Below are 111,737 nucleotides of genomic sequence, written 5' to 3' on the forward strand. Positions count from 1 at the left end.
GGTCTTCCGGATGTCGAAGGCCGTCATCCCCTATCTGAAGGAGCAGGGCTCTGGCCGGATCATCAACGCGGCGAGCTTCGCGGCGATCATCCCGAGTGTCGGCAGCGCGGCGTACGCGGCGTCGAAGTCGGCGGTGGTGCAGCTGACGAAGGTCCTCGCCAGCGAACTCGGCCCGTGGGGGATCACGGTGAACGCCTACGCGCCCGGCATGGTCCCGACCGCGATGAACGGCTTCGCCGAGCTGCCCGCCGATCGTCAGGACGCCTTGCTCGACACCCTGTCGCTGCGCCGGTGGGAGGAGCCGGAGGACGTGGCGAACGTCGTCCGCTTCCTCGCGAGCGACCAGGCCGGCTACGTCACCGGAGCGTTGATCGACGTCAGCGGCGGGAAGTTCGCGACCCAGTTCCCGGCTCGCGCCCGCGGCTGATCCACACGGATCCGGTGGTCATCGCCGGTCGATCGGCACGGCCGATTTCGCCGCGCCGAAAGCGACAGTCGTCGGGTCGACGCGCCCGGGGAACGGTTCCTGCGCGAGGATTCGCAGCCAGCCCGAAGGACGCTTACGATACCGTGGACGGCACATCCGGAGGCCCGCTGAGCGGGTCGTCGGACGGCAGTCGAGTGGGCTGACCGGGGCAGGTCCACACCCCGCATCATCGTCGGGATCACCATCTGGAGCAGAGGAGTTCGGTCAGCCGTGGCTTCACGAGTGCAAGTGTCCGAGCGTCGCCGATCGCGCGATGCGCGTCGAGGGCGCCACCGGGCCGCAGCACCGATCGAACCGTTCACCAGAGGGTTCAGCGCCCTCGGCGAGCTCGCCGCCTCGGGTGCGCAGGTCAGCCTCCGGATCAACGACATCACGACCGGCGAGATGCTCATGTCGGCCGACGACCACGTGGTCGTCCCCACCGCCTCGATCGGCAAGGTCCTGCTCCTCATCGAGGTCGCAGCACGACTCGGCGACACCGACTTCAGCGGTCTCACCATCCTCGACCGCGAGCCGCTCGACGCGGTCGCCGACTCCGGAATCTGGCAGCACCTGCAGGCGCCGTCCCTGCCCGTCGCAGACCTGGCGGCGCTCGTGGGTGCCACGAGTGACAACCTCGCCACGAACGTCCTCCTGCGTCACATCGGCCTCGAGGCCGTCCGGCACCGCGCCGAGGAGATCGGACTCAAGCGGACGGCGCTGCTCGACATCGTGCGCGACCACCGGGGTCCCGACCACGCACCCCAGCTCTCCGTCGGGTCCGCCCGCGAGCTCGCCTGGCTGTTCCAAGCCCTCGCGACGGGCGAGATCGTCGATGCGACCACGAGCCGTCGGGTGCTCGCGTGGCTGTCGCTCAACACCGACCTCTCCCTCGTCGCCTCCGGGTTCGGCCTCGACCCGCTGGCCCATCGCGAACCCGACCACGGCATCCAGCTCTTCAACAAGACCGGTTCCGGCGTGGGTGTGCGCGCCGAGGCGGGCATCCTGCGCGGCCCGAACGGCGCCGTGAGCTACGCGGTGTGCACGAGCTACGACGACACCGAGCTCGGAACGCGACTCGGCGTCGTCGACGCCGTCCGCACCCTCGGCCAGGACCTCCTCGAATACGTGCACTGAGCCCGCCGGGTCCCTGAGCCCACCCGGTCCCTGAGCTTGTCGAAGGGCTCAGTCGATGCGCCCCAAGGCCGCCAGGCGCTCGAGCACCTCACGTCCGGCGGGCGGGCAGCGGTGGAGCGAATCCATCCCCACCCAGTGCACCGCGCTCACCTCGGCCGAGGGCTGTGGGACCGCATCCGTCTCCGCCGCGAAGACGTGCATCCGGACGAGTCGGCCGTCCGGTTCACCGTGGGCTTGCGTGAGGACGGTGAACAGCGGCGTCACGCCTGCCGGGTCGAGGTCGACCGCGATCTCCTCGCGGGCTTCGCGCACGGCGGCCTCGGCAGGCGTCTCGCCCGCGTCGATCTTCCCGCCCGGCATGTAGAGGACGTCGCGCCCCCGGGCCGTGACCATGAGCACCCGTCGGTTCCGGATGATCGCGACGGCGGACACGAGGATGTCGGCGAGCGGTCCGCGCCCGCCTCCGGTCAGGTCGCTCATCGGGTCACCTCGCCGTCCGAGTCGGCGCGTAGGCGTCGCCGTTCGGCGAACCCGTCGACCGCCAGCTCCACCGCCTCCCGGAGCTCCTTCGTGCTCAGGATGACGAAGTGGCCGGGGACGGGCAGGAGCACGTTCGTCGCCCCGGGCAGCACGCTGCTCGACGGGACGTGCGGGTCGAAGGTGCTGTAGATCGAGACGATGTCGGCGTTCACGTCGTGGGGTGCACCGAGGGCCACGATGGTCTCGTCGGTCGGCAGGAACGCGCGGAGGCTCGGATCGACGACGTACTTGGCGAGCACCGACCCGGAGAAGGGCGAGCAGATCGCGACGACGCCGAGCAGCCCGAGACGTTCGCGATCGGTCAGCAGGAGTTCCTTCCCGACGAGGCCCCCTTTGCTGTGCGCGACGATGACGCAGCCCGCGTTCGGCTTCGGCAGCCTGCCGAGCGCCCGGGCGAAGCGGGCCGCGGTGTCCCGGATGGGCTTGCGGTTGTAGCCGAGACCGCGCGCGATGCGGATGCGGTACCCGGCGGCGTTGAGATGGTCGGCGACCGGCTTGAGGAACGCCCACGTCTCGTAGACGCCCGGGATCAGGACGACGACCGGGCGGCTGGTGTCGCCACGACCGTACTCCCGCGGGATCCGGCCGCTGAAGAAGGCCCTGGTGTGCCACACCACCGAGTGGATCCAGTCGACGGCGACGATCCCGGCGATCCTCAGTGCTCCTGGACGTTCCGCCACGGGTGGGGCGTCTGCGAGCGCGACATCGTCGGCATCCGCCACCGATTCCTCGTCCATCCGCACCCCCTCGTCCATCTTGCCACCGGCCGGCGCTGCCGCCGTCGTGCGCCGTGGTCGCTGCGCTCGGCCAGGGCGGCGCGAGCCCAGTGATCCTGCGGGAACGCGGGGTACGCTGTGTTGACAAGGCGACGGCGCGCTGCAAGCATGAGTCCGTTCGTCGAACCCCTATGCGCGAGGTGCACCCACATGACTGATCCGAACTCCGGCCAGCCGAACGACCCGTACGGTCAGGGCCAGGCTCCCCAGCAGCCGCCCTACGGCGAGTCGCAGGTCCCGCCGGCTCCGCAGTACGGGGAGCAGGCGCCGCAGTACGGTCAGCCCTCGCCCTACGGCGAGCAGCAGACGCAGCAGTACGGCGAGCAGCCGAAGTACGGGCAGCAGCAGTCGCCCTACGGTGAGCAGCAGCAGAACCCCTACGGCCAGCCGCAGGCTCCGTATGGTCAGCAGCAGAACCCCTACGGTCAGCCCGCCGCTCCCTACGGTCAGCCACAGGCGCCGTACGGCTACGCGCAGCCCGCCGGCCAGAAGACGAACGTCATGGCGATCATCTCGCTCATCGCGCCCTTCGTCGGGTTCGGCGTCGTCGGCCTCGTCCTCGGCATCATCGCCCTGGGTCAGATCAAGCGCACCGGTGAGCAGGGCCGTGGCCTCGCGCTCGCCGGCACGATCGTGAGCGGTGTGTCGGTCCTCGCCGGCGTCATCCTCATCATCTTCTACATCCTCATCTTCGCCGGCATCATGGGCACGGCGGCCACCTACGACTACGACAGCTACTGATCCACGGCCTGCTCGGCAGGCGGATCATGACGGGCATCGGCATCGCGCCGGTGCCCGTTCGTCGTTGTCGCGGTCCGCGCCTCGGCGAGCCCAGGCGTCGTGCGTCGACGGGCTAGGAGGCTGAGGCGGCCGAGTCGGCGTCGGTGACCGGCACGACGACCACAGGAGCCTGCGGGACCTCGATACCGAAGAGCGTCTGCAGTGCCGTGGTGTACGCGGCCTGATCGCCGTTGCGGGCGAGGTTGCGTGCTCGGACCGTCGGTTCGTGGAGGAGGACTCCGGCGAGGTGACGCAGGGCGCGGGCGGTCGATCCGTCGTCGTCGCCGCGGGCCGTCGCGCGGGCGACCTCGGCTTCGACGAGGGCGTGCACGTGGCTCCGCAGGGCGACGACCGCGGGTTCGAGGCTGCGTTCCTCGCCCACCGCGGCGAACTTCTGGGCCGCACGGCTGACGATGGAGCGGGCGACCTCGGTGGCCTGCAGCTCTTCCAGCGGCGCGTGGATCCGGATGGTCTCGAGGTCGAGGAGGACGACACCGGCGACCGTGGCGACGTCGGGGTCGACGTTGCGCGGCAGGCCGAGGTCGATGACGAGCTGGGCCGAGGCGTGCGGCACGGGGCACTCCGCTGCGGCTTCGGTGATGACGTCGTGGACGAGCTCCGAGACCCCGGTGGGCTCCACCTCGGCGGCCGGCGTGGCGGCACCCGACACCAGGGAGAGGACCGGTGCGTCCTGCGCGGCGCCGGCGCGGGCACGGTGGTCGGCTGCGACCGCTGCGCGACCGGCGCGGAGCAGCGCGGCGTCGACGACGTGGCCGTCGGCGGTGGTGCAGGTGACGATGATGTCGACCTCGCCGGTGGTGCGAGCGAGCTCGTCCTGGCCGATCCAACCGATCTCGTGGGACCGGGCGAACTTCTCGGCCCGGCCGGAGGGCGAGTGCACGAGCACGTCGGTGACGCCGCGGTCGCGGAGGGCCGCGAGGCTCGCTCCGGCGTAGGCTCCGGTGCCCACGAGCAGGACGCGCTGCGTGGCCCAGTCGTCGATCCGGCTCTCGGCGAGGTCGAGGGCGAGTCGCACGATGGAGCGGCCCGCGCGCCCGAGCGGCGTGCGGTTCTTGATGCCACGGGAGGTCTGCGAGGCGCGCTGGAAGAGGCGCTCGAGTTCGGAGCTGGTGGTGCCGCCGGCCCGAGCGGACTCGAGCGAGCGCCTGACCTGCCCGGCGATCTCGCCCTCACCGACGACGACGGACTCGAGCCCGGCCGACACGGCGAAGAGGTGCTCGGCGGCCGCGGTGCCGACGCTGAGGTCGAACACCTCGCGCAGCTGCTCGGCGGGGATGCCGGTGGTCTCGCTGACGGCCTCTGCGGCGGCCTCGAAGGCGACGGAGGCGGCTGCGGTGACGGGCTCGTCGAGGTCGATGTACGCCTCGAAGCGGTTGCAGGTGGCCACGACGACGGCCCCGGAGACGCATTCGTGGTGGGCGACCAGGCGCGCGGCAACGCCCTCCGCGCCGACTGAGAGTCGTTCGAGGAGGTCGAAGGTGGCGTTCTTATGGCTCGCCGTCACACACATGAGCACCCGTCGAGTGTACCCGAGCGGGCACGTCGGCCTCTCCGGGAAGCCACCCAGGTGACCCTCACCGAGCGGCCGGCTCGCCGCACTCGTGCAGGAGGGAGATGGGAGGATGGAGGGGTGAGTCTTCCACCCGAACATCCCCTGGTCACCGGCACCACCGAGGCGTCGCCCCTCATCACCGCGTACCGCGGCACCCGTCCCGAGCGGACGCCCGTCTGGTTCATGCGGCAGGCCGGTCGGTCGTTGCCCGAGTACCGCGAGCTGCGGATCGGTACGGCCATGCTCGACGCGTGCCTCGACCCCGAGATGGCGAGTGAGATCACCCTGCAGCCGATCCGTCGCCACGGCACGGACGCGGCCATCTTCTTCAGCGACATCGTCGTGCCCCTGAAGCAGGCCGGGGTCGCCGTGGAGATCGTGCCGGGCCGCGGACCGGTCATGGGCTCGTCCGTGCGGACGGCCGCCGAGGTCGACGCGCTCGTCGCCCTCGACCCCGCGGTCCTCGACGACACCCTGGAACCCATCCGAGCCGGCGTCGCGCGCACGGTGGCGGGGCTCGCCGGCATCGCCGACGGCACCACGCCGCTCATCGGGTTCGCCGGCGCACCGTTCACCCTCGCCGCCTACCTCGTCGAGGGCGGCCCGTCGAAGGACCACCTCGCCGCCCGCACCCTCATGCACGCCGACCCCGAGTCCTGGGCTCGGCTCATGGCGTGGTGCGCCGACGTCACGGGCCGCTTCCTCCGGGCGCAGGTGCTCGCCGGTGCGTCAGCCGCGCAGCTGTTCGACTCCTGGGCCGGCGCCCTGTCGCTCGACGACTACGAGCGGCATGTCGCCCCGGCCTCGCGCGCGGCCCTCGCCCACGTCGCCGACCTGCCGGTGCCGAAGGTGCACTTCGGTGTCGGCACGGGTGAGCTGCTCGGGGCCATGCACCGGGTCGGCGCCGACGTCGTCGGGATCGACTACCGGCTCGCGCTCGACGAGGGCATCCGCCGCCTCGGCGGGACCGTGCCCGTGCAGGGCAACATCGACCCGGCGCTCCTCGCCGCACCCTGGCCGGTGCTCGAGGCCCATGTCCTCGAGATCCTGCAGCGCGGTACGGCGGCGCCGTCCCACGTCCTCAACCTCGGCCACGGTGTCCCACCCGAGACGGACCCGGACGTCCTGACCCGCATCGTCGCGCTCGCCCACGATTGGCAGCCGGCATGAGCCTCGAACCGAAGCGTCTCGTCGTCATCGGTGGTGGCGCGGCGGGCCTCGTCGGCGCGGTCGACTGCGCCAGGGTCGGGATCGCGGTGACGGTCGTCGAGGCGCAGGAGTCGTTCGGGGGAGCGCTCGCGGCCGCCGATGTCGCCGGTCTCCGGGTCGACGTCGGGGCGGAGAGCTTCGCCACCCGTGGCGGCTCGGTCGCCGAACTCATCGAGCAGCTCGGCCTGACCGACCGCGTCGTCCGACCCAACCGGGCCGGCGCATGGTTGCACGTCGCCAAGCCGGGTCAGGCCCAGCGGAGCGTGCCGCTCCCCAAGGCCGGTCTCCTCGGGATCCCGACGAACCCCCTGGCGGACGACGTCCGGCGGGTCATCGGCTGGAAGGGCGCGCTGCGCGCGTACCTCGACCGCATCCGTCCGCCGCTCACGATCGGAGCCGAGCACAACCTCGGCGCGCTGGTCCGGAAGCGGATGGGGACCGCCGTCCACGACCTCCTCGTCGCCCCCGTCACCTCGGGCGTCTACTCCGCGGCTCCCGACGACCTCGACGTCGACCGAGCGGCTCCTGGGCTGAACCAGGCCCTCACGCGCACGGGTGCGCTGTCCCTCGCGGTCGCTGCGCTCCGGGAGAACGCTCCTGCGGGTGCTGCGGTCGGCGGGCTCGACGGCGGCATGACGGTGCTCATCGACGGGCTCGTCGCCGAACTCGAACGGTGGGCGTCCACACTCATCACGGGCGTCGCCGTCACGGCGATCTCGCGGCACCCGTTCGACATCGACGTCGACGGTCCAGGCGTCGGGCTCGGCGACGCCGGACTCCCTCGCATGAGCGAGCGTGCGGCAGACCCCGGAGCCAGGCCCGCGCCCTGGTACGTCGCGTTGACGGACGGGCGGGTCCTCGAAGCCGACCTCATCCTCATCGCGGCACCTGAACCGTCCGCTCGTGCCCTGCTCGCAGACGTCGGTCCGTCCCTGCGCGAGCTGCCGGCGGCCGGCGACGACGCGGGCGACCCGCTGCTCCCCGCCCCGATCGAACTCGTGACGATCGTGCTCGACGAGCCGGCTCTGGACGCGGCGCCCCGTGGCTCCGGGCTGCTCGTCGCCCCCGGTTCGACCCTCCACGCGAAGGCGCTCACGCACTCGACCGCCAAGTGGGCCTGGCTCGCCGGACGCGCGAAGGAACAGGGGGAACACCGACACGTGATCCGCCTGTCGTTCGGTCGTCAGGGGGAGGCCGACGCGACCAGTGCGTTGTCCGACGACGAGTTGCGCTCGGTCGCGCTCGCCGACGCGTCGGCCATGCTCGGTGTCCCGCTCGCCCCGGAGACCGTCCGTGGCTTCCACCGCATCTCCTGGACGGGGACGCAGCCGACCGCAGCGCGTGGGCAGCGCGAGCGGTCGAACGCGATCCGCGAGGCGGTCGCGGAGGTCCCGGATCTCGCGGTCACCGGCGCCTGGTTGTCCGGTACCGGACTGGCGTCGGTCGTCCCGGACGCCCACGAGGCGGCAGCGCGGCTCCGTCACCAGGCACTGCAGCGGTAGACGGCCGGGCGTCGGCCATATGCCGGACCCGGCATCTTTTCCTGTCAACCCCCGACCCGATGGTGGCGCCGGACTGACACCCGACTACGCTGGTCCCGTTGGATGCAGCAACCCAGCACCACTCGAACAGACGGAGGCGCCATGAAGGGCAAGGTCATGTTCGTCGTCGGTGGGCTCACGGGCTACGTGCTCGGGACCCGCGCCGGACGCGAACGCTACGAGCAGATCAAGACCCAGTGGGTCAAGCTGTGGAACGCGAAGCCGGTGCGCGCACAGCGCGGCAAGGTCGAGGACTTCGCCAAGGCCCGCATCAGCGAGGTCCCCGCAGCCCTGTGGAGCGGCGTCAGCGCCGTCGCCAAGGTCGTCAGCCAGCAGGGCTCGACGCCCGGCCAGAAGCTCGACCGCGCGATCTCGAAGACCGAGGACACCGTTCAGGATGTCGCCGACACCGTCTCCGACGCCCGCACGGCCTCCGGTACCTCCACGTCGACGGCCTCGAAGCCCGCAGCACGGAAGCCCGCGGCTCCGAAGCCCAAGAGCGGCGAGTAGCGCCGACGATGGGCTTCATGAGTGACCGGAACCGGTCGGAACCCCGGTACGACAAACGCGACGAGTCCCTGCTGACCCTCGTCGGTCAGCTGCCTGGCGTCGTCTCGAACCTGGTCAAGGCCGAGATCGCGAACGTCAAGACGCAGCTCGCCCACAAGGGCAAGTACGCGGGCATCGGCGCGGCGTTCGTCGCCGGCGCGGCCGTGTTCCTCTTCTTCGCGATCGGGGTGCTCATCGCGGTCCTGATCCTCGCGCTCGCGCTCGTCATGCCGTCGTGGCTCGCCGCGCTCTGCGTGTTCGTCCTGTTCGTCCTGGTCGCGGCCGTCCTCGTGCTCATCGCGTTGCGGTACTTCAAGAAGATCAACGAGGACCCGAGCCCGATGGACAACGTGAAGGAAGACATCAAGGCAGTGAAGGGACTCGGCGAGTATGACCGTTGACCAGTTCCCGGGGGCCACGCCCTCGCCCGAGCAGGCTCGCGCCGAGCTCGTCGCCACGCTGAACGCCATCGAGGACAAGCTCAACGTCCCGAAGCAGATGCACCGCGCCAAGCGTCGTGCCATCGTGCGGGTCGCGACCGTCAAGGTCGAACGCCCCGCGGTGTTCTACGCCGGTGTCGCCGGTCTCGCCGGCGCGGCCGGCCTGGCCGTGTGGGGCATCGTCCGCGCGATCGCCCGCTAGGGCGTTCTGTCGCGGGTCGCTGCGCCTCAGGACACGGGCGGGGTCACCGCCCGGGTCATCGGCACGTGCACGATGTCGTCCTCGACGTAGTCCGGGCCGCTGATCACGAACCCGAACCGTCCGTACCAGTCGGCGAGTCGCTTCTGCGCCCCCATGCGGAGCTCACGGTGTCCGTGTTCGGCGATCGCGCGGCGGATGAGTTCCGCGGCCAGTCCCCGACCGCGTGCGGTGAACGCGGTGGCGACGCGCCCGATCTCCGAGTGCTCCGCCTCCGTGAGGATGCGGATCGTGGCGAGCACCTCTGTGCCCTCCTGAGCCCACGCGATGAGGGTGCCGTCCTCGAGGTCTCGCCCGTCGAGGTCGGCGAAGAGGGCCGTCTGCTCCACGACGAACACGTCGACACGGATCTTCAGCACTTGGTAGAGCGTCACGGGATCCATCTCCGCCAGGTGGGCGACGTGGTACTCGACGGGGGCGTGCAAGCTGGTCATCAGCTGACTGTATCGACTGTGAGGGCAACCTCAGTGTCAATCGTGACCTGCCACTTTTGCCCATTCGACCGAACTGGGTGAGGATAGGACTATGACTCACCCGGCCTCTGCCGAGGCATCGCACCACCCGACCGACTCAGCCACCCCGACTGGCCCCTCAGGATTCACCCTTTGGGCTGTCCTGCGCCGCGAGCCGGCGAGTGCGCTGCCGCTCGGCGAAGAGCATGTCTCCGAACTCGAAGCATCCATCGCGCTCATCGAAGCCCAGGGGGTGACGCTGCGCGGCATCTACGACGTCTCCGGTCTCCGCGCCGACGCCGACCTCATGCTGTGGCTCCACGGCGACACCGCCGAAGGCCTGCAGGCGGGGCTCCGCGAGCTGCGCCGCACGGCCATCCTCGCCTCGCTCGCCCCGACGTGGAACGCCATGGGCGTCCACCGCGACGCGGAGTTCAACCGTCAGCACGTCCCCGGCTTCCTCCGTGGCATCGAGCCGAAGGGGTGGCTCTGCCTGTACCCCTTCGTCCGCAGCTACGAGTGGTACCTGCTGCCCGAGGAGGAGCGTCGCAAGATGCTCGCCGAGCACGGCCGCCAGGGCGCCGCCTTCACCGGCGTGCTCGCCAACACGGTGGCCTCCTTCGCCCTCGGCGACTACGAGTGGCTCCTGCCGCTCGAGGCCGACGACGTGGTCGAGCTCGTCGACCTCATGCGCGACCTCCGCAACACCGAGGCGCGTCGCCACGTGCGTGAAGAGGTGCCCTTCTTCACGGGACGCCGCATCACGCCCGCCGAGGCACTGGAGGTGGTTCGCTGATGGCCGCGATGAACCTGGGCAGCTCAGGGGCGGACGCTCCGGAGCGCATCGTCCGCGGAGCGACCGACGCCGCGGCAGCCGGTCCCGAGCACGTCTCCGAGCCGACGAAGTACGACGCCATCCTCCTCGCCGGATTCGGTGGGCCGGAAGGGCAGGACGACGTCATCCCGTTCCTGCGCAACGTCACGCGTGGTCGCGGCATCCCGGAGGAGCGCCTCGAAGAGGTCGCCCACCACTACCGCCACTTCGGCGGGGTGAGCCCGATCAACGATCAGAACCGTGCGCTGAAGGCCGCGATGGAGCTCGAACTCGCCTCGCGCGGGATCGACCTGCCCGTGCTCTGGGGCAACCGCAACTGGGACCCCTACCTCCGGGACGCGCTGACGGAGGCGCACGAGCGTGGCTTCACCAAGCTCATCGCCGTCGCCACGAGCGCCTACTCGTCCTACTCCAGCTGTCGTCAGTACCGCGAGGACTTCGCGATGGCGGTCGACGAGACGAACCTGCAGGGCGAGATCCAGATCGACAAGGTGCGTCAGTTCTTCGACCACCCGGGCTTCGTGACGCCGTTCATCGACGGTGTCCGCGACGCGATCGCCGACTACCTGCGGGAGCAGCCCGAGCTCGTCGCCGAGACCCAGATCGAGGTGCTCTTCGCGACCCACTCGATCCCGACCGGCGACGCGGCCCGCTCCGGCCCCGACTTCCGGAACTTCGGCGATCACGGTGCCTACGAGGCCCAGCACCTCGCGGTGGCCGAGGTCGTCATGGCCAATGCGATCGACCAGCTGCGTGAGAACGGTGTCCTCGGTGGCGCCGTCGGCAGCGGCATCTCCGTGCCGTGGCAGCTCGTCTACCAGTCCCGCTCCGGCCCGCCGAGCATGCCGTGGCTCGAGCCCGACATCAACGACGCCATCGCCGAGCTCCCCGCCGCAGGTCGCAAGGCCATCGTCATCGTGCCGCTCGGATTCGTGAGCGACCACATGGAGGTCATGTGGGACCTCGACAACGAGGCCATCGAGACCGCCGGTGAGCACGACCTCGCGGCCGTCCGCGTGCCGACCCCCGGCACGTCCGCCGCCTACGTGAAGGGGCTCATCGACCTCGTCCTGGAGCGTCGCGACGGGACCCCGGTCGAGGCGCGCCCGCACATGACCGACCTCGGTCCGTGGTACGACGTCTGCCGTCCCGGGTGCTGCGAGAACGCCCGCCTGGGCTTCAAGCCGGCGTTCTCCGGGATCGCCCCATGACCCTTCGCATCGGAACCCGCGGCAGCGCTCTCGCGCTGGCGCAGACCGGTCATGTGGCGGACGCCCTCACGGCGGCCACCGGCGAGGACGTGGAGATCGTTACCATCACCACGCAGGGCGACACCAGCCGTGAGTCGCTCGCGACCATCGGGGGCACCGGCGTGTTCGTCAACGCCCTGCGCGACGCCCTGCTCGACGGCGCCTGCGACCTCGTCGTGCACTCGCTGAAGGACCTCCCGACGGCGCAGGCGGAGGAGTTCACGATCGCCGCGATGCCGATGCGTGAGGACCCGCGCGACGCCCTGTGCGCCTCCGGCGACCGTTCGCTCGACGATCTGCCGCAGGGTGCCCGCATCGGGACCGGCTCCCCACGCCGCATCGCCCAGCTGAAGCGCATCCGTCCCGATCTCGACGTCGTCGACATCCGCGGCAACATCGACACCCGTCTCCGACGCATCGATGACGACCTCGACGCGGTCGTCCTGGCCGCCGCCGGCCTCACCCGTCTGGGCCGACTCGACGCCGTCACCGGTCTCTTCGACCTCGACACCTGGCCGACGGCACCCGGGCAGGGTGCGCTCGCGGTCGAGTGCCTCGCCGACGAGGAGTCCTCCATCGCGGGATCGATCGCCCTGCTCGACCACGCCCCGAGCCGCTGGCAGGCCACCGCCGAGCGCGCCGTGCTGCGACGCCTCGAAGCGGGTTGCTCCGCTCCGGTCGGCGCGGCCGCATGGCTCGACGACGAGGTCCTCGTGCTGCAGGCCGCCGTGTACTCGCTCGACGGCGCACGGATGATCCATCTGGAGAGCCGCTCCGAGGGGTTCTCGGGTGAGGGCCACGGGCGGGAGCTGCTGCAGGCGGCGGACGCGCTCGGCGTCTCGCTCGCCGACGAACTCATCGAGGCCGGCGCAGCCGACCTGGCTCCGCTGGGAGGCACCGCGTGAAGGACTGGACGAAGCCGGACACCGTGCCCACCCCCACCAAACCCCTCGGCGGGTGGCGCGTGCTCGTGCCGCGCGGCGGGCCGTGGGGCGACTCGGTCGCCGGCACGGTCCGCGGCAAGGGCGGCACCCCGGTCGTCGCCCCGATGATCAACTTCGCCAGCACCGATGACCCCGAGACCCTCGCGACCGCGCTCGCCGCGCTCGAGGCCGGGGAGTTCGACTGGCTGACGGTGACGAGCGCGACCACGGTCGACGTCCTGTCCTCGCAGCGGATCCGCATCCCCGAGACGACCCGCGTCGCCGCGGTCGGCGAGACGACCGCTGCGGCGCTCACCGCGGTCGGATACAGCGTCGACCTCGTCCCGGCGAAGGACAACTCGGCCAAGGGCATGGTGCAGGACCTCACCGTCCTCGAACCGCACCCGAAGCGCATCCTGACGCTGCGTTCGGCCATCGCGAAGCCACTGCTCACCGAGGGCCTCATCGCGGCCGGGCACGACGTGCAGTCGGTCGTCGCCTACCGCACGGTGGGCGTCCCGGTCGCGGAGAAGATCGTGGCCGACGTCGCGAGCGGGCGCGTGCGTGCCATCCTCGTGACCTCGGGCAGTGTCGCGGAGCAGGTCCGGTCGCAGTTCCCCGAGATCCCCGACAGCACCGTCATCGCTGCGATCGGGCCACGCACGGCCCGCGACGCCCGTGGCTACGGCCTCCGGGTCGACGTCGTCGCCGAGCAGCAGACGGTCGACTCGCTCATCGAGGCGATCGTGGCGGCCGCGCTCCGTCGGAACCGCGAGGACGGCGCCGACGGCGGCAGGGCCTGACCGACGTCACGCCCCGACCGGCGTCACGCCCCGACCGACGTCACGCCCCGACCGGCGTCACGCCCCGACCGGCATCACGCCCTGCGCGAACCGGGAGGGTGCGTCGGTGGTGACGCGTAGGCTTGACGGGTGAGTATCCCCGAGACCCGTCCCCGTCGTCTCCGGCAACAGCCGGCCATCCGTCGCCTCGTGAGCGAGACCCGGTTGGATCCGGCGGAGCTCGTCCTGCCCATGTTCGTCCGTGAGGGCATCTCGGAGTCCGTCGAGATCACCTCGATGCCGGGCGTCAGGCAGCACACGATCGACAGCGCCAAGCGTGCGGCGGTCGAGGCGGCCGAGGCCGGCATCGGCGGGGTCATGCTCTTCGGTGTGCCGTCGGAGCGCGACGCGATCGGCTCCGGCGCGACCGACCCCGAGGGCATCCTCAACGTCGCGACGCGTGCGCTCGTCGCCGAGGTGGGCGACGCCCTCGTGGTCCAGACCGACCTCTGCCTCGACGAGTTCACCGACCACGGCCACTGCGGCGTCCTCGACGCCCGCGGACGCGTCGACAACGACCGGACGCTCGACCGCTACCGCGACATGGCGCTCGCGCAGGCCGAAGCCGGTTCGGCGCTGCTCGGCCTCTCCGGCATGATGGACGGCCAGGTCGCCGCGGTCCGAGAAACGCTGGACGCCGCCGGATTCGACGAGACGATCATCCTCGCGTACTCCGCCAAGTTCGCCTCGGCCCTCTACGGCCCCTTCCGCGAGGCCGTCGACTCGCAGCTCCAGGGCGACCGCCGCACGTACCAGCTCGACCCCGCCAACCGTCGCGAAGGACTCCGCGAGGCGCTCATCGACGAGGCCGAGGGTGCCGACATCGTCATGGTGAAGCCCGCGGGGAGCTTCCTCGACGTGCTGGCCGACGTCGCCGACACCGTGTCGATCCCGGTGTGGGCGTACCAGGTGTCCGGTGAGTACGCCATGATCGAGGCCGCCGCCCGCCAGGGCTGGATCGACCGCCGTCGGGCGATCGAGGAGTCGGTGTTGTCGATCAAGCGCGCCGGCGCCGAGGCCGTGCTGACGTACTGGGCCGTCGAGCTCGCCGCCTGGCTGGACGAGTCGCGCGGCCTGCGCATGGGAGGAACCCGATGAACGACGCAGCATTCGCGAGAGCCCAGCGCTCCATCCCGGGCGGCGTGAACTCGCCCGTCCGCGCCTTCCGCTCGGTCGGTGGCACGCCGCGCTTCATGGTGTCCGCCACGGGGCCGTACATCACCGACTCCGAGGGCGTCGAGTACGTCGACCTCGTCAGCGCGTGGGGTCCGGCGCTGCTCGGTCACGCGCACCCGCAGGTGGTCGAGGCCGTCCAGGCGGCCGCCGCCCGTGGGCTGTCGTTCGGGGCGTCGACCCCGGCCGAGACGGAACTCGCGGAGCTCGTCAAGGAGCGCGTCCAGGCCTCCGGTGTCGCGCCGATCGAGAAGCTGCGGATGGTCTCCACCGGAACCGAGGCGACCATGACGGCGATCCGTCTCGCGCGCGGTGCCACGGGCCGGAGCCTCATCGTGAAGTTCGCCGGGCACTACCACGGTCACTCCGACGGCCTGCTCGCCGAGGCCGGCTCGGGTGTCGCGACCCTCGCCCTGCCGGGGTCGGCGGGCGTCACCGCCGAGACCGCCGCGCAGACGATCGTCGTCCCGTACAACGACCGCGCGGCGCTCCAGACGGTCTTCGCGGAGCGCGGGGCCGACATCGCCGCGATCATCATGGAGGCGGCCTCCGCCAACATGGGCGTCGTCCCTCCCGCGCCGGGGTTCAACGCCGCGGTCGTCAAGCTCGCCCACGAGCACGGAGCCCTCGTCATCATCGACGAGGTGCTCACCGGTTTCCGCGTCTCCTCCGCCGGTTGGTGGGGACTCGACAACCGTGGCCTCGCCGCGGTCGCGCCAGGCACGGTGCCGACGCCCGGTGCCGAGGACTGGGAGGCCGGCAACCACGCGGTCGCGAACCCCACCGGTGCGATCAGCATCCCGGTCGGGGTGTACCAGCCCGACCTCTTCACCTTCGGCAAGGTCATCGGCGGCGGCATGCCGCTCGCGGCGCTCGGCGGGCGGGCGGAGCTCATGGACCTCCTCGCACCACTCGGCCCGGTCTACCAGGCTGGCACCCTCTCGGGGAACCCGGTCGCCCTCGCCGCGGGCATCGAGACGCTGCGCCTGGCCGACCAGGAGGTCTACCGTCGGGTGGATACCGCGGCCGCGATCGTCTCGGAGGCCACGTCGAACGCCCTCACGGAGGCCGGCGTCGCCCACACCGTCCAGCATGCGGGGAACCTGTTCTCCTTCGCGTTCAGCGAGACGGCCCCGACCGACTACGCGGCCGTCCTCCGCCAGGACGCCTTCCGGTACCCCGCGTTCTTCCACCGCATGCTCGACGCCGGGGTGTCCCTGCCGCCGAGCGTCTACGAGGCCTGGTTCGTCTCCGCGGCGCACGACGACGAGGCGATCGGGCGCATCGTCGACGCGCTCCCCGCTGCCGCACGCGCGGCCGCGGCGGCCATCCGCTGAGGCGGGTGGCAGTGGCGGGGCGTCGTCGGTCCGGGGACAGGTCATGCGTTACCGCTTTGTGAACTTCCGGCAACGCGAACGTCGGTGGGGCTTGGCAGACTAGAGGCATGGCCTCCTTGCGTCTGCACCCCGACCGACTGGAGATCGAACTGTCCGCGTACGACAAGGCACTCTCCCTGCGTCGGAGCAACGTCGTCGTGCCACGGTCGAGCATCCGTTCCGCCACCATCACCGACGACCCGTGGATCTGGGTCCGCGGCATCCGCGCACCCGGCACGGCGATCCCGCTGACCCTCGCCATCGGGCAGTGGAAGTTCCACGGAGGCAAGGACTTCCTCGTCATCAAGGGCACGAAGCCGTCGGTCGTCATCGATCTGGAAGACACCGAGTACTCGCGGCTCATCATCACGACCCGGCGGAGCGCCGAACTCATCGCCGCGCTCGACCTGCACTAGGCCATCTTCGGGAGGCCTCTGTGGGCGGTCCGGTCCTCGCCGCACCCTCGGAGCCGGAGCGCCCACCCCGTGACGCTGATCAGGGTCGTTCGCGACCAATTCCCTCGAACAGGGCACAAAACGGCATCTGACCGGTATCCTGGGGCCGCTCGAACCTCCGAAGACCCGCCTGTTCGAAAGGACCACAGCCCATGTCGACTCCTCCTCCCGGTGAATACCCCGGCCAGCCGCCGCAGGCCCCGCAGGCACCGCAGCCGCCGAAGGATCAGTACGGCTCCTCGGCTCCGGCCTACTCCGGCGGTTCGGCTCCGTCCGGCGACGCGACCGCGGGCAAGACCCTCGGCATCGTCGGCCTGATCCTCGCGTTCCTCGCGCCGCCGATCGGTCTCATCCTGAGCATCGTCGCTCTCGTGCAGTCCAAGAACGCCGGGGTCAAGAACACCCTCGCGAAGGTCGGCCTCATCCTCTCGATCGTCTTCATCGTCCTCGGCATCATCATCACGATCGCCGCAGTCGCGATCGGTGCGGCGGCGTTCAACGAGGCGTGCGAGTCGCTCGGCAGCGGCGTCCACACCGACGGCACCACCACCATCACCTGCCCGTAGTTCCGCGACGCCCGTCGGATATTGGGGAGTTGTCCCCATCCCCTGTCGGGTATCTCACCCACTACTGTTGGCTCGCGCCCCTGGCGCATCAACCATCCTCGAGAGGAACCATCATGACCAACGCACCTCAGTACAACCCCGGCCAGCAGCAGGGCGCGGCACTGCCCGCCGACTACCCGGGCAAGACCCTCGGCCTCGTCGGCCTCATCCTCGCGATCGTCGTGCCGCTCGTCGGCCTGATCATCAGCCTCGTCGCGAAGAACCAGTCCAAGGCAGCCGGTTACCCGAACCAGCTCGCGAAGATCGGTGTCATCATCGGCGCCATCCTCCTCGTGCTCGGCATCATCGGCTCGATCCTCTACTTCGTCGCCCTCGGTTCGGTCATGTCGACCGCCGGCTACTGAGTCTCAGCAGTTCCGTCGACAGCGGTCGGTGCCTTCGGGTACCGGCCGCTGTCGCGTTCCCGGACCCCTGGACCGATGCCCTGTCTCAGGAGTCGGCCGGTGTGTCGGCCGGGTGGGCACGCACCGCGCCGCAGTTCTCCTGAGTTAGGGACGGACAGCTCGGCGGTACCCGTACTCAGGAGTTCGCGGGTGTGTCGGCCCGGTGGGCACGCGCCGCGCCGCAGTTCTCCTGAGTTGGGGACGGACAGCTCGGCGGTACCCGTTCTCAGGAGTTCGCGGATGTGTCGGCCCTGTGGGGACACGCCGCGCCGCAGTTCTCCTGAGTGAGGGCAGTCCCGACGGTCAGGCGCGGACGTCGACGACGATGCGGCCGTGGACCGAGCCGGAGAGGACCCGCTCGGCGGCGTCGACCGCGTCGGCGAGGGCGACCGTCTCGGTCAGGGTGTCGAGGACGTCGAGGTCGAGCGCGCTGGTGACCCGCTCCCACGCCGCCTGCCGCAGGGGGAGGGGTGCCTCGACGGAGTTGACGCCGGCGAGGGTGACCCCGCGCAGGATGAACGGCATGACCGACGTCGGGAGGTCGGACCCACCCGCGAGACCGCACGCGGCGACCGTCCCGCCGTACTCGACCTGCGACAGGACCGTCGCGAGCGTCTGCCCACCGACCGAGTCGACGGCTCCCGCCCAGCGTTGGCTGCCGAGCGGCCGGCCGGCTGCGGCGAACTCCGCCCGATCGACGATCGAGGAGGCGCCGAGCGTCCGAAGGGCGTCGCCCAGCTCGTCGACCCGACCGGTCGAGGCGGCGACCTCGAACCCGGCCGAGGCCAGCAGGGCGATCGCGATGCTCCCGACCCCACCGCCTGCTCCCGTGACGAGCACGGGGAGCCCGCCGACACGGACGGCGCCGGAGGTCGCGCTGCCGTGTTCCAGCGCGAGCACGGCGAGGGCAGCGGTGTACCCGGCGGTGCCGATCGCGGCGGCCTGTGCGCCCGTCACGTGATCGGGCACCCGGACGAGCGCGTCGGCGCGGACCCGGGCGCGCTCGGAGAGCCCGCCGTACCGGGTCTCGCTCAGGCCGTCGCCGAACAGGGCCACGCGGTCGCCGGCCGTCCAAGCGGGATCGCTCGATTCCGCGACGACACCGACGAGGTCGATGCCGGCGATCATCGGGAACTCGCGGACGACACCCGGCTTCCCGGTGAGGACGAGGGCGTCCTTGTAGTTGATGCTGGAGAACTCGACGTCGACGGTGACCGACTCGTCGGAGAGTTCGGCGTCGGCGAGATCGCGGAGCTCGACGGTCCGCGTGGGCTTCCCGCCCTCGTGCTCGACCTGCTCGATGACGTATGCGCGGCCCATGGTGCTCCCGTCTCCGGCGTTGGCGCCGGTGGTTGGCTTCGTCGAGCCTACGCTTCCGGCTCGGGCTAGGTCACGTCGCGTCGCCAGGTGGTGGCGTAGCCGACGAGGGCGACGACGACACCGATCCCGAGCAGCACGAGCCCGCCCTGCCACCAGGTCAGCGCGTCCTGCTGCGCGGACATCATCGAGTAGAAGCTCGGGCCGACCAGCGCGTCGGTCGCGGCTCCGGGGAGGAACCGGCCGATCGACGCGGTGACCTCGGAGAACGACGACGCCAGCCGCAGGAGCGGCTCCACGAACTGGGTGAACGCGAGCACCACGATGATCGCACCGACCTGGCTCGGGAGGACGGCACCGAGGCCGACGCCGATCGCACCCCACAGCGCCATGGCGAGGACCGCCCGGCCGATGAGCGCCCAGGTGTCGGGATCGGTCAACAGGGGATCGACTCCGCTGATCGCGAGAGCCCCGCCACCGAGACCGACCGACGCCACGAGGGCGATCACACCGTAGAGCGCGCCCACACCGGTGAGGGCGAGGACCTTGCCGACGAGCACATGGCCGCGGTTCGGGTTGGCGAGGAACGTCGGCGTGAGGCTCTGATGCCGGAACTCACCGGTCGTGGCGAGCGCTCCGAGCAGCACCGGGAACACGTATCCGATGCTCGTCGCGAAACCGTAGATGAGGCTCGGTTGGGTGAGCATCTCGCTGGTCGCCTGAGCGCCGCCGCCGCTGGACTCCGCGGCCCCCGGGATGTTGGCGAACAGGAGCGCGGCCCCGGCCGCGGCGAAACCGACGTACACGAACAGGATGAGCGCGAGCCCCCACCACACGCGGGTGGTGAAGACCTTGAGGAATTCGGAACGGACAGCTGCCAGGAGCGAGGTCATGCGTGGTCCTCCCCGCCGCTGACGAGGGCGAGGAACGAATCCTCGAGCCCCGATCGATGCCGCGACAGTGCACTGAGCGGGATGCCTGCGGCGAGCGCGACGCGGCCGATGTCGATGGATTCGACGTCGTGCACGACGAGCCCCGAGCGGGCCTGGTCGAAGGTGTAGCCGGCGGCGGTGAGTGCCTCGGCGAGGCGTTCGTGCTCGGGCGAGTTGACGACGACCCGGAGGGTGTCGGCGGCGTCGAGGCTCGCGAGGGTGCCGACGTGCGCGAGGCGTCCCTTCGCGATGATGACGACCTCGTCGACCGACTGCTGCACCTCGCTGAGCAGGTGGGAGCTGATGAGGACCGTCCGGCCCTCCGCCGCGAGCGCGGTCAGGAACCCGCGGATCCACTTGATGCCCTCGGGGTCGAGGCCGTTGATGGGCTCGTCGAGGACCAGCACACCGGGGTCACCGAGCAGCGCGGTCGCGAGACCGAGGCGTTGCCGCATACCGAGGGAGTACCCGGCGACGCGGCGGTCCGCCACGTCGAGCAGTCCGACCTGCGCGAGCACCGCATCGACGCGGTCGGACGGCAGCCGTGCCGCCGAGGCGTGCACCCGCAGGTGGTTGCGGGCGGTGCGCCCGGGGACGAAGCTCGCCGCCTCGAGGGCCGCGCCGACGGTCGCCGCCGGCACCGGGAGCTTGGCGTACGGCACGCCACCGAAGGTCGCGCTTCCCGAGCTGGGTTGCACGAGTCCGAGCAGCATGCGCAGGGTGGTGGTCTTCCCGGCGCCGTTCGGCCCGAGGAAGCCGGTGACCTTCCCCGGTTCCACGTGGAACGTCAGATCATCGACCGCTTGCACCGCCCCGAAGGATTTCGAGAGTCCGTCGAACTCGATCGTCACGCCAGCGGTCATCCGGTGCCTCCCCACGGGCGCGGCCGGATCCGCACCTCGTCCGTCCACGCTACCGGGGGCGATGCCGGTCGCGCATCGGCCGCTGGGGGGAGATCCGATCGGCCCGCTAGAGCCCGAGGGAGTCGAGCGATGCGCGGACGGCCGCGGCCGAGTCGGCGAACTGCTGCTGCTCACGCGGCGACATGGCGACCTCGACCACCGAGCGCACCCCGGAGCGGTCGACGATGCTCGGCACCGACAGTGCCACGCCACTCACGCCGTGGTATCCGTCGAGCACGGTGCTCACCGGGAGGATCGCGTGCTCGTCGCCGAGGATGGCTTCGACGATGCGTGCCCCCGACAGGCCGATCGCGTAGTTCGTCGCCCCCTTGCCCTCGATGACCCGGTAGGCGGCGGTGCGGACGTCGACGGCGATCTCGTCGAGCTGCTGCGCGGTGAAGCGTGAGCCGTCGGGCAGCTCCCAGTCGAGGATCGGTACGGGGCCGATGGTCGCCTGTGACCACAGGGGGAGTTCGCTGTCGCCGTGCTCGCCGACGATGAGCGCGTGCACGGCGGAGGTCGCGACCCCGGCGCGCTCGGCCAGGAGCCAGCGCAGGCGGGAGGTGTCGAGGACGGTCCCGGAGGAGAAGACCCGCTCCCGGGGCAGGCCGGTGATCTGCTGGGCGGCGGCGGTGAGGACGTCGCACGGGTTCGTGACGAGCATGTAGACGGCGTCGGGCGCGTGCTCGACGAGTTTCGGGAGCAGCTGTTCGAGGATGCGGATGTTCGTCCCCGCGAGGTCGAGGCGGGTCTGGCCGGGTTCCTGTTTGGCGCCGGCCGTGATGACGACCACGTCGGCGTCGGCGACGACGGAGATGTCGTCACCACCGGTGATGCTGCTCGACCCGGTGAACTGCGTCCCGTGCGCGAGGTCGAGGACTTCGGCGGAGGCACGCTTGCCGTCGATGTCGTAGAGCGCGACCCGCCGGGCGCTGCCGCGGATGAGCGAGGCGTAGGCGAGGGACGAACCGACGCTTCCCGCCCCGATGATGGCCAGTTTCGACTTCGTGCGAACACCCATGGCACCATCTTGGCAGGGGCGGATGTGCGTGGTCGGAGTCGAGCCCGTCAGCGCTCGGGTTGTCTCGATGTCGAGGTATCGCCCGCCCTTCGACCGGCTCAGAGAGCCCCTCCGGTCACCGAGCGTGTCGAAGGGCGTCCGCCAGCCACCGGTTCCGTGCGCGGATGAGCCGCTGCAGATGCCTCGTCAGGGCGAGGTGCTCGGCGACGACCCCCAGGGGGCCGAGCGGTGCCGAGAAGGTGATGTCGTCGAGCATGATGGTGCGCGCCGTGCCCATCGGGCGCTCGAGTGGTTCGAAGAGGTGGATGTGCCGGAAGCTGCGGAACGGGCCGCTCACCTGCTCGTCGGTGAAGCGGTCGTGTTCCTGGAACTCGGTGATCCGGCTCGTCATCGTCCACGGGATGCCGAAGTGCCGCGCGCGCCAGGTGACCGTCTCGCCCAGGCCGATGAGGCCGGAGGTCACTCCACCGATCGCGCGCTCGCCGGTGTGCTGCATCGAGCCGAGGTGCGCGTCGATCGAACGCGAGAGCTCGAACGCCTGCTCCATCGTGCCGTCGAGCTCGGTGCGGAGGATGAAGTGGGAGGTCACGGGTGCTCGCTCAGGCGATCGCGGCCGGCGCTGCGTCGGCGTGGACGACGCACCGCGGGCCACCGGTCGGGCCGTCCGCATGCGCCTCGCAGACCACGAGTTGCGTCTTGCACGACGGGTCGGCGCAGTTCTGCAGGTGCTTCGTCGCCGTGTCGCAGACGACGCAGTGCCCGATGACGGCGGCGTGGTCGCTGAAGTCCAGCGAACCGCGCTTGTCGAACACGTACAACGAACCCTCCCAGAGGCCGTCGTCGCCGAACTGCTCGCCGTACCGGACGATGCCGCCGTCGAGTTGGTAGACCTCGCCGAAGCCGCGCGAGCGCATGAGCCCCGACAGCACCTCACAGCGGATGCCGCCGGTGCAATAGGTGACGACTGGCTTGTCCTTGAGGTGGTCGTACTTGCCGCTGTCCAGCTCTGCGACGAAGTCCCGCGTGGTCGCGACGTCGGGCACGACCGCGCCGGCGAACCGGCCGATCTCCGCCTCGAACGCGTTGCGGCCGTCGAAGAAGACGACCTCGTCGCCGCGTTCGGCCACGAGCTCGTGCAGTTCGGTGGGCTGGAGGTGCACCCCGCCGCCGGTGACGCCGTGTTCGTCCACCTGGAGTTCGCCGGGGGCGCCGAAGGACACGATCTCCTCGCGCACCTTGACGCTGAGCTTCGGGAAGTCGCTGATCCGCCGCCACGGTGCGGGCCGGTGCTTTGCCGTGCGGACGGTGTCGTCCTCGACGAAGCCGGAACCGTCGCTCCACTTCACGTCCAGGCCGCGGAACGCGGGGTGCTCCGTCGTCTTCCGGACATAGAGCTTGCAGGCGTCGAGCTCGCCGCCGACGGTGCCGTTGATGCCGTCCTTCGAGATGAGGATGCGGCCGCGGAGACCGAGCGACTCGCAGAGGTCGCGCTGCCACAAGCGGATCGCCTCCGGGTCCGCGAGGGGCGCGAACGCGTAGTACAGGAGGATCTTCGGGTCGGCCACCGGTCAATCGTAATCGCCGATGCACGGCCCACTCCCGCGTCCGGCCCCGGCTCCGGTCCCTGAGCTCCCGCCCCGTCCGATCCCGGAGGTCCCCCGTCCGGTCCCTGAGCTTGTCGAAGGGCACCCGCCCCGATCCGCCTCCCGCCTTGTGTGCGGCCGACAAGCCTCGTGACCCCCGCGCACCGCGCGCCTAGGGTGGACGCAGACCTCGAAGGAGATGGCTATGCGCACAGCAGTGATCGTCGACGCGATCCGGACCCCGTCCGGCCGTGGCAAACCGGGCGGAGCGCTGAACACGGTGCATCCGACGGACCTCCTCGCCGGCACGATCCGCGCGCTCGTGGAGCGGACCGGCATCGACCCGGCCGTGATCGAGGACGTCTACGCCGGCTGCGTCACCCAGTCCGGCGAGCAGGGGCAGAACATCGCGCGGAACGCGGCGCTCGCCGCAGGCCTCCCGCAGGAGACCCCCGGCACGACGATCGACCGCCAGTGCGGTTCCAGCCAGCAGGCGACGACCTTCGCCGCGCAGAGCGTCATGGCGGCGGGGAACGACGTCGTGATCGCCTGCGGCGTCGAGTCGATGAGTCGTGCGCCCATGGGGTCCAACGTGCAGGGGGCGGATCCGTTCGGTGCAGCGCTCCGCGCTCGGTTCCCCGACGGACTGGTGGGCCAGGGCATCTCGGCCGAGCTCATCGCCGCCCGGTGGAACCTGGGCCGGGATGAGCTCGACGCCTTCGCCGCGCGCTCCCACGAGCGGGCCGCGGCCACCTGGGCGTCCGGCGGCTTCGACCGTGAGGTCGTCGCGGTCACCCTCCCGGACGGCTCGGTCGTCACCACCGACGAGACGGTCCGTGCCGGGACGACGCCCGAGGGACTCGCGGGGCTCCCCGCCGTCTTCCACGACGACCGCCTGGCGGCCCGTTTCCCCGAGATCGCCTGGCGGATCACGCCGGGGAACGCCTCGCCACTCACGGACGGCGCCTCGGCCGCGCTCATCATGAGCGAGGTGCGGGCGGCGGAGCTTGGGCTCACCCCGCGTGCCCGCTTCGTCTCCTTCGCCGCGGTCGGCAGCGATCCGATCGAGATGCTCACCGGCATCCTCCCCGCCACGCGTCGCATCCTCGAGCGCAGCGGACTCGACGTCGACGACATCGACGCGTTCGAGGTCAACGAGGCCTTCGCCTCCGTGCCGCTCGCGTGGCAGCGCGAGTTCGGGGTGGACGACGAGCGGCTCAACCCGCGTGGCGGGGCGATCGCCCTCGGACATCCGCTCGGCGCCTCCGGGACGAAGCTGCTCGCCACCCTGCTGGGTCAGCTGGAGGCGACCGGCGGGCGCTACGGCCTGCAGACGATGTGCGAGGGCGGCGGCATGGCCAACGCGACGATCATCGAGCGGCTGTGACCGCCGTGCGTTCCGCTCCCCGTCCCTCGCACGTGTCGAGGGGCCACCACTGGAGGAAGGGATCACCGCCATGGATGTGACCGGAAGCTCGGCGATCGTCACCGGCGGCGCCTCAGGACTCGGCTTCGCGACCGCGACCCGCCTGGCCGGAGCGGGCGCGCGCGTCGTGCTCGTCGACCTGCCCGGTTCCGCGGGCGAGGAGCGGGCCGAGGAGTTGGGCGGCTTCGCCACCTTCGTCCCGGCAGACGTGACCGACGGTGAGCAGGTGCAGGCGGCCGTCGAGGCGGCGACGTCGCGCGGCCCGCTCCGGGTCGTCGTCAACTGCGCGGGGATCGCACCACCGGCGAAGGTGCTGGGGCGCGACGGTCCCGCAGACCTCGGAGCGTTCGAACGGGTGCTGCGGGTCAACGTCCTCGGTACGTTCAACGTCATCCGACTCACGGCCGACGCCATGCAGCACAACGAACCGGACGGCGACGCCTCCGACGGTGGAGGGGATCGCGGCGTCATCGTCAACACGGCCTCGGTCGCCGCGTTCGACGGCCAGATCGGCCAGCCCGCATACGCCGCGTCGAAGGGTGCCGTGCACTCGATGACCCTGCCGATCGCCCGCGAGCTGGCGCGCCACGCGATCCGGGTCGTGACGATCGCGCCGGGGATCATGGAGACGCCCATGCTCGCGGGGCTGCCGGAAGCGGCGCAGGCGTCGCTCGGGCAGCAGGTCCCGTATCCGGCCCGGCTCGGCCGGCCCGACGAGTACGCCGCCCTCGCGCTCCACATCATCGAGAACGGCTACCTCAACGGCGAGACGATCCGCCTCGACGGCGCGATCCGGATGGCGCCCAAGTGAGCGGCCGCCCACCGATCGACGCATCGACCCATCACCGACCAGGGAGCACCACGTGACCAGTGACGACACGATCCTCTTCGAGGTGAGCGACGGCCTCGCGCACCTCACGCTCAACCGTCCCAAGAGTCTCAACGCGATCGACGACCGCGCGGCCAGGCGGTGGCGCGACCTCGCGATCGAGATCGCCGAGCGGGAGGACGTCGAGGCGGTCCTGTTCGACGCCAACGGTCCGGCGTTCTGCGCGGGCGGTGACGTCCTCGCGATGGCGGGCATGGGCGACGGCAGTCCGGGGTCGACCGGCGCCTTCGTCACGGAGCTCGCGGACCTCATCCACGAGGGGCACCGGACGCTGCAGCAGGCCGCGAAGCCGATCGTCGCCGCGGTGCAGGGCGCCGTCGCCGGAGGCGGGCTGGGCTTCATGCTCGTCGCGGACGTCATCATCGCCTCGGACCGCGCCAAGTTCGTCAGCAAGTACGCCGACATCGGCCTCACGCCGGATTGCGGGGTGAGCACGCTCCTGCCCGAGGCGGTCGGGATGCGCCGGGCCCTCGAACTCACGCTGAGCCCGCGGATGTTGAGTGCCGAGGAGGCGCTCGACTGGGGGCTCGTCACCGAGGTCGTCCCGGCCGAACAGCTCGACGCGCGGGCCCGCGAGGTGGCCGCGTTCTGGTTGACCGGCGCGACGGCCGCGTTCGGACAGGCGAGGCGCCTGCTCCGGGCAGGCGTCGGCAGGACGTACCAGGACGCACTCGACGACGAGGCCCGCACGATCGGCGCCGCCATCGAGACACCGGAGTCCGTCGCCCGCGTCTCGGCGTTCGCCGCCGCCTCAGCCAAACGCGCAACCGCCACCACCCCGAAGGAGCCCACCGCATGACCACCCTCGCCGGCAAGACCATCCTCATGTCGGGCGGCAGCCGTGGCATCGGCCTCGCGATCGCCCTCCGAGCCGCCCGGGACGGCGCGAACGTGGCCATCCTGGCGAAGACCGACACCCCGGACCCGCGGCTCGAGGGCACGATCCACACCGCGGCGGAGGCGATCCGTGAGGCGGGTGGGCGGGCGCTGCCCATCCTCGGCGACGTGCGGAACGACGACGACATCACGCGCGCCGTGTTCGAGACGGCGGGCGAGTTCGGCGGCATCGACATCGTCGTGAACAACGCCAGCGTCATCAGCCTGGCGCGCACGCTCGACCTCGACGCCAAGCGCTACGACCTCATGCAGGACGTCAACGTCCGCGGCACCTTCATGCTGTCGCGCGCGGCCATCCCGATGCTGCGCGACGCGGAGAACCCGCACATCCTCTCGCTCTCGCCGCCACTCAACCTCGACCCGAAGTGGCTGGGCGCCCACACGGGCTACACCCTCGCGAAGTACGGCATGTCGATGGTGACCCTGGGCCTCGCGGCGGAGTTCGGTCGGGACGGCATCGCGGCCAACACGCTGTGGCCGAAGACGACGATCAAGACGGCGGCCGTCGGCAACATCCTCGGCGGTGAGGCGCTCTTGGCGAAGAGCCGGACCCCGGAGATCTACGCGGACGCGGCGTACGAGGTGCTCATCTCGCCGTCGCGGGAGCTCACGGGCCGGTCGCTCATCGTCGAGGACGTGCTCACCGAGGCCGGCGTCACCGACTTCGCGAAGTACTCACCGGGCGTCGACGAGTCGGAGCTGTACCCGGACATCTTCCTGTAGCCCTTCGACAAGCTCAGGGACCGGGGACCGGGGACCGGGGTGTCCGCTGACGGCAGAACGTGGGCTCCCCGCCTCCGGTCGGCTCGCGCCTACAGTGAGACCAACGAGCCGGAAGGGGACGCCATGTTGTACCGCGAAGCCCTCGGCGCCGCCTTGCGCACGCGCCGTCTCGAACAGGGGCGGACCCTGCAGGACGTCGCCCTGGCCGCCGCCGTCTCGACGCCCTATCTGTCGGAGATCGAACGCGGCCGGAAGGACGCCTCGTCCGAGGTCGTCGTGACCATCGCCGACGCCCTCCGCACCGGGCTCGACACGCTCATGTTCGACATCGCCGACCGCTTCGACGCCGCGACCGCGCCGACGCTCGTCGAACCCCCGCTCACCGACGCGCCGCTCGCCGAAGCGACCGTCACCGTGCTCCGTCCCCCGGCGGACCCGCAGCTGCTCGCCGCCTGAGGCGCGTCCCGAGCGCCCGGCTCCGGCCTGGCCGATGCCGGCGTGCTCCGCCTCTGGGCTCAGCCGGCAGCGAGCGCCGCGAACACCGAGGCGAGCCGGGGAGCCGCGGACTCCCACGTCGTGTCCGCGTCCCAGCGCCCGAGCGCCGTCACCTCGGTGTGCCGTCCGGCCTGGTGCTTGGGCTCGGGGTCGCCGGGCAGCCGGAGCTGTTGGGTAAACCGCCCGGAGGTCCGGTCGAAGTCGAGGACGTGGAAGGCGACGTTCCGGTTCCAGTCCTCCGAGGGCCAGGAGATGAAGTCCACCCGAACCCGATCGGCGTCGAGCGGCCCTTCGGCGACGTAGCTTCCCGGGTGGTCCTCGCCCGGTGACAGGATCCGGTAGGCGCCGTTCGCGCAGAACAGGAGCAATGCCGGTTCGAACGGCTTCTCCGCGAACATCGTCGTGTAGTGGAGGGCGTCGGCGCGCACCACCTCGGCGAACAGCTGCGGGGTGCGCGCTCCGTCGGCGGTCTGGTCGGTCATGGTCGTCTCCTCAGGGGTGTGTCTCGTGCAGCATGGTCGACCTCGCAACGGTCTCGACGCGGGCCGGCTCGCGCAGGCCGGTGCCAGCCTGGCCGCCCCTGCCGGATGCGCGGTGTGCGTCGGCTGAACGGACCTGGAGAACACGCCTGGTATGTCAGCGGGGAGGAGGTTCGCCTCGCGCCGGAGGCCGTCATCGCGGAAATGTCCTGTTCCCGGCCGGTTCTCATGCCTCTGGAGGCGGGACCGGCGGGCGTAGGCTGGGAGGAGGTGCCGGCGCCCGCAGCACCTGAGAGGAACACCCGTGATCCAGCACCACCTGCGTGTCCACCGCAGCGACGAGAACCTCGCCCGCGAGGGCCAGCTCGCCTGGCAGCTCGCCCGGGTCGCCACCGATCCCGTTGAGGTGACGCCAGAGGTCGTCGACATGATCATCAACCGGGTCATCGACAACGCGGCGGTCGCGGCGGCGTCGCTCACGCGTCGCCCGGTCTCCTCGGCGCGAGCGCAGGCGCTCAGTCACCCCATCAGCACCGGCGGCGACGGAGCCACCGTGTTCGGTCCCGACCTCGCCCGCCGCGTCTCGCCGGAGTGGGCGGCCTGGGCCAACGGCGTCGCGGTCCGCGAGCTCGACTTCCACGACACCTTCCTCGCTGCCGAGTACTCGCACCCGGGCGACAACATCCCGCCCATCGTCGCGGTCGCCCAGCACGTGGGGTGCACGGGAGCCGACCTCGTGCGTGGCATCGCGACCGGCTACGAGATCCAGATCGACCTCGCGAAGGCGATCAGCCTGCACCGCCACAAGATCGACCATGTCGCGCACCTCGGCCCGAGTGCCGCCGCCGGCATCGGCACCATGCTCGGGCTCGATCAGGCGACCATCTACCAGGCCATCGGCCAGGCGCTCCACACGACCACGGCGACGCGGCAGTCGCGCAAGGGCGAGATCTCCACGTGGAAGGCCCATGCCCCCGCGTTCGCAGGCAAGCTCGCGGTCGAAGCCGTCGACCGGGCGATGCGCGGCGAGACCAGCCCGTCCCCCATCTACGAGGGCGAGGACGGCGTCGTCGCCTGGCTACTCGACGGCCCGGACGCCTCCTACGACATCCCCCTGCCCGGCGCGGGGGAGCCGAAGCTCGCGATCCTCGACTCCTTCACGAAGGAGCACTCGGCCGAGTACCAGGCGCAGGCCTGGATCGACCTCGCCCGCAAGCTGCACCACGAGCACCCGGAGCTCCTCGTCCCCGGCGCGGTCGACCGGATCGTCCTCCACACCTCGCACCACACGCACTACGTGATCGGCTCCGGGGCGAACGACCCGCAGAAGTACGACCCGACGGCCTCGCGCGAGACGCTCGACCACTCCATCCCGTACATCGTCGCGGTCGCCCTGCAGGACGGCGCGTGGCACCACGTCGACTCCTACCGGCCGGAGCGGGCGCAGCGCGAGGACACGGTGGAGCTGTGGCACCGGATCACCACGGCCGAGGATCCGGAATGGACGCGCCGCTACCATTCGCTGGACCCGTCAGAGCAGGCCTTCGGCGGCCGCATCGAGATCACGCTGACCGACGGCTCGACCATCGTCGACGAGATCGCCGTCGCCGACGCCCACCCGCTCGGTGCCCGACCGTTCGCGCGCGCCGACTACGTGCAGAAGTTCCGCACCCTCGCCGCCGGCGTCCTCGACCCGGAGGAGATCGACCGCTTCCTCGCGCTCGCCGAACGCCTGCCCGAGCTCGATGCGGACGAGGTCAAGCAGCTGAGCATCCAAGCGTCCTCCGGGGTCCTCGCCTCGGCGCCGCACCCGACCGGTCTCTTCTGATGCCGGCCGACGACCAGACGGGACACCGCTGATGTTGTACAGCCAGACCACGCCGGCCGAGAAGCGCCGGGCGTTCCGCGAGCGGCTCGCCACCGGTGAGCTGCTCCGATTCCCCGGCGCGTTCAACCCGCTGTCGGCTCGCCTCATCGAGCAGAAGGGTTTCGACGGCGTCTACATCTCCGGAGCCGTCCTCTCCGCCGACCTCGGCCTGCCCGACATCGGCCTGACGACCCTCACCGAGGTCGCCGGTCGGGCGAAGCAGATCGCGCGCATGACCGAGCTGCCGGCCATCGTCGACGCCGACACCGGTTTCGGTGAGCCGATGAACGTCGCGCGCACCGTCCAGGAGATCGAGGACGCCGGGCTCGCCGGCCTCCACATCGAGGACCAGGTCAACCCGAAGCGCTGCGGGCACCTCGACGGCAAGCAGGTCGTCGACACCTCGACCGCGCTCGGTCGCATCCGCGCCGCCGTCGACGCGCGTCGCGACCCGAACCTGCTCATCATGGCGCGGACCGACATCGCGGCGGTCGACGGTCTCGACGCGGCGATCGACCGGGCCAAGCAACTCGTCGATGCGGGAGCCGACGCGATCTTCCCGGAGGCCATGCGGTCGCTCGAGGAGTTCGCCGCCGTCCGTGCGGCCGTCGACGTGCCGATCCTCGCCAACATGACCGAGTTCGGCAAGAGTGAGCTGTTCACCTCGCAACAGCTCGCCGACGTGGGCGTGAACCTGGTCATCTGGCCGGTCTCGCTCCTGCGCATCGCCATGGGCGCGGCGGGTCGCGCACTGGACACCCTGAACGAGGAGGGCTCGCTCACGGGCAAGTTGGGGGAGATGCAGCACCGAGCCGACCTCTACGAACTCATCGATTACGAGGGCTACAACCGGTTCGACACCTCGGTGTTCAACTTCACCGTCGACCGGTAGGCCGCTCGCTCCGTCGTCCCGATGAACACCACCTGGGTCTCCGCTCCCCGCGCTTGTCGAGGGGCGACCCGGGTGCCAAGCTCGACCCACGCATGACCACTGCACCACCGCAAAGGAGCACCGCATGACCGAAGCGACCAGCGACATCAAGAAGGGTCTCGCCGGCGTCGTCGTCGACGTGACGAGCGTCTCGAAGGTGAACCCGGAGACGAACTCCCTCCTCTATCGCGGGTATCCGGTGCAGGAGCTCGCGGAGCACTGCACCTTCGAGCAGGTGGCGTACCTCCTGTGGAACGGCGAGCTGCCGAGCGAGGCCGAACTGGCCGAGTTCACGTCGTCGGAGCGGTCGCAGCGCGCCCTCGACGACAACGTGAAGGCGGCGATCGACCTCCTCCCCACCACCTCGCACCCGATGGATGCGCTCCGCACCGCGGTGAGCGTCATCGGCGCGAACGACCCGACCGCCGAGACCAACACGGTGGAGGCGAACGCGGTGAAGGCGGCGAGCCTGTACGCGAAGCTGCCGGCGATCGTCGCCTACGACCAGCGTCGCCGACACGGCCTCGAGCTCGTCCCGCCGCGCGACGACCTCGGGTACAGCGAGAACTTCCTCTTCATGACCTTCGGTGAGGAAGCGGACCCGGTCGTCGTGGACGCGTTCGACGTGTCGATGATCCTGTACGCGGAGCACTCATTCAACGCCTCGACGTTCACGGCCCGCGTCATCACCTCGACCCTCAGCGACCTCTACTCGGCGGTCGTCGGCGGGATCGGTGCCCTCAAGGGAGCGCTGCACGGCGGCGCGAACGAGGCCGTCATGCACGTGTTCGACGAGATCGGCACGGCCGACCGCGCCAGCGCCTGGCTCGATGCGGCGCTCGCCGAGAAGCGCAAGATCATGGGCTTCGGTCACCGCGTGTACAAGAACGGCGACTCGCGGGTGCCGACGATGCTGGCGTCGTTGGAGAAGCTCGCTGAGCACTACGGCAAGCCGGAGGTCCTCGAGCTGTACACGGCGCTGGAGTCCGACATGGTGGAGCGGAAGAACATCAAGCCGAACCTCGACTACCCGTCCGGCCCGGCCTACAACCTGATCGGCTTCGACACGGAGACGTTCACGCCGCTCTTCGTCGCGGCCCGCGTGGTCGGTTGGACGGCGCACATCGCCGAGCAGCTGGCGTCGAACGCGCTCATCCGCCCGCTCTCCGAGTACGTCGGTCCTGACGAGCGGCACGTCCCCGTCAGCTGACACCCGCTGCACCCACACCCCGCCGAGCCCGTCTCGGCGGGGTGTTTCGCGTGCCCACCACCCCGGTCACTGAGCTTGTCGAAGTGCGCCCACCCCACCCCGGTCACTGAGCACCCCATCTCGGTCACTGAGCTTGTCGAAGTGCCCCCGCCATCCTCGCTCGCTGGCCGGACCACCCCACCCCGAATACCACACTCATGTTATACATCCTAAAATATCTGTTACGATCAAAGGTGTTCGGCTCCCGAACACCTCCCCAGCTACGACGCCCGGCTCGACCCGAAGATCGAGTCGGTCTCCGCCGTAGCGCCTGCTCACGAAAGGAAGCTTCCTCCCTATGAAGCTCAAGAAAACGCTGTCGGCCTTCGGCCTGATAGCCATCACGGCGTCGGGGGTCCTCACCGGCCCGGCCGCCGCAAGCGCGGTCTCGCCCGAGGTCGCCGCCGCGGACACCGCTGCAGCCCGGCTCACAGGCAAGTTCACGGTGGCCGACGCCGGAAATGACCTCTACAGCCCGGTCCAACCGATCGCGGGTTCGACGCTGAAGGCCACCGGCCGCTACACGCTCCAGGAGGCGATGGCCCGATCAGCGACCCTGACCATCCCGGCCGTGGGTACCTCGGGAAAGATTCAGGTCGCGGACCGGTGCCTGCCAGGCGGCCCCGCCACGAAGGTCGTCGTGTTGGTCAGCTGCGACTTGGCAGTGACCGACGGTTTGAGCGTGGATGCTGACGGAACGATCCGCAACGCTGCAGGCGTGCCGTTCAACGCGGCGGGCGAAGGCTTCTTCATGTGGAAGCAGGTCGAGAACTGGCACACCCAAACACTCCTGGCCATGAGTCAGATGGCTCCCGTGGAGGAGCCCGCAGCGTCCATCAGTTCGCCGACGCTGCAGCCTGGCGCGTCTGCTCAGGTCACGGCGACGTTCAACGCCGCCGCAGGCGGACAGCGGATCGACATCGACCACCCCGCCGGCACGAAGATCACCGCGGTCGCCAACTCGGCGTTCACCCTGAACAGCCTGGGCATGACCGGCACGCTGCCGAGCGGCACGACCTCCGTCACCTTCACGCTGACGGCAGATCAGGACGCGCCGATCGGCACCGCCCTCGGTGGTCAGATCGCCTACGGCGCGAACCGCACGAAGCTCGCCGACTTCACGGCCAACATCGAAGCCCCACCGGTCGCACCGGCGGTGGAGATCGACTCCGTCACCGTGCAGCAGGGCGATTCGGTCGATGTCGACGTCGAGTTCAACGAGTCGGTGTCCGGTCAGGTCGACATCATCCTGCCGCAGGGTCTCGCCCCGACAGGGGCGGCGCCGTCCGGCTTCGCCTGGAATCCGAGCATCAAGGGCTTCCGGGGAACGGTCACGGACGCCAACCGTGTGTTCACGATGGACCTGACCGCAGCCGCCGATGCGGCGGTCGGGACCTTCAACGGTGCCGTGCGCGGTTCGGGTCTCGAGCAGGGATGGTCCGCGACGATCACGGCGGCCCCGGTCGCTCCTGCGGTGACGATCGAGTCCGTTAACGTCCAGCAGGGCCAGTCGGTGGGTGTCGACGTCGAGTTCAACGCGTCGGTGTCCGGCCAGGTCGAGATCGTCGTACCGGCAGGCCTCGCCCCGACCGGCAACGCGCCCGCCGGGTTCACCTGGTTGCCGAGCATCAACGGATTCAGTGGCACCGTCACGAACGCCAACCGGGCGTTCACGATGAACCTGACCGCCGCTGCCGATGCCGCGGTGGGCACCTTCGACGGAGTCGTGCGCGGCGCTGGGCTGAACCAGCCCTGGTCCGCGACGATCACGGCGGCCCCGGTCGCTCCTGCGGTGACGGTCGAGTCCGTCACTGTGCAGCAGGGCCAGTCGGTTGGTGTCGACGTCGAATTCAACGCGACGGCTTCAGGGCTGACCGACATCCTCCTGCCCCAGGGTCTCGCCCCGACCGGGGCGGCGCCGACCGGGTTCACGTGGATGCCGGGTATCGGCGGCTTCCGCGGAACGGTCTCGGACGCCAACCGGGTGTTCACGATGAACCTGACCGCCGCTGCCGATGCCGCGGTGGGCACCTTCGACGGTGTCGTGCGCGGTTCACACCTCGAGCAGCCCTGGTCCGCGACCATCACTGCGGCCCCGATCCCGCCTGCGGTGACGATCCCGACGCCGACGTTGCGTCAGGGACAGTCGGTTCAGGTCGAGGCGACGTTCAACACTGCTGCGGGTGGGAAGCGGATCGATGTCTACCACCCCGCTGGTACGAAGATCACGGCTGTCCAGAACTCGGCGTTCAAGATCGACGCGCTGGGCATGGGCGGGACGTTGCCAGTCGGCACGACGTCGCTGAAGTTCACCCTGACCGCGAACACGGACGCGCCGATCGGTGCGGCCACGGGCGGCAAGGTCACCTACGGTTCGGGCCACACGAAGATCGCGGACTTCACCGCGATGATCGAAGCGACGCCGATCGATCCTGCGGTGACGATCAAGTCCGTCACCGTGCAGCAGGGTGAATCGGTCGACGTGCCGGTCACCTTCAACGCCGGAGTGAACGGCCTGGTCGGGATCATCGTTCCGCAGGGACTCTCACCGGTCGGAAACGCTCCTGCCGGGTTCTTCTGGTCCGAGGGTGTGCACGGCTTCACCGGCACGGTCACCGATGCGAACCGGGCGATCACCTTGCACCTGGCGGCGGCGCCTGACGCCGCCGTGGGCACCTTCGACGGTGTCGTGACCGGTGGTGGCCTCGTCGACGTGCCGTGGTCCGCCACGATCACGGCGAGTACGCCCATCCCCGATGAGCCGATCGTGCTCGTGTCGCCGGAGATCGGTGCCGTGCTCGAGCCCGGTGCTCCGGTGTTCTCCGGAACCGGCCAGGCGGGTGCGAAGATCCAGGTCTACAGCGCTTCGCAGCAGCTGATGGGCGAGACCGAGGTCGAGTCGGATGGAACGTGGTCGCTCACGTGGAGCTCCTCGCTGACCCCGGGTCACTACTCGGGCGGCACCGTCCGGCAGTACGTCGGCGACAAGCCCTACACGAGCGTGCCCTACGACTTCACGGTCAAGGCCGCCGAGGTCGCACCACTCGTCGTGACCTCGCCGCAGATCGGTGAGACGATCGAGGAGGCCACGCCGGTGTTCACCGGGACGGCGCAGCCTGGCGCACGGGTGGAGATCCGTGGCGGCTGGGGTGACCTGCTCGGCAGTGTCGACAGCGTCGCCTCCAACGGTCAGTGGAGTATCACCTGGAACAAGACGGTGGTGCCTGGCCGCTACGCGGGTGGCACGGTGAAGCAGTTCGTCGACGGTGTGGAGCGTGGCAAGTTCGTCTACGACTTCACCGTCGAGTCCGCCGAGGTCGCGCCGCTGGTCGTGACGGCGCCGAAGGTCGGTGCGACGATCGAGGAGACGAAGCCGGTGTTCACCGGGACCGCGCAGCCTGGCGCGAAGGTCGAGATCCGTGGCGCGTCGGGGAGCCTCCTCGGCAGTGTCGACAGCGTCGCGAGCAACGGGCAGTGGAGCATCACCTGGAACAAGACGGTGGTGCCTGGCCACTACTCGGGCGGCACGGTGAAGCAGTTCGTCGGTGGTGTCGAGCGTGGCAAGTTCGTCTACGACTTCACGATCGGCAACACGACCGTCGCACCGCTCCTGGTGACCTCGCCGAAGGTCGGCGAGACGACCCACGAGACCACGCCGGTGTTCACCGGTTCGGCACAGCCGGGGGCGAAGGTCGAGATCCGTGGCGCGTCCGGCACGATCCTCGGCAGTGTCGAGAGCGTTGCGAGCAACGGGCAGTGGAGCATCACCTGGAACAAGACCGTGTTGCCCGCCCGCTACTCGGGCGGCACGGTGAAGCAGTTCGTGAACGGTGAGGAGCGCGGGAAGTTCATCTACGACTTCACCATCGTCCCGTCCCAGCTCGTGGTGAGCTCGCCGAAGATCGGCGAGACGATATCGGGCACCCGTCCGGTGTTCACCGGAACCGCAATCCCGAACGCGGAGATCCAGATCCGTGGGGCGTGGGGGACCGACCTCGGGCACACGGCGGCGAACGAGCACGGTGAGTGGACGATCACCTGGCCGAGCGACTACAAGCCTGCCCGCTACTCGGGCGGCACGGTGACGGAGTCCGTGAACGGCAAGGTCATCGGCTCGTTCACCTACGACTTCATCCTCACGAAGTAGTCCGTAGCACCACTCCAGCACCACCCCTGCAGCAACCCTGTCTGTCGGCCGGTACCCCCGGCCGGCAGACAGGGTCCCGAACCTCCCGAAAGGACATCAACTCATGAAGAAGTTCCCCATCTTCGCTGCTGCGGCGTTCATCGCCCTCGGCCTCGCCGGCTGTACGGCCACCGAGTCCACCGGGCCGACGGAGAGCAGCCCCTCCGCCTCCGCTGAAGCCGGTTCCGACTACGTGGTCCCCGAGATCGACGGCACCTGTGTCGACGGCACCGCCACCATCGCCGAAGACAGCTCGAACATCACGCTCGAGGGCGACTGCGAGAACGTCGTCGTCGAAGGCTCGAACAGCATGGTCACCGTCACCGGGACCGTCTCGAGCCTCACGTTCAACAGCTCCATCTCGCTCGTGACCGTGGCCGACGTGGCGAACGTCACGTTCAGCGAGGGCGCCAACGGCAACAAGGTCGTCACCCCGTCTGTCCCCGCCGTCACCGACGGCGGTCAGGACAACCTCGTCGCGGCCGAATAGCCCGACGCCACTGCAGCCGCCGATCCCAGACGCCGGGGATCGGCGGTTGTCGCGTACCTGGGGGGGTGAGTTTTCCACAGATCGGAGATACCCCACACCTGACCAACTGGTATATCTGTAGGCTCACGGAGTTCAGCTGAACACTCTTGCGTGCATCGACGGCACCCCTGCCGATGCACAGATCCGTGAAAGGTCCACTCCGCCTATGAAACGCCTCGCCCCCTTATCCGCCATCGGGCTCGTCGGTGTCCTCGCCGCCGGCCTGGTGGGTGCCCCGGCCTCAGCGACCACGCCCGACGTCGCCACACCCGACAGCAGTGTCACCGCGTCGATCTCCGGCCGGTTCGTCGGACAGATGCGTGCCGGCGGTGTCGGCGCGTACTTCGCCGTGACTTCGTCCGGGAACACCTCGAACCCGACGCCGGCATCGGTCCACACCTCCGTAGGCGAAGCGCTCGCCGCTGCCACGGAATGGACCTTCCCCGAACTCGACGGCGTCGGCCCGATCCGGGGTGTCGTGAACGGGTGGGAGCGCTGCCTCGAGCCCAACCCCGAGCAGCGGTACAAGTACGTGTACCCGGCGACCTGCAACGGTTCGCTCGCCCAGGAGTGGGCATGGCAGGACATCGAAACCTCCGAGCTGTCCGGCTCCGGTCTGGTGTCCAGCGGCGGACAGGGCGGGTTCCTGCGACAGTTCGCCGGCATGCTGGCCGTCGGCGGCATCGGCATCCCCTCGGAGGGAGCGGTGATCCTTCCGGACGGACACGCCCCCCAGCCCGTCTTCGAACCGCTCGTCCTCACCGCACCGGCTGTCGGTTCCACCGTCCGCATCCCCCAGCCCACGTTCACCGGCACGGGCCACCCTGGTTCGGCGATCGAGGTCATCGAGGCTCGTGGCGGTGTCATCGCCTCCGGCGTCGTGAACCCGCAGGGGTCGTGGACCGCTCCGGTGTCGGTGGCACTGGCCGCCGGCGCGCACGCCGGCACTGTCCGGCAGGTGGCCGACGACACGACGGTGCCCTGGTCGCTCACCTACGCCGCGGTCCGCGCGATCACGGTGGAGTCACCGGCGCTGGACAGCACGGTCGAGGTCGATCGCCCGATCTTCTCCGGTCGCGGAGAGCCCGGCGCTGCCATCACGATCCTCGACGACCGTGACGGCGTCACCCTCGTCGACACGACGGTCACCAGCTCCGGCACGTGGGAGCAGCAGTCGCTCCGCGCCCTGGAGGAGCGCGACTACGTCGCGACCGCGACGCAGCTGTTCGAGCAGCAGCGCACCACGGCACCGGTGCGCTTCACCTACCGCGAACCCACGCCGGAACCGGGTCCGGTGGTCGACGTGACCCTCGAATCGCCCGCCATCGGTGCCGTCATCACCACGCCGGTCCCGGTCTTCACCGGGCGTGGCGAGCCCGGCGCCACGGTGCGGGTCATCGGCTCCTGGAACTCCGAGCTCGGCAACGGCCTCGTCACGAAGGAGGGCACCTGGCGCGTCGAGTGGAACAAGTCGATCACCCCGGGCACCTACCGTGGCGGTCGCGTCGTGCAGGAGATCTCGGGCGTCGAGCAGTCCCGAGTGCCCTACGACTTCGTCATGCGCCCCGGTGCAGGAGCCGCGCCGCTCGTCGTGACCTCGCCGAAGATCGGTGGCGCGCTGCTCGGTCCCGTCCCCGTGTTCACCGGTACCGCTCAGCCCGGTGCGCGAGTCGAGATCCGCACCCAGTGGGGACGCGTCGCCGGTTCGGTCGACCGGGTCGACAGCACCGGAACCTGGTCGATCACCTGGGACCAGTCGCTCCTCCCCGCCCGATACGTGGGTGGCACCGTCAAGCAGTACATCGAGGGTGTCCAGGCCGGAAGCGTCACGTACGACTTCACGATCGCCAAGCCGCTCGTGGTGACCTCCCCGACGGTCGGCGAGACGATCTCGGGCACCCGGCCGGAGTTCACCGGCACGGCGACGCCCGGCTCGACCATCTCGATCGTGGGCGCTTGGGGCACCGACCTCGGTTCCGACGTCGTCCGTCCCGACGGGACCTGGAGCATCCTGTGGCCGACCGACTACAAGCCCGGGCGGTACGCGGGCGGGCACGTCAAACAGGCGGTGAACGGGACGGTCGTCGATCAGTTCGCGTACGACTTCATCCTCCACGGCAGCAGCCACTAGCCGTCGACCACTCACGCCCGGGTGGCGACGCGGCACCGGTTCCCTTCGGTCCGCGTCCGCCACCCGGGCGTCGTCGTGCGGTGCGCTCGGATGTCGGTGGTCACCACGTAGGGTGAGCGGCATGTCAGCAGTCGCACCATCCATCCAGCAGGCCCCGCGACCCTCGGCGCCGCCGCTGGCCAGCGTGCCGAGCGAGGGGGCGACGACGTCGACGAGCGTGCGGACGGTGTACCGGCCGACCGGGCCACTGGATGTCCACGCGACGCTGCGCCTGATGTCCCGCGGTGGCGATGGCCCCTGCTACCGGAAGACCCCCGGCGGTGTCTGGTTGACGGCGCGCACACCCCAGGGTGGGGCGACCCTGTACGTGTCGGCCATGCGTGACGGCGAGGTCGAGGCGACGGCCTGGGGACCCGGCGCCGAGTGGATGATCGACGGCGTGCCCGAGCTCCTCGGTCGCGACGACGACTGGAGCGGGCTCGACGTCAGCCGAAGCCCACTGCTGACGGAGGTGCTCCGCCGGAACCCGGGCATGCGCCTCAGCCGGAACCGGCTCGTGTTCGAGATGCTCGTGCCGTCGATCATGGAGCAGAAGGTCACCGCGATGGAGGCCTGGCGGGCGTGGCGGCAGCTCGTGCGGCGGCACGGCGAACCCGCACCGGGCCCGGCGCCCGAGGGCATGATCGTCGCGCCGGCGGCCGACACCTGGCGCATGATCCCGAGCTGGGAGTGGCACGAGGCCGGGGTCGGGCCGCAGCGCTCCGAAACGGTGGTGCGGTCTTCCCGTCTCGCGAGCGCGATCGAGCGGACGGTCGACGAGCACCCGGACGACGCCTCCCGGCGGCTGCGCAGCCTCCCCGGCATCGGGGTGTGGACGGCCGCAGAGGTGACCCTCCGCGCGCACGGCGACCCGGACGCGGTGAGCGTCGGCGACTACCATCTGGCGGCGTCCGTCGGTCAGGCCCTCACCGGGGCGCCGGTCGACGACGACGGCATGCTCGAACTCCTCTCGCCGTGGAACGGGCAGCGGCAGCGAGTGCTCCGGCTCATCGGCCGGAGCGGGATCCACAAGCCGCGCCGAGGGCCGAAGATCACGATCCAGGACCACCGCCGACACTGAGCGATCGGGCGTCGCTCCGTCCGGCTCGGGGACCGGGATGGGAGCGGGACCGGGGCTGCCACACGCGCACGACCCCTCGCGAGCCTCGAGAGGGAACGCCGGATCCGCGAATAGGCTGAGCGGCATGGCGAACGAAGCGTACGAGGATCCCACCGAGACGGTCGGCCTCGCGGATCGTGCGGTCGCCCTCGCCGCGAAGTGGGTGGACGAGGGGGCGAAGGAGCCCGTGGACCCGGCGGCCGCTCGGCTCGCCGGCGTGCTGCGCGATCCCAATGGACTGGAGTTCACCGTCGGCTTCGTCGACGGGGTCATGCGACCGGAGGACGGCTTCGTGGCCGGTAACGCCCTCGCGGCCCTCGCCTCCCGGACGCCGAGCTTCCTCCCCTGGTACGAGCAGGCCGCCATCCGCACCGGCGGCCTCGTCGGGCCGGTCCTGCCGTGGGTCGTCGTCCCGGCTTCCCGTCGAGTGCTGCGCGGCATGGTCGGCCACCTGATCGTCGACAGCCGACCGCGTGAACTCGGTGCGGCCATCGCGAAGTTGCGGGCCGACGGCTCTCGACTCAACCTGAACCTCCTGGGTGAAGCCGTCCTCGGCGAGGGGGAGGCCGCCAGGCGACTGGCCGGGACCCGCGAACTCCTGCAGCGGCCCGACGTCGACTACGTGTCGATCAAGGTGTCGTCCATCGCCAGCCAACTCTCCATGTGGTCGTTCGAGCAGGTCGTCGACCGCATCGTCCGCCGCCTGGTCCCGCTGTACGAGGAGGGCCTCGCGACCGGCACCTTCATCAACCTCGACATGGAGGAGTACCGCGACCTCGACCTGACCATCGCGGTCTTCACCCGTCTCCTCGACCACCCGCAGCTGCTCCGGTTCGAGGCCGGCATCGTCATCCAGGCGTACCTCCCGGACGCCCTCGAGGCCATGATGCAGCTCACCGCCTGGTCCAAGCAGCGCGTGGCCGCCGGTGGTGCGCCCATCAAGGTCCGCCTGGTGAAGGGCGCGAACCTCGCGATGGAGCGCGTCGACGCGGCGATCCACGGGTGGCCGCTCGCGACGACCGCCTCCAAGCGGGAGACCGACACCAACTACAAGCGCGTCCTCGACTGGGCGCTCACCCCCGCGCGCACCGACGTCGTCCGGGTCGGCGTCGCCGGCCACAACCTCTTCGACATCGCCTACGCCTGGCTACTGGCGGGCGACCGCGGCGTGCGCGACCGGGTCGACTTCGAGATGCTCCTCGGGATGGCCACCGGCCAGGTCGAGGCCATCAAGCGCGACGTCGGCGCAGTGCTCCTCTACACGCCGGTCGTGAACCCGAAGGAGTTCGACGTCGCGATCTCGTACCTCGTCCGGCGGCTGGAGGAGAACGCGAGCGAGGAGAACTTCATGTCGGCGGTGTTCGATCTCGCCGAGAAGCCGACCCTCTTCGCGCGGGAGCGTCGTCGCTTCCTGGCCTCGGTCGAAGCGCTGCACGAGGCCCCCGGACTCGTGCCGACCCCCAACCGGACGCAGGACCGATCCCAGGAGGCCGTCGAGCCCGTCCGCGACGACAGCGAGCCCGATGAACGGTTCCGCGACCCCGCCCAGGACTCGGACGCCGGCCTCACCCAGCAGGTCCTCGGCCTGGATCGCGGATCGGACCGCGAGGATCGGTTCCGCACGGAGTCGTCGAGCTACGTCGAGACCGCGGTCTTCTCCCGCTCGGAGCGCGGTGGCATCGTCGACGGCGCACCCGGTTTCGAGAACACCGCCGACACCGACCCGTCCCTCGCGGCGAACCGCGCCTGGGGTGCGGCCATCCTCGCCCGGGTGCCGGCGTCGACCCTGGGGAACACCGCGGTCGCCGCCGCGGCCCTCACCGACGAACGCGTCCTCGAGCGCACGATCACGATGGTGCAGGCCGCCGGTTCCCGCTGGGGTGCCCGTCCGGCCGCCGAGCGGGCGGCCGTCCTGCACGCTGCCGGGCGCGTTCTCGCCTCCCGCCGAGCCGAGCTCATCGAGGTCATGGCCAGCGAGACGGGCAAGACGATCGCCGAGGCAGACCCGGAGGTGAGCGAGGCGGTCGACTTCGCCCACTACTACGCCAGCACGGCGCCGGAACTCGAGCGGGTGCGCGGCGCACGCTTCGTTCCCTCCCGACTCACCGTCGTGACGCCGCCCTGGAACTTCCCCGTCGCCATCCCGGCGGGCGGTGTCCTCGCGGCACTGGCGTCCGGCAGTGGCGTCATCATCAAGCCCGCCCCACAGGCCAAGCGTTGTGCGGCGGTCGTCGTCGAGGCCCTCTGGGACGCCGGTGTCCCGCGGGACCTGCTCGTCCTCGCCGACGTCGAGGAGGGGGAGCTGGGTCGTCGACTCGTCTCGCACCCGGCCGTCGACCGAGTCATCCTCACGGGGGCGTACGAGACCGCCCGGCTGTTCCGCAGCTGGCGTGCGGACCTCCCGCTCCTGGCCGAGACGAGCGGCAAGAACGCCATCATCGTCACGCCGAGCGCCGACCTCGACCTCGCGGTCGCCGACATCGTGAAGAGCGCGTTCGGGCACGCCGGTCAGAAGTGCTCTGCCGCGTCCCTCGTGATCCTCGTCGGGTCCGTCGGCCGCTCCGACCGCTTCCTCCGGCAGCTGGAGGACGCCGTCCGTTCCCTCCGCGTCGGCTGGCCGTCCGACGCCCGCACGCAGATGGGTCCGATCATCGAGCCGGCGGGGGACAAGCTCCGCTCGGGACTCACGGAACTGCGCCTCGGTGAGAAGTGGCTCGTGGAGCCGAAGCTGCTGGACGACTCCTCGGTCAACTTCGGCGCACCGAGCGAGCGTCTGTGGTCGCCGGGGGTGCGCACGGGGGTCCAGCCCGGCTCGCCGTTCCACCTGACCGAGTACTTCGGCCCGGTGCTCGGTGTCATGCGCGCGGCGACCCTGAGCGAGGCGATCACCCTCCAGAACGCGACGCCGTACGGCTTGACCGCCGGACTGCACACCTTCGATCCCGCGGACCTCGACGAGTGGCTCGACACGGTCGAGGCGGGCAACCTCTACGTCAACCGTGGGATCACGGGTGCGATCGTCCAGCGGCAACCGTTCGGCGGCTGGAAGCGTTCCTCCGTCGGCACCGGTGCGAAGCCCGGCGGGCCGAACGCCCTGTTCGGGCTCGGCGACTGGCAGCCCGATCCCGGTTCCGCGAGCCAGAGTCTGCATCTCCGCGGGCTCGACACCCGCATCGTCAAGCTCATCGAGGCGGCGCAGCCGTCCCTCACCTACGAGGCCTTCGACGTCCTGCGGCGCTCGGCGCTCAGCGACGCCGTGGCGTGGGGGAACGAGTTCGGCGAGGTCACCGACGTCTCGCAGCTCGGCGTGGAGCGGAACCTCCTCCGATACCGGCCGGTCGCCGTCTCCGTGCGCGTGGCGGCGGGCGCCGACCTGGGCGACGCGCTCCGGGTGCTCATCGCGGCGGTGCGGTCACGGTCGCGGTTCACCGTGAGCCTCGGAGGGCGCTTGCCCCGTGAGGTCCGCGACTGGTTGTCCGAGCTGAACATCCCGGTCTCCCTCGAGACGGATGCGCAGTGGCTCACCCGCATGGCTGCCCGCGGCTCCATCGACACCGGTGAATCCGGTCAGGAGGCCCCGTTCGCGACCCGGGTGCGGATCGTCGTGCCACGCCCGGAGACCGTCGCGGAAGCCGAGCCCGGCTCGGAGGCCTCGGACTCCGAACCGTTGGCGAAGCGACTCGCGGAGGCGCTCGGCGGCGACCCGGACGTCGCGATCTGGGCGGGGCCGGTCACCCAGGCGGGGCGCGTGGAGCTGCTGCCGTTCCTGCACGAGCAGGCGATCTCGATCACCGCGCACCGGTTCGGCACGCCGGACCCGTGGTCCCACGGCGTCATCTGAGCGAGGAGCGACCGAACGCTTCAGGCCCGCAGGGCTGCGGCGACGAGCTCGAGCGCCTCGTCGGCCGGCACCCCGAGCTCGCGGATGCGGTCCGCGTACGCGGCCGCCGCACGCTGCGCCTGCTGCTCGATCGCGTCGCCGTGCGCCGACACGAACGTGCCCGCGCGGCCTCGGGTCTCGATGACCCCGTCGGCCTCCAGGAGTCGGTACGCCTTCGCGACCGTATTGGGTGCGATGCCCAACTCGTCGGCCAGCCCCCGTACCGTCGGGAGCTTCGCCCCGGTCGGCATCGAGCCTTCGCGCACCCCGTCGATCACCTGCGTCCGCAGCTGCTCGAACACGGCGACCCCGGAGGTCGGTTCGATCCGGAACGGCATCAGTCGACGTGCCGGTGGATGAGGCGGGTGAGGACGATCGCGCTGCGGGTGTGATCGACGTTCGGGGCGATCCGGACCCGCTCCAGGGCGTCCTCGAGGGCGGGGATGTTGCGGGCGCGCATGTGGACGATCGCGTCGGCACTGCCGGTCACGGTGCCGGCGTCGACGACCTCGGGCACCCCGGACAGGATCCGCAGTAGTTCGTTGGGGGAGACCGTGCCGCGGCAGAAGAGTTCGACGTAGGCTTCCGTCTGCATGCCGTCCACCGTGGGGTCGACCTGGATCGTGAACGACTGGATCACGCCGTCGGCCACCAGCCGGTCGACGCGTCGCTTCACCGCGGAAGCCGACAGGCCGACGACCGCGCCGATGTCGCCGTATCCGGCGCGAGAGTTCTGCCGGAGCAGGTCGATGATGCCGCGGTCGAGGTTGTCCATAGGGTCAGTGTAAGCGCAATCATTGCGTGAGAATCTGCCATTTCGCAGCAATCCTGCGCCAAAGTCCGTGAAACCGCTGCGAACTGCGTGCGATGATGAACGTGGCGTGCCTTCGGGCCCCTGGACATCGTCCGCCGTTCCTCGCTCGTATCTGGAGGCCGACGTGTCGTCGACGCTCAACCACCCCACCCCCGCCCCGCAGGATTCCGCCGCTGCGGGTCGCATCGCGAATCGCCGCCGGTACCTCATGTGCCGCCCCGACCGCTTCACGGTCAGCTACCGGATCAACCCCTGGATGAACCCGGACGACCCCACCGACACCTCGCTCGCCGTGTCGCAGTGGGAGCGGCTGCACCAGGCGTACCTCGACCTCGGGCACACGATCGACCTCATCGACCCCATCGACGGCCTGCCCGACATGGTGTTCGCGGCGAACGGCGGGTTCACGCTCGACGGTGTCGCCTACGGTGCCAAGTTCACCTACGACGAGCGCATCCCCGAGGGTCCCGCCTACATGGACTGGTTCGAGGCCAACGGCTTCCGCGTCGAGCGCCCCGAGTTCGTGAACGAGGGCGAGGGCGACATCATGCTCGTCGGCGACACGATCCTCGCGGGGACCGGATTCCGCACCGACCCGCGCAGCCACGACGAGGTGCGACGCATCTTCGACCGAGAGGTCGTCACGCTGAACCTCGTGAACCCGAGTTTCTACCACCTCGACACCGCGATCGCCGTGCTCGACCCGGTGGCCCCCAGCGACGGTTCGCCGGCGAACATCGCCTACCTGCCGACCGCGTTCGACGAGGCGAGCAACCGCATCCTCGAGGAGCGGTACCCGGACGCGATCCACGTGAGCACGGAGGACGCGGCGGTGCTCGGCCTCAACTCCATCTCGAACGGTCGCGAGGTCGTCATCGCCGCTCGCGCCGTCGGGTTCGAGCGCCAGCTGCGGGAGCGCGGCTACCGCCCGATCGGCGTCGACCTGTCCGAGCTCCTGCTCGGTGGTGGCGGCGTGAAGTGCTGCACCCTCGAGCTCCGCGGCTAGCCCTTCGACAGGCTCAGGGACCGGAGTGGGGCTCAGGGACCGGGGTCGGGCGCAGGGCCAGGCTGTCGAGGGGTTGCGGGTCACGCGCGGCACCGCGTATACCTGCTGTGAACGATCGACCGCCGACGGAGGGCACCCATGGACGCCGCAGAACGACGTGACCACGAACGAGACAAGTCGGGACGGACGAGCGCCCTGGGGGACGCGACCGGATTCTGGGTCGTCATCGCCCTCGCGCTCTTCGCGGGCGGCATGTGGTCGTTCGGTGAGGCGTTCCGCAACGAGGCCTTCCAGACGGTGTGGTTCCTCGGCGGCATCCTCATGATCGCGCTCGCACTCTTCGTGCCGGCGCACTTCGCCAGCCGGAACTGACGCTCCGCCGCACGTTCGCCGATGGTTGGCTGAGCGTTCGATCGACCGCCCCGTACCGCCGATACCGTCCTGTCCAGCGCGCTACGCTGACTGAGCAGACACGAGGACGGCACATGGATTCCACGGTGGTCATCATCCCCACCTACAACGAACGCGAGAACCTGGAACGGATCGTCGCGCGCGTCCGCGTCGCCACCCCCGACGTCCAGATCCTCGTGGTCGACGACAACTCACCCGACGGCACCGGCGACATCGCCGATCGCCTCGCCGCAGCCGACACCGCGGTGCACGTGCTCCACCGGACGGGCAAAGAGGGCCTCGGCGCCGCCTACAAGGCCGGCTTCGCCTGGGCGCTCGGGCGCGGGTTCGGCAGCGTGGTCGAGATGGACGCCGACGGTTCGCACGCCCCGGAGCAGTTGCCGTCGCTCCTGGCCGCCGCCGCGACCGCCGACGTCGTCCTCGGATCGCGCTGGGTGCCGGGCGGCTCGGTCGTGAACTGGCCCAAGCACCGCGAGGCCATCTCGCGGGTGGGCAGCGGCTACGCCCGGTTCGCGCTCCGGCTCCCCGCACGCGACGTGACCGGCGGCTACCGCGTGTTCAGTGCGGATGCGCTGCGCAGGCTCCAGCTGGACGAGGTCCACTCCCACGGCTACGGGTTCCAGGTCGACATGCTGTGGCACGCGAACCGGGCGGGACTCAGCATCGTCGAGGTGCCCATCACCTTCACGGAGCGTGCGCTCGGAGCCTCGAAGATGACGGGTGGCATCGTCGTCGAGGCCATGCTGCGCGTCACCTGGTGGGGGATCTGCGAGGCGACCGACCGGGTCATCGGGCGGCACCCCGAGGCGTCACGCGCCACCGCCGGTTCCTGAGTCGGAGCCTCAGACGCGGCTCGGGCCTGAGGAGATCACGGGAGCCGAGCGGATGAGCGTCTCGTCGTCGACCGCGTCGACGAGGTACCCCGCGACGTCGGAGCGGCTGATCCGCACGGAGCTCGGCCAACGGCCGGCGGGCGAGGTCACGACCGGTCGGCGCCGCTCGCTCCCCGACAGCAGGGTCGGCCGCACGATCGTCCAGTCGAGGGCCGAGCTCCGCAGCGAGGCGTCGGCGCGTTCGTGATCGGCGTAGACGGTGCCGAGCCGCAGGAATCGCGTCGTCCATCGCAGCGGGGACGGCACGCTCCGCCGTGACTCCCCGGTGCCGAGTGCGGAGAGCAGCACGATGCGCCGGAGGCCGTGCGAGCGCATGGCGGCGGTGACCGTGTCGATGGCGCTCGTGATGAGGTCCGGCGGGCTCACCTGGCGCGCCCACGGCCAGTCGGAGGTGCCGAGGTTGGTGAGCGCGACCACGACCGCCTGGGTGCCGTGCATGGCCGCCTCGACGTCGTCGATCCGCAACGGTGATCCCTGGGTGATCGTCAGTCGATCGCCCGGGACGACCCGTGTGGGGTCGCGGACGAGCGCGGTCACCGAGTGGCCGGTGCGCAGCGCCTCGGAGATCACGAGTCGACCGGTGCGTCCGCTGCCGCCGATGACGAGGAGGTGGGCCACAGCGCTCCTTCCGGGAGTCGGGCCCGGATGGACGCGGGCGGCTCGGACCGAGGGACGTTCCCATCGTGGACCAGAGCGCGCCGTGCGGCATCGGGGACAACCCGAGACGTGACCAGCGCCGCAGGAGCGCCTCACCACGATGATGCGCATGCCGCCGTGGCGGACGTTCATCCTCCGTCGGAACGAGGAAGCCCCGGACCGTGGTGGTCCGGGGCTTCCTCGTGTCGCTCGGGTGGTCAGGCCTTCGCCGCGGACGCCGGCTTGCGGGCCGGAGCCTTGCGCGGGGCCGGAGCCGCCTTGGGCGCGGCCGGCCGTGACGCGCTCAGCGTCGACTGCTCCGGGAGCGGCTGCAGCGTCGTGAACCGCGAGAGCTGGGTCACGTGGTGCGGCTGCAGCTCCTCGAGCGACGCGACGCCCAGGAGCTTCATCGTGCGCACGATCTCGCCCGAGAGGATCTGGATCGCGCGGTCCACGCCCTCTCGGCCACCCGCCATGAGCCCGTAGAGGTACGCACGGCCGATGAAGGTGAAGCGGGCGCCGAGGGCGACGGACGCGACGATGTCGGCACCGTTCATGATGCCCGTGTCGAGGTGCACCTCGGCGTCCTTGCCGACCTCGCGGACGACGCTCGGCAGCAGGTGGAACGGGATCGGTGCGCGGTCGAGCTGACGACCGCCGTGGTTCGACAGCTGCACGGCGTCGGCGCCGAGGTCGACGGCGAGCTTCGCGTCGGCGACCGACTGGACGCCCTTGACGATCAGCTTGCCCTTCCACTGCTCGCGGATGTACTTGACCTCGTCGGGCCCGACGGTCGGGTCGAACATCGTGTCGATGAGGGCGGCCACCGTGCCGGACCAGCGGTCGAGGCTCGCGAACGCCAACGGCTCGGTCGTGAGGAAGTTGATCCACCAGGCAGGCCGGGGCAGGGCGTCGACGATGGTCTTCGGAGTCAGCGACGGCGGGATCGTCATGCCGTTGCGGACGTCACGCAGGCGAGCGCCACCCACCGGGGTGTCGACCGTCACCACGAGCGTGTCGTACCCGGCCGCGGCTGCGCGGTCGACGAGGGCCATCGACCGCTCGCGCTCGCTCCACATGTAGAGCTGGAACCAGTTGCGGCCGCCGGGAGCCGCCGCCTTCACGTCCTCGATCGACGTCGTGCCCATGGTGGAGAGGGTGAACGGGATGCCGGCCGCCGCGGCCGCCGACGCACCGGCGCGCTCGCCCTCCGTCTGCATCATGCGGGTGAAGCCGGTCGGGGCGATGCCGAACGGGAACGCGACGCGCTCGCCGAGGACGTCCCAGCCGGTGTCGACGTTCGCCACGTTCTTGAGGACGGCCGGGTGGAACTCGATGTCCTGGAAGGCCTGACGGGCACGGGCCAGCGAGATCTCGCCCTCGGCCGCGCCGTCGGTGTAGTCGAACGGGGCCGTCGGCGTGACCTTCTTCGCGATCGTGCGGAGGTCGCTGATGGTCGTCGCCGCGGCGAGACGGCGACGGCGCGCGTTGAACTCGGGCTTCTTGAACTGCATGAGGGGCAGCAGGTCGTGGGGCTTGGGGATGCGGCGTTCAACCATGGGTCTGTTCTTCCTTCTCACGGGAGGGTGCGGGGTTCAGGGCGTCGTAGTAACCGGTGATGTGGGAGCGCACGGACTGACGGGCGAGGTCGGGGTCGGCGGAGCGGATCGCCTCGACGATGCCGCGGTGCTCGGCCCGGAGCCGGTCGGCGGTGGCGGACCAGGACGACAGCTGCGGCACACCGGCGAGGACGTAGCGTTCGATCGAGTCGCGGAGACCGGACATCGTGGCGACGAGGACCTGGTTGCCCTCCGCCTCGGCGAGCGACAGGTGGAACTGGGCGTCGAGCGCGAGGAACTCCGCCTCGGTGAGCGTCGGCTGGTCCATCGCATCGAGGAGCGACTCGGGGTGCTTGAGGTCCGCGGCGCGTTCGCCGGCGCGCGTGGCGAGGCTGTGGACGACGGCGGTCTCGATGACGAGTCGGGTGTCCACGACGTCCTGCACGGCGAACCCCTGAGCGGCGACCTGCAAGCGCATGAGCGTCGCCATGCCGCCGGAGGGCGTCGCGACGATGATCGCGCCGGCGGTGGGGCCGGAACCGGTGTGCGTGCGGATGAGGCCGAGGACCTCGAGGACGCGGATCGCCTCACGGACGCTCGACCGGCCGACGCCGAGGTCGATCGCGAGCTGGCGTTCGCCGGGCAGTCGGTCGCCGGGCTTCAGGACGCCGCTGAGGAGGTCCGACTCGATGCGGGCGAGGACGACCTCCCAGGCGCGGGGCTCGGGACGCGGGGGTGTGGGGGCCGGTGCTGCGGGTGCGGTCGATCCCGGTGCGGCCTCCGTCGTCGGTGCGGGTGCTGCTGCGCTCATCGGTCCTCCTTCGGCACCTCGATGTGGTCAGACCACAAACAATACCTCTTGAACCGATTCAAGGCGAGCCCTGGCGCGAACTTTTCCGCTCCGGGCCCCTCGGGCGGGCCGATCAGGTGCGGAGGACGATGTTCTCGGGTTCCTCGCCGGCCTGCAGGTGCTCGATCTGCCGACGCAACAGCCGCGCCATCCGAGGGAGCATCGCGCTCGTCGCTCCACCGATGTGGGGCGAGACGAGGACGTTCGGCAAGGACCACAGCGGGTGGTCCACCGGCAGTGGTTCGGGATCGGTGACGTCGAGGGCGAGGCGGATCCGGCCGCTGCTCGCGTGCCGGACCAGCGCCTCGGTGTCGGCCACCGGTCCTCGGGCGACGTTCACCACGAGGGCGTCGTCGGGGAGCGCCGAGAGGAACGCGTCGTCCACCAGACCGCGGGTGCCGTCGGTGAGTGGGACGACGACGATGACGATCTCCGCCTGGGGCAGGAGCTCCGGCAGCTCGTCGATGCCGTGGATGGTGCCGCGCTCGTCCTCACGAGCCGTGGAGGCGACGCGGGTCACCTCGACCTCGAACGGCAGGAGCCTCGCCTCGATGGCCGCGCCGACACCGCCGTAGCCGATGAGGAGGACCCGACGGTCCGCGAGGCTCGGACGCTGGCTCTGCAACCACTCGCCCGTCCGCTCGGCGCGCACGAAGTCGGGGAGACCCCGCTGTGAGGCGAGGATCAGGGCCACCGTGAGCTCTGCCGTCGACGCCTCATGCACGGTCGCCGCGTTCGCCAGCACGACGCCCTCGGGGAGGAGGTCCTCCAGGCCGTCGTAGCCGATCGACTGGACCTGCACGAGCTGCGGCGTCACGGCGGCCACGTTCGCGAGCGGCTTGTTCGAACCGAGGTACACAGGCACCACGAGGTCGATGTGTTCCACCGGCGGCTCGGTCCGGAGGTCCCACTCGACGAACTCGACCCCCTCCGGGGCCAGACCCTGCGACAGCACCTCCTCGCGGAGCTCGGCGGGCAGGCTGACGATGAGCGGAGAAGCAGTCATGCTGCGACGCTACCGGGTGACCGCGCCGTGGCCCGAAGACTTGCGCGGCTCGTAGCGGGTCGGTTCGAAGCTCCGCGCGACGAGGGCGCGCAGGGTCTCGAGGTCGCCGTCGATGATCCCGACGGCACGCGCCTGCACGAGCACGTTCCCGAGCGCGGTGGCCTCGACGGGGCCCGCGACGACCGGGATGCCGGCACGGTCGGCCGTCAGCTGGCAGAGGAGCGCGTTCTGGGAACCGCCGCCGACGACGTGGATCGTGCGGACCCGGACGCCCGAGAGCTCGGACGCCGTGTGCACCGCGTCGGCGAACGCCTGCGCGAGGCTCTCGACGATGCACCGGACGAACTCGGCGCGCGACCGCGGCACCGGGGAGCCGTGCTCGACGAGGGCCTCCGCGATGCGGGCCGGCATGTCGCCGGGCGCGAGGAAGCGCGGGTCGTTCGCATCGAACACGGAGACCGCGGTGTCGACGGCGGCCGCCTGGGCGATGAGCCCGGGGAGGTCGATGGTCTCGCCGCCCCGCTCCCAGGTGCGCACCGACTCGCTCAGGAGCCAGAGCCCCATCACGTTGTGGAGGAACCGGGTGCGGCCGTCGACACCGCCCTCGTTCGTGAAGTTCGCGGCCCGGCTCGCCTCGGTGAGCACGGGATGTTCGAGCTCCACGCCGACGAGGCCCCAGGTGCCGCAGGAGATGTATGCGGCGTCCTGGCTCGTCATCGGGACGGCGACGACCGCCGACGCCGTGTCGTGGGAACCGATCGCCGTGACGGGCGTCGAGGACGACAGACCGACCTCGACGGCGACGCCCGGGAGCAGCGTCCCGATGCGATCGCCGGGCTGGACGATGGGCGGCAGGATCGCGGCCGGGATGCCGAGTCTGGCGAGCAACTCCGAGTCCCAGTCGGTCGATCCGCCGGCCCGCACGAGCCCCGTCGTCGACGCGTTGGTGGCCTCGGCGACGCGCGCACCGGTCAGCCAGTGCGCGATGAGGTCCGGGATGAGCAGAGCGGTGTCGGCGACGTCGAGCATGCCGGCGTCGCGCTCCGTCGCCAGCTGGTAGACGGTGTTGAACGGGAGGAACTGGAGCCCGTTGCCCCGGTAGAGCTCGGCGAACGGGACACGCGCGTGCACCGCCTCGACCCCGGCCGCCGTCCGCTCGTCGCGGTAGTGGAACGGAGCGCCGAGCAGCCGCCCCTGCCGCAGGAGCCCGTAGTCCACCGCCCACGAGTCGATGCCGATGCTCGACAGATGCGGTTCCTGCCTCGCCGCCCCCGACAGCCCGGCGACGACCGAGCGGTACAGCTCGAGGATGTTCCAGTGGAGGCCGTCCGGCGTGCGGACCGGGGTGTTGGGGAACCGGGCGACGGGCACGAGGCGGAGCTCGCCCGGACCGACGTGACCGAGCATGACCCGGCCACTCGTCGCCCCGAGGTCGACTGCCGCGACCGTGCCGCTGGAGCCGACGGCGCTCGCCGCACCCGTCGCCGTCGCGCTCATCGCAGGAAGGCCGCGGCGACGCCCGCGTCGACGGGGATGTGCAGACCGGTCGTGTGGCTGAAGTCGCTCGTGCAGATCGCGAAGACCGCGTTCGCCACGTTCTCCGGGACGACCTCGCGCTTGAGGATGGTGCGCTGCGCGTAGAACTTGCCGAGGTCCTGCTCCTCGATGCCGTACGTCTTCGCCCGGTTCGCGCCCCAGCCGGAGGCGAAGATGCCGGAGCCGCGGACGACGCCGTCGGGGTTGATGCCGTTCACCTTCACGCCGAACTCACCGAGCTCGGCGGCGAGGAGACGGACCTGGTGGGCCTGGTCGGCCTTCGTCGCGGAGTACGCGATGTTGTTCGGTCCGGCGAAGACGGAGTTCTTCGACGAGATGTAGACGATGTCGCCGCCGAGCTTCTGGTCGATGAGGACGCGCGCCGCCGCCTTCGAGACGAGGAACGAGCCCTTCGCCATGACGTTGTGCTGCAGATCCCAATCGGCCTCGGTGGTCTCGAGCAGCGACTTCGAGAGCGAGAGGCCGGCGTTGTTGACGACGAGGTCGAGCCCGCCGAAGGCGAGGACCGTCTCCTCGATCGCGGCCTGCACGGCGGCCTCGTTCGAGACGTCGGCGGCGATCCCGATCGCGACGTCGGTCGTGCCGAGTTCCGCCGCGGCCGCCTGGGCCTTCTCGAGGGAGAGGTCGGCGATGGCGACGACCGCGCCCTCGGCGACGAGGCGGGTCGCGATGGCCTTGCCGATGCCGGACGCGGCTCCGGTGACGAGCGCGATGCGGGTGGCGAGCGGCTTCGGCTTCGGCATCCGCTGCAGCTTCGCCTCCTCGAGTGCCCAGTACTCGATCGCGAACTTCTCGGCCTCGTCGATGGGTGCGTAGGTGGAGAGACCCTCCGCGCCGCGCATGACGTTGATGGCGTTGACGTAGAACTCCCCGGCGACGCGCGCGGTCTGCTTGTCCTTGCCGAAGCTGAACATGCCGACACCGGGGACGAGGACGATGAGCGGGTCGGCGCCGCGGATAGCCGGGCTGTCGGACGTGGCGTGACGGTCGTAGTACGCCTGGTAGTCCTCGCGGTACGCCGTGTGCAGCACGCCGAGTCGCTCGACGATCTCTTCGACGCTCGCCGTGGCCGGCAGGTCGACGGTGAGCGGCTTCACCTTGGTGCGGAGGAAGTGGTCGGGGCAGCTCGTGCCGAGCGCGGTGAGGCGGGGGTGCTCCGCCGCGGTGAGGAAGTCGAGGACCTCGGGGCTGTCGGTGAAGTGCCCGACGACGGGGCGGTCGGTGGAGGCCAGCCCGCGGATGGTGGGGGCGATGGCCGCGGCCTTCGCGCGTCGCTCCGCCTCGGGGAGTGCCGCGTAGCCGTCGAGTGCCGGCCCGAACGGTTCGGGACGCGAGTTCGCCTCGATGTAGGCGGCCGCGGTGTCGATGATCCAGAGCGAGTTGGCCTCGGCCTCGTCGGAGGTGTCGCCCCACGCGGTGATGCCGTGGCCGCCGAGAATGGTGCCGATCGCCTCCGGGTGTTCGGCCTTGATGGCCGCGATGTCCAGGCCGAGCTGGAAGCCTGGGCGACGCCACGGGACCCAGACGACCTTGTCGCCGAAGATCGTCGCGGTGAGCTCGGGGCCGTCGGCGGCGGTCGCGATGGCGATGCCGGAGTCGGGGTGGAGGTGGTCGACGTGGGCCGCATCGACGAGGCCGTGCATGGCGGTGTCGATGGAGGGGGCTGCTCCGCCCTTGCCGTGGAGGGTGTAGTCGAACGCTGCGACCATCTCGTCCTCGCGGTCGAGGCCGGGGTAGACGTCCTGGAGGGCGCGCATGCGGTCGAGGCGGAGGACGGCCAGGCCCTCGGGCTTCAGCGTGCCGAGGTCACCGCCGGAGCCCTTCACCCAGAGCAGTTCGACCGGCTCGCCCGTGACGGGGTCGATCTCGGTGCCCTTGGCGGAGGTGTTGCCGCCCGCGTAGTTCGTGTTCTTCGGGTCGCTGCCGAGGCGGTTGCTGCGAGCGATGAGCTCTGCAGCGGTTGGGTTCACGGACATTCGCACTCCTTCGTCGGGGCACGTCCGTGCCCAATGTTCATTCGTGTTAAGTGTCACACGAAGCGACAGGCGACGCAATGGCGGAAGTCCGTTCGCAATTCAGGAACGCTCCGGCGTGTCGCCCCCGGTGTCCGTGGTGTCGCGTGCGGCGCGCCGCAGTCGTCCTGAATTGTGGACGGGGGAGTCAGAGGAGGTCGACGGCGTCGCGGTAGGCGTCGAGGCGAGGGTCGGCCGGGTCCAGCTCGGTGACGAGCAGGTCGACGTCGGCCAGCGCGAAGCCGGTCGCCATCGCCCGCTGGTCGAGCTTCGCGGAGGCGGCGACGAGGATCGTCTCGTCCGAGGCGCGCGCGAAGGCCTGCTTCACCTGCGCCTCCTCGAGGGTGACCTCCGAACTGCCGATCACGGGATCGACCGCCGCAGCGGAGAGGAAGAACCGCCGGTACAGGAGGGATGACGCCGCCTGGCAGGCGATCGGTCCGATGAAGCTGTCGGTTCGCGACTCGGCCTGGCCGCCGACGAGGATCGCGGAGATGTCGCGGTTCGCCGTGGCCAGCAGGAAGTTCGGGTAGGAGTTCGTCGCGACCGTGAGGCGCGAATCGCCGAGCAGGCGGCTGATCCCACCGGCGGTGCTCGACGCGTCGATCGCGATCGCGCCGTCAGTCGGGAGGAGGGCGCGGAGCTTCTCGACGATGATGCCCTTCTCCCGGACGCCCGTCGCAGATCGTTCGGTGAAGGTGCGCGGTCGCAGGGTCGGGATGGCGCCACCGCGGACGCGGCGGACGATGCCGGCCTGTTCGAGGTCGGCGAGGTCCCGGCGGACCGTCATCGACGAGACGTCCAGCTCGGTGGCCGCGTCGTCGAGTCGGATGCTGCCGTCGCGCTCGAGGATCGCGGTCAGGCGGGCGCGTCGCTCCTCGGCGCCGAGCGTCCCCGTCGTTGCCATGTCGTCCCCTATCCGCCGGTGTCGCACGTGTCCGTTCCTGTCCGTCTCAACAGGATGTCACAGCGGGTGTCAGGTGGATGCGTCGATCAGCGTCTCGGCCGCACGGCGGGCCTGCAGGGCCGCCTCGGGGGAACCGGTGATCGCCGCGGTGGTCTGGGCGCCCTCGGCGAGGATCGCGAGTTGAGGTGCGAGCGACGCCGGAGCGCCCGCGTCGGCGACGAGGTCGGCCACGTAGGCCTGGAAGGATGCCTTGTGTTCCCGGGTGATCGTCGCGACGGCCGGCGAGACGCCGCCGAGTTCACCGAAGGTGTTGATGAAGCCGCAGCCACGGAACGAGTCCTCGCTGAACCAGCCGGCCAGGTAGTCGTACACGGCGAGGATGCGGTCGCGCGGGGTGTCGGCGTCGTCGACGAGGGCGCTCACGCCCGTGGTCCAGAGGTGGTGCCGGTGGTCCATCACGGCGAGGACGATGTCCTCCTTGCTCGGGAACTCGGCGTACAGGCGCTTGAGCGAGACGCCCGCTGCGGCGCGCAACTCGTCCATCCCCACGGCCTGGATGCCCTTGGCGTAGTAGAGGCGGTCGGCCGCATCGACGATGGTGTGGCGGACGAGCGCGGTCGCGGCCGGGGCGGGCAGGCGGGCCGCGGTCGTCGTCTGTTCGGTCGTCATCCCCTCAGTGTACTTGCATTGAGAACGATCGTTCCCTATGCTGGTGTCCATCGAGGAGAACGAGCGTTCTCATTCGAGGCGCGGGACCGGGCGATCAGCTCGGGCGCCGAGACGAAAGGAATCGAACCATGTCGTTCATCACCGTCGGAACCGAGAACAGCACCTCCGTGGAGCTCTACGTCGAAGACCACGGCACTGGCCAGCCGGTCGTCCTCATCCATGGCTACCCGCTCGACGGCTCCTCGTGGGAGAAGCAGACCGCCGCGCTCCTCGACGCCGGCTACCGCGTCATCACCTACGACCGCCGCGGCTTCGGCAAGTCCTCGAAGCCCACCGTCGGCTACGACTACGACACCTTCGCGGCCGACCTCAAGGCCGTTGTCGACGGGCTCGATCTGCAGGACGCCGTCCTCGTCGGCTTCTCGATGGGTACTGGCGAGGTCGGCCGCTACCTCGGCACCTACGGCTCCGAGCGGATCGCGAAGGCCGTCTTCCTCGGCTCGCTCGAGCCGTACCTCCTGCAGACCGACGACAACCCGACCGGCGTGCCGCAGGACGTGTTCGACGGACTCCTCGCGGCGGCGACCGACGACCGCTACGCGTTCTTCACGAGCTTCTTCGAGAACTTCTTCAACACCGACGAGAACCTCGGCTCCCGCCTGAGCGAGGAGGCGCTGCGGGCCAACACCCAGCTCGCGTACAACGCCTCGCCGTTCGCCTCGCTCGCCGCGCAGCCCACCTGGCTGACGGACTTCCGGGCCGACGTCGCGAAGATCGACGTGCCCTCGCTGATCGTGCACGGCACGGGCGACCGCGTCCTCCCGATCGACTCGACCGGCCGCGTGTTCGCGAAGGCGCTGCCGTCGGCCGAGTACGTCGAGATCGAAGGCGCACCGCACGGCATGCTGTGGACGCACTACCGCGAGGTCAACGAGCAGCTGCTCGCCTTCCTCGCGAAGTAGCGGCACTGTCGGTTCGCAATTCAGGACCGCTCCGGCGCGTCGGCGACCTCGGCCGGCGGGCCGGGCGTGACACGCCGCGGGCGTCCTGAATTGCGAACGTCTGGATGTGGATGAAGCCCCGCGACCGGGATGGTCGCGGGGCTTCGTCGTCCTCGGGTGCCTACGCGCCCCAGCCGGCCTGCGTGCCGCCGACGCGCTCCTCGGCGATCCGCTGCTGGTAGCCCGAGGCGAGGTAGGCGGCGAACGGGTCCGCCGGCAGTCCGCGGCTCTCGCGCCACGCGGCGAGCGGGCCCCGGACGTCGGTGTAGAACGCGTCCATGAGGATCCCGTTCGCGCCGAGGACGTCGCCGGCCTCCTGCGCCGTCGTCAGGGCGTCGCGGTCGATGAGCAGCGCGCGGGCCGTCATCTCCTGCACGTTCAGCACCGAGCGGATCTGGCCGGGGATCTTGTCCTCGACGTTGTGGCACTGGTCGAGCATGAACGCGACGGGGGAGTCGTCGTCCAGGCCACCGCCGCGCACGACCTCGTAGAGGATGCGGAACAGCTGGAACGGGTCTGCCGCGCCGACGATGAGGTCGTCGTCGGCGTAGAACCGGGAGTTGAAGTCGAAGGAGCCGAGCTTCCCGAGGCGGAGCAGCTGCGCGACGATGAACTCGATGTTCGTGCCGGGCGCGTGGTGTCCGGTGTCGAGGCAGACGAGCGCCTGGTCGCCGAGCTCGACCACCTGGGCGTAGGAGGTTCCCCAGTCGGGGACGTCGGTGTGGTAGAACGCCGGCTCGAAGAACTTGTACTCGAGCACGAGGCGCTGTTCGTCACCGAGCCGTGCGTAGATCTGCTGCAGGGAGTCGGCGAGGCGGTCCTGGCGGCCCCGGATGTCCTGCTGGCCCGGGTAGTTGCTGCCGTCGGCGAGCCAGATCTTGAGGTCCTGCGACCCCGTCGCGTGCATGACGTCGATGCACGCGAAGTGGTGTTCGATCGCCTTCTGGCGGATCTTCGGGTCGCTGTGCGTGAGGCTGCCGAACTTGTAGTCCTCGTCTTGGAAGGTGTTCGAGTTGATCGTGCCGAGCGCGACGCCGTGATCCTCGGCGTACGTGCGCAGGGCGCCGAAGTCGTCGACGAGGTCCCACGGGATGTGCAGCGCGACCTTCGGTGCGAGGGCGGTGAACTCGTGCACCTTGGCGGCGTCGGCGATCTTCTCCTCGGGCGTGCGCGGGGTGCCGGGCGTCGTGAACACCTTGAAGCGCGTGCCGGAGTTGCCGAACGCCCAGGAGGGGAGCTCGATGGCCTGCTTCTCGAGCAGGGGGGTGATGGTGTCGAAACGGGTCATGATCACTTCTCTGTGGGTGTTCCGGTGGTCGGTGGCGCCGCGATGGCGTCGGTTGCAGCATACGTGAATCGTTTCAACGCCGCCACCCTGCCGCGGTGTTCGACCCGTTCTCAGGATGCACTGGGCGGGTCGCGGTCGCCGTGGGGCGACACGCCGCCCGAGTCCTGAGTTAGGGAAGGGGGTCGGGTGTGGAGGGGAGGGCGGCGAGCTGGTCCTCGAGGTGGAAGACCTCGGTCAGCTGCAGGAAGCCCTGGTCGGGCGGGAGGTCGAGGTCGACGAAGAACTCGCCCATCTCGGCTTGCCAGCGGGCGTTCACCTCGGTGTCGGCCATGCCCGCCTGGGCCGCCTCGAGCGAGGGTGTCTCGAAGTACCCGATGAGCAGTCCGTCGTCCCGGACGAACAGCGAGTAGTTCCGCCAGCCGGTGTCGGCCAGGGCTCGCAGCATCTCGGGCCAGACGGCCGCGTGGCGCTCGCGGTACTCGGCGAGCCGCTCCGGCTTGACCTGCAGTTGGAAGCACACGCGGTGCAGGGGCTCGGTGCTCGTCATCGAGGCTGACCTTTCGGTTCACGCGGAATCGCCATGAATCGATTCAGAGGCGATCGCCCCAGGCTATCGGCGTCCCTTCAGGTGGTCAATCGGCGCGGAACTCGGCGCATCGCCGTGGCGCGCCGGCGCGGACTGGGCCTGGACACACGCCTCCTCGATGTATACGGTGTCCACATGACTCCGGACGATGGGCAGGCGGACCGGCCGCCGACCGCGGGTCCCGTGGCCTCGGATCCGACCGCGTCGACCGATGAGGGCGCGGTCGGTGCCTTCGACGCGGCCGACCACCCGCACTGGCGTCGTGACGTCGCCGTCTTCCTCTCCGGCCAGACGGTCTCGTTGTTCGGCTCGATGCTCGTGCAGTACGCGATCATGTGGCACCTCACCCTCGAGACGAAGTCCGGGGTGGTGCTGGCGTTCGCCGCGGTCGCCGGGTTCCTGCCGCAGGCCGTCGTATCCATCTTCGGCGGCGTCTGGGCCGACCGGATGAACCGCAAGCTGCTGATCATCGTCGCCGACGGGTCCATCGCCATCACGACGCTCGCGCTGGCGATCTTCCTCATCACCGGCGCCGCCGACCTCTGGCTCATCTTCCTCACGCTCGCGATCCGTTCGGTCGGCGCCGGTGTCCAGATGCCGGCCGTGTCCGCCCTCATCCCGCAGATCACACCGACCGACAAGCTCATGCGCGTGAACGGTCTCAACGGGTCCATCCAGTCGGCGATGATGCTCGTCGCCCCCGCGGCCGCCGGCGCCCTGTACGCGAGCGCGTCGCTCGTCGCGATCTTCTTCGTCGACGTGGTCACGGCGGCGATCGGGATCGGTCTGCTGCTCCTCGTCCCGGTGCGGACGCTCGTCCGGAGCGGCGAACGGCCAGGCTACTTCGCCGACCTCACCGAGGGCGTCCGCTACGTGTGGCGACACGGCTTCGTGCGGTGGTTGCTGATCCTCTTCGCGATCGTGTTCCTGCTGATCGTCGCCCCGTCGTATCTGACGCCGCTCATGATCGCGCGCTCGTTCGGCGACGAGGTGTGGATGCTCACCGTGAACGAACTGGCGTTCAGTGTCGGCATGGTCGCCGGCGGCGCGATCATCGCGATCTGGGGCGGCACGAAGAACCGGGTGCTCCTCCTCGTCGGCTCGTCGGTCGTGTTCGGGGTGCTCTCGATCGGGCTGGGACTCTCGACGAACCTCTGGGTGTTCTTCGGCTTCATGCTCCTGCTCGGCCTCGCGGTGCCGTTCTTCTCGACGACCTCCATGACGCTGCTGCAGGAACGCGTCGAGCCGGAGCGTCAGGGACGCGTGTTCGGCTTCGTGGGCATCGTCATGGCGGTGTCGATGCCGCTCGGGATGATCGTCTTCGGACCGCTCGCCGACGTGGTCTCGGTGGAGCTGCTCCTCGTGGTCGCGGGCGTGCTCACGTTCGTCGTCCTCGCGGTCGCCGTGCTCGTGCCGTCCGGTCGTCGCGCCATGGCGGAGGTGTCGAAGCCGGTGTGACCGGTGTGACCGGCGTGACCGGCGTCGATCAGGGGAGCTGCGCCGCGTAGCCCTCGCGGTACGTGGGGTAGCGGTAGGAGAACCCGGTGTCGCGGAGTGCGGCGGCGACGATGCGCTTGCCACGATGCGCCTCCTCGGGCGTGCGACCGGCGTCGTCGAGGACCGGTGGGGCGACACCGAGCCGCTCGGCGATGAAATCGGCCGCCGTCGACAGCAGGACCGGCTCCTCGTCGATGCCCGCCACCGCCGGAGGCAGGGCCGTCGCCGGCAGGTCGAGCAGGTGCACGATCACGGCTGCGGCGTCGTCGCGATGGATGCGGTTGGTCCATCCGGACGGCCTGGTCACGCGACCGTCGCGGACCTGGTCGACGAACATCGTCGACGTCGGCCCGTAGAGACCGCCGAACCGGATGAGACTCGCCTCCGGCACGGCGTCGCTGACAGCCTCCTCCGCGGCGAGCAGTGCCCGTGCGGTCCCGGTCGTCGGGACGGCGGGCGTGGTGTCGTCGATGCGCTCACCGCCGTCCTCGCCCCACACGGCGGTGGACGAGACGAAGAGGATCCGGGGTGGGGTGCCGGGGAGCGCCGCGACGGCGGCCAGCAGGTGCGCGATCCCGTCGCGGTAGAGGGCGTCGTAGGCCTCGACGGATCGCTGGTGCGGAGCGAGGGCGACCACGATCGCAGCCGTGTCCGCCGGGAGCTCGGGGGTCGCGGTGGTGAGGTCGCGGAGCTGGAGGGTGAAGTGCCCCGGGGTGGTCTCGGTGGCCGGGGTCGCGATCGTAGGGGCCGTGCGCTTCACGCCGACCACGTCCTCGCCGCGGGCCAGGAGCCTCGCGGCGACGTCCGAGCCGAGCTGTCCGAGTCCTACGATCACGATGGTCATCGCCCCACCGTACCCGGCGCCAGGAGGGAGAATGGTGGGATGGGTGCTGCGGGGGAGTTCATCGACGCCGCGCTCCAGTACGAGGGCGACGGGTACCGTGCCGCGGACGTCGTCGAGCGGCTCGGCGGCGGGCTCGAGTCCTACGGATCGTCCGTCGGAGCGGTCCGGGGTACCGTGCGGGACGCCCTCCGGAAGTTCCGCGGGATGGAGCACGACGAGCTGACGGCCCTCGCGACCGAGCTCTGGTCCGTGCCCGTCTTCGAGCGACGGCTCGCGGCGGTCGTCCTCCTGCAGGCGAGCGTCGCCGTCCTCAGACACACGGATCTCACGCGCATCGAGGGCTTCGTGCGCAGCGGTCGTCACGCCGAGCTGGCCGATCCGCTCGCGACCGACGTCATCGGCCCGCTGCTCGACCACCTCGACGGCACGGCGCGGGCGAAGGCCGAGACCGTGCTCGACCGGTGGATGCAGGACGAGCCGTGGTTGCGACGGGCTGCCCTGCTCGCGCCGATCCGTGAACTGGGTGCGGGCGGTGGCGACGTCGATCGCGCGGCCCGTCGTCTGTCGGTCGCGCTCGACGGGCTCCAGCGGCCGGCGCCGATCGCGGTCGTGGAGCCCGCGGCGGAGCGGCTGCGCGCCGTGCTCTGAGACGGCACGGTCCGTGCGCCCTTCGACAGGCTCAGGGACCGGGTGCGTCACACCTGGCGGAAGTCGATCCCGAGGAGACTCGCCGCCGCCCGGTAGTCGGCCGCCCGATGCCCGAGCGACAGCGACCAGTGGTGGCCGATGCCGGTCGCGCTCCATTCGTCGACCCAGACGCCGGGGTCCCGCCCGAAGTCCACGCGACTCGTCGTGTTGCCGATCGCGAGGAGCGGACCGGGCACGACCGTCCCCTCCGACGCGACGAACGCCAGTGAACCGTCCCGGTCCTGGCCGAGTCCCAGCAGCGTCACCGGACCGTGGCGCACGTCGAACTCGACGCTCACGCCCCAGCCGCGCTTGCCGTGGTACACCCCGAGGCCGCGCAGCAACGGGTCTCGCGAGCTGACGGCGAGGTGCGCCGGTCCGTCGTGGCCCATTTCGACAACCGCGTCCTCGAAGTCCAACGCCTGGATCTCGCAGAACGACCCACCGGCGCCGACGACCTGGGTCGCGAGTTGCGCGACCGTCGTCCGCAGCTCGTACTCGCCGGTCGTCGGGACGCCGCGAGCGGTGAGCAGCGAGGCGCCGAGGATCATGCCGGCGCCGAGTCGTTCGTGCTGTTCGCCGTCGCGACCGCGGTGGTAATAGGCGAGGCTGTCGAGCGCGAACTCCTCGACGAGGCGGTCGAGACCCACCGAGACCTTCGCCCCCCACGCGAAGTCGTCCTCCACGACGGTGTCGTCGAGCGTGAAGACCTCGCGGGCGAGCGCCATGCGGTCGGCCACCTGGGCGTCGGTGACCTCGTCGACGAGGACGCGGAGGTCGTCGAACTCGAGCACCTCCACGTGTGATCCGAAGGTGGTGGGGAGCAGGGTGAGGTCCGTCGAGACGTCGAGCATGCCCGGATAGACGTGACCCATGAGGCCGTGTCGCGCGTGCCGGAGAGCGGCGCGGACATGGGCCGCCTGGATCCACCGACCGATGCGCTCCCAGGCCGACTCCTGGTGCAACCACCCCGAGACCGAACGGAAGGGGATGCCGGCGCGGCGGAAGACGTTGCCGACCTCGGGTACCGGGCACTGCCCGCAGTAGGCGAGCCAGGCGCCGGTGTCGAAGCTCGCGTGGTCCATCCGCTCGGTCGGCTGCAGGTCGATGACGAGTACCGGGGTGCCGGTGCGCTGGGCGATGGGGAGGACCATCGACGAGGTCAGGTAGGTGGTGAGGAAGAGGACGATGAGGTCGCAGTCGCCCTGGCGGAGGCGCTCGGCGGCGACCTCGCCCTCCTGGGCGTCGGAGATGAATCCGACGTCGACCACGTCGGCGTCCATGCGTCGGAAGCGCTCGGAGACGACGCGGGCCGACGCCTGGAGCTGCGGGAGGAGGTCGGGGAACTGTGGCCAGTACGTTCCGAGTCCGCCGGCGACGAGGCCGACGCGGGGCTTGCGACGTGCCTTCGGGGCGAGGAGCGGGTGTGCGGCGGGGGTGTGGGTCATCGGTGATCCTGTTCGTCCGGCGGCGGTGCCGTTTAATCGATTAAATTCGTGATCCGACTGTAGCGTCATCCGCCTCGCCGCGTCGAGGATCAGGAAGCGGGGATCGAGTCGCGCGAGGTCGCCGGCGCGGACTCGCGCACGACGATGCGCGGTTCGAGGGTGCGCGCCACATGTGTGTGCGAGGAGCGATCGGTGCCAAGTTCGGCGAGCAGTTCGGCGAGGAGGATCTCCACGGCGACGCGTCCGAGCTCGTCCTTCGGCTGCTCGACCGTGGTGAGCGGCACCCTGCCGTCGGCCGCGAGCGGCAGGTCGCCGTAGCCGACCACCGACACGTCGCCCGGCACGTCGAGACCGCCGTCGTTCAGCCCGCGGATGACCCCGAGGGCGAGCTGGTCGTTCGTGCAGAAGACCCCGGCGGCGTCCGGTGTGCGGGTCGCGATGCCTCGGCCGGCCTCACGTCCGGCGTCGACGGTCATCTCCCGGGCGGTGACCTCCACCAGCTCGTCGGAATCGATCCCCGCCGCGACGAAGGCGTTCCGTGCGCCAGCGCGACGGTCCTCGCACTGGGGGATCGCGCGGTCGCCGTTCACGAGCACGATCGGTCCTCGCCCACCGGTCGTCGCCAACAGGTGCGCCACCGCCAGCTCACCGCCGCGCACGTCGTCGATCGCCACGGAGCACCCGGTGCCCTCGGGAGCGGTGCGGTCCATGAGCACGAGGCGGCTGCCGACGCGGCGGAGCTGGGCGAGGCGCGAGGCGTCGGCCGTCAACGGAGCGACCAGGGCGCCGGCGGCCCGGTGCTCGGCGAGCATCTCGAAGTGCTGCAGCTCGAGGTCCGGGTCGTCGTGGCTGACGCAGAGGGCGACCGTGTACCCGTGCTCGGCGGCCGCCTCGGTCACGCCGCGGGTGATCGCCGAGTAGAAGGGGTTCACGATGTCGGGGATCACGAGGCCGATGAGCCGGTTCGTGCCCTGCCGGAGCGTCGCCGCAGCGCGGTTGGGCACGAAGTCGAGTTCGGCGATCGCCGCGAGCACCCGTTCACGCGTGGCCGGGGCGACGATCTCGGGGCGGTTGAGCGTGTTCGAGACGGTCGCGTTCGAGACCCCGGCGAGCCTGGCGACGGCGGCGAACCCGATGTCGTGCTTCGCCATGTCCGTCCTCCCGGTTCCCTCCACGAGCGTACCCGTCCACAACTCAGGACGGCCGCGGCGTGTCGACGCGACAGCCGGTCCGGCGGACGTGACACGCGGGGCCGGTCCTGAGTTGCGGACGGTGCAGCCCGCCGATGGCGAACCGCGAGGGCCTACGGCAGGGTGTGACCGGCCGCGGTGAACAGGCGGTACCACTCCTGGCGCGACAGCGTCACGTCGGAACCCGCAGCCGCCTCCTCCACGCGCGAGGGCTTCGTGGTGCCGAGCACCACCTGGATGTTCGCGGGGTGGCGGGTGATCCACGCGGTGGCGATCCCCGTCGGCGTGACGCCGTGCGTCGCGGCCAGCTCGTCGAGCACGTCGTTGAGCTCCGCGTAGTGCTCGCGGTCGCCGAGGAAGACGCCCGTGAAGAAGCCGGCCTGGAACGGCGACCACGCCTGCAGGGTCATGCCGGTGAGGCGGCTGTAGTCAAGGATGCCGTTGTCGCGGTCGATCGACTGGTCGAGGCCGGCCATGTTCGTGGCGATGCCCGAGGCGATGATCGGTGCGTGCGTGATGCTCAGCTGCACCTGGTTCGCGATGAGCGGCTGCTCGACCGAGGCCTTGAGGAGCTCGACCTGCGCCGGCGTGTGGTTCGAGACGCCGAAGTTCCGGACCTTGCCCGACGCCTGCAGGGTGTCGAACGCGGACGCGACCTCCTCGGGCTCGACGAGGGTGTCGGGCCGGTGGAGGAGCAGGAGGTCGAGGTAGTCGGTCTTGAGCGCGGCCAGCGACTCGTCGACCGTGCGGAGGATGTGCTCCTCGGAGAAGTCGAAGTAGCCCGGGCGGATGCCGACCTTCGACTGGATGACCACCTGCTCGCGCTCGGCGGCGGTGAGGGTGACGGCGTCGCCGAACCGGCGCTCGCAGCCGTGGCGCTCCGAGCCGTAGATGTCGGCGTGGTCGAAGACGGTCACGCCGGCGTCGCGTGCGGTGTGGAAGAGGGTGCGGATGGCCTCGTCGTCGAGGGGTTCGATGCGCATGAGGCCGAGGACGATGCTGGACGCGGTCAGGTCGGTCTGGGGCAGGGGGATGGTCTTCATCGTCCCATCCTGGCCGAACGGACCGACAGCCTGCCTAGGATTGACGCATGTTCGTGTTGTCGTTGTTGCTCATCGTCCTCACGATCGTCGCGCTCATCGACGTGGTCGGCCAGCCGGAGCCCGTCGTCCGCAACCTGCCCAAGATCGTCTGGGTCCTGCTCATCGTCTTCATCCCCCTCATCGGCGTCTGCCTGTGGTTCCTCCTCGGCAAGGACTGGTCGAATAGTCGCATCAAGCTCCCCGAACGCCGGGGCCGGAAGCAGTCGCGGACGCCCGGCTCGTGGGGCCCGGCCCGTGGGTCGTCGTCGACCACGCCGCCGTCGCCGTCGCAGCCCGACCGCGCCGTCAGCAGCACCGAGGAGCAGCTCGCCGCCCTCGAACGCGAGATCCAGGCCGCCGAGGACGCGGAGCGCATCCGCAAGCTCGAACTCGAGATGCAGCGATCCGATCCCCCCGCCGACGATGGCCCGGCTGCGAGCGCCGACCGCTCCTGACCGGACTCCGCGCGTCGTCCACAACTCAGGACGCGAACGGCGCGCCGCCTCCGGAACCGGGGTTCCGAGAGCGACGCGCCGGGGCGGTCCTGAATTGCGAACGGCTTAGAAGTCGTAGTCGTCGATGTTGTCCGCGGTGAAGGTGGTCGGCGGGCCGACGATGACGGTGCCGTCGGCGCCGACCTCGCGCTCGCCCAGGTCGCCGGCCTCGAAGGTGTCGCCCTCCTTGCCCGTGATGGTGCCCTCAGCGAGTGCCTTGCCGGCGTACGCGGCGACGTAGCCGAGCTGAGCCGGGTCCCACAGCGCGAACGCGGTGACGGTGCCGTCCTTCACGAACGGACGCATCTCGTTCGGCAGGCCGAGCCCGGTCAGCGCGACCTTGCCCTTGTACTCCGAGGTGGAGAGGTAGCGGGCGGTCGCGGCGATGCCGACCGTCGTGGGCGAGATGATGCCCTTCAGGTTCGGGTGCGCCTGCAGCAGTCCCTGGGCCTCCTGGAAGGACTTCGTGTCGTCGTCGTCGCCGTAGACCTTGGCGACGAGCTTGATGTCCTTGTACTCGGGGTTCGACTTGAGCTCCTCCTCCATGAAGGCGATCCACTCGTTCTGGTTCGTCGCGTTGGCCGTGGCCGAGAGGATCGCGATCTCGCCGGAGCCGCCGATCTGCTCCGCGATGAGCTTCGTCTGGATCAGCGCGACGTCCTTGGCGACGACCTGCGAGATGAAGACGTCGCGGCAGTCCTTGCTGGTGTCGGAGTCGAACGCGACGATCTTCGCGCCGCCCTCGCGAGCCTCCTTGAGGGCGGGGCACACGGCGTCGGGGTCGTTCGCCGCGATGACGATGACGTTCGTGCCGGCCTGGGTCTCCGCGTTGATGAAGGACACCTGGCTGGACGCGCTCGCCTCGAGCGGACCGACGACCTCGGTGGCCGAGAAGCCGGCCGCCTTCGCGCCGTCCTCACCGCCGCCGAGCACGACGTCCGTGTAGGGGTTGTTGAGCTGCTTCGGGATGAACGTGATGCTCTCGGCGCCGCCCGCGCCACCACCGGAGCCGGCGGAGTCGCCGGTGGCGCACCCCGTCGCGATGAGGGCGAGTGATGCCGCTGCGGCGATGAGGGCCGCTGCTCGACGGGCCGAACGGCCTGTCGCGTGGTTTCGAATCGACTGCATTGTCTGTTCCTTTCTGGATACGCCTGGTGCTGTGGCGTGGGATCGCCCGGGAGCGCGCTGATCGGGGATCAGTGCTGGGGCAGGCTGCGTCGGATTCGTCGGTGGTGGTTCCACTGCTTGACGGATTCGAAGATACTGGGGCCGACCACCGAGGCGATCAGCAGGGTGCCGGTGACGATGATGAGCACGACGTCGGAGACGCGACCGAGTCGGAGCGCGTAGTTGATCGTGCCGATGAGGAGGACGCCGGCGACGACGCCGGGGATCGAGCCCTTGCCGCCGAAGATGGAGACGCCGCCGAGGAGGACCGCCGCGATGACGGCGAGTTCGAGGCCGGAGGCGTTGTCGCTGCGGGCGCTGGAGTAGCGCAGCGTCCAGAAGATCCCGGCGAGCGCGGAGACGCCGCCGGTCGCGACGTACAGCCAGAACTTCGAGCGGGCCACCTTGATGCCGACGAAGCTCGCCGCCTCCGAGCTGAACCCGAGGGCGTAGAGGCCGCGGCCGAACGGGGTGAGGTGCAGGACCACGCCGAAGACGATCACGATGAGGAGCACGCCGACCATGACGACCGGGATACCGGTGGAGCCGATCTTCGAAGTGAAGAAGGCGGTGAGCTCCGCCGGGAAGTTCGCGACCGCGTTGTCGCCGATGACGACGAGAGCGAGCCCGCGGAACAGGGCGAGGGTACCGATGGTCACGGCCAGCGATGGGAGCCCGACCACCGCGATGAGGAAGCCGTTGAACGCTCCCGCGACGATGCCGACGAGGAGGCCGATGAGGAGGACCACGCCGATGTCCATCCCGCCGCCGGCCCACAGCACACCGATGACGGCGCTCGTGAGGCCCGCGGTGCTCGCGACGGACAGGTCGATCTCGCCGGTGATGATCACGAGCGTCATCGGCATGGCGATGAGGAGGATCGGGATGACGTCGAGGAGCAGGAAGCCGACGGTGACGGGCGAGGCGAAGCGCGGGATGAGCAGGCAGGCCCCGATCACGACCACGAGCAGGGCGTAGATCATGATCGCGTCGCGACCGAGCAGGATGCGGGAGAGTCCCGTGCGTCCCTTCGGCTCCGCGACGAGCACGCCGGTGGTGTCGGTGCCGAGCGGGCCGGAACCCTTCGTGAACGGCGCCTTGGCCGGTGCCGGGGTCTTCAGATCAGACATCGCGTGCCTCGCTCATTCGCAGTTTCTTGGCCGTACGGAGGCTGGCGACACGATCGATGATGATCGCGGCCAGGATGAGGACACCGACGATCGCCTGCTGCCAGAACTTGTCGACGCGCAGGGCGGTGAGGGCACTCGTGATCGTGGTGAGGAGGATCGCGCCGATCGCTGCTCCGGCGACAGAGCCGCTGCCGCCGAAGATGGCGACACCGCCGACCACCGCAGCGGCCACGACGTCGAGCTCCATGCCGGACCCCGTGGTCGCACCGACCGAGTTGAAGCGGGAGGCGTAGAGCACCCCGGCGAGCCCGGCGAGCACCCCGTTGGCGAGGAAGGCGAGGAACACCCGGCGTCCGACGGGGATGCCGAAGAGCTTCGCGGCGTCGGGGTCGGACCCGATCGCGTACAGGTCACGACCGGAGCGGGCACCGGCCATGAACACGGCGACGACCACGACGACGAGGATCGCGATGAGGGTGATGACCGGAAACCCGAGGACCGTGTCGACGGAGAGGTTGCCGAAGGCGTCGGGCCGGTCGTCGGCGAAGTACTGCGTGCCGCCGGCCCAGGCGTTGTTGAGGCCGCGGTAGATGTAGAGCGTGCCGAGCGTGATGACGAGCGCCGGCACCTTCGCGATCGTGACGAGTGCGCCGTTGATCGCGCCGAGGACCCCGCCGAGCAGCATCGCGATGAGGAACACGGCGACGATCGGCAGCTGCGGCATCGTCGCGAACATGGTGCCGGTCGCGAAGGCGACGAGGCCGAGGATCGATCCGACGGAGAGGTCGACGTTGCGGGTGATGATCACGAGCGCCTGGCCGACGGCGAGGATGATCATGATCGTCGCGTTGAGGAGGAGGTCCTTCACCCCCTGCGCCGACAGGAACAGCGGGTTCGCGAGGTACGTCACGAGCACGAGGACGACGAGGGCGACCGTCACCGGCAGCTCCCGGAGTCGCACGATCGACGCGATCGGGTTCGTCGTGCGCTCGGTCGCGACGGTGACGGGGGCGCCGCCGGGTCGTGTGCCGCCGCCCGGCTTGGTGGTGGTGTTCGTCATCGTGCGCCTTCCAGGGATCCGGTGGCCGCGTGCATCACGGTCTCCGGGGTCGCTTCTTCGCGGGTGAGCTCGGCGGTGATCCGGCCCTCGTGCATGACGAGCACGCGGTCGGCCATGCCGAGGACCTCGGGCAGTTCGGAGGAGATCATGAGGATCGCGATGCCGCGGCCCGCGAGTTCGGAGATGAGGCGGTGGACCTCGCTCTTCGTGCCGACGTCGATGCCGCGGGTGGGTTCGTCGACGATGAGGAAGCTCGGCTCGGTGGCGAGCCATTTCGCGAGCACGACCTTCTGCTGGTTGCCGCCGGAGAGCGTGGAGACCGCGTACTCCTGCGAGCCCGTCTTCACCTGGAGGCGGGTCGACCACTCCTCGGCGGCCTGGCGTTCCCGGCGGCCGGAGATGAGGCCGAACCGGGCCAGCCGGTGGCGGAGGGTGAGGGTCGCATTGCGGGCGACGGAGAGGTCCATGACGAGGCCCTGCTTGCGGCGGTCCTCCGGGACGAAGCCCATGCCCGCGGTGATCGCGGCCTGCGGGTCGCCGGCCTTGACCGGTGCCCCGCCGAGCGTGACGCGGCCGGAGTCGTAGGGGTCGATGCCGAACACTGCGCGGGCGACCTCGGTGCGTCCCGCGCCGACGAGCCCGGCCAGGGCGACGATCTCGCCCGACCGGACGGTGAAGGAGATGTCGGAGAAGACCCCGGCCCGCGACAGGTGCTCGACGGCGAGGACCGCGTCGCCGATCTCCGCGTCCTGCTTGGGGAAGAGGGTGGCGATGTCGCGTCCGACCATCTGGCGGACGATCGCGTCGACGGTCGTCTCGGCGGTGACGTGGGTGGCGATGTAGCGGCCGTCGCGCATGACCGTGATGCGGTCGCAGAGCGCGAAGACCTCCTCGAAGCGGTGGGAGATGAACAGGATCCCGGCACCCGCGTCGCGCAGGGAGCGGGCGACCTGGAAGAGGCGGTCGACCTCGACACCCGAGAGGGCCGCGGTGGGCTCGTCCATGATGAGGACCTTGGCGTCGAGGGAGATGGCCTTGGCGATCTCGATGATCTGCTGGTCGGCGATCGACAGGCCCTCGGCCACCCGGTCGGGGTCGATCTGGACGCCGAGGCGGTCGAAGAGGGCCTTGGCGGCCTTCCGCATGGCGCCGGTGCTGATGAGGCCGAGGCCGTTCTTCGGCTGGCGGCCGATGAAGATGTTCTCCGCGACGGTGAGGTCGGGGAAGAGGGTCGGCTCCTGGTAGATCACGGAGATCCCGGCGGCCTTGCTGTCGGCGACGCCGCGGAAGGCGACGGGCTTGCCGGCGAGGGTGAAGTCTCCGGCGTCCGGTGTGTAGAGGCCCGCGAGGATCTTCACGAGCGTGGACTTGCCTGCGCCGTTCTCGCCGACGAGGGCGTGGATCTCCCCGGCCTCGATCCGGATGGTGCCGTCGGCGAGTGCGACGACGGGGCCGAAGGTCTTCGCGGCTCCGATGAGGGAGAGTGCGGGCTGCGCTGAGCGCGCGGGCTGCGCTGGCGGGTCGATCGTCATTGAGGGTCCGTTCCTCCACGGTGAGGGGTTCGTTCCCGACCGGCTCCATGAATCGATTCATGGTCGGGAGCACTGCACTGTACGGCCGGGTTCTCGCGAGCGGCAAGACGCACGGGCCGTTCCTGACAGGACCTTCAGAAACACCGTCGGGGTCGGCTCGCCTAGGCTGTGGATGCTCGATGGCGAAGGAGGACGACCGTGCGGATCCTCGTGGTCGACGACGAACGCGAGATGGCGGCCCTCCTCTCCCGCGGCCTCGGTTCCGACGGACACGAGGTGACGACCGCGTTCGACGGCCCGAGCGCCCTCGCCCTCGCCAAGCAGGCGGCCGCGAACCCGGCGGCGGGTGGGGAGACGGGGTACCAGGTCGCCGTCGTCGACGTCATGCTGCCCGGGCGCTCCGGCTTCACCGTCTGTCGCGAGCTCAAGGACCTCGACCCGACGCTCGCGGTCATCCTGCTCACGGCCCGCGACGCCGTCGACGACCGGGTCCGCGGCCTCGACGCGGGAGCCGACGACTACATGATCAAGCCGTTCGCCTTCGCCGAACTCGCCGCCCGCATCCGCGCCGTCCGGCGACGCGACGCCCTCACCTCGCAGCCGCGCCTGGACGTCGGCGGCCTGACGCTCGACCTGCACCGCCACCGGGCGCGCGTGGGGGACCGCGACGTGCCGCTCAGCGGGACCGAGTTCGACGTCCTGCGCGTCCTGGCGAGCGAGCCGGGCGTCGTCGTGTCCCGAGCGGCCATGCTGCGCGAGGTCTGGGAGACCTTCGACAACATCGACCCGAACGTCGTCGACCAGTACATCAGCCGGCTCCGACGCAAGCTCGAGCTGGCGGAGGCGGGCGTCCGCATCGTGACGAGCCGGGGCGTGGGGTTCTCCGTCGTCGCAGCGGAACGGTGAGTCGATGACGGATGGGCTCGGCGGACGGGGACGCGGCCGACGCGGACGGCACCACGGCATCCGCACCCGGATCGCCGGCGGCAGCCTCCTCATCGCGGTCGTCGTGTCGCTCTTCGCGGGCCTGGCGATCAACGCCCAATTGGAACGCATCGTCCGCGACGGCACCGTCCAAGCACTCCGCAGCGACGGCGCGCAGTACGTGTTCGCCCTGCAGACGAGGCCCGACGACCCCCTGCAGGGTCCCGGCCTCGGCACCCGGATCGCGGTGATCGCCCCCGACGGCTCGATCCCCGTCTTCAGCCTCCCGACGACCTTGGCGGGGCAGCTCTCCGCACTCGCGGCGACCCGCGAGGTCACCATCGTCGACGCCGGCCGGGCCACCTACGTCCTGCTGTCGCAGCCCGTGACCGTCGGCGGCGACACCTGGTACGTCATCGCCGGGCGGGACGAGGCCGAGGAGACCACCGTGCTGGTGCAGATGCGGCTCCTGCTCGTCGGCTCGTTCGCGCTGCTCGTCCTCGGCGTCGCGGCCGGGGGGTGGATCCTGACGACCGTGTCGCTCCGCCCCGTCACACGGCTACGGGTGAGCGCGCAGAGCCTGAGTGGTCGCTCGACGGCGGAGTTGCTGCCGGTGGGGCGGGCGGACGACGAGATCGCGCAGCTCGCGATCACCCTCAACGACCTCATCGAGCGGCTGCGGGCGTCCGCCGACCGCGAGCGACAACTCGTCTCCGACGCGAGCCACGAACTCCGGACGCCGCTCGCGATCCTGCGGACGCAGTTGGAACTCGCGAGGCTCGAGGACTCCTCGCGGGAGCAGCTGCTCGCCGACATCGAGGGCGCCGAGCGGAGTGCCACCAGGCTGTCGGCGCTCGTCACCTCCCTGCTCGAACTCTCGCGGATCGAGGCAGATGCGCCGGTCGGGCGGTCGACCGCGGACGCCCTCGACGCCGAGACGCTCGAAGCGGTCGAGCGGGCCAGGTTCCGGGTCGCCTCGGACGACGCCCTGGCCGGGGTGGAGGTCGAGGTCGTGAGCGCGCTCGCCGACAGGGCACCGGATGCGGCGGCCACGTACGCCGTCCGTGCCGACGACTTCGGCCGGCTCGTCGACAACCTGCTGGGGAACGCTTTGCAGGCATTCGCCGATCGCGGCACGGCTCCACGTCGGCTGTCGGTCATGCTCGACGATGCCGCCGACCTGCTCACCCTGCGGGTGTCGGACACCGCGGGCGGGCTCGATCCGGCCTTCGAGCCACGGGCGCTCGAGCGGTTCAGTCGTTCGGACGCGACGCGGTCCTCCGGGCACGGATCGGGGCTCGGGCTGGCGATCGTCGCCGCCATCGCGCGCAACGCCGGGGGAGCGATCCGGCTCCTGAACCGTCCCGGCCACGGCCTGGAGGTCGTCGTCACCCTGCCCGTCGCCCCGGTCCTGCCGGCCGATCCGGTGTGAGCGCTGCCCGTTCTCAGGAGTCGGTCGGTGTGTCGGGCTCGGGTGGGTGCGCCGCGCCGGAGACCTCCTGAGCAAGGGACAGGGGTGAACGCCGGCAGTAGGCCGGGCAGGCGTGCGCAGTCGCTGCGTGCAACAATGAGCCAGCCCGACCGGCGTCACCTGGCGGGACAGACCGGCGAAGGGGAACCGTGAGTGCGAGCGTGAAGGACGTCGCGGCGAGGGCCGGCGTCTCGGTCGGAACCGTCTCCAACGTCCTGAACCGTCCCGAGAAGGTGTCGCCCGTCACCGTCGAACGCGTGCACGCGGCCATCGACGAACTCGGCTTCGTGCGGAACGACGCCGCCAGGCAGCTCCGCGCCGGTCGGAGCCGCAGCATCGGCCTCGTCGTGCTCGACGTCGGCAACCCGTTCTTCACCGACGTCGCCCGCGGTGCCGAGGACCGCGCCGACGCCGAAGGCCTGTCGGTCCTGCTCGGCAACAGCGACGAGAGCCTCGACCGTGAGCGCGCCTATCTCGACCTCTTCGAGGAGCAGCGGGTCGCCGGCGTCCTCATCACCCCGCTCGGCGACGACCTCGACCGCCTCGCGCGTCTCCGGGATCGCGGGACGCCCACGGTGCTCGTCGACCGTCAGACCGACGACGCGAGCTTCTCCTCGGTCGCCGTCGACGACGTGGCCGGCGGTCGGCTCGCGGTCGAGCACCTCGTCTCGCTCGGTCGTCGTCGCATCGCCGTCGTCGGTGGCCCCGCTTCGCTGCGGCAGGTCCGCGACCGACTCGCGGGGGCGACCCAGGCGGTCGAGGCAGCCGTGGCGGGTGGCGTCGACGTGCAGCTCGAGACGCTGGAGACCACGTCGCTCACGGTGTTGCAGGGGCGGGCGGCCGGCGAGGTGATCACGGGACGTCCTCGTGACGAGTGGCCGGACGCGGTGTTCGCGGCGAACGACCTCCTCGCCATGGGCGTCCTGCAGGCGTTCAGCATGCTCGGCTCGGTGCGGGTGCCCGAGGACATCGCACTCATCGGATACGACGACATCGACTTCGCCTCGGCGGCCGTAGTGCCGCTCTCCTCGATCCGCCAGCCGAGCGCCCTCATGGGGCACACGGCTGTCGAACTCCTGCTCAGCGAGGCCGCAGCCGGGGTGAGAGGCGTGCCGGAGCAGATCGTGTTCCAGCCGGAACTCGTCGTCCGGCAGTCGACGGTCGGCGTCCGGTCCGACTGACGCGCGGGGTTCCGCGAGCGCGGTGACGCCTCACGTTCCGGCGCTCATCGTTCGTCCACAGGGCGTTCCAAGCGGAGGTTCCTCTCAGGGAAGCCCACGTAGGGTGGCCGTTTCGTCTCCCTCGGACCGGGCAACCGGTCGACCGCGGTCATCGAGGGAGGGGCTTCCCCGGCCCAGCGACACCCACCGAGCATGAACCGAGCGCGCCCCCGACGCGCACGAGACCCAGGACGGTACCCCACCCATGACCAGCACCACGCCCGCGCGCGCCGTCGAACGACTGCACGTGGACACCCCGGCCACCACCCTCACGCAGACCTCCGGCGCCGCGCCGACCACTTCGGCGTCGACGACGCCCCGGCCGTCCCGCGGCGGTGGTGGCCGTCACGTCGCCCTGAGCCCTCGCGCCGCGCGTCGGGCCGCCCGGCTCGAGGACGACCGCTGGACGGCGTCCGCCGAGGACGAGCGACGCCACGTCGACCTCGTGCCCGTGAAGCGTCCGTCCGCGAAGCGCGGCAAGGGCTCGTTCGCGAGGCGCGCGAAGCCGTTCGCCACACTCGGCGTCATGACCCTCGCCACCGGCTTGTTCGTCTCGGTCTCGATGCCGGCCGCCGCGGCCGGAGTCGACGTCGACGCCGCGACCGGTGGTGCGATCCCGTCCGCCGCGACCATGCAGTCCGTGTCCTACTCGGTGCCCTCGACCGCCACGGCCGCACCGTTCACGCGCGACGGGTACGGCGCGACCAGCCAGGAGGAGCTCGACGCCTCCGCAGCGGCTGCCGCTGCTGCCGCCGCGCAGGCCGCCGCCGCCGAGAGCGCCTCGGCCTCCGCGTCCTCGTCCGCCTCCGCGTCGTCCGGCCGCACCTTCCCGGCACCGAACGTCGCCCGCTCCGGCGAGGCGATCCTCAACTACGCGGCGCAGTTCGTCGGTGTCGTGCCCTACGGCAACGGCAACGACCCGTCGGACAGCTTCGCCTGCGACGGCTACGTCCAGTACGTGTTCGCGGCCTTCGGTGTCTCCCTGCCGCGCGGGGCCGGTGCGCAGGCGGCGTCCGGCGTGCAGATCTCGGCGTCCGAGGCCGTGGCCGGCGACCTGCTCTACTGGCCTGAAGGGCACATCGCGATCTACGACGGCAACGGTGGCATGTACGACTCGCCCGACTGGGGTCGGTACGTCCAGCACCGCCTGACCATCTGGGGCGACCCGGTCTACATCCGCATCCCGTAGGCGGGCCCGTCGTCCACAACTCCTGCTCGACCCGCCCTCGGCCGGCAACTTGGCCAGGGTCGGGCTGCCGTGTCTTCGGTGTGAGCCCGTCGGGCAGGAGTTGTGCACAGGCCGCTCGGGGATAGCGTGGACAGATGACCGAGTTGCACGCGAGCCCGACCTCCGACGCACCAGGTGCGGAGGCGTCCGCGCCTCCGATGTCGCCGCCGGACGAACGAGGCTTCGAGACCTCCGTCGGCACCATCCTCGCGAAGGTCGACGGCCCGGTCGTGCGGGCGCTCGGCATCCCCTACGCCCGCGCGGGTCGCTTCGAGGTGCCGGTTCCGACGGGGCTGCCGACCGAGGCCGATGGCACCGCGACCCCCTACCGCGCCCTCCGTCGTGCGCCCGCCTCGCCGCAGCGGCCGTCACGGGTGCTCGAGGCCGTCCTCGAGGGGGCAGGCGAAGGGATGGTCGATTCCGAGGACTGTCAGGCGCTCTCGATCACGATGCCCGCCGACGTGCAGCCCGGCGAGGCGCTGCCGGTCATGGTGTGGATCCACGGCGGTGCCTACGTCACGGGCGCCGGTGACCTCGACGTCTACGATCCGATCAACCTGGTCGTCGAGCAGCGGGTCGTCGTCGTGTCGGTCACCTATCGGCTGGGCATACTCGGGTTCCTCGGCGACGGCGAGGCGCTGCCGGCCAACCTCGGTCTCCTCGACCTCGTGCTCGCGCTCCGCTGGATCCACGAGCACATCGCGGCGTTCGGCGGCGATCCCGGCCTGGTCACCCTGTTCGGGCAGTCCGCAGGTGCCGACGCCATCGCCCACCTCATGATCAGTGACGGCACCGCGGGGCTGTTCCGCCGGGTGATCCTGCAGAGTGCGCCGCTCGGCATCAGCAGCGGCCGGGCGAAGATGGCGAGCGCCATGATGCGGGCGGCCGGGGTGCCGGATCGCGACACCCCGGTCGGTGAACTGATGGCTCTGGAGGAGCGGGTGGAACGTGCCGCGCGGCGCTTCGGGCTGCGTGGTGGCATGGCGTTCGGCACCCAGTACGGGCACGCGCCGCTCCCGGCGGAGGCCGATCGCGACGCAGCGTGGCGGGAGGCCGCCTCGCACATCGACGTGCTCATCGGTTCGACGACCGAGGAGACACGTCTCTACGTGCCGCTCATCCCGGTGTTCGCGCGGCTCACCGCGATGCCGCTCGTCGGGGTCCCGATCCGACGGGCGCTCGTCGGCGCGACGACGCACCTGACCTACACCCGCGATGCGAAGGCGTTCGTCGAACGGCATCGGGCGTCCGGCGGTCGCGCGAGCCGGTACGAGCTCAGCTGGGCACCGCCGGGCAGCCCCTACGGCGCTTCGCACGTCACGGATCTGCCGCTCCTGCTCGGCACCGAGCGGGCCTGGAGCCGGACGGCGCTCATCGGCACGTCGAGCTGGTCGGAGGTCGACCGTCGTGGTCGATTCCTGCGCCAGATGTGGGCGGACTTCGCGCGTGACGGGGTCCTGGCCGCTGACGCGACCGCGGGCCTGAGCGACGTGGTCACGCTCGACCGCTGAGCGTGCGGCCGGGTGACTACTCCTGGAGTGCCTTCACGGAGGGGAGCAGGTTCGCGACGCTGGCGTAGTAGACGACGCCATCCCGGTAGGTCACGACGGGCAGGTAGTCGGGGTCGTTCACGTCGGGGGCCTGGAGGGCACCTGCGACCGATGCGTCGGTCTCGGTCCATCCGGCGCCGATGAGCGACTGCTTCTGGGTGTCCCACTCGGCGCTGGTCTTGGCTCCCTGCGCGTACCAGACGCGGATGTCGCCGCCGGAGCGGGCCCAGTAGCAACCGAGGCCGCCGGCGTCGATGATCGACTGCATCGTGTCGTCGAGGACGAAGATGTCGGGGTCCAGGACCAGCCCGTCCTCCGCGAGGCTCGCGTACTCCTCATCCGTCAGGACGGTTTCGCAGCTCGCGTCGCTCATGGGCTCGGAGGTTGCCGAGGGCGTGGCCGTCGGTGCCGCGGTGGTCGCGGAGGGGGCGGACGTCTGCGTCGGGGTTCCTGCCGAACAGCCCGCGAGGGCGAGGAGGACGACGGCGAGGGCGGGGAGAGTGGAACGCTTCACGATCGTAAGTGTGTCAGACGACTTACACGCTCGGAATCAGGGTCGTCCCGGGTTGCGTGGCCGATGGTTCGTGGACTAGCTCCTCGTCAGCGACCAGTGCCAGGGACGCGCGGGCATGCGCCCGTGCTTCGGCCGGCGTCGGCGCAGCGGACAAGCCGAGCAGCCTGCGTCGATGCGGTTCGCCGAGGAGCAGGGTGTAGAGCTGCTCCGCCTGCTCGCCGACGTGGCCGGACAGGAAGGCGATCGAGCGAGCCGGCCCCGCGGCGTAGAACCCGGCGGCGACCTCGGGGAAGCGCGGAGACTCCGCGATCACGAGGCGGTGCAGGGCGACCGAGACGTCCGCGTGCAGCGCCAACACCAGCCGGGTCGCCGCGTCTTCGAGGGACTCGGCGTCGGACCCTGGGGCGTCGACCGCGATGAGGTAGGCGTGCTGTCGCTCGACGGCCGCCGACAGCACGCCGGCGAGATCGCCGAACCAGTTGTAGATCGTCCGCTTCGTCACGCCGGCGTCGGCGGCGATCGCCTCGATCGTCGTCCCGCCGTACCCGTGCGCGGTGAATCGTCCGATGGCCGCGTCGAGGATCGCATCGCGGCGGCGGTCCCGTTCGGCAGCCGTCGGGCGACCTCGTCTCGTGTCCATGCTCTAATGATACGGTAGCGTCTCATTCAAGCGAAAGGGTGGAGATGACGAAGATCTTGCACGTGGCGATCGTCGACGACTGGGAGGCCAGCAGGCCGTTCGGCGAGTACGAGGTGTCGACGAGGGCGGTGCCCTTCGTGGATGCCGGGTTCGTCCACGCGACGACCGCCGACGGTCTGCCCGAGGTGCTCGACCGCGTCTACGGCTCGCTCCAGCTGCCACTGCTGCTCATCGTGCTGGACGCCGAGGAACTGCAGGCAGCAGGCGCCGAGGTCACCTGGGAGCCCGCGCCGCGCGTCCTCGCCCCACTGCCCACCGCGGGCCCGGCGGTGATCGCGGAACTTCCGCTCGAACGCGATGCGACCGGCGCCTGGCAGGTGCCCGCGGCGCTCGCCGGACTGACGATGGGCTAGGCGGTCATCACCTGGCTCGGTGTGTACCCGCTCAGTAGTGGTCGCGCGCCTGCAGGATGACGATGTGGGTGTCGGTCACCAGGTACACGAGTCGGTTCGCGTCGTCGATCCGTCGAGACCAGGCTCCTGACAGGATGTGCTTCAACGGCTCGGGCTTCCCGATGCCCACGAACGGATCCCGGAGGACGTCCTGGATGAGCAGGTTGATCCGCTTGAGTGTCTTGCGGTCTTGGCTCTGCCAGGAGGTGTAGTCCTCCCAGCCGCTGCGGTCGAAGGCCAGCTGCCGGGTCACGCGTCGAGCAGCTTGTGGGTCTCGAACTCCCCGTTCCGAGCGCGTTCGAGCGAGGCGAGGAGGCGTTCGGCACCCTTGGCGTTGCGGAGCAGGTACGCGGTCTCGACCATGGCGTCGTAATCGTCCTTCGAGACGAGGACCGCGTTCCCCCGCTTCGAGACGACCTCGACCGGCACGTGGTCGTCGTTCACCTGTTGGATGAGACCGAACAGGTTCTTGCGTGCGTCGGTCGCGGTGATCGCTGACATGGGGAGCCTCCTGGAGTGGTACAGAAAAGCGTACCACTCCAGCTGGCCGTCGGCCTCCTCGGACTACCTGAGTGCCGGCTTGATGTCCTTCACGATCGACTCGAGGATGCGGGCGTTGAATTCGACCCCCAGCTGGTTCGGCACGGTGACGAGGACGGTGTCCGCCGCCTGGACGGCCGCATCGGCCGCGAGCTCGGCGGCGATGACGTCGGGTTCGCCGATGAAGCTGCGACCGAAGCGCGCGAGCCCGCCGTCGAGATGACCGACCTGGTCCTTCGAGTCGGCCTGCGCGCGCAGGCCGAAGTAACGTCGCGTCTCGTCGTCGATGAGCGGGAGGATGCTGCGGCTCACTGAGACCCTCGGCTGCCACTCGTGACCGGCTTCGGCCCACGCCGCGCGGAACATCGCGATCTGCTCGGCCTGCAGCTCGTCGAACGGCACGCCCGTGTCCTCGGTGAGGAGCGTCGACGACATCAGGTTCATGCCCTGCTCCGCCGTCCAGACGGCCGTCGACCGCGAACCGGCACCCCACCAGATGCGCTCGCCGAGGCCCGGCGACTGCGGCTGGATCGCCAGCAGGCCGTTCGTCCCGGTCATCTGCGGGTTCGCCCGGGCGACCCCGGCTCCGGCGATCGCCGCACGGAACACCTCGGTGTGCGCGCGGGCGACGTCGGCGTCCGTCTCGTCCTCGCCGGGTGCGTACCCGAACGACTCCGAACCGCGGAGCGCCGTCTCGGGTGATCCCCGGCTCACACCGAGCTCCAGTCGCCCGTCACTGATGAGGTCGGTGGCCGCAGCCTCCTCCGCCATGTAGAGCGGGTTCTCGTAGCGCATGTCGATGACACCGGTGCCGAGCTCGATGCGCGAGGTCTTCGCCGCCATCGCCGCGAGCAGCGGGAACGGCGAGGCGAGCTGTCGGGTGAAGTGGTGCACGCGCACGTAGGCGCCGTCGACGCCGACCTCCTCCGCGGCGACCGCGAGGTCGATGCTCTGCAGGAGCGCGTCGCGCCCCGTGCGCACGCTGGAGCCCGGAACGTCTTGCCAGTGTCCGAAGGACAGGAACCCGATCTTCTTCACGCTGGCTACAGCGTCGCGTGCACCGGTTCTATTCCGGTGAATGGATCTGTCGTGCCGGTGGTGGACGGCTGCGCATCGACCCCGACCGCGAAGCGATGCGTCCCGCTCGTCACCGACACCGGCTCAGCACCCGGGAGGTCGACGACCGCCGAGGTCCCCGTCGGAACCTCGACCTCGACCTGCAACGCGCCGTCGGCGATGGTCCAGGCGATTGACGCGCGCCCGTACGGCGTCAGGTGCACCGCCGAGGCGTGGTTGAGCCCGCCGCCGGGCCGCGGCTTGAACAGGATCGACCGGTACCCGGGCGCGGCCGGCGCGATGCCAGCGACGACCCGGTGCAGCCAGTCGGCGACCGCGCCCAGCGCGTAGTGGTTGAACGAGGTCATCTGCCCGGGATTCACGGTGCCGTCCGGCAGCATGCTGTCCCAGCGTTCCCAGATCGTCGTCGCCCCCTGCGCGACCGCGTACAGCCACGACGGGCACCCGTCCTCCAGGAGCAGGTCGTACGCGCGATCGAGGTGGCCCGACGACGTCAGCGCGTCGCTCACGATCGGGGTGCCGACGAAGCCCGTCGCGATCCGGTTGCCCGCGCCGGCGACGAGGGCGCTCAGCCGATCGCCGGCGCGGTCGACCGCCTCCGCATCCGGCAGGAGCTCGAAGGCGATCGCGAGCGAGTACGCGGTCTGGGCGTCACTCGTCATGACCCCGTCCTCGCCGACGTACTCCGCCAGGAACGCGCGGCGGGTCGCCTCGGCGAGGTCGGCGTAGTGCTCCGCGTCGGCGGAGCGTCCGAGCACGGCGGCGGTCTTCGCGAGGTGCGCCGTGGACCAGGCCGAGTAGGCGGTGGCGACGAGGTACCGGTCGGTGAGCGACTCGGCGGGCCGGTCCGGCGGGGCGGCCGGATCGAGCCAGTCGCCCAGCTGGAAGCCCTCGTTCCACAGGTGGCCAGGGCCCGAGAGGCGGTGCACGAGGTCGACCCACCGCTTCGCACTGTCGTACTGGGCAGCGAGGACGCCGAGGTCGCCGAAGCGCTCGTAGAGCACCCAGGGCGTGAGGACCGCGACGTCGCCCCACACCGCGCCGGGCCGGTTCGGTGTCCACTGCCCGTCGTCGGGGATGAACGGCACGTACCAGGGCACGGTGCCGTCCTCGTGCTGCTCGACCGCCACGTCGCGCAGCCAGGAGCCGAGCATGCCCGACACGTCGTAGAGGAAGGAGGCGGTGCGCGCGAACACCTGGAGGTCGCCCGTCCACCCGACGCGTTCGTCGCGCTGCGGGCAATCGGTGGGGAGGTCGACGAAGTTGCCGCGCATGCTCCAGAGCACGTTCTCGTGGAGCCGGTTCACGCGTTCGTCGGAGCTCTCGAACCAGCCCGTGCGTTCGAGGTCCGAATGGTAGACGCGTGCGACGACGTCGCCGTTCGCGACGGCTGCGTCGAGGTCGCCCGGCCATCCGCTGATCTCCGCGTACCGGAACCCGTGGATCGTGAACCGGGGTTCCCACGTTTCGGCAGCTCCACCGTCCGGCGGGGTCGGTCGGCCGGCGAGCGTGTAGCTGTCGGTCGCCTTCGCCTCCCGCAGCGGACGGGTGTAGATCTCGCCTGCCTGCATGACCTCGGCCGTGCGGATCACGACCGTCTCGCCGGCCGTTCCCGAGAGTCGGATCCTGAGTCGACCGACGAGGTTCTGTCCGAGGTCGAGGATGCGTCTCCCGCTCGGGCTCGTGAGGACCGCGATGGGTGCGACCTCCTCGACGGCGCGAACCGGCGGACCCTCGGGGGCGACGAAGGTGGACGGGTCGCGGGTGCCGATGCGGACGCCCGTCCACGCGCTCGCGTCGAAGCCCGGCGACGACCATCCCGGCCGTTCCTCGCGGGCGTCGTAGTGTTCGCCGTCGTAGTTGCCCGAGCTGATGATGGGTCCGAGGGACGCGCGCCACCGCTCGTCGGTCGCGACCGTCTCGACACGGCCGTCGTGGTACCGCAGCTCCAGTTGCGCGATGAGCGACAGGTCCGAGCCGAACAGGTTGCGGAAGCCGCCGCGCCAGCCGAGGCGCCCCCGGTGCCAACCGTCGCCCATCCAGGAGCCGATCGCGTTGTCGCCGGGGTGGAGGAGCTCGGTGACATCGTGCGTCGCGGTGCGCAGTCGGCTGGCGTAACTCGTCCAACCCGGGGCGAGCGCCTCGTCGCCGATTCGACGACCGTTGATCTCCGCCTCGTAGACACCGTGCGCCGTGACGTACAGGCGGGCGGACTCGAGGCCCGCACCGACGGTGAAGTCGCGCCGCAGGAGGGGCGGCCGGCGGGTGTCGCTGTCGGGATCCTCGTCCCAGTCCGCGGCGATGGGCTTCGCGACCCAGTCGTTCGGCGAGAGGAGGCCGGCCTCGACCGTCGCCGCCGGTCCCCAGTCCGCCACCTCGTCGGTCTGGGTCTCAGCGCTCCCACCGCCCCACACCCGGACACGCACCGAGGCGACCTCGCGTGAGCGGAGCGGTTCACCCGGCCAGGCGACGAGGACCGATTCGCCGGTGGCGATGCGTCCGGTGGTCGTCACCCGATCGCCTCGCGTGATCTCGATCTCGGCGGCGCGCTGCTCCCAGCCGGCCGGGCCCAGGTTGGTCCAGCTGAGCCGGGGCTTCGCCACACCGATACCGCGGGCCTCGCGGAGATGCTCGAATCGGGGAGCGCTCGTGGTCACCATCGTGGCTGCTGGTCCTTTCGTCAGGCAGGGCGCGTCGCAGCTCGCGAGCGATCAACTCTGACACGTTTCAAAAACTGATCGTACAACGGACGCAAGCGCGAAAGCCAGCGGTTCACGGTACTTCTTGACACGTTTCAAAACTTGGAGCAGGATGGAGGCGCTGGCAGGGTCGGAGCGGACCCGCCAGGTGGGACGGGCCCCGGATCGAGGCCGTCCCGCGCTCACGACGACGACGATGGAGAGCGACGATGACCACACCCGAGGCAGCCAGCGGAACCGAGACGGGCGGAACGGGACGACCGGCCGTCGCGCTCGTCGGCACCCTCGACACCAAGGGGGTCGAGTACGCGTGGATCGCCGAGCGGCTCGGGGAACTCGGTGCCGACGTCGTGGTCGTCGACGCCGGGACGCGCGAGCCCCACGGCTACCCGGCAGCCGTCGACCACCCGAACCGCGAGGTGGCGGCTGCAGGCGGGACGGATCTCAAGACCTTGCTCGCAGCAGAGGATCGCGGCGCGGCCGTGAGTGCGATGGGCGAGGGTGCCGCGGCCGTGGTCGGACGCCTGCACGCCTCGGGGCGCATCGACGCCGTCCTCGCGCTCGGCGGGAGCGGCGGATCGGCGATCGCCGCCCGCGTCTTCCGTGATCTGCCGATCGGGACGCCGAAGCTCCTCGTCTCGACGATGGCGTCCGGCGACGTCTCCCCATACGTCGGAGCGAACGACGTGACACTCGTGTACAGCGTGGTCGACATCGCCGGGATCAACCAGATCTCCCGCGCAGTCCTGGGCAATGCGGCCGCCGCCGTCGCCGGCATGGCCGCGGCCGCGAAGACTCGCGGTCTGGCCTCCTCCGCCGAGCGCATGGACCGGCCGCTCATCGGGGCGTCGATGTTCGGGGTGACGACCCCGGCGGTCGACGCGGCCCGCGAGCGTCTCGACGAGCTCGGCTACGAGGTGCTCGTCTTCCACGCCACCGGGTCGGGCGGGCAGGCGCTCGAGTCGCTCGCCCGCAGCGGGATGCTCGCGGGGGTGCTCGACCTCACGACCACCGAGCTCGCCGACGATCTCGTCGGCGGCGTCCTGACCGCCGGTCCTGACCGCCTCACCGCGGCCGGCGCGGCGGGCGTGCCACAGCTCGTCAGTCTCGGTGCACTCGACATGGTCAACTTCGGGCCGCGCGCCACCGTCCCGGAACGCTTCGCCGATCGCGACTTCTTCGTCCACAACGCGACCGTCACCCTCATGCGCACCACGGTCGACGAGAACCGCGAGCTGGGTGCCCGCATCGGCCGGAAACTCGCTGCGGCGACGGGCCCGACGGTGCTGCTGATCCCGCGCGGTGGTGTCTCGGCCCTCGACGCCGACGGCCTGCCCTTCCACGACCCGGAGGCGGACGCCGCGCTCGTCGAAGCGGTGCTCGCCGGCCTGGACGGCAGTGCGGTCACCGTCGTCGACCGCCCGGAGCACCTCAACGACCCGGCGTTCGCGAGACTCGCCGCCGACACCCTGCACGCGCTCATCGAGGACAGCAGCACCACGGAGGAGGACTGACCATGGACAGGACCATCGCACTCGAACGGCTCCGCGCCACCGTCGCGCGAGGGCAGGCCGTCATCGGTGCCGGAGCGGGCACCGGCATCTCGGCGAAGTCCGCGGAGGCCGGCGGCGTCGACCTCATCATCATCTACAACTCGGGACGGTACCGGATGGCCGGTCGAGGCTCGCTCTCGGGGCTGCTCGCCTACGGGGACGCCAACCAGGTCGTCGTCGAGATGAGTCGCGAGGTGCTGCCGATCGTGCGAGACACCCCCGTACTCGCGGGCGTGAACGGCACCGACCCGTTCCGCATCATGGAGCGCTTCCTCGACGAGCTCAAGACCATGGGGTTCACGGGCGTCCAGAACTTCCCGACCGTCGGTCTGTTCGACGGCGTGTTCCGCCAGAACCTCGAGGAGACGGGCATGGGCTACGACCTCGAGGTCGACATGGTCCGACTCGCGGCCGAACGCGACCTCCTCACCGCCCCTTACGTCTTCGACGTCGAGTCGACGGTCGCGATGACCGAGGCGGGTGCCGACGTCCTCGTCCCGCACATGGGCCTGACGACCGCGGGCACGATCGGTGCGACCACGGCGCTCTCCCTCGAGGAGTCCGCCCGCCGGGTGCAGGAGATGCGGGATGCCGCCGTCGCGATCAACCCGGACGTCATCGTGCTCTGCCACGGCGGCCCGATCGCGGAACCCGAGGACGCGGCCTTCATCCTCGCCAACACGACGGGCGTCGCGGGTTTCTTCGGTGCTTCCTCGGCGGAGCGGCTGCCGACCGAGCGCGCGATCAAGCGTCAGATCGAGGACTTCAAAGCCATCCCGACCCGCTGACCGACCCGCGGCGCCCGCCGCACCACCCACTCGACGAGGAGCACCCCATGACCGACACCCCGAACACCGCTGCGCGACCCATCACCCCGGCCACCGCCGGTCGCCGACCGGACGAGGTCCCCACGCGGGTCTTCGACTGGGGCACCATCAAGTGGCTCGTCACCCCGCACCTCGACGAGGGTGCCGGCCTCACCGTCGGCGAGGTCATCGTCTACCCCGGGCAGGGGCACGCACCGCACCAGCACCCGGGCGAGGAGGAGGTCATCACGGTCATCTCCGGCGAGGGGGTGCAGACGGTCGGAGACGGCCCGGCCTTCCCGATCCGCGAAGGCGACGCCGTCTACATCCCGAAAGACACGGTGCACTCCACCTACAACACGACCTGGCGTCCGCTGCGGCTGTCGGTCGTCTACACGCCTGGTGGCGCCGAGACGGGTCTCGACGGGCTGCCCGACGCGCGCATCCTCGACGCCGGCGAGGCTCCGAGCTGGAAGCAGGACCGCTGATGCCGGTGATCGAACCGGGTTCCTGGGTGCATCCCGGCTCGAAGCCGGACTGGAGCGAGATCGGCACGATCGGTCGCTTCGCGGTGTCGGTCGACGGTGGCCGGTTCGACCGGCACCACCACGACGACCACGAGATCTGGTTCATCGCCGAGGGCAAGGGCAAGGTGTTCGTCGACGGCGCGGAGCGCTATGTGCAGTCGGGCGACATCGTGCTGACGCAGGCGGGCGACACCCATGACATCGTCGAGGTGTACGAGACGATCCGCGGGTTCTTCACCGAGACGGGACTGCCGACGGGAGGTCGGGTCGGTCATCTGCACGCGGACGAGTCGGACGCCGCCGGGCACGTGGTGACCGCGCTCCCGGTTCCGGCCGACTTCCCGGCCCGAGCCTAGGATCGTCGGTATGCGCATCGCCGTCACCGGGAGTTCGGGCAAGCTCGGGTCCGCCACCGTCGAACGCCTGCGCCGGGACGGCCACGCGGTGCACGGGCTCGACCTCGCGGGTGCAGCCGGGCCCGGGTTCACCCGCGTGGACCTGACCGACTACGGGCAGACGATCGACAGCCTGCTCGGCGTGACGGCCCGGTTCTCCGGCCTCGACGCCGTGGTGCACCTGGCGGCCATCCCGGTGAACGGGCTCGTGCCGGACGCGGCGACGTTCCACAACAACCTGACGGTGTCGTTCAACGTGCTGCATGGGGCGTTGCGCGCGGGGATCCGGACGATCGTGACCGCGTCGAGCATCACGGCCATGGGCTTCCCGTTCGAGGAGGCGCCGGAGTCCCTGCCGATCGACGAGACCGTCAGCCGCGCCAACAACACCTATGCGCTGGGGAAGGTCGCCGAGGAGGCGATGGCGGCGCAGCTCGTGCGGTGGGCCGAGGGCACGTCGATCACTGCGCTGCGGTTCACGAACGTGGTCGCGCCGGGGGAGTACGGGACGTTCGCGCGGGCGTCGGAGCCCGGATATCGGCGTGATCTCCTGTTCAGCTACGTCGATGCTCGTGACGGTGCGCAGGCGGTCGCGCTCGCGCTGGCCCGAGCGGAGCCGGGGTTCGAGGTGTACGACGTGTGCGCCTCCGACACCGGGACGACGGTGCCGTCGGCGGAGCTCGCGGCGACGCACTTCCCCGGCGTGCCGCTGCGCGAGGGGCTCGGCGAGTTCGAGACGCTCATGTCCATCGACAAGGCCCGTGCGCGCCTCGGCTACGAGCCCGAGCATCTCTGGCGGGACGAGTTCGAGCGCGAGGAGGCGGCGCGGGGCTGATCGGCGGCCTCGAATCCGGTGCGAGGTAGGGTGAGCGGGCGGCGGTCCGGGGGTGGACCGCGGCTTTGGGGGAAGTATGACCGGGTCATCGAGCGAACCGCTGCCGGGGGAAGCCGGGCCGGATGAGGTCGTGCCCGTGGCTGATGGGTTCTTCCACGAGCGGGAGTATCCGAGGACTCCGTTCAGGCAGGCTGCTCGCCGGCTCGCAACCACGCTCGCGATGCTCGTGGCCGGTGTCGCCGCGGTGATCGCGGTGATCGGGTTCGGTATCGGATCATTCCAGGGCACCTACCCGACTCTCGACGGGCAGGTCAAGACGTGCGGTTACGCGTCCGTCGAGTCCGAATGCCAGGTGGAGCTGCGATCGTCGGTCGAGACGGTGTTCGGTGTCGACCTGGGCGACGACGTGCGGGTCAGTGAGTTGCGGAGATCGGGCATCCTGTCCATCACCTATACCGCCAGGCTCGAGTTCGCCTCCGCCGCCGAGGTGCCGACGGCCGCGACCGCAGTGACGGCCTCTGAGGGCTTGAACACCAAGCTCGAGCGCGAAGGAGCGGCCGGCGTGGGCCCGATCCGCTTCGGGAAGGGACAGGCTGCGCGTGGCGACATGGCGGACGGTACCGTCGTCGTCTACCTCAGGACGATCGTCTGAACGCCGCACGGCGATCACCGCGTCATCCGGTCTCGGCGAACGCCGGTCTGGTTTCGTGTTGGCGTCCGTCAGGTGTCGTCCAATGGAGTGTGCCGCCTGGGTGATGCTCGACCTCCCACCTGGGTAGGTGTTTGAGTCGATGATGATGTCGGCAGAGGGCGGCGAGGTTGTCGATACTCGTGGTGCCACCGTGCTCCCACGCCGTGGTGTGGTCGAGGTCGCAATTGCGTGCCTGTCGGCCGCATCCCGGTGCCCGACACGTGACGTCGCGCAGACGCACCGCGCGCTGGAGATCGGCCGGCACCCGGTACTGCTCGTGGCCGACGGAGAGGATGGCGCCGGTCTCCGGTTGGGTGAGCACTCTCGTCATGGACGGGGCTGCGACCGCGAGCCGGGCGGCGGTGTCGGGGTCGATCGGCCCGTAGCCGTCGAGGGTACTCGGCTCGTCGGTGACGCCGAGGAGCGAGAGGACGGGGACATCGAGCTGGACGGTGGGCCGGATGTGCGCCTCGACGTCGACGGGGCGTTCGATGAGCGCGACCTGCTGAGTCGATCTGGCAGACCAGTCCCTCGGGGCGCTCGAACCTCCGAGCCACACCACCTCCCCGCCGGATTCCGGGTCGGCGGGGATCGCCTTGTCATCGGTGCTGACGGTGCCCGCCACGGCCAGCGAGGACAGCGCGTCGGCGCGAAGCTGCGCGAGCGTACGGTCGTCGCCCGCGGCGCGAGCCGGCACGGCAACACCGTCGAGCCGGGACATGATCGCGTACGCGATGGGCGCGGTCGTCATGAGGTTCAGCCAGGCCATGCCGTCTGCTGCGGGCTCGATCGTCACTCGGCGGTCGGCTTGGGAGCGGCGCGCTCGTACGGTGATCGACTCGGGGTGCAACCGTTCGCGCAGCACCCGGGCGCGTCGCTTGAGGAGCGCCGGCGTCGTCCGCTCGGCGACCGGGAGCACCTGCTGGAGGAATGTCTCGCGCCCGTCGGCCGGGACGTCGCGCAGTTGGTCGGTCACGGCCCTGGCATGTCCGGCGCTGATCGTGCCGCGTTCCAGCGCTTGGAGTACCGACGGCGCCTGGTGGACGAGGGTCTCCGCCTCACCGATGCGGTGCTGCAGCGTCGGCTCGGACATCCGCGTCGCCATGGCGAGCGATGCGCAGATCGAACGCCGTGCGAGGTCGCGTCCTTCCGACTCGGACATGCGCGATGACATCACTGCGGAGGTGGTCCCGTCGGCGTACGCCGCCGCCTCCGCGAGGAGTCGGACTTCCTCGGCGTCGAGCGCGGCTCGTCGCCGGGCGAGCTCCGCGAAGCGGTCCGAGAACGAGGCGAGGCGCGCTGCGAAGACGTCGCTCGGGTGCTCGCGGCGCTCAGTGGTGGTCATGCCTTCAGTCCATCACGGACCACTGACATTCGAGATGATCAGTACGGATTTATCCGGCCGTGGACCGGGTTCGCGTGCGCCGGTGGTTCGCCGACCTCTGCGACGGTGTGGCCGCTGCAGCTCGCCGAGGTCACGCTGGCCCGCTCGACCCGCGACACGGTGAACCACCGCATCGCGTCGCGCATCCGGCACCACCCCACGAGGTACCACTGCCCGTTCGTCGAGGCGAACAGCACGGGCTCGACGTCGCGGGTGGTCGTACTCCCCGTCCCCGAGGTGTACCGGATGCGCACGACCCGCTGGTCCGCCATCGCCTCTTCGAGCGCGGACCGGACGGCGCGCGAGGCGGTCGGCGGGGCGTCGACCCAGATGCGGTCGGCCAGGGCGTCGGCTCGGGCACGGGTCCTCGGATCGAGGACGTCCAGGATCTTCGCGACGCCGGCCGTCGCCAGGTCGGCGTAGGGGGCGTCGGGTGCGGCCGCCGCTGCCGCCATGAGCGCGACCGCCTGCACCGGGGAGAGGCTGATCGGTGGAAGCGTGGTGCCGACGGCCAAGCCATACCCGCCGCCGGGACCCGGGCGAGACCAGATGGGCGCACCGCTGCGCTCGAGCGCCTGGAGGTCCCGCTTGACGGTGCGCACGGAGACCTCGAAGTCGCGTGCGAGCCGCTCGGCGGAACACCCGCGGGATCCACTCCGACGCAGGGCCTCCGTCAGCGCGTGCAATCGCTCCGCCCGTTTCATCGGTCGCCGAGATTCGTATTCATGTCAGAAATCGTGACACACTGCTGCGCAGGTCGGGATCGAGAGTGGAGACATGACCACACCGAACACCACCCCCGCCATCATCCTCATCGCCGGCCACTGGCTGGGCGACTGGGCCTGGGACGAGGTCGTCGAGCAGCTCGACCTCGACCACTCGCGCGTCTTCGCGATCACCCTGCCCGGCCTCGACGACGCCGATCCCGACCGCGCGACGAGGACCCTCGACGACCAGGCCACCGCCATCCTGGACGCCCTCGATCGGCCCGACGTGTCCGCGGAGCATCCGGCGCTCGTCGTCGCGCACAGTGGGGCGAACGGACCCGTCAGCCTCGTCCTCGACCGGTGCCCCGATCTCGTCGGGCGGGTGGTGTGGGTCGACTCCGGGCCGATGGCCTCCGGAACGGCCTTCGCCCCGGACCTTCCGCCGGAGGTGACGGAGCTCCCGCTGCCCGCCTTCGACGTCCTCTCGCAGCAGGCGAGCCTCGACGGCCTGAGCGCCGAGGTCCTCGACCGGTTCCGGGCCAGGGCGATCCCTGAGCCGGGGCCCGTCCTGCGTCAGCGCATCGAACTGACGAACCCAGCCCGGAACGCCGTGCCGACCACCCTGGTGTGCTGTTCAATCTCCAGCGCGCAGGTCCTCGACATGGCCAGGGGCGGGCACCCGATGTTCGCCGAGGTGGCCGAGCTCGAGTCCGTCGACGTCGTCGACCTCCCCACGGGGCACTGGCCGATGTGGAGCCGTGCCGGCGAGCTCGCGGACGTGATCCGGTCGGCAGCGCTCAGCCCGCGTCCGGCTCGTCCCGGGTCGTCGGCGACCGCGTCGGACGGGACCGCCTAGCTGACGCCCTGGCCGGCGGTCGCGAGCGCCCGCACCTCGGCGACCTCGCGGATCTCGTCGGCACCGATGTTCGCGCCGAAGAGTTCGTGTCCCGGCTCGAGGACGACGCCCGCGTGGAGCGGCCCGATCTCGACCGGGTCGAAACCGAGTGCGTCCACGACCGCGGCGACGGCCGCCCGGTCCTCCTGGGCGTCGCCGGCGATGGCGATGCCCTTGCGTCCCGGCGCGCCGGCCGGGCGGGGCTCGCCGTCGAGGTCGTGGTAGCCCATGTGGTTGAACGCCTTCACGACGCGCGACTCCGGCAGGAACTCGGCGATCAGTTCGCTCGTGGAGGTCGCCGGTGCACTCAGGTCGGTCCGGTGCCCGTCGACCTCCCACCAGTAGTTCATGGCGTCGAGCACGAGCTTGCCGCGCAGCTCCTCGACCGGCAGCGTCCGGTACTTGCCGAGCGGGAGGGCGAGGATCACGAGGTCGGCCCGTGCTGCGGCGTCCGCCGAGGTCGTGGCGACGGCACCGGGAGCGAGCACGTCGATCGTGAGGGCGATCCGGGCCGCCTCGCGCGAACCACTGATGAGCACGCGGTATCCGGCGGCGACCGCGAGGCGTGCCAGGACCGTGCCGACCTTGCCGGCGCCGAGGATGCCGATGGTCGGCGCCTCGGCCGAGGTCCGCTCGTCGGTGGTCCGGTCGGGCCCGGAGGTGGTGTCGGACATGAGGCTCCTTCATGAACGGTGCGACTGCACGCGGTCGCCTGGATCAACCGGGGGTCGTCCGTCGCTATTCCGACACCGCTCGGGCGGGACGCGCAACCCCTCCTGTCTGAGCCGTCCGGCGACGTACCGTTGCCGCATGACTGACGCAGAATCCACCGACCAGGCGACCCCCGACACCACGGGCACCGGCGCCCCCGAGACGATCGGCGCGACCGAGGACACCCTCGGAGCCCGCGGCGACGACAGCTCCACCAGCGCGAGCAAGGACCCCGAGGACTGGGTCACCGGCGACGAGCCGATGACCGGACCGCAGCGCAGCTACCTCGACACGCTCGCCCGCGAGGCCGGCGAGGAGCTCCCCGCCGACCTGACGAAGGCGCAGGCCTCCGAGCACATCGACCGGCTCCAGAACGCGACCGGCCGCGGCCAGTCCGCATCCTGAGCGCCGCCGCCGCCATGACCGACCACAGCACGGCACCGCTCCATCATGAGGTGGTCGTCATCGGCGGCGGCAACGCCGGTCTCTCCGTCGCGGGCAGGCTCCGCCGCTACGGCGTGGACGACGTCGCGGTCATCGAACCGCGCGAGCACCACCTGTACCAGCCGATGTTCTCGCACGTCGCGGGCGGGACGGCGGCCGCATCGGTCGCCACGCGCCCGCAGGCGTCCGTCACGCCCAAGGGCGTGACCTGGATCCAGGACCGGGTGCAGACGATCGACCCCGTCGCGAAGACGGTCCTGCTCGAATCCGGCACCCGGGTCGAGTACGACCAGCTCGTCGTCGCCCCCGGCATCCAGAAGGACTGGGGCGCCGTGCCCGGCCTCAGCGAGGCGATGGCGTCGCCCGTGGGGATCTCCAACTACGAGTTCGAGTACGCGCAGAAGGCCTCGCGCGTGCTCCGCGAGGTCCGCTCCGGCACCGTCGTCTTCACGCAGCCGGCCGGCCCGGCGACGTGCTCCGGTGCTGCCCAGAAGCCGATGTACCTCGCGTGCGACTACTGGCGCCAGACGGGCGTCCTCGACGACATCCGGGTGATCCTCGTCGTCCCCACGCCCACCATGTTCGGGATGCCGATGATCGACGCCGAACTCGACCGCAAGGTCGCCGAGTACGGCATCGAGGTGCGGTTCTCGCGCGAGCTCGTCGCCGTGGACCCGGAGCGACGCGTCGTGACCATCGCGGAGACCGCCCCGCAGGACGGCCCCGATCGCGGTCAGGACGGTTCGACGGGCGGGCAGCACGAGGAGATCGCCTACGACGTCCTCCACGCCGTGCCGCCGCAGTCCGCACCCGACTGGTTGGCCGACACGGCGCTCGCCGACCCCGGCAACCCGGGCGGGTTCGTCGAGGTCGACTCCCTCACCCTGCGGCACCCTCGGTTCCCCGAGGTGTGGACCCTCGGCGACGCCGCCGCGGTCATGAGCTCCAAGTCCGGCGGTGCGCTCCGTCAACAGGCGTTCACCCTGGTGAAGAACCTGACCGCCGTCCGCGCGGGGAAGTCGCCGAGCCACGTCTACAACGGGTACTCGGTGTGTCCGTTCACGGTGTCGCGCGGGACGGTCGTGTTCGCCGAGTTCGACGACCGCTACCGCCCGATGCCGACCATCCCGTTCTGGAAGGGGCTCGCGAAGGAACGACGCTTCACGTTCCTCGCCGACCGCTACCTGCTGCCGTGGGTGTACTGGAACCTCATCCTGCAGGGTCGGGCGTGACGGTCCGCAGGCGCACGCCGAACGTCGTCTCCGTGACCGGGACGCGGTAGCGCTCGGGGAGGGCCGGACCGCAGGAGGAGCTGCCGAGCCCCTGCTGCGCGTGGTCGAGGTTGAGCCAGACGCGGCCGGAGTCGCGGAGGTCCTGCGGGTGGCGGGCCTCCTCGAGCGCTTCGCTCGTCCAGCGTCGCGCGGTGAAGTCGAAGCCGGCGTCCTGCAGGCGCTCGGCGCGCAGGGTCGGCAGCTCGTCGCCTGCCAGCTCCAGCCAGCTCGTGCCGACGTGGTTGCCGTTCTCCTCGGGCACCGGGTAGTCGGTCTGCAGCGCGTCGATCGTGCTGGAGAACCGTCCGATGCGCGCCGCGGCGAGGCTGTCGACGTACGACTCGCCCGGCCCACGGCCGAACCACGTCGCTCGGCGGTAGGCGGACGGGAGGCCGAGTCGGAGGCCCAGCCGTGGGAGGGTCAGCAGGTGGTCGCCGATCGGCGTGTGCTCCCAGACGCCCTCCGGCACGACGGTGACCGACAGCTCCAGGGCGTCGCCGAGCGTGGTCCAGTCGAAGGTCCAGCGCAGGCCGAGGCCGTGCGCGGCGGGGGCGCTCCTGCCCCGCACGCGGAGTCCGGTGCCGCCCAGCCCGTCCTCGACGCGTTCGACCGCGTCGGTCCGGTGCAGGAAGCGGTCGAGTCCCGTGAGCTTCCAGCTCGCCGCCGCCGTGTTCCGTGGCCCCTGCCCGCGGTCGTTCTCGGTGGGCGCCCGCATGATGTCGAGGACCGGCCCGTCGAGGTCGAGCGCGCCCAGGGAGCGGAGCCGACCCGTGCGCGCGTCGAAGGACGCCGACCCGAGGGTGATGCGGGAGCCCGCGGAGCGGGCGACGGATGCGAGCACGCGGCGAACGCCGGTCGGCGGAACCGCGCCCCGCTGTGGTTCTGGTGCCGGGTCGCCGGGGATCAGCACCTGCCCGAACGCGACCTCGTGCCCTGCGGCCGCCCACGGCTCGTCGGCGGCGAGGACCGCCCGCACGGTGAGCCAGCGCTCGACCGGCGCACCGGAGACCGGATCGACGCCTGTGGTGGGCACGAGCGCGTCCGCCGGAAGTGCGACGGTCGCCTCGCTGCGGGCCCCGACGGCCGGTGTCGGGAGTTCGCCCGACGCGACCGCGACACCGTCGTCCTCCACGAGCCAGCGCAGGGCCAGGTGGTCGAGCGAACGCATGTCGTGCTTGTTCCGCACCCGCAGCGTCCCGGCGGCCGCGTCCGGGAGCAGCTCGACCGGGCTGATGGCGGCATGGAGCTCGGCGAGTCCGGGCGACGGGGTGCGGTCGGCGAACACGAGCCCGTCGAGGCAGTAGCGCCCGCCGTTCGGACGGAACGCCACGTCGCCGCCGTGCATCACGAACTCGCGGCCGGCGGCGTCGATGCTGCGGAAACCGTGGTCCATCCACTCCCACACGAAGCCGCCGCAGAACCGGTCGGACGACTCGAGGATGCGCTGGTAGTCGACGAGCGATCCGGGTCCGTTGCCCATCGCGTGGGCGTACTCGCAGAGGAGGAACGGGAGGCGGCGTCGGCGTACGTCGTCCGGTGACCCGGGGACGACGCCGGCGGGGGTCGGCTCCTCGCGCCGACCGATGGCCTCCAGCAGCTCCTGGTCCGGGTACATGAGGCTGGAGAAATCGGAGTTCCGGTACGACGGGTCGCGCTCGTACATGATGGGGCGGGACGGGTCGCGCTCGCGGATCCACTGCTCCAGGACGTCGAAGTTCTCGCCGACCCAGCTCTCGTTCGCCATCGACCACACGACGATCGACGGGTGGTTCTTGTCGCGCTCGACCATCCGCTGGACGCGGTCGAGCATCGCGTCGCGCCAGACCGGCTCCGTCGGCGGGTTGCCGGCCCAGTCGGTGTAGATGAAGCCGTGCGTCTCGAGGTCGCACTCCTCGACCACCCAGAGCCCCAACTCGTCGCAGAGGCGCAGGAAGTCGGGGTGCGGCGGGTAGTGGCTGGTGCGCACGGCATTGAGGTTGTGCCGCTTCATGAGCAGGATGTCCTGCCGCATCGTCTCCGTGTCGAGCGAGCGGCCGCGGTCCTGGTCGTGCTCGTGGCGGTTCACCCCGCGGAACAGGATCGGCACGCCGTTCACGAGCAGCCGGCCGTCCGCGATCGCGACCGTACGGAAGCCGATCCGCAGCTCGATGGTCTCGGGGGCGTCGGGCGCATCGTCGGTCGGCCGCGGTCGGAGGAGGGCCGTGTAGAGGCGCGGTTCCTCGGCGCTCCACGGTTCGACGGGCAGCGCGGTCGCCGTGCCGGTCGGGAGGTCGCGGATGCCCAACTCGGGGACGTCGACGAGGCCGGGGACGTCGGTGTCGACGCGGAGCACGCCGACGCCGTCCCGGTGGTCGTATCGCGCTGTGACCTGGACGTCGTCGATCGACCCCTGCGGGCGTTCGAGGAGGTCGACGTCACGGAAGATCCCGGGCAGCCACCACATGTCCTGGTCTTCGAGGTAGGTGCCGCTCGACCACCGGTGCACCCGGACGGCGAGGACGTTGTCGCCGGCCACGAGGTGCTCGCCGACCTCGTACTCGACGGGGAGCCGACTGCCCTTGCTGTGCCCGAGGAGCACGCCGTTCAGCCAGACCGTGCCGCAGGAGTCGACGCCCTGGAAGCGGAGGACCGTGTCGGCGTGACGCCAACCCTCCGGCAGGGTGAAGTGGCGCCGGTAGTCACCCGTCGGGTTCTCCTCCGGGACCCGGGGTGGATCGATCGGGATCGGGAACGCCGTGTTCGTGTACAGCGGCTGCCCGTGGCCCTCGAGGACCCAGTGGGCCGGGACGCGGATCCGGTCCCACCCGGAGTCGTCGAGGTGTGGATCGCCGAACGTGTCGCCCGTGCCGTCCGCCGTCGGTGCGAGCGTGAACGCCCACTCGCCGTTGAGCGACAGCCGGCGCGCGTCGCTCCGTTCGTCGGCCCTGGGGCGTCGCCGACCGGTGCCGGGCATCGGATCCTCGACCCACGACGCCGCGAGTCGTGCTGAGTCGTTCATCGTCATGCAACCTTCGAGATCGGGTGGTGGGTCGGTCATCCGGTTCGCAATTCAGGAGCCTCGGGGCGTGTCGCGTGCGACGAGCCGCGCGCGGAGGACGACTCACCGGGGTGCTCCTGAATTGCGAACGGGGTGGAGGGTGACCTCAGTCGGTGAGGGTGCTCGGCGGGGTGCCGAGGGCGTCGAGGTCCGACCAGAAGTCGTCGGGGATGGTCGTCGTCCTCAGGGCCTCGACCTGCTCGAGGCGCTCGAGCCGGTTCATCCCGACGACGGTCGAGTCGACGAGTTCCGAGCGCGTCGAGAACGCGAGCGCCGCCGCGGCGAGCGGGATCCCATGCCGTGCGGCCACCTCGTCCGCGCGCGCCACCCAGGCCAGCAGCTCCGGCGACCCCGCCTGGTACGCGTACGTCGACGGCTTGCCGTCCGTACCGCGGCGCCCGGCGAGTAGTCCGCCACCGAACGGAGCCGCGTTGAAGACGCCCATCCCGCGGGACCGCGCCTCTTCCAGCAACGCCGTCGCCGAACGATCGACGAGGGTGAAGCGGTTGTGCGTCAGCACCACGTCGAACGCCCCGCTCAGCACATACGGCAGCATGACGCTCAGCGGACCGGCCGCGATGCCGATCGCGTCGACCACACCCTGCTCCTTGAGCGCCAGCATGCCCTCGATCGCCCCGCCGGGTGCCGACGCCTCCGCGAACGACACCGAGTACGGGTCGTGCAGGTGGAGGATCGGGATGCGGTCCACCCCGAGACGCTCGAGGCTCTCCTCGAAGGAACGGAGCACCCGGTCGCGGTCGAACACCGCCGTCGACGGATCCTGATCCACCTTCGTCACGACGCCGCGCCCCGCAGGGAGGCCGCTTGCACGGATGGCGTCGCCCAGGGCGGTCTCGCTGCGTCCGTCCGAGTAGTTGTTCGAGGTGTCGACCAGCAGGTTCGGTCCGCGGAGCGCCGCGGTGGCGAACGCCGTCGACCCGGGCCCGGGCGATCCGTCGGCGCTCGCCGGGGTGCCGAGCCCCGAGGTGCCGACCGTGACCGGGCTCGCGAGCAGGCCGGTCGAGCCGAGGGGGCGGAGGTCGGCCGGTGCCGGAGCGTCGGAGGTGGTGGTGTCGGTGTGGTCCGAGTGGGTCGTGTCGTCGTTGATCATGTCGTCCATCCTGCGCCCGCCGTGTCGTCCGGCGTCACCCCTTGAGTGCACCGGACGCCAGCCCCTTCATGATCCGTTGGTTGAGGAAGACGAACACCACGAGCAGCGAGAACACGTTGATGCAGATGCCCGCGAAGAGCGGCCCGTAGTCCACCTGGCCGAACTCGCCACTGAAGTTCAACAGGCCCGCCTGGATGGTGCGGAGGTCCGCGTTCGTCGTGAAGGTCAGGGAGATGAGCAGGTCGTTCCAGATCGACAGGAACTGCACGAGGCCGATCGTGAAGAGCGCGTTCCGCACCATCGGCAGCCCGATCGACCAGAAGGACCGGATGATGCCGGCGCCGTCGATCGTCGACGCCTCGAACACCTCGCGCGGCACGGCACGGAAGTAGGCGGTCATCATGAACACCGTCAGCGGCATGCCGAGCGCCGTGTACGTGATGATCATCGGCCAGTAGGTGTTCGTCAGGCCGAGGTTGAAGTAGGCGACGAAGAGCGGCACGAGGATCATCTGGCCGGGGATCATGATGCCCGAGATGAAGAGCAGCAGGGTCAGGTTCCGGCGCTTCCACACCATCACCTCGAGGGCGAACGCCGCGGCGACGCCGAAGATGAGGATGAAGACGAGCGACGGCAGGGTCACGATGACGCTGTTGAGCAGGTTCTGCGAGATGTTGCCGGTCGTCCAGGCGGTGACGTAGTTGTCGAAGCTCCACGACTCCGGGAGGGAGAAGGTGGACTCCTGCAGGAACTCGCGCTGGTTCTTGAACGAGGAGAGGAACAGCCAGATGATCGGGTAGATCTCGATGACGAGCAGGAGCCCGATGAGGATGACCGAGGGCAGCTTGCGCAGGTAGTAGGCGCGCGAGCGTGGAGCGCGACGCATCCTCGGCCGGCGGACGGCGGTGCCGGATCCGTCGCCGCTGCCGCTCGAAGCCGGGGTGGTGGCGCCGGGCGCCGGGGTGATGGCGGTCGTCATGGCGTCAGTCCTTCGTCAGGTCTCTGCGGGAGGTCTTGAAGATCAGGAGCGTCACGAGGAAGCACATGATCGTGAGCACGAACGCGAGTGTCGAGCCGTAGCCGTAGTTCTGGTACGTGAACGTCGTGTTGTACATGTACAGCGTCAGTGGGGTCGTGGCCGTCCCCGGCCCGCCGCCCGTCAGGGCGAGCACCGAGTCGAACACTTTGAGCGTCGCGTTGAAGCTGAAGATCACCGCCGACAGCAGGACGGGGAGCGACAGCGGCACGATGATGTAGCGGACGAGCTTCAGGCCGCGGGCGCCGTCGATGCGGGCCGACTCGATCACCTCCTCGGGGATGTCGAGGAGCCCGGCGTAGAGCAGGACGGCGTAGAAGCCCATGGACCGCCAGAGGTCCATGATGATGATCACGACGAAGGCGCTGTCCGGCGAGCTGAACCAGTCGACCGAGTCGATGCCGAAGCCGTTCAGGATCGCGTTCACGGGCCCGGTCTGCGGGGCCACCTCGAACAGTCGCTTGAACAGCAGACCGACGGCGACGGTCGGCAGCACGACGGGGAAGAACACGAGCGTGCGGACGAGCGTCGACGCCTTCTTGAGGACGAAGACGTAGAAGAGGGAGAGCCCGTAGCCGAGGGCGATCTGCGCGACCGTCGCGATGAGCGAGTACTTGATGCTGAAGAAGATCGCCTCGGGGGCGGTCGGGTCGGCGAACAGCTGGGCGAAGTTGTCGAGGCCGACGAACTCGAAGCCGCGCAGGTCGCCCTGGAAGAAGGTGAGGCCGAACGACCACATCACCGGGACGAGCTTCACCAGGGTGAAGATGAGCAGGGCCGGGCCCAGCAGGATGGCGATGGCCTTCCTGTCGCCGAGGACGTCTTTCATGCTGTGCTCCTGAGTCGGTCGGGGGACCGTGAGGCTGGGCGGCGGGGCGCGTGACCCGCTGCAGGGTGGGTGTCCGCGGACGGACGGATCCGGTCGCCTGGCGGGTGCCGGGCGACCGGATCGCCGGTTACTTCTTGAGGCCCGCGTCCACGCCGGCCTGGACGAGCGCCGCGAAGTCCTCGGGGGAGATGCCGCCGGTGAGCAGCGGGGCGGCGTTCGTCTGCGCGTCGACGCCGGCCTTCTCGGGGAGGAAGGTCTCGAACCAGGTGACCGTCTCGTCGGTGTCGGCCATGATGCCCTGCACCTCGGCGGTGAGCGCCGGGACGTCCGTGACCTCTTCATTGAGCTTGAAGCCGGAGATGACGCCCTGGTTCTTCAGCACGCTGGAGCCGTAGTTCTCGGCGATGCAGCTGAGCCAGCCGCCGACCTTCTCCTCGTCGTACCCCTTGGTGGAGAACGAGGTCGCCGCACCGGTGTTGGCCGGATACTGGTCGATCGAGCCCTTGCCGCCCTCGACGGTCGGGAACGGCATGAAGCCGACGGCGTCCTCGCCGATCTGGTTGAGCTCGGTGTTGTAGACGTCGGCGAGCATCCAGGTGCCGTTGTACATCATGGCCGCGTTGCCGGTGAAGAACTCGCTCGTGGCGGTCTGCATGTCCATCGTCGTGATGCCTGCGCCGAAGTACTTGCCGAGGTTCGCGACGGCGGTGATCGCCTCGACGTACTCGGGGTCGGTGAGCTTGGCGTCTCCGGAGGCGATGTCGTTCATCGCCTCGGTGCCGAGCGACCGGAAGAGGTAGGTGCTGATGTAGCGCGTGATCGTCCAGCCCTGGGCGCCGGAGACGGTGAAGGCCGACTTGCCGGACGCCTGCACGGTGTCCGCCGCGTCGAGGAGCTCGTCCCAGGTCTGCGGGATCTCGATGCCGAGGTCGGTGAACATCGTCTTGTTGTAGAAGAAGCCCTCGACGTTGTACTGGTAGGGCATCGAGACGAAGCGGTCGCCGTAGATGTTCTTCACGGTGGCGACGGCCGAGGGGAGGATGTCGTCCATGACGCCCAGCTCGGTGAGGGTGTCCTCGAGGTCGAGGACGGTGTCGTCGTCGCCGAGGGTGCCGCCTGGCCGCAGCGGTGCGGTGGGGGCGGTGAAGGTGGTGGGCAGGGCGTTCTGGCTGGCCAGCAGGGTGACGCGCTGGAGCACGTCGGCCTGGGGCAGGGTCTCGACCTTGAGCGGGAGCGCCTTCTCGTTCGCGGAGCAGGCGCCCTCGCCGAGGGCGGTGAGTTCGTCGCGGACGATCGAGTTCTCGACGGCCGCGAGGTAGTCGAACGAGGTGGCGCTCGTCGCGCCGCCGTTCCCTGCGCAGGCGGTCAGGGCGAGAGCGGTGACGCCGAGTGCGGCGATGGCGGTGGCCGACCGACGTTTCGGGGCCCGGTGCGCTGTGGACACATTTCCTCCTTGAAGATGTGGCAGTGATGGTGAGACGCGAGCGGTGACCGTCGCGAGCAAAGTTGAAGCGTTTCAATGGCCGAGGCTAACCGCGCTCGGCTCGCATGTCAAGCATCGGATCGGTCCCAATCACGGCGGCGGTTCCGGGTCGGCGAGTCGGCGCGGGAATGCACATTGACACGTTTCAAGTCTGGGGCGACAATGGGGGCGGTCGCCTCGTGGTCTCGATGCCGCGCGGACGGTCCAGTCAACGACGATGCACGGCGTCTGAACGCGCCGGACGAACGGAACGGAACCGCACATGAGGTTGCAGGGCAAGCGAGCGATCATCACCGGAGCAGCAGGAGCGCTCGGCCGGGTGATCGCCCAGAAGCTCGCCGCCGAGGGCGCCGACGTCGCCGGCCTCGACCTCAACGCCGCCGGCCTCGAGGAGACCGCGGAACTCGTCCGGGCGCACGGGGTGCGCGCCGCCTCGGCCACCGCCGACCTGACCGACTTCGACGCCGTGCAAGCCGCGGTCGAAGGCATCGTCGCCGAATGGGGTGGCGTCGACATCCTCCTGAACGGTGCCGGCGGCGGTGCCGTCAGCTTCTTCCACGAGATGACCTCCGAGACCTGGACGACGCAGATCGACCGCAACCTCAACTCGGTCTTCAACGTGACGCGTGCCGTCCTCCCCTCCATGCTCGAGCAGCGCTCCGGTCGCATCATCAGCATCGCGTCGATCGCCGCCGTCAGCGGTGGCCGCCTCGTGCGAGGGGCGACCGCCTACGCCGCGGCCAAGGCCGGTGTCGTCGGGCTCACGAAGGCCCTCGCGATCGAGGTCGCCGAGCAGGGCGTCACGGTGAACGCCCTCGCGCCCGGCGCGCAGGCCACGCCCGGCCGCGACAACGACACCCCGGAACGCCGCGAGGCCCTGCTCGCCCAGATCCCGACGCGGCTGCTCGGCGAGCCGGAGCACCTCGCGGAGACCGTCGTCTTCCTCGCCTCACCCGCCGCCGTGAACATCACCGGCCTCATCCTGCCGCTCGACGGCGGACACTCGATCTAGGCGACGGGGCGACGACGATGACGACGGGAGACGACATGACGCGGCTCGAGCGCGGCAAGGCCAAGTTCGACGAGGTGTACGGCGAGGGGAAGTCGGAGGGGCTCGTCGCGATGCAGACGGGTCTCGCGCAGGACCTCGCCCGCTTCGGGATCGAGTTCAACTTCGGGGACATCTACTCGCGCCCCGGCCTCACGCTGGCGCAGCGGGAGCTCATCACCCTGGCGGCGCTCGTCGCCCTCGGCGGCCTGGAACCGCAGCTCCGCGGGCACACGCGAGGTGCGATCAACGTGGGGTGCTCGGCCACGGAGATCCTCGAGACGGTCATCCACACCGTGCAGTACGCGGGGTTCCCGCGTGCGCTCAACGCCATCCGGGTCGTCACCGACGCCCTCATCGAGGTCGGCGTGGAGATCCCCGAACCCCTCGGGCCGGAGCCGCACCGCGATCAGGACTGACCGAGACGGGGCGATCTAGACTGAGCCGGGCCGCGGGAACGCTCCCGGGGCACGTGACACGAGGGCAGGGGTGAAGCATGGGACGAGTCGGCATCCGCGAGGTCGCGACGCTCGCCGACGTCTCCATGGGCACGGTCTCCCACTACATCAACCACCCCGACCGCGTCTCGCCCGAGAAGCAGGAGCGCATCCAGCGCGCCATCGACCAGCTCGGGTTCGTCCGCAACAACGCCGCCTGGCAGCTGCGCCTCGGCCGCAGCGGCACCATCGCCTACATCGCGCCCGACGTCAGCAACCCGTTCTTCGCGACGATCGCCGAGGGGGTCGAACAGCGCGCCGCCGAGGACGGTCTCTCCGTCTTCATCGCCAACTCCAACCGCAGTCGTGAGCGCGAGGACGCCTACCTCGGCATGTTCGAGGCGCAGCGGGTCCAGGGCATGCTCGTCGCGTCGCACGAGTCGGTGGAGGAGCGGCTGACGAGCATCCGGCAGCGGGGGATCCCCTCGGTCCTCGTCGGGCAGCTGGCCTCCTCGCCCGATCAGCCCTCGGTGTCCGTCGACGACGTGCGTGGTGGGTTCCTCGCGGCCGAGCACCTGCTGGCGACCGGCCGTCGGCGACTCGCCTTCGTCGGTGGTCCACTCGGCATCCGTCAGGTCGCCGACCGGTTCGAGGGGGCGAGCGCCGCCGTGGCCGCCGTGCCCGGGGCGACCCTCGAGGTGATCGCGGGCACCGAGCGCACGATCGCCGAGGGCCGCGAGCTCGGCCGGGCCATCGCCGCCCGCCCACCCGAGGCACGTCCCGACGCTGTGTTCGCCGTGAACGACCTGCTCGCCCTCGGCATCATGCAGACGCTCGTCGTCGAGCACGGGCTCCGCGTCCCGGACGACCTCGCGATCGTCGGCTACGACGACATCGAGTTCGCCGAGTCGTCGATCATCCCGCTCACCTCCGTGCGCGCACCGCACGAGGGGTTCGGTGTCGCCGCGGTGGAGCTGCTCCTCGGCGAGTTCGCCGTCGCGGAGGGTGCACCGACCCCACCGCCGTCCTCGCGCCACCTCGTCTTCCAGCCCGAGCTCGTCGTCCGGGCCTCCTCCGTCTGAGCGGTGCGCGTCAGGGCCGCGGCGCCTGCCGGGTGCCGGTGCGGATGCGGTACAGGGAGCTCGACGCGGTGATGTAGAGCGTCGAGCCGTCCTCGCCGCCGAAACAGACGTTGGCCGTGCGCTCCGGGACCGGGATGCGCAGGATGGTCGCGCCGGTGGGGTCGAAGACCTCGACGCCGTCGCCGGCCGACGACCAGACGTTGCCGTCGACGTCGATGCGGAAGCCGTCGGAGGCCGGGACGGCGGTCGCGGCGAAGGTCCGGCCGGGGGTGGCGCCGTGCTCCACCGAGACCCCGTCGGCGGCGACGTCGTAGGCGGCGATGCGCTGCGCTCCGTCACCGGTGTCGGAGACGTAGAGGATCGACTCGTCGGGGGAGAACGCGAGCCCGTTCGGGTGCACCATCGCCGTGATGACCGGCTCGACCGCTCCGGTGTCCGGCTCGAACCGGAAGACGAAGCAACCGTCGTACTCCTGCTCGCCGGGGTGACCCTCCCGACCGCTCGGATCGATCCCGTAGGGCGGGTCGGTGAACCAGATCGAACCGTCCGAGTGCACGACGACGTCGTTCGGGGAGTTGAACCGTCCGCCCGCCCACCGGGCGACGAGGGTGATCGGCCCGTCCGGCCCCTCGATCTCGACCGCGCGGCGCCCGTGGCTGCACTGCACGACCCGACCCTCGCGGTCGATCGTGCGTCCGTTCGTGTACTCGGCGGCGTCGCGGAACACGGCCGTCTCGCCGCTCGTCGCGTCGAACTCGAGGATGCGGTCGTTCGGGATGTCGCTCCAGCGCAGGCGGCCGGTCTCCGCGAGCCACGCGGGCCCTTCGCTCCAGATCGCACCCGTATACAGGTGTTCGAGCTCGGCGCCCTCCGCGAGCAGCGGTGCAGGATCGGTCATCGTGACATCGTCGTCGGTCATGACATCCAGCCTATTCGGCAGGTGCCGGTTTACGCCGGATCGATGGGGGAGGAGCCGAGGTTGCGGGCGGTCGGGCGCGTGACGGGCGGTTCGACGATCGACTCGAGGAACGCCCACGCGTCCATGCGCCAGCGGTCGCCGGCGACGTCGATCGCCTCGATCCGGAACGGCGGGGTGAGGATCGCGTCCCAGTCGATGGAGTCGAGCACGCGCCGCGGGATCATCTCGTCCACGTACGGGGCCTCGCGCTCCGGATCCGGAGCCACCTCGGGAGCGTCGCCGTCGACCAGGCCCTCGAGCCGGTCGATCATCGCGTCGTCGAACGCCTGCATGCGGGTGACGAGGGTGTGGAGCTCGTCGGCTTCGAGCCCGGCGACGAGTTCGAGGAGGTACGCGCGCCCCGGATAGGCGTCCGCCGGCACATCGACGATGTTGTACCGGCCGTCATCGGAGATCCACATGCGTCAACGGTAGCCCGTCATCGCTGGGGGCCGGGCGAGAGTGCGCCGTCGTTCAGGATTCCGGCGGCCGCTGCGTCGGGTGCACCGGGAGCTCGGCGGCCGGACGGACGAGTGCGGTCCGGCCGGGTTCCGCGAAGCCGAACTGCTCGTAGAGCCCGTGTGCGTCGCTCGTGAACAGCGTCCACCGGAAGTGCGCGCCGGGCCCGTCGTCGATCATCGCCTGCACGATGCGCTTGCCGAGACCGCGACCGCGGTGCGCCTCGAGCACGACGACGTCCGCGAGGTAGGCGAAGCCGAGCCCGTCGGAGACCGCACGGGCGAAGCCGACCTGCGCGCCGGTCTCCTCCTCGTACACGCCGATGACCCGCCAGGCGTCGTCGATCTGCGCCTCGACCTCGGCCCGGCTGCGCCACTTCGCCCAGTAGACCTCGCGGAGTGCGCCCCACGCGGCGTCGCGGTCGATGCGGTCCTTCGAGTCGTCGACGAGGTAGCCCATCGCTCCACTGTATGGCGGCGGGAAGCGGGGTTCCGAGTGCCGATCCGGGGTCGGTGGACCGATCGTCATCCGGCGACACGTGGAATAGCCGCGCGGCCCTCCGCCTTACCGTGAGAGAGGCACACGCCTGAACCGAAGCTCTGGAGGATCATCAGATGACTCACGCCCGCACCACCCTCGGAACGTCCGACCTGTCCGTCTTCCCGCTGAACCTCGGCGGCAACGTGTTCGGCTGGACCGCCGACCGGCAGACCTCGTTCGACATCCTCGACGCCTTCGTCGCGGGCGGCGGCAACTTCATCGACACCGCCGACGGCTACTCCGCGTGGGTCCCGGGCAACACCGGTGGCGACTCCGAGCGCCTCATCGGCGAGTGGCAGGAGCTGCGCGGCAACCGCGACGAGCTCGTCATCGCGACGAAGGTCAGCCAGCACCCCGACTTCCAGGGACTCGCCGCCGACAACATCCTGAAGGCCGCCGACGCGTCGCTCGAACGCCTCCGCACCGACCACATCGACCTCTACTACGCGCACTTCGACGACGAGTCCGTCCCGCTGGAGGAGACGGTGACCGCGCTGTCGTCGCTCGTCGACGCGGGCAAGGTCCGTTACCTCGGTATCTCCAACTACTCCGCCGCCCGCATCGCCGAGTGGTTCGAGATCGTCGAGGCCAAGGGGCTGCACCGCCCGATCGCCCTCCAGCCGCACTACAACCTCGTCGAGCGTGAGTTCGAGGGGGAGCTGCGCACCATCGCCGAGCGCGAGCAGCTCGCCGTGCTGCCCTACTTCTCGCTCGCGAAGGGCTTCCTCACCGGGAAGTACCGCGAGGGTGCGAGCGTCGACAGCGTCCGCGCGGAGGGTGCCCAGGCGTACCTCGCCGACCACGCCGCGCTCCTGCCCGTGCTCGACGAAGTGGCATCCGCCCACGGTGTCTCGGTCGCGACGGTCTCGCTCGCGTGGCTCCGTTCGCAGCCGACCGTCGCCGCGCCGATCGCGAGCGCCCGCACCGTCGAGCAGCTGCCCGACCTCCTCGCCTCCGCGACCCTCGAGCTCTCCGCCGACGAGCTCGCGGCGCTCACCGCCGCCTCGGTCGCCTAGCGCGCTCCGTCGGTCCCCGGTCCGTGTGTCTCCACCGGTCCCTGAGCCTGTCGAAGGGCGCACCTCGACAGGCTCGGTGACCGGTGGGTTCGGCGACCGGCGGCAGGTGACCGAACCCCGCCAGGCTCGTCGGAGCTGCCGGAAACACCCCGGCAACATGGGGCCGAGTAGAGTCGGGCCATGGGCGATCTGTTCAATGGCTACGGCGGCACACTGGCTCCGCGCAAGACGGTGAGCGGTGTCCCCGCCTTCGACGAGATGTTCGGCGAGGCGGCGGAACACGCCGGTGGCGCGACGGCCAGACGGGCGTATCAGGAGATCTACACCTCCCTCGCACGCATGACCCAGGAGGAGCTCCGCGGGCGCACCGACGCCCTCGCCAGCTCCTATCTCGCGCAGGGCGTCACCTTCGACTTCGCCGGTGAGGAGCGTCCGTTCCCGCTCGACGCGGTCCCGCGGGTGATCGAGCAGCAGGAGTGGACGCAGGTCGAGGCCGGCATCAAGCAGCGGGTCAAGGCGCTCGAGGCGTTCCTCGCTGACGTCTACGGCCCGCAGCTCGCGGTGCGCGACGGCGTCATCCCCGCCAAACTCATCTCCTCGTCCTCCCACTTCCACCGGCAGGCCTACGGGATCCAGGCGGCGAACGGCGTCCGCATCCAGGTCTCCGGCATCGACCTCATCCGCGACGAACACGGCCAGATGCGCGTCCTCGAGGACAACGTGCGCGTCCCGTCCGGCGTCAGCTACGTCATCTCGAACCGCCGGGTCATGGCGCAGACCCTCCCGGAGCTCTTCGTCTCGATGCGGGTGCGCCCCGTCGGCGACTACCCGAACAAGCTCCTGCAGGCCCTCCGTGCCTCGGCCCCACCCGGTGTCGAGGACCCGAACGTCGTCGTGCTCACCCCCGGCGTGTACAACTCCGCCTACTTCGAGCACACCCTGCTCGCGCGCCTCATGGGTGTCGAGCTGGTCGAGGGCCGCGACCTCTTCTGCTCCGGCGGCAAGGTGTTCATGCGCACCACGGCCGGCCCCACCCGCGTCGACGTCATCTACCGTCGCGTCGACGACGAGTTCCTCGACCCGCTGTCGTTCCGCGCCGACTCGATGCTCGGCTCGCCCGGCCTGATGCTCGCGGCCCGCCTCGGCAACGTGACGATCGCGAACGCGGTCGGCAACGGGGTCGCCGACGACAAGCTCGTCTACACGTACCTGCCCGACCTCATCAAGTACTACCTCGCCGAGGACGCGATCCTCCCGAACGTCGACACCTGGCGTCTCGAGGACCCGCTCGCCCTGGAGGAGGTGCTCGACCGGCTCGACGAGCTCGTGATCAAGCCCGTCGACGGCTCGGGCGGCAAGGGGCTCGTCGTGGGGCCGGACGCCTCGAAGGAGGAGCTCGCGACCCTGAAGACGAAGCTGCAGGAGGACCCGCGCGGCTGGATCGCGCAGCCGGTCGTCATGCTGTCCACCATCCCGACCCTCGTCGAGGACGGCATGCGTCCACGCCACGCCGACCTGCGGCCCTTCGCGGTCAACGACGGCAACGACGTGTGGGTCCTGCCGGGCGGCCTGACCCGCGTCGCGTTGCCGGAGGGTCAGCTGGTCGTGAACTCCAGTCAGGGTGGTGGCTCGAAGGACACCTGGGTCGTCGGCCGTGCCTACGACCCGAACGCCGCTCCCGAGGCCTCGTCGCACGACATCCAGGGGCTCGTCGCCGAGCAGGCCACGACGGAGACGACGTCGATCCCGATCATCTACGACCACGGCACGACCCCGGAGCACTCGCCCCAGGACCGGCCGACGGGCAACCAGGACCAGCAGGAGCAGCAGCAGCAGGCGCGTGCGGACGCACCGTCTGAGCGTGTCGACGGGCAGGAGGACGCAGCATGCTGAGCCGGATCGCCGAGAGCCTGTTCTGGATCGGTCGCTACATCGAGCGGAGCGACGGCACCGCCCGCATCCTCGACGTCCACCTGCAGTTGCTGCTGGAGGACCCGTGGATCGACGAGGACACCGCCTGCCGTTCGCTGCTGTCCGTGATGGGGAGCGACGCACCGGCCGACCAGGAGCTCACGCGCCAGGACGTCCTCGCGCAACTCGCCGTCGACCGCACCCACCCGGCGTCGATCGCCTACTCCCTGGGCGCCGCTCGCGAGAACGCCCGTCGTGCCCGCGAGATCGTGTCGACCGAGCTGTGGGAGTGCCTCAACACCACCCGGGCGCGGATGCCCCGACGGGTCGCGAGCGACAAGGTCCACGAGTTCTTCGGCTGGGTCCGCGAACGCTCGGCGCTCGCCGTCGGTATCGTGGACTCCGCCACGAGCCGCGACGACGCCTGGCGGTTCTTCACCCTCGGCCGCAGTCTCGAACGCGCCGACATGACCGCCCGCCTGCTGGCGACACGGTCGCTCACCGAGGCCAGTGGTCCGTCGTGGACGACCATCCTCCGCTCCTGCGGCGCGTACGAGGCGTACCTGCGCACCTACCGCGGCATGCCGAGCGCGAAGAACGCCGCCGAGTTCCTGCTGCTCGACCAGCTGTTCCCGCGCTCCGTCATGTTCTCGATCAGCCGGGCCGAGGAGTGCATGCGCGACCTCGAACCGCGGCGCGGACGGGTCGGCACGGTCGACTCCGCCCAGCGGTTGCTCGGTCAGATCCGCAGCGACCTCGAGTATCGCCCCATCCAGGACACCCTCGGCGACCTCCCCGGCCGGATGGACGCCGTGCAGAACGTCACGAGCCAGGTGTCCGAGGCGATCCGCGAACGCTACTTCCCCACGCATGCGGTGCCCGCGTGGATCGGAGAGAACTCATGACCCGTCTGCACATCAAGCACAGCACCGGATTCTCGTACGCCGGCAAGGTGAACGCCTCCTACAACGAGGCGCGCATGCTCCCCGTCACCACGGAAGACCAGTACGTGCTGTACTCGCACATCGACATCCAGCCCGGTGCGTCGCAGTCGACGTACACGGACTACTGGGGCATGAAGGTGTCGGCCTTCGAGGTGCTCACTCCGCACGACGAGCTGTCGCTCACGGCCACGAGTCTCGTCGAGGTCCGCCCTCGGAAGCACGAACCGCACCCGACCGGCTGGGAGCAGCTCGACATCGCGACGCAGGCGGCCGTCACCCGGGTGGAGCACCTGGAGCAGACCCGCCGCACGACGCCGCCGGACGATCTCGTCGAGCTCGCCCGGACCATCGCCGACCGTCACGAGAGCCCCTGCGAGGCGGCCATGGCGATCAGTCGTGAGATCGGCGAGCAGATGGACTACGTGCAGGGCGTCACGAGTGTGTACTCGACGGCGGCCGAGGCGTGGGCCAACCGCAAGGGCGTCTGTCAGGACATCACGCACATCGTCCTCGGGGCGCTGCGGTCCGTCGGGATCCCGGCGCGCTACGTGTCCGGGTACCTGCACCCGAAGCCGCACGCGGCGATCGGTGAGACGGTCACCGGGGAGTCGCACGCCTGGGTGGAGTGGTTCTGTGGTGACTGGCGCGGCTTCGACCCGACCAACATGGTCGACGTCGGCGAGCGTCACGTGCTCATCGGGCGTGGTCGTGACTACGGCGACGTGTCGCCGCTCCGTGGCGTCTACGCGGGTCCGTACCGGTCGAAGCTCTTCGTGAAGGTCGAGATCACCCGCGAGGCCTGACCCGGGGCGGTGTCACGCCGCCCCGTAGGATCGACGGCATGCAGACCGAGATGATCGTCCCGGCCCGCCGCGCGATGAAGCTGATCCCCGCGGTGCTGCTGGCGGCGTCCGCGTTCTGCCTCTTCGGCCTCATGCAGCCCCTCGCCGGGTACCCGTTGCTCGTCGCCGCGCTGGTCACTGCGATCCTCATCGATCGCGCGCTCGCGCAGGATCTGTTCCTCATCGCGATCGGGATCGGCATCGTCTCGACCACCTCGGTGGAGGCTGACGTCTCCTGGCCGAGCTTCTTCCGCATCGGCACCGTCCTCCTGCTGGCGGTCGGCGTCCCGTTCCTCATCGACCGCTTCGTCTACCGGCGGAAGGCGATCATCTTCCCCTGGCGCAGCCGCGAGAAGAAGACGAAGGGGGAGATCGCGTACCTGTTCGCGGTCCCGCTCCTCGGGTGGGCGATCCTGCCGTTCTACTTCATCCGATCCGGTGCCTACGAGAACTGGCCGGTGATCAGCGACGCCGGTGAACTCGGGCGGTTCTTCGTCGGGGTGAACGCAGTCGGCACCTGGGACGAGCTCTTCTTCATCTGCACCTGCTTCGCGCTGCTGCGACGGCACTTCCCGGTCTGGCAGGCCAACCTGCTGCAGGCCGTCATCTTCGTCTCGTTCCTCTGGGAACTCGGCTACCGCTCGTGGGGTCCGCTCCTGACGTTCCCGTTCGCGCTCCTCCAGGGGTACCTGTTCTCGAAGACGCGCTCACTCGGCTACATCCTCGCCGTGCACCTGCTCTTCGACGCGATCGTGTTCCTCGCGATCGTGCACGCGCACCACCGCGACTGGATCCCGATCTTCTGGTACTGACACGAGCGGGTCAGGGGACGGCGGGCTTCGAGGCCTTGCCGTCGAGCCAGAGCTCCGTCGACTCGTCGCGGTGCACGCCGTCGGTGCCCACGTGCTTCTCGCTGATCGTGGGACCGTTCTTGATGACGTGCACGAGCGCCATGCCATGGCC

At 70.4% G+C, this 111,737-nt stretch carries 109 protein-coding genes (2 of these 109 running past the window's edge); 60 read left to right on the forward strand and 49 right to left on the reverse strand.

Annotated features, from left to right (window positions below; all coding sequences use genetic code 11):
• Both ASF68_RS12225 and ASF68_RS12230 read left to right on the forward strand, forming a co-directional pair.
• On the forward strand, positions 1-427 hold the 3' portion of the coding sequence (locus tag ASF68_RS12225) for an SDR family NAD(P)-dependent oxidoreductase (RefSeq protein WP_056010623.1). Its footprint begins 344 nt before the window's first position; only the last 427 of its 771 coding nucleotides appear in the window; the start codon falls outside the window, past its left edge; it ends in the stop codon at positions 425-427.
• Between the two features lie 270 nt (positions 428-697).
• The gene (locus ASF68_RS12230) at positions 698-1,603 is read left to right on the forward strand and encodes a serine hydrolase (protein WP_056010625.1); all 906 of its coding nucleotides are present in this window, start codon (positions 698-700) and stop codon (positions 1,601-1,603) included.
• A gap of 48 nt (positions 1,604-1,651) precedes the next feature.
• Here the strand turns inward: ASF68_RS12230 and ASF68_RS12235 are convergent, their stop codons facing one another.
• Both ASF68_RS12235 and ASF68_RS12240 read right to left on the reverse strand, forming a co-directional pair.
• Entirely contained in the window at positions 1,652-2,083 is a 432-nt protein-coding gene (locus ASF68_RS12235) for an NUDIX domain-containing protein (RefSeq protein ID WP_056010628.1), read from the reverse strand.
• Complete coding sequence (locus tag ASF68_RS12240) at positions 2,080-2,880, reverse strand: triacylglycerol lipase (RefSeq protein ID WP_056010631.1); 801 nt, start codon at positions 2,878-2,880, stop codon at positions 2,080-2,082. The genes ASF68_RS12235 and ASF68_RS12240 overlap by 4 nt, the downstream gene beginning before the upstream one ends.
• A gap of 189 nt (positions 2,881-3,069) precedes the next feature.
• Between ASF68_RS12240 and ASF68_RS12245 the strand changes: the two genes are divergently transcribed.
• Complete coding sequence (locus ASF68_RS12245) at positions 3,070-3,660, forward strand: DUF4190 domain-containing protein (protein WP_056010634.1); 591 nt, start codon at positions 3,070-3,072, stop codon at positions 3,658-3,660.
• 112 nt (positions 3,661-3,772) lie between these two features.
• Here the strand turns inward: ASF68_RS12245 and ASF68_RS12250 are convergent, their stop codons facing one another.
• Positions 3,773-5,236: a glutamyl-tRNA reductase gene (locus ASF68_RS12250; protein WP_056010637.1), complete on the reverse strand. Its 1,464-nt coding sequence runs from the start codon at positions 5,234-5,236 to the stop codon at positions 3,773-3,775.
• Between the two features lie 114 nt (positions 5,237-5,350).
• Here ASF68_RS12250 and hemE point away from each other — a divergent pair, with 114 nt between their 5' ends.
• From hemE to ASF68_RS12275, 5 genes are all read left to right on the forward strand, one after another.
• Positions 5,351-6,442, forward strand: coding sequence for a uroporphyrinogen decarboxylase (hemE, locus tag ASF68_RS12255; RefSeq protein WP_056010640.1), 1,092 nt, complete (start codon positions 5,351-5,353; stop codon positions 6,440-6,442).
• Positions 6,439-7,983: an NAD(P)/FAD-dependent oxidoreductase gene (locus ASF68_RS12260; RefSeq protein ID WP_056010643.1), complete on the forward strand. Its 1,545-nt coding sequence runs from the start codon at positions 6,439-6,441 to the stop codon at positions 7,981-7,983. Before hemE ends, ASF68_RS12260 begins: the two co-directional genes overlap by 4 nt.
• A gap of 141 nt (positions 7,984-8,124) precedes the next feature.
• Positions 8,125-8,532 (forward strand): hypothetical protein, encoded by a 408-nt coding sequence (locus ASF68_RS12265; protein WP_056010646.1) that lies wholly within the window; start codon positions 8,125-8,127, stop codon positions 8,530-8,532.
• Positions 8,533-8,549: 17 nt separating this feature from the next.
• Positions 8,550-8,972: a phage holin family protein gene (locus ASF68_RS12270; RefSeq protein ID WP_056010649.1), complete on the forward strand. Its 423-nt coding sequence runs from the start codon at positions 8,550-8,552 to the stop codon at positions 8,970-8,972.
• Positions 8,962-9,213, forward strand: a complete 252-nt coding sequence (locus ASF68_RS12275) for a DUF3618 domain-containing protein (RefSeq protein WP_056010652.1) — start codon at positions 8,962-8,964, stop codon at positions 9,211-9,213. Before ASF68_RS12270 ends, ASF68_RS12275 begins: the two co-directional genes overlap by 11 nt.
• Positions 9,214-9,239: 26 nt before the next feature.
• On the opposite strand, the gene ASF68_RS12280 is transcribed toward ASF68_RS12275, so the two are convergent.
• On the reverse strand, positions 9,240-9,704 hold the full coding sequence (locus ASF68_RS12280; protein ID WP_056010656.1) for a GNAT family N-acetyltransferase: 465 nt from the start codon (positions 9,702-9,704) through the stop codon (positions 9,240-9,242).
• Between the two features lie 91 nt (positions 9,705-9,795).
• Here ASF68_RS12280 and hemQ point away from each other — a divergent pair, with 91 nt between their 5' ends.
• The 9 genes from hemQ (at position 9,796) to ASF68_RS12325 (ending at position 17,546) form a co-directional block, all read left to right on the forward strand.
• Complete coding sequence (hemQ, locus tag ASF68_RS12285) at positions 9,796-10,518, forward strand: hydrogen peroxide-dependent heme synthase (protein ID WP_056010659.1); 723 nt, start codon at positions 9,796-9,798, stop codon at positions 10,516-10,518.
• Positions 10,518-11,768: a ferrochelatase gene (locus ASF68_RS12290; protein ID WP_056010662.1), complete on the forward strand. Its 1,251-nt coding sequence runs from the start codon at positions 10,518-10,520 to the stop codon at positions 11,766-11,768. Before hemQ ends, ASF68_RS12290 begins: the two co-directional genes overlap by 1 nt.
• Complete coding sequence (hemC, locus tag ASF68_RS12295) at positions 11,765-12,712, forward strand: hydroxymethylbilane synthase (protein WP_056010665.1); 948 nt, start codon at positions 11,765-11,767, stop codon at positions 12,710-12,712. The genes ASF68_RS12290 and hemC overlap by 4 nt, the downstream gene beginning before the upstream one ends.
• On the forward strand, positions 12,709-13,533 hold the full coding sequence (locus ASF68_RS12300) for a uroporphyrinogen-III synthase (RefSeq protein ID WP_235526797.1): 825 nt from the start codon (positions 12,709-12,711) through the stop codon (positions 13,531-13,533). Before hemC ends, ASF68_RS12300 begins: the two co-directional genes overlap by 4 nt.
• Before the next feature lie 129 nt (positions 13,534-13,662).
• On the forward strand, positions 13,663-14,670 hold the full coding sequence (gene hemB, locus ASF68_RS12305; RefSeq protein WP_082498601.1) for a porphobilinogen synthase: 1,008 nt from the start codon (positions 13,663-13,665) through the stop codon (positions 14,668-14,670).
• A complete protein-coding gene (locus tag ASF68_RS12310) occupies positions 14,667-16,082 on the forward strand; it encodes a glutamate-1-semialdehyde 2,1-aminomutase (RefSeq protein WP_056010667.1) in 1,416 nt (471 codons plus the stop codon). Before hemB ends, ASF68_RS12310 begins: the two co-directional genes overlap by 4 nt.
• 107 nt (positions 16,083-16,189) lie before the next feature.
• Entirely contained in the window at positions 16,190-16,537 is a 348-nt protein-coding gene (locus ASF68_RS12315) for a hypothetical protein (protein ID WP_056010669.1), read from the forward strand.
• A gap of 191 nt (positions 16,538-16,728) precedes the next feature.
• Positions 16,729-17,142, forward strand: a complete 414-nt coding sequence (locus ASF68_RS12320) for a DUF4190 domain-containing protein (RefSeq protein WP_056010672.1) — start codon at positions 16,729-16,731, stop codon at positions 17,140-17,142.
• A gap of 113 nt (positions 17,143-17,255) precedes the next feature.
• The gene (locus tag ASF68_RS12325; RefSeq protein ID WP_056010675.1) at positions 17,256-17,546 is read left to right on the forward strand and encodes a hypothetical protein; all 291 of its coding nucleotides are present in this window, start codon (positions 17,256-17,258) and stop codon (positions 17,544-17,546) included.
• A 342-nt stretch (positions 17,547-17,888) separates the two neighbouring features.
• On the opposite strand, the gene ASF68_RS12330 is transcribed toward ASF68_RS12325, so the two are convergent.
• The 6 genes from ASF68_RS12330 to ASF68_RS12355 form a co-directional block, all read right to left on the reverse strand.
• On the reverse strand, positions 17,889-18,905 hold the full coding sequence (locus tag ASF68_RS12330; protein WP_056010678.1) for an MDR family oxidoreductase: 1,017 nt from the start codon (positions 18,903-18,905) through the stop codon (positions 17,889-17,891).
• 65 nt (positions 18,906-18,970) lie between these two features.
• Complete coding sequence (locus ASF68_RS12335) at positions 18,971-19,795, reverse strand: ABC transporter permease subunit (protein ID WP_056010681.1); 825 nt, start codon at positions 19,793-19,795, stop codon at positions 18,971-18,973.
• Positions 19,792-20,697 carry an ABC transporter ATP-binding protein gene (locus tag ASF68_RS12340; RefSeq protein WP_056010684.1) on the reverse strand — a complete coding sequence of 302 codons (906 nt, stop codon included), beginning with the start codon at positions 20,695-20,697 and terminating at the stop codon, positions 19,792-19,794. The genes ASF68_RS12335 and ASF68_RS12340 overlap by 4 nt, the downstream gene beginning before the upstream one ends.
• A 106-nt stretch (positions 20,698-20,803) precedes the next feature.
• Positions 20,804-21,757, reverse strand: a complete 954-nt coding sequence (locus ASF68_RS12345; protein ID WP_056010687.1) for an L-lactate dehydrogenase — start codon at positions 21,755-21,757, stop codon at positions 20,804-20,806.
• Between the two features lie 115 nt (positions 21,758-21,872).
• Complete coding sequence (locus ASF68_RS12350; RefSeq protein WP_327078821.1) at positions 21,873-22,346, reverse strand: SRPBCC family protein; 474 nt, start codon at positions 22,344-22,346, stop codon at positions 21,873-21,875.
• Between the two features lie 10 nt (positions 22,347-22,356).
• Complete coding sequence (locus ASF68_RS12355) at positions 22,357-23,322, reverse strand: rhodanese-related sulfurtransferase (protein WP_082498602.1); 966 nt, start codon at positions 23,320-23,322, stop codon at positions 22,357-22,359.
• A gap of 223 nt (positions 23,323-23,545) precedes the next feature.
• Between ASF68_RS12355 and ASF68_RS12360 the strand changes: the two genes are divergently transcribed.
• The 5 genes from ASF68_RS12360 (at position 23,546) to ASF68_RS12380 (ending at position 27,731) form a co-directional block, all read left to right on the forward strand.
• Positions 23,546-24,727 (forward strand): thiolase family protein, encoded by a 1,182-nt coding sequence (locus tag ASF68_RS12360; protein ID WP_056010690.1) that lies wholly within the window; start codon positions 23,546-23,548, stop codon positions 24,725-24,727.
• 70 nt (positions 24,728-24,797) lie between these two features.
• Positions 24,798-25,577 carry an SDR family NAD(P)-dependent oxidoreductase gene (locus tag ASF68_RS12365; RefSeq protein ID WP_056010693.1) on the forward strand — a complete coding sequence of 260 codons (780 nt, stop codon included), beginning with the start codon at positions 24,798-24,800 and terminating at the stop codon, positions 25,575-25,577.
• Between the two features lie 52 nt (positions 25,578-25,629).
• Positions 25,630-26,454: an enoyl-CoA hydratase/isomerase family protein gene (locus ASF68_RS12370; protein WP_056010696.1), complete on the forward strand. Its 825-nt coding sequence runs from the start codon at positions 25,630-25,632 to the stop codon at positions 26,452-26,454.
• Complete coding sequence (locus ASF68_RS12375) at positions 26,451-27,275, forward strand: NAD(P)-dependent oxidoreductase (RefSeq protein ID WP_056010698.1); 825 nt, start codon at positions 26,451-26,453, stop codon at positions 27,273-27,275. Before ASF68_RS12370 ends, ASF68_RS12375 begins: the two co-directional genes overlap by 4 nt.
• Before the next feature lie 123 nt (positions 27,276-27,398).
• Positions 27,399-27,731 (forward strand): helix-turn-helix domain-containing protein, encoded by a 333-nt coding sequence (locus ASF68_RS12380; RefSeq protein ID WP_056010701.1) that lies wholly within the window; start codon positions 27,399-27,401, stop codon positions 27,729-27,731.
• A 59-nt stretch (positions 27,732-27,790) separates the two neighbouring features.
• On the opposite strand, the gene ASF68_RS12385 is transcribed toward ASF68_RS12380, so the two are convergent.
• Entirely contained in the window at positions 27,791-28,252 is a 462-nt protein-coding gene (locus tag ASF68_RS12385; RefSeq protein ID WP_056010703.1) for a hypothetical protein, read from the reverse strand.
• Between the two features lie 301 nt (positions 28,253-28,553).
• Between ASF68_RS12385 and ASF68_RS12390 the strand changes: the two genes are divergently transcribed.
• The 8 genes from ASF68_RS12390 to ASF68_RS12425 all read left to right on the forward strand — a co-directional run bounded on the left by ASF68_RS12390 (position 28,554) and on the right by ASF68_RS12425 (position 44,142).
• Positions 28,554-30,077: an MmgE/PrpD family protein gene (locus ASF68_RS12390; protein ID WP_056010705.1), complete on the forward strand. Its 1,524-nt coding sequence runs from the start codon at positions 28,554-28,556 to the stop codon at positions 30,075-30,077.
• 31 nt (positions 30,078-30,108) lie between these two features.
• Positions 30,109-31,008 (forward strand): methylisocitrate lyase, encoded by a 900-nt coding sequence (gene prpB, locus ASF68_RS12395; protein ID WP_056010708.1) that lies wholly within the window; start codon positions 30,109-30,111, stop codon positions 31,006-31,008.
• A gap of 124 nt (positions 31,009-31,132) precedes the next feature.
• Positions 31,133-32,257 carry a bifunctional 2-methylcitrate synthase/citrate synthase gene (locus ASF68_RS12400; RefSeq protein WP_056010712.1) on the forward strand — a complete coding sequence of 375 codons (1,125 nt, stop codon included), beginning with the start codon at positions 31,133-31,135 and terminating at the stop codon, positions 32,255-32,257.
• Positions 32,258-32,594: 337 nt separating this feature from the next.
• Positions 32,595-36,443: a hypothetical protein gene (locus ASF68_RS12405; protein ID WP_056010715.1), complete on the forward strand. Its 3,849-nt coding sequence runs from the start codon at positions 32,595-32,597 to the stop codon at positions 36,441-36,443.
• A gap of 103 nt (positions 36,444-36,546) precedes the next feature.
• Positions 36,547-36,972, forward strand: a complete 426-nt coding sequence (locus ASF68_RS12410; protein ID WP_056010718.1) for a hypothetical protein — start codon at positions 36,547-36,549, stop codon at positions 36,970-36,972.
• Positions 36,973-37,177: 205 nt separating this feature from the next.
• Positions 37,178-39,142: an Ig-like domain-containing protein gene (locus ASF68_RS12415; protein WP_056010721.1), complete on the forward strand. Its 1,965-nt coding sequence runs from the start codon at positions 37,178-37,180 to the stop codon at positions 39,140-39,142.
• Positions 39,143-39,263: 121 nt separating this feature from the next.
• Complete coding sequence (locus ASF68_RS12420) at positions 39,264-40,262, forward strand: DNA-3-methyladenine glycosylase (RefSeq protein WP_235522688.1); 999 nt, start codon at positions 39,264-39,266, stop codon at positions 40,260-40,262.
• A gap of 124 nt (positions 40,263-40,386) precedes the next feature.
• A complete protein-coding gene (locus ASF68_RS12425) occupies positions 40,387-44,142 on the forward strand; it encodes a bifunctional proline dehydrogenase/L-glutamate gamma-semialdehyde dehydrogenase (protein WP_056010723.1) in 3,756 nt (1,251 codons plus the stop codon).
• Positions 44,143-44,162: 20 nt separating this feature from the next.
• On the opposite strand, the gene ASF68_RS12430 is transcribed toward ASF68_RS12425, so the two are convergent.
• Positions 44,163-44,519: a GntR family transcriptional regulator gene (locus ASF68_RS12430; RefSeq protein ID WP_056010726.1), complete on the reverse strand. Its 357-nt coding sequence runs from the start codon at positions 44,517-44,519 to the stop codon at positions 44,163-44,165.
• A complete protein-coding gene (locus tag ASF68_RS12435) occupies positions 44,519-44,956 on the reverse strand; it encodes an Lrp/AsnC family transcriptional regulator (RefSeq protein WP_056010729.1) in 438 nt (145 codons plus the stop codon). Before ASF68_RS12435 ends, ASF68_RS12430 begins: the two co-directional genes overlap by 1 nt.
• Positions 44,957-45,119: 163 nt before the next feature.
• Here ASF68_RS12435 and ddaH point away from each other — a divergent pair, with 163 nt between their 5' ends.
• From ddaH to ASF68_RS12445, 3 genes are all read left to right on the forward strand, one after another.
• The gene (ddaH, locus tag ASF68_RS12440) at positions 45,120-46,001 is read left to right on the forward strand and encodes a dimethylargininase (protein WP_350223931.1); all 882 of its coding nucleotides are present in this window, start codon (positions 45,120-45,122) and stop codon (positions 45,999-46,001) included.
• A 138-nt stretch (positions 46,002-46,139) separates the two neighbouring features.
• On the forward strand, positions 46,140-46,373 hold the full coding sequence (locus tag ASF68_RS18790) for a hypothetical protein (RefSeq protein WP_157580350.1): 234 nt from the start codon (positions 46,140-46,142) through the stop codon (positions 46,371-46,373).
• Between the two features lie 113 nt (positions 46,374-46,486).
• On the forward strand, positions 46,487-47,245 hold the full coding sequence (locus tag ASF68_RS12445; RefSeq protein WP_157580048.1) for a polyprenol monophosphomannose synthase: 759 nt from the start codon (positions 46,487-46,489) through the stop codon (positions 47,243-47,245).
• Between the two features lie 9 nt (positions 47,246-47,254).
• Here ASF68_RS12445 and ASF68_RS12450 read toward each other — a convergent pair whose 3' ends face one another.
• The 8 genes from ASF68_RS12450 to ASF68_RS12485 all read right to left on the reverse strand — a co-directional run bounded on the left by ASF68_RS12450 (position 47,255) and on the right by ASF68_RS12485 (position 56,501).
• A complete protein-coding gene (locus ASF68_RS12450; protein WP_056010731.1) occupies positions 47,255-47,923 on the reverse strand; it encodes an NAD(P)-dependent oxidoreductase in 669 nt (222 codons plus the stop codon).
• 236 nt (positions 47,924-48,159) lie between these two features.
• Entirely contained in the window at positions 48,160-49,500 is a 1,341-nt protein-coding gene (locus tag ASF68_RS12455) for an alpha-hydroxy acid oxidase (protein ID WP_082498604.1), read from the reverse strand.
• Positions 49,493-50,311 (reverse strand): FadR/GntR family transcriptional regulator, encoded by an 819-nt coding sequence (locus tag ASF68_RS12460; protein WP_082456205.1) that lies wholly within the window; start codon positions 50,309-50,311, stop codon positions 49,493-49,495. Before ASF68_RS12460 ends, ASF68_RS12455 begins: the two co-directional genes overlap by 8 nt.
• Before the next feature lie 112 nt (positions 50,312-50,423).
• A complete protein-coding gene (locus ASF68_RS12465) occupies positions 50,424-51,356 on the reverse strand; it encodes a 2-hydroxyacid dehydrogenase (RefSeq protein WP_056010734.1) in 933 nt (310 codons plus the stop codon).
• Between the two features lie 9 nt (positions 51,357-51,365).
• A complete protein-coding gene (locus ASF68_RS12470) occupies positions 51,366-52,853 on the reverse strand; it encodes a rhamnulokinase family protein (RefSeq protein WP_056010737.1) in 1,488 nt (495 codons plus the stop codon).
• Positions 52,850-54,889, reverse strand: a complete 2,040-nt coding sequence (locus ASF68_RS12475; RefSeq protein ID WP_056010739.1) for a bifunctional rhamnulose-1-phosphate aldolase/short-chain dehydrogenase — start codon at positions 54,887-54,889, stop codon at positions 52,850-52,852. The genes ASF68_RS12470 and ASF68_RS12475 overlap by 4 nt, the downstream gene beginning before the upstream one ends.
• 184 nt (positions 54,890-55,073) lie before the next feature.
• Entirely contained in the window at positions 55,074-55,832 is a 759-nt protein-coding gene (locus tag ASF68_RS12480; RefSeq protein WP_056010743.1) for a DeoR/GlpR family DNA-binding transcription regulator, read from the reverse strand.
• 69 nt (positions 55,833-55,901) lie between these two features.
• Positions 55,902-56,501: a TetR/AcrR family transcriptional regulator gene (locus ASF68_RS12485; protein WP_056010746.1), complete on the reverse strand. Its 600-nt coding sequence runs from the start codon at positions 56,499-56,501 to the stop codon at positions 55,902-55,904.
• 128 nt (positions 56,502-56,629) lie between these two features.
• On the opposite strand from ASF68_RS12485, the gene ASF68_RS12490 reads away from it, so the two are divergent.
• Positions 56,630-57,463, forward strand: a complete 834-nt coding sequence (locus tag ASF68_RS12490; RefSeq protein WP_056010749.1) for an alpha/beta fold hydrolase — start codon at positions 56,630-56,632, stop codon at positions 57,461-57,463.
• Between the two features lie 160 nt (positions 57,464-57,623).
• Here ASF68_RS12490 and rhaI read toward each other — a convergent pair whose 3' ends face one another.
• Together rhaI and ASF68_RS12500 are read right to left on the reverse strand one after the other, a co-directional pair.
• Positions 57,624-58,790, reverse strand: coding sequence for an L-rhamnose isomerase (gene rhaI, locus ASF68_RS12495; protein WP_056011936.1), 1,167 nt, complete (start codon positions 58,788-58,790; stop codon positions 57,624-57,626).
• Between the two features lie 169 nt (positions 58,791-58,959).
• Positions 58,960-59,337: an L-rhamnose mutarotase gene (locus ASF68_RS12500; protein ID WP_200936425.1), complete on the reverse strand. Its 378-nt coding sequence runs from the start codon at positions 59,335-59,337 to the stop codon at positions 58,960-58,962.
• Between the two features lie 174 nt (positions 59,338-59,511).
• Here ASF68_RS12500 and ASF68_RS12505 point away from each other — a divergent pair, with 174 nt between their 5' ends.
• A complete protein-coding gene (locus ASF68_RS12505) occupies positions 59,512-60,834 on the forward strand; it encodes an MFS transporter (RefSeq protein ID WP_056010752.1) in 1,323 nt (440 codons plus the stop codon).
• A 28-nt stretch (positions 60,835-60,862) separates the two neighbouring features.
• On the opposite strand, the gene ASF68_RS12510 is transcribed toward ASF68_RS12505, so the two are convergent.
• Positions 60,863-61,717 carry an NAD-dependent epimerase/dehydratase family protein gene (locus tag ASF68_RS12510; RefSeq protein WP_056010755.1) on the reverse strand — a complete coding sequence of 285 codons (855 nt, stop codon included), beginning with the start codon at positions 61,715-61,717 and terminating at the stop codon, positions 60,863-60,865.
• A gap of 39 nt (positions 61,718-61,756) precedes the next feature.
• On the opposite strand from ASF68_RS12510, the gene ASF68_RS12515 reads away from it, so the two are divergent.
• Entirely contained in the window at positions 61,757-62,365 is a 609-nt protein-coding gene (locus ASF68_RS12515; RefSeq protein ID WP_056010757.1) for a DNA alkylation repair protein, read from the forward strand.
• A gap of 47 nt (positions 62,366-62,412) precedes the next feature.
• Here ASF68_RS12515 and ASF68_RS12520 read toward each other — a convergent pair whose 3' ends face one another.
• The 3 genes from ASF68_RS12520 to ASF68_RS12530 form a co-directional block, all read right to left on the reverse strand.
• Positions 62,413-63,852 carry an L-fucose/L-arabinose isomerase family protein gene (locus tag ASF68_RS12520; RefSeq protein WP_056010759.1) on the reverse strand — a complete coding sequence of 480 codons (1,440 nt, stop codon included), beginning with the start codon at positions 63,850-63,852 and terminating at the stop codon, positions 62,413-62,415.
• An 89-nt stretch (positions 63,853-63,941) separates the two neighbouring features.
• On the reverse strand, positions 63,942-65,003 hold the full coding sequence (locus ASF68_RS12525) for a LacI family DNA-binding transcriptional regulator (protein ID WP_056010760.1): 1,062 nt from the start codon (positions 65,001-65,003) through the stop codon (positions 63,942-63,944).
• Positions 65,004-65,155: 152 nt separating this feature from the next.
• Positions 65,156-66,085 (reverse strand): aldo/keto reductase family oxidoreductase, encoded by a 930-nt coding sequence (locus ASF68_RS12530; protein WP_056010763.1) that lies wholly within the window; start codon positions 66,083-66,085, stop codon positions 65,156-65,158.
• Between the two features lie 47 nt (positions 66,086-66,132).
• On the opposite strand from ASF68_RS12530, the gene ASF68_RS12535 reads away from it, so the two are divergent.
• Positions 66,133-66,579 carry a PLD nuclease N-terminal domain-containing protein gene (locus tag ASF68_RS12535; protein ID WP_056010766.1) on the forward strand — a complete coding sequence of 149 codons (447 nt, stop codon included), beginning with the start codon at positions 66,133-66,135 and terminating at the stop codon, positions 66,577-66,579.
• A 105-nt stretch (positions 66,580-66,684) separates the two neighbouring features.
• Here ASF68_RS12535 and rhaS read toward each other — a convergent pair whose 3' ends face one another.
• From rhaS to ASF68_RS12555, 4 genes are all read right to left on the reverse strand, one after another.
• Positions 66,685-67,746 carry a rhamnose ABC transporter substrate-binding protein gene (gene rhaS, locus ASF68_RS12540; RefSeq protein ID WP_056010768.1) on the reverse strand — a complete coding sequence of 354 codons (1,062 nt, stop codon included), beginning with the start codon at positions 67,744-67,746 and terminating at the stop codon, positions 66,685-66,687.
• Positions 67,747-67,814: 68 nt separating this feature from the next.
• A complete protein-coding gene (locus ASF68_RS12545) occupies positions 67,815-68,915 on the reverse strand; it encodes an ABC transporter permease (protein ID WP_056010770.1) in 1,101 nt (366 codons plus the stop codon).
• A complete protein-coding gene (locus tag ASF68_RS12550; protein ID WP_157580047.1) occupies positions 68,908-69,975 on the reverse strand; it encodes an ABC transporter permease in 1,068 nt (355 codons plus the stop codon). The genes ASF68_RS12545 and ASF68_RS12550 overlap by 8 nt, the downstream gene beginning before the upstream one ends.
• Complete coding sequence (locus ASF68_RS12555; protein WP_056010773.1) at positions 69,972-71,507, reverse strand: sugar ABC transporter ATP-binding protein; 1,536 nt, start codon at positions 71,505-71,507, stop codon at positions 69,972-69,974. The genes ASF68_RS12550 and ASF68_RS12555 overlap by 4 nt, the downstream gene beginning before the upstream one ends.
• A gap of 198 nt (positions 71,508-71,705) precedes the next feature.
• Between ASF68_RS12555 and ASF68_RS12560 the strand changes: the two genes are divergently transcribed.
• From ASF68_RS12560 to ASF68_RS12580, 5 genes are all read left to right on the forward strand, one after another.
• The gene (locus ASF68_RS12560) at positions 71,706-72,413 is read left to right on the forward strand and encodes a response regulator transcription factor (protein WP_082456204.1); all 708 of its coding nucleotides are present in this window, start codon (positions 71,706-71,708) and stop codon (positions 72,411-72,413) included.
• Positions 72,414-72,417: 4 nt separating this feature from the next.
• On the forward strand, positions 72,418-73,863 hold the full coding sequence (locus tag ASF68_RS12565) for a HAMP domain-containing sensor histidine kinase (RefSeq protein WP_056010775.1): 1,446 nt from the start codon (positions 72,418-72,420) through the stop codon (positions 73,861-73,863).
• Positions 73,864-74,051: 188 nt separating this feature from the next.
• Positions 74,052-75,083: a LacI family DNA-binding transcriptional regulator gene (locus ASF68_RS12570; protein ID WP_200936426.1), complete on the forward strand. Its 1,032-nt coding sequence runs from the start codon at positions 74,052-74,054 to the stop codon at positions 75,081-75,083.
• A gap of 244 nt (positions 75,084-75,327) precedes the next feature.
• Positions 75,328-76,311 carry a C40 family peptidase gene (locus ASF68_RS12575; protein ID WP_056010779.1) on the forward strand — a complete coding sequence of 328 codons (984 nt, stop codon included), beginning with the start codon at positions 75,328-75,330 and terminating at the stop codon, positions 76,309-76,311.
• Positions 76,312-76,445: 134 nt separating this feature from the next.
• Positions 76,446-77,861 (forward strand): carboxylesterase family protein, encoded by a 1,416-nt coding sequence (locus ASF68_RS12580; RefSeq protein WP_235526798.1) that lies wholly within the window; start codon positions 76,446-76,448, stop codon positions 77,859-77,861.
• A gap of 16 nt (positions 77,862-77,877) precedes the next feature.
• Here the strand turns inward: ASF68_RS12580 and ASF68_RS12585 are convergent, their stop codons facing one another.
• Both ASF68_RS12585 and ASF68_RS12590 read right to left on the reverse strand, forming a co-directional pair.
• On the reverse strand, positions 77,878-78,414 hold the full coding sequence (locus tag ASF68_RS12585) for a hypothetical protein (protein ID WP_056010782.1): 537 nt from the start codon (positions 78,412-78,414) through the stop codon (positions 77,878-77,880).
• Positions 78,415-78,436: 22 nt separating this feature from the next.
• Positions 78,437-79,054: a TetR/AcrR family transcriptional regulator gene (locus ASF68_RS12590; RefSeq protein ID WP_082498605.1), complete on the reverse strand. Its 618-nt coding sequence runs from the start codon at positions 79,052-79,054 to the stop codon at positions 78,437-78,439.
• A 44-nt stretch (positions 79,055-79,098) separates the two neighbouring features.
• Between ASF68_RS12590 and ASF68_RS12595 the strand changes: the two genes are divergently transcribed.
• Positions 79,099-79,467, forward strand: coding sequence for a DUF952 domain-containing protein (locus ASF68_RS12595; RefSeq protein ID WP_056010785.1), 369 nt, complete (start codon positions 79,099-79,101; stop codon positions 79,465-79,467).
• A 31-nt stretch (positions 79,468-79,498) separates the two neighbouring features.
• On the opposite strand, the gene ASF68_RS12600 is transcribed toward ASF68_RS12595, so the two are convergent.
• The 4 genes from ASF68_RS12600 to ASF68_RS12615 all read right to left on the reverse strand — a co-directional run bounded on the left by ASF68_RS12600 (position 79,499) and on the right by ASF68_RS12615 (position 83,783).
• Positions 79,499-79,759, reverse strand: coding sequence for a Txe/YoeB family addiction module toxin (locus tag ASF68_RS12600; protein ID WP_056010787.1), 261 nt, complete (start codon positions 79,757-79,759; stop codon positions 79,499-79,501).
• On the reverse strand, positions 79,756-80,007 hold the full coding sequence (locus ASF68_RS12605; RefSeq protein WP_056010789.1) for a type II toxin-antitoxin system Phd/YefM family antitoxin: 252 nt from the start codon (positions 80,005-80,007) through the stop codon (positions 79,756-79,758). The genes ASF68_RS12600 and ASF68_RS12605 overlap by 4 nt, the downstream gene beginning before the upstream one ends.
• Before the next feature lie 63 nt (positions 80,008-80,070).
• Positions 80,071-81,084: an LLM class flavin-dependent oxidoreductase gene (locus tag ASF68_RS12610; RefSeq protein ID WP_056010790.1), complete on the reverse strand. Its 1,014-nt coding sequence runs from the start codon at positions 81,082-81,084 to the stop codon at positions 80,071-80,073.
• Positions 81,085-81,089: 5 nt separating this feature from the next.
• The gene (locus ASF68_RS12615; protein WP_056010792.1) at positions 81,090-83,783 is read right to left on the reverse strand and encodes a glycoside hydrolase family 78 protein; all 2,694 of its coding nucleotides are present in this window, start codon (positions 83,781-83,783) and stop codon (positions 81,090-81,092) included.
• A gap of 248 nt (positions 83,784-84,031) precedes the next feature.
• Between ASF68_RS12615 and ASF68_RS12620 the strand changes: the two genes are divergently transcribed.
• From ASF68_RS12620 to ASF68_RS12645, 6 genes are all read left to right on the forward strand, one after another.
• Positions 84,032-85,336: a Tm-1-like ATP-binding domain-containing protein gene (locus ASF68_RS12620; RefSeq protein WP_056010795.1), complete on the forward strand. Its 1,305-nt coding sequence runs from the start codon at positions 84,032-84,034 to the stop codon at positions 85,334-85,336.
• A 2-nt stretch (positions 85,337-85,338) separates the two neighbouring features.
• A complete protein-coding gene (locus tag ASF68_RS12625; RefSeq protein ID WP_056010798.1) occupies positions 85,339-86,163 on the forward strand; it encodes a phosphoenolpyruvate hydrolase family protein in 825 nt (274 codons plus the stop codon).
• Positions 86,164-86,210: 47 nt separating this feature from the next.
• The gene (locus ASF68_RS12630; RefSeq protein WP_056010801.1) at positions 86,211-86,669 is read left to right on the forward strand and encodes a cupin domain-containing protein; all 459 of its coding nucleotides are present in this window, start codon (positions 86,211-86,213) and stop codon (positions 86,667-86,669) included.
• Positions 86,669-87,064 carry an AraC family ligand binding domain-containing protein gene (locus tag ASF68_RS12635; RefSeq protein ID WP_056010804.1) on the forward strand — a complete coding sequence of 132 codons (396 nt, stop codon included), beginning with the start codon at positions 86,669-86,671 and terminating at the stop codon, positions 87,062-87,064. The genes ASF68_RS12630 and ASF68_RS12635 overlap by 1 nt, the downstream gene beginning before the upstream one ends.
• A 10-nt stretch (positions 87,065-87,074) precedes the next feature.
• On the forward strand, positions 87,075-87,938 hold the full coding sequence (locus tag ASF68_RS12640; protein WP_056010807.1) for an NAD(P)-dependent oxidoreductase: 864 nt from the start codon (positions 87,075-87,077) through the stop codon (positions 87,936-87,938).
• A 136-nt stretch (positions 87,939-88,074) separates the two neighbouring features.
• Complete coding sequence (locus ASF68_RS12645; RefSeq protein WP_157580353.1) at positions 88,075-88,590, forward strand: hypothetical protein; 516 nt, start codon at positions 88,075-88,077, stop codon at positions 88,588-88,590.
• 22 nt (positions 88,591-88,612) lie between these two features.
• Here the strand turns inward: ASF68_RS12645 and ASF68_RS19225 are convergent, their stop codons facing one another.
• The gene (locus ASF68_RS19225) at positions 88,613-89,974 is read right to left on the reverse strand and encodes an HNH endonuclease signature motif containing protein (protein WP_056010813.1); all 1,362 of its coding nucleotides are present in this window, start codon (positions 89,972-89,974) and stop codon (positions 88,613-88,615) included.
• Positions 89,975-90,012: 38 nt separating this feature from the next.
• Positions 90,013-90,717: a YafY family protein gene (locus tag ASF68_RS12655; protein ID WP_056010816.1), complete on the reverse strand. Its 705-nt coding sequence runs from the start codon at positions 90,715-90,717 to the stop codon at positions 90,013-90,015.
• A gap of 73 nt (positions 90,718-90,790) precedes the next feature.
• On the opposite strand from ASF68_RS12655, the gene ASF68_RS12660 reads away from it, so the two are divergent.
• Positions 90,791-91,576 (forward strand): alpha/beta fold hydrolase, encoded by a 786-nt coding sequence (locus ASF68_RS12660; RefSeq protein WP_056010819.1) that lies wholly within the window; start codon positions 90,791-90,793, stop codon positions 91,574-91,576.
• Here the strand turns inward: ASF68_RS12660 and ASF68_RS12665 are convergent.
• Positions 91,573-92,289, reverse strand: coding sequence for an NADPH-dependent F420 reductase (locus ASF68_RS12665; protein ID WP_082498606.1), 717 nt, complete (start codon positions 92,287-92,289; stop codon positions 91,573-91,575). The two genes, ASF68_RS12660 and ASF68_RS12665, sit on opposite strands and share 4 nt — an antisense overlap.
• Positions 92,290-92,425: 136 nt before the next feature.
• On the opposite strand from ASF68_RS12665, the gene ASF68_RS12670 reads away from it, so the two are divergent.
• Entirely contained in the window at positions 92,426-92,731 is a 306-nt protein-coding gene (locus ASF68_RS12670) for a DUF3072 domain-containing protein (protein WP_056010822.1), read from the forward strand.
• A gap of 14 nt (positions 92,732-92,745) precedes the next feature.
• On the forward strand, positions 92,746-94,002 hold the full coding sequence (locus ASF68_RS12675) for an NAD(P)/FAD-dependent oxidoreductase (RefSeq protein ID WP_056010824.1): 1,257 nt from the start codon (positions 92,746-92,748) through the stop codon (positions 94,000-94,002).
• Here ASF68_RS12675 and ASF68_RS12680 read toward each other — a convergent pair.
• From ASF68_RS12680 to ASF68_RS12700, 5 genes are all read right to left on the reverse strand, one after another.
• Positions 93,980-97,039 carry a glycoside hydrolase family 2 TIM barrel-domain containing protein gene (locus tag ASF68_RS12680; protein WP_235526799.1) on the reverse strand — a complete coding sequence of 1,020 codons (3,060 nt, stop codon included), beginning with the start codon at positions 97,037-97,039 and terminating at the stop codon, positions 93,980-93,982. The two genes, ASF68_RS12675 and ASF68_RS12680, sit on opposite strands and share 23 nt — an antisense overlap.
• Before the next feature lie 145 nt (positions 97,040-97,184).
• Positions 97,185-98,189 (reverse strand): aldo/keto reductase, encoded by a 1,005-nt coding sequence (locus ASF68_RS12685; protein WP_082498679.1) that lies wholly within the window; start codon positions 98,187-98,189, stop codon positions 97,185-97,187.
• Positions 98,190-98,223: 34 nt separating this feature from the next.
• Entirely contained in the window at positions 98,224-99,168 is a 945-nt protein-coding gene (locus ASF68_RS12690) for a carbohydrate ABC transporter permease (RefSeq protein ID WP_235526800.1), read from the reverse strand.
• 4 nt (positions 99,169-99,172) lie between these two features.
• On the reverse strand, positions 99,173-100,054 hold the full coding sequence (locus ASF68_RS12695) for a carbohydrate ABC transporter permease (protein WP_056010829.1): 882 nt from the start codon (positions 100,052-100,054) through the stop codon (positions 99,173-99,175).
• Between the two features lie 127 nt (positions 100,055-100,181).
• Positions 100,182-101,498, reverse strand: coding sequence for an ABC transporter substrate-binding protein (locus ASF68_RS12700; protein WP_056010832.1), 1,317 nt, complete (start codon positions 101,496-101,498; stop codon positions 100,182-100,184).
• Positions 101,499-101,799: 301 nt separating this feature from the next.
• On the opposite strand from ASF68_RS12700, the gene ASF68_RS12705 reads away from it, so the two are divergent.
• From ASF68_RS12705 to ASF68_RS12715, 3 genes are all read left to right on the forward strand, one after another.
• Positions 101,800-102,549 carry an SDR family NAD(P)-dependent oxidoreductase gene (locus ASF68_RS12705; protein ID WP_056010835.1) on the forward strand — a complete coding sequence of 250 codons (750 nt, stop codon included), beginning with the start codon at positions 101,800-101,802 and terminating at the stop codon, positions 102,547-102,549.
• Between the two features lie 17 nt (positions 102,550-102,566).
• A complete protein-coding gene (locus ASF68_RS12710) occupies positions 102,567-103,004 on the forward strand; it encodes a carboxymuconolactone decarboxylase family protein (RefSeq protein WP_200921159.1) in 438 nt (145 codons plus the stop codon).
• Between the two features lie 77 nt (positions 103,005-103,081).
• The gene (locus ASF68_RS12715; RefSeq protein WP_056010838.1) at positions 103,082-104,104 is read left to right on the forward strand and encodes a LacI family DNA-binding transcriptional regulator; all 1,023 of its coding nucleotides are present in this window, start codon (positions 103,082-103,084) and stop codon (positions 104,102-104,104) included.
• 10 nt (positions 104,105-104,114) lie between these two features.
• On the opposite strand, the gene ASF68_RS12720 is transcribed toward ASF68_RS12715, so the two are convergent.
• From ASF68_RS12720 to ASF68_RS12730, 3 genes are read right to left on the reverse strand one after another with little or no spacing between them, the layout of a single operon-like run.
• On the reverse strand, positions 104,115-105,023 hold the full coding sequence (locus tag ASF68_RS12720) for an SMP-30/gluconolactonase/LRE family protein (protein WP_235526801.1): 909 nt from the start codon (positions 105,021-105,023) through the stop codon (positions 104,115-104,117).
• Between the two features lie 29 nt (positions 105,024-105,052).
• The gene (locus tag ASF68_RS12725) at positions 105,053-105,484 is read right to left on the reverse strand and encodes a hypothetical protein (RefSeq protein ID WP_056010841.1); all 432 of its coding nucleotides are present in this window, start codon (positions 105,482-105,484) and stop codon (positions 105,053-105,055) included.
• Positions 105,485-105,536: 52 nt separating this feature from the next.
• On the reverse strand, positions 105,537-105,980 hold the full coding sequence (locus ASF68_RS12730) for a GNAT family N-acetyltransferase (RefSeq protein WP_056010844.1): 444 nt from the start codon (positions 105,978-105,980) through the stop codon (positions 105,537-105,539).
• Positions 105,981-106,135: 155 nt separating this feature from the next.
• Here ASF68_RS12730 and ASF68_RS12735 point away from each other — a divergent pair, with 155 nt between their 5' ends.
• The 5 genes from ASF68_RS12735 (at position 106,136) to ASF68_RS12755 (ending at position 111,586) form a co-directional block, all read left to right on the forward strand.
• Positions 106,136-107,077: an aldo/keto reductase gene (locus tag ASF68_RS12735; protein WP_056010847.1), complete on the forward strand. Its 942-nt coding sequence runs from the start codon at positions 106,136-106,138 to the stop codon at positions 107,075-107,077.
• A gap of 180 nt (positions 107,078-107,257) precedes the next feature.
• Positions 107,258-108,970, forward strand: coding sequence for a circularly permuted type 2 ATP-grasp protein (locus tag ASF68_RS12740; RefSeq protein WP_056010850.1), 1,713 nt, complete (start codon positions 107,258-107,260; stop codon positions 108,968-108,970).
• Complete coding sequence (locus tag ASF68_RS12745; protein WP_056010853.1) at positions 108,964-109,893, forward strand: alpha-E domain-containing protein; 930 nt, start codon at positions 108,964-108,966, stop codon at positions 109,891-109,893. Before ASF68_RS12740 ends, ASF68_RS12745 begins: the two co-directional genes overlap by 7 nt.
• A complete protein-coding gene (locus ASF68_RS12750) occupies positions 109,890-110,735 on the forward strand; it encodes a transglutaminase family protein (RefSeq protein WP_056010854.1) in 846 nt (281 codons plus the stop codon). Before ASF68_RS12745 ends, ASF68_RS12750 begins: the two co-directional genes overlap by 4 nt.
• Positions 110,736-110,773: 38 nt before the next feature.
• Positions 110,774-111,586 carry a CPBP family intramembrane glutamic endopeptidase gene (locus ASF68_RS12755; protein WP_056010856.1) on the forward strand — a complete coding sequence of 271 codons (813 nt, stop codon included), beginning with the start codon at positions 110,774-110,776 and terminating at the stop codon, positions 111,584-111,586.
• A 10-nt stretch (positions 111,587-111,596) separates the two neighbouring features.
• On the opposite strand, the gene ASF68_RS12760 is transcribed toward ASF68_RS12755, so the two are convergent.
• Positions 111,597-111,737 carry the final stretch of a DUF4287 domain-containing protein gene (locus ASF68_RS12760; RefSeq protein ID WP_056010859.1) on the reverse strand. 153 nt of this gene lie beyond the right edge of the window, so only the last 141 of its 294 coding nucleotides appear in the window; its start codon lies beyond the right edge, outside the window; it ends in the stop codon at positions 111,597-111,599.

The organism is Plantibacter sp. Leaf314 (assembly GCF_001423185.1).
Taxonomy (GTDB): Bacteria; Actinomycetota; Actinomycetes; order Actinomycetales; family Microbacteriaceae; genus Plantibacter.

Bases quoted from the DNA above. Each gene is read 5' to 3' on its own strand.
- ASF68_RS12320 (WP_056010672.1), top strand. From the start codon at position 16,729: ATGTCGACTCCTCCTCCCGGTGAATACCCCGGCCAGCCGCCGCAGGCC.
- ASF68_RS12545 (WP_056010770.1), bottom strand. From the start codon at position 68,915: ATGTCTGATCTGAAGACCCCGGCACCGGCCAAGGCGCCGTTCACGAAG.
- ASF68_RS12405 (WP_056010715.1), top strand. From the start codon at position 32,595: ATGAAGCTCAAGAAAACGCTGTCGGCCTTCGGCCTGATAGCCATCACG.
- ASF68_RS12420 (WP_235522688.1), top strand. From the start codon at position 39,264: ATGTCAGCAGTCGCACCATCCATCCAGCAGGCCCCGCGACCCTCGGCG.
- ASF68_RS12335 (WP_056010681.1), bottom strand. From the start codon at position 19,795: ATGACCTCGCTCCTGGCAGCTGTCCGTTCCGAATTCCTCAAGGTCTTC.
- ASF68_RS12275 (WP_056010652.1), top strand. From the start codon at position 8,962: ATGACCGTTGACCAGTTCCCGGGGGCCACGCCCTCGCCCGAGCAGGCT.
- ASF68_RS12660 (WP_056010819.1), top strand. From the start codon at position 90,791: ATGACCACACCGAACACCACCCCCGCCATCATCCTCATCGCCGGCCAC.
- ASF68_RS12670 (WP_056010822.1), top strand. From the start codon at position 92,426: ATGACTGACGCAGAATCCACCGACCAGGCGACCCCCGACACCACGGGC.
- ASF68_RS12410 (WP_056010718.1), top strand. From the start codon at position 36,547: ATGAAGAAGTTCCCCATCTTCGCTGCTGCGGCGTTCATCGCCCTCGGC.
- ASF68_RS12510 (WP_056010755.1), bottom strand. From the start codon at position 61,717: ATGACCATCGTGATCGTAGGACTCGGACAGCTCGGCTCGGACGTCGCC.
- ASF68_RS12620 (WP_056010795.1), top strand. From the start codon at position 84,032: ATGACCACACCCGAGGCAGCCAGCGGAACCGAGACGGGCGGAACGGGA.
- ASF68_RS19225 (WP_056010813.1), bottom strand. From the start codon at position 89,974: ATGACCACCACTGAGCGCCGCGAGCACCCGAGCGACGTCTTCGCAGCG.
- ASF68_RS12735 (WP_056010847.1), top strand. From the start codon at position 106,136: ATGACTCACGCCCGCACCACCCTCGGAACGTCCGACCTGTCCGTCTTC.
- ASF68_RS12500 (WP_200936425.1), bottom strand. From the start codon at position 59,337: ATGACGAGCACCGAGCCCCTGCACCGCGTGTGCTTCCAACTGCAGGTC.
- ASF68_RS12455 (WP_082498604.1), bottom strand. From the start codon at position 49,500: ATGGTTGAACGCCGCATCCCCAAGCCCCACGACCTGCTGCCCCTCATG.
- ASF68_RS12525 (WP_056010760.1), bottom strand. From the start codon at position 65,003: ATGGCGAAGCACGACATCGGGTTCGCCGCCGTCGCCAGGCTCGCCGGG.
- ASF68_RS12520 (WP_056010759.1), bottom strand. From the start codon at position 63,852: ATGACCCACACCCCCGCCGCACACCCGCTCCTCGCCCCGAAGGCACGT.
- ASF68_RS12675 (WP_056010824.1), top strand. From the start codon at position 92,746: ATGACCGACCACAGCACGGCACCGCTCCATCATGAGGTGGTCGTCATC.
- ASF68_RS12730 (WP_056010844.1), bottom strand. From the start codon at position 105,980: ATGGGCTACCTCGTCGACGACTCGAAGGACCGCATCGACCGCGACGCC.
- ASF68_RS12535 (WP_056010766.1), top strand. From the start codon at position 66,133: ATGTTCGTGTTGTCGTTGTTGCTCATCGTCCTCACGATCGTCGCGCTC.
- ASF68_RS12665 (WP_082498606.1), bottom strand. From the start codon at position 92,289: ATGTCCGACACCACCTCCGGGCCCGACCGGACCACCGACGAGCGGACC.
- ASF68_RS12375 (WP_056010698.1), top strand. From the start codon at position 26,451: ATGACCACCCTCGCCGGCAAGACCATCCTCATGTCGGGCGGCAGCCGT.
- ASF68_RS12595 (WP_056010785.1), top strand. From the start codon at position 79,099: ATGACGAAGATCTTGCACGTGGCGATCGTCGACGACTGGGAGGCCAGC.
- ASF68_RS12725 (WP_056010841.1), bottom strand. From the start codon at position 105,484: ATGTGGATCTCCGATGACGGCCGGTACAACATCGTCGATGTGCCGGCG.
- hemC (WP_056010665.1), top strand. From the start codon at position 11,765: ATGACCCTTCGCATCGGAACCCGCGGCAGCGCTCTCGCGCTGGCGCAG.
- prpB (WP_056010708.1), top strand. From the start codon at position 30,109: ATGTTGTACAGCCAGACCACGCCGGCCGAGAAGCGCCGGGCGTTCCGC.
- ASF68_RS12280 (WP_056010656.1), bottom strand. From the start codon at position 9,704: ATGACCAGCTTGCACGCCCCCGTCGAGTACCACGTCGCCCACCTGGCG.
- ASF68_RS12575 (WP_056010779.1), top strand. From the start codon at position 75,328: ATGACCAGCACCACGCCCGCGCGCGCCGTCGAACGACTGCACGTGGAC.
- ASF68_RS12625 (WP_056010798.1), top strand. From the start codon at position 85,339: ATGGACAGGACCATCGCACTCGAACGGCTCCGCGCCACCGTCGCGCGA.
- ASF68_RS12685 (WP_082498679.1), bottom strand. From the start codon at position 98,189: ATGATCAACGACGACACGACCCACTCGGACCACACCGACACCACCACC.
- ASF68_RS12245 (WP_056010634.1), top strand. From the start codon at position 3,070: ATGACTGATCCGAACTCCGGCCAGCCGAACGACCCGTACGGTCAGGGC.
- ASF68_RS12490 (WP_056010749.1), top strand. From the start codon at position 56,630: ATGTCGTTCATCACCGTCGGAACCGAGAACAGCACCTCCGTGGAGCTC.
- ASF68_RS18790 (WP_157580350.1), top strand. From the start codon at position 46,140: ATGGACGCCGCAGAACGACGTGACCACGAACGAGACAAGTCGGGACGG.
- ASF68_RS12550 (WP_157580047.1), bottom strand. From the start codon at position 69,975: ATGACGAACACCACCACCAAGCCGGGCGGCGGCACACGACCCGGCGGC.
- ASF68_RS12705 (WP_056010835.1), top strand. From the start codon at position 101,800: ATGAGGTTGCAGGGCAAGCGAGCGATCATCACCGGAGCAGCAGGAGCG.
- ASF68_RS12470 (WP_056010737.1), bottom strand. From the start codon at position 52,853: ATGAGCGCGACGGCGACGGGTGCGGCGAGCGCCGTCGGCTCCAGCGGC.
- ASF68_RS12465 (WP_056010734.1), bottom strand. From the start codon at position 51,356: ATGACTGCTTCTCCGCTCATCGTCAGCCTGCCCGCCGAGCTCCGCGAG.
- ASF68_RS12630 (WP_056010801.1), top strand. From the start codon at position 86,211: ATGACCGACACCCCGAACACCGCTGCGCGACCCATCACCCCGGCCACC.
- ASF68_RS12240 (WP_056010631.1), bottom strand. From the start codon at position 2,880: ATGGACGAGGAATCGGTGGCGGATGCCGACGATGTCGCGCTCGCAGAC.
- ASF68_RS12680 (WP_235526799.1), bottom strand. From the start codon at position 97,039: ATGAACGACTCAGCACGACTCGCGGCGTCGTGGGTCGAGGATCCGATG.
- ASF68_RS12515 (WP_056010757.1), top strand. From the start codon at position 61,757: ATGGGTGCTGCGGGGGAGTTCATCGACGCCGCGCTCCAGTACGAGGGC.
- ASF68_RS12365 (WP_056010693.1), top strand. From the start codon at position 24,798: ATGGATGTGACCGGAAGCTCGGCGATCGTCACCGGCGGCGCCTCAGGA.
- ASF68_RS12385 (WP_056010703.1), bottom strand. From the start codon at position 28,252: ATGACCGACCAGACCGCCGACGGAGCGCGCACCCCGCAGCTGTTCGCC.
- ASF68_RS12715 (WP_056010838.1), top strand. From the start codon at position 103,082: ATGGGACGAGTCGGCATCCGCGAGGTCGCGACGCTCGCCGACGTCTCC.
- ASF68_RS12330 (WP_056010678.1), bottom strand. From the start codon at position 18,905: ATGGGCCGCGCATACGTCATCGAGCAGGTCGAGCACGAGGGCGGGAAG.
- ASF68_RS12325 (WP_056010675.1), top strand. From the start codon at position 17,256: ATGACCAACGCACCTCAGTACAACCCCGGCCAGCAGCAGGGCGCGGCA.
- ASF68_RS12340 (WP_056010684.1), bottom strand. From the start codon at position 20,697: ATGACCGCTGGCGTGACGATCGAGTTCGACGGACTCTCGAAATCCTTC.
- ASF68_RS12655 (WP_056010816.1), bottom strand. From the start codon at position 90,717: ATGAAACGGGCGGAGCGATTGCACGCGCTGACGGAGGCCCTGCGTCGG.
- ASF68_RS12720 (WP_235526801.1), bottom strand. From the start codon at position 105,023: ATGACCGACGACGATGTCACGATGACCGATCCTGCACCGCTGCTCGCG.
- ASF68_RS12235 (WP_056010628.1), bottom strand. From the start codon at position 2,083: ATGAGCGACCTGACCGGAGGCGGGCGCGGACCGCTCGCCGACATCCTC.
- rhaS (WP_056010768.1), bottom strand. From the start codon at position 67,746: ATGCAGTCGATTCGAAACCACGCGACAGGCCGTTCGGCCCGTCGAGCA.
- ASF68_RS12415 (WP_056010721.1), top strand. From the start codon at position 37,178: ATGAAACGCCTCGCCCCCTTATCCGCCATCGGGCTCGTCGGTGTCCTC.
- ASF68_RS12475 (WP_056010739.1), bottom strand. From the start codon at position 54,889: ATGTCCGTGAACCCAACCGCTGCAGAGCTCATCGCTCGCAGCAACCGC.
- ASF68_RS12400 (WP_056010712.1), top strand. From the start codon at position 31,133: ATGACCGAAGCGACCAGCGACATCAAGAAGGGTCTCGCCGGCGTCGTC.
- ASF68_RS12380 (WP_056010701.1), top strand. From the start codon at position 27,399: ATGTTGTACCGCGAAGCCCTCGGCGCCGCCTTGCGCACGCGCCGTCTC.
- ASF68_RS12435 (WP_056010729.1), bottom strand. From the start codon at position 44,956: ATGGACAACCTCGACCGCGGCATCATCGACCTGCTCCGGCAGAACTCT.
- ASF68_RS12265 (WP_056010646.1), top strand. From the start codon at position 8,125: ATGAAGGGCAAGGTCATGTTCGTCGTCGGTGGGCTCACGGGCTACGTG.
- ASF68_RS12270 (WP_056010649.1), top strand. From the start codon at position 8,550: ATGAGTGACCGGAACCGGTCGGAACCCCGGTACGACAAACGCGACGAG.
- ASF68_RS12530 (WP_056010763.1), bottom strand. From the start codon at position 66,085: ATGAAGACCATCCCCCTGCCCCAGACCGACCTGACCGCGTCCAGCATC.
- ASF68_RS12555 (WP_056010773.1), bottom strand. From the start codon at position 71,507: ATGACGATCGACCCGCCAGCGCAGCCCGCGCGCTCAGCGCAGCCCGCA.
- ASF68_RS12710 (WP_200921159.1), top strand. From the start codon at position 102,567: ATGACGACGGGAGACGACATGACGCGGCTCGAGCGCGGCAAGGCCAAG.
- ASF68_RS12310 (WP_056010667.1), top strand. From the start codon at position 14,667: ATGAACGACGCAGCATTCGCGAGAGCCCAGCGCTCCATCCCGGGCGGC.
- ASF68_RS12480 (WP_056010743.1), bottom strand. From the start codon at position 55,832: ATGGCAACGACGGGGACGCTCGGCGCCGAGGAGCGACGCGCCCGCCTG.
- ASF68_RS12745 (WP_056010853.1), top strand. From the start codon at position 108,964: ATGCTGAGCCGGATCGCCGAGAGCCTGTTCTGGATCGGTCGCTACATC.
- ASF68_RS12590 (WP_082498605.1), bottom strand. From the start codon at position 79,054: ATGGACACGAGACGAGGTCGCCCGACGGCTGCCGAACGGGACCGCCGC.
- ASF68_RS12425 (WP_056010723.1), top strand. From the start codon at position 40,387: ATGGCGAACGAAGCGTACGAGGATCCCACCGAGACGGTCGGCCTCGCG.
- ASF68_RS12690 (WP_235526800.1), bottom strand. From the start codon at position 99,168: ATGACGACCGCCATCACCCCGGCGCCCGGCGCCACCACCCCGGCTTCG.
- ASF68_RS12565 (WP_056010775.1), top strand. From the start codon at position 72,418: ATGACGGATGGGCTCGGCGGACGGGGACGCGGCCGACGCGGACGGCAC.
- ASF68_RS12345 (WP_056010687.1), bottom strand. From the start codon at position 21,757: ATGGGTGTTCGCACGAAGTCGAAACTGGCCATCATCGGGGCGGGAAGC.
- ASF68_RS12640 (WP_056010807.1), top strand. From the start codon at position 87,075: ATGCGCATCGCCGTCACCGGGAGTTCGGGCAAGCTCGGGTCCGCCACC.
- ASF68_RS12635 (WP_056010804.1), top strand. From the start codon at position 86,669: ATGCCGGTGATCGAACCGGGTTCCTGGGTGCATCCCGGCTCGAAGCCG.
- ASF68_RS12605 (WP_056010789.1), bottom strand. From the start codon at position 80,007: ATGTCAGCGATCACCGCGACCGACGCACGCAAGAACCTGTTCGGTCTC.
- ASF68_RS12360 (WP_056010690.1), top strand. From the start codon at position 23,546: ATGCGCACAGCAGTGATCGTCGACGCGATCCGGACCCCGTCCGGCCGT.
- rhaI (WP_056011936.1), bottom strand. From the start codon at position 58,790: ATGACCCGTTTCGACACCATCACCCCCCTGCTCGAGAAGCAGGCCATC.
- ASF68_RS12750 (WP_056010854.1), top strand. From the start codon at position 109,890: ATGACCCGTCTGCACATCAAGCACAGCACCGGATTCTCGTACGCCGGC.
- ASF68_RS12695 (WP_056010829.1), bottom strand. From the start codon at position 100,054: ATGAAAGACGTCCTCGGCGACAGGAAGGCCATCGCCATCCTGCTGGGC.
- ASF68_RS12430 (WP_056010726.1), bottom strand. From the start codon at position 44,519: ATGCCGTTCCGGATCGAACCGACCTCCGGGGTCGCCGTGTTCGAGCAG.
- ASF68_RS12485 (WP_056010746.1), bottom strand. From the start codon at position 56,501: ATGACGACCGAACAGACGACGACCGCGGCCCGCCTGCCCGCCCCGGCC.
- ASF68_RS12260 (WP_056010643.1), top strand. From the start codon at position 6,439: ATGAGCCTCGAACCGAAGCGTCTCGTCGTCATCGGTGGTGGCGCGGCG.
- ASF68_RS12615 (WP_056010792.1), bottom strand. From the start codon at position 83,783: ATGGTGACCACGAGCGCTCCCCGATTCGAGCATCTCCGCGAGGCCCGC.
- ASF68_RS12505 (WP_056010752.1), top strand. From the start codon at position 59,512: ATGACTCCGGACGATGGGCAGGCGGACCGGCCGCCGACCGCGGGTCCC.
- ASF68_RS12315 (WP_056010669.1), top strand. From the start codon at position 16,190: ATGGCCTCCTTGCGTCTGCACCCCGACCGACTGGAGATCGAACTGTCC.
- ASF68_RS12580 (WP_235526798.1), top strand. From the start codon at position 76,446: ATGACCGAGTTGCACGCGAGCCCGACCTCCGACGCACCAGGTGCGGAG.
- ASF68_RS12445 (WP_157580048.1), top strand. From the start codon at position 46,487: ATGGATTCCACGGTGGTCATCATCCCCACCTACAACGAACGCGAGAAC.
- ASF68_RS12755 (WP_056010856.1), top strand. From the start codon at position 110,774: ATGCAGACCGAGATGATCGTCCCGGCCCGCCGCGCGATGAAGCTGATC.
- ASF68_RS12290 (WP_056010662.1), top strand. From the start codon at position 10,518: ATGGCCGCGATGAACCTGGGCAGCTCAGGGGCGGACGCTCCGGAGCGC.
- ASF68_RS12460 (WP_082456205.1), bottom strand. From the start codon at position 50,311: ATGAGCGCAGCAGCACCCGCACCGACGACGGAGGCCGCACCGGGATCG.
- hemQ (WP_056010659.1), top strand. From the start codon at position 9,796: ATGACTCACCCGGCCTCTGCCGAGGCATCGCACCACCCGACCGACTCA.
- ASF68_RS12740 (WP_056010850.1), top strand. From the start codon at position 107,258: ATGGGCGATCTGTTCAATGGCTACGGCGGCACACTGGCTCCGCGCAAG.